At 44.8% G+C, this 115,343-nt stretch carries 91 protein-coding genes, 2 pseudogenes and 1 other annotated feature (1 of these 94 running past the window's edge); of the genes and pseudogenes, 74 read left to right on the top strand and 19 right to left on the bottom strand.

The window, feature by feature from the left end:
• Positions 1-354, bottom strand: partial view of a MerR family transcriptional regulator gene (locus tag QF049_RS09945; RefSeq protein WP_076249478.1) — the 5' portion only. Its footprint begins 6 nt before the window's first position; only the first 354 of its 360 coding nucleotides appear in the window; it begins with the start codon at positions 352-354; the stop codon falls past the left edge of the window.
• 103 nt (positions 355-457) lie between these two features.
• Here QF049_RS09945 and QF049_RS09940 point away from each other — a divergent pair, with 103 nt between their 5' ends.
• On the top strand, positions 458-1,168 hold the full coding sequence (locus QF049_RS09940; RefSeq protein WP_307537010.1) for an SDR family NAD(P)-dependent oxidoreductase: 711 nt from the start codon (positions 458-460) through the stop codon (positions 1,166-1,168).
• A gap of 260 nt (positions 1,169-1,428) precedes the next feature.
• Entirely contained in the window at positions 1,429-1,899 is a 471-nt protein-coding gene (locus QF049_RS09935; protein ID WP_307537007.1) for a GNAT family N-acetyltransferase, read from the top strand.
• A 267-nt stretch (positions 1,900-2,166) separates the two neighbouring features.
• Here QF049_RS09935 and QF049_RS09930 read toward each other — a convergent pair whose 3' ends face one another.
• Both QF049_RS09930 and QF049_RS09925 read right to left on the bottom strand, forming a co-directional pair.
• Positions 2,167-3,684, bottom strand: a complete 1,518-nt coding sequence (locus QF049_RS09930) for a sensor histidine kinase (protein WP_307537005.1) — start codon at positions 3,682-3,684, stop codon at positions 2,167-2,169.
• Positions 3,684-4,367, bottom strand: a complete 684-nt coding sequence (locus tag QF049_RS09925) for a response regulator transcription factor (RefSeq protein ID WP_253442536.1) — start codon at positions 4,365-4,367, stop codon at positions 3,684-3,686. Before QF049_RS09925 ends, QF049_RS09930 begins: the two co-directional genes overlap by 1 nt.
• 225 nt (positions 4,368-4,592) lie before the next feature.
• Here QF049_RS09925 and QF049_RS09920 point away from each other — a divergent pair, with 225 nt between their 5' ends.
• From QF049_RS09920 to asd, 6 genes are all read left to right on the top strand, one after another.
• Positions 4,593-6,770, top strand: coding sequence for a glycosyltransferase family 39 protein (locus tag QF049_RS09920; RefSeq protein WP_307543169.1), 2,178 nt, complete (start codon positions 4,593-4,595; stop codon positions 6,768-6,770).
• 51 nt (positions 6,771-6,821) lie between these two features.
• On the top strand, positions 6,822-7,808 hold the full coding sequence (locus QF049_RS09915) for a glycosyltransferase family 2 protein (RefSeq protein ID WP_307537002.1): 987 nt from the start codon (positions 6,822-6,824) through the stop codon (positions 7,806-7,808).
• On the top strand, positions 7,801-8,196 hold the full coding sequence (locus QF049_RS09910) for a GtrA family protein (protein WP_307536999.1): 396 nt from the start codon (positions 7,801-7,803) through the stop codon (positions 8,194-8,196). Before QF049_RS09915 ends, QF049_RS09910 begins: the two co-directional genes overlap by 8 nt.
• A gap of 16 nt (positions 8,197-8,212) precedes the next feature.
• Positions 8,213-9,085 (top strand): UTP--glucose-1-phosphate uridylyltransferase GalU, encoded by an 873-nt coding sequence (gene galU / locus QF049_RS09905; protein ID WP_307536997.1) that lies wholly within the window; start codon positions 8,213-8,215, stop codon positions 9,083-9,085.
• Between the two features lie 148 nt (positions 9,086-9,233).
• Positions 9,234-10,079 carry a class I SAM-dependent methyltransferase gene (locus tag QF049_RS09900; RefSeq protein WP_307536995.1) on the top strand — a complete coding sequence of 282 codons (846 nt, stop codon included), beginning with the start codon at positions 9,234-9,236 and terminating at the stop codon, positions 10,077-10,079.
• 78 nt (positions 10,080-10,157) lie between these two features.
• Positions 10,158-10,436, top strand: a binding site (T-box leader).
• Between the two features lie 171 nt (positions 10,437-10,607).
• Positions 10,608-11,693 (top strand): aspartate-semialdehyde dehydrogenase, encoded by a 1,086-nt coding sequence (asd, locus tag QF049_RS09895; protein ID WP_307536993.1) that lies wholly within the window; start codon positions 10,608-10,610, stop codon positions 11,691-11,693.
• A gap of 165 nt (positions 11,694-11,858) precedes the next feature.
• Here the strand turns inward: asd and QF049_RS09890 are convergent, their stop codons facing one another.
• Positions 11,859-12,353, bottom strand: a complete 495-nt coding sequence (locus QF049_RS09890) for a MerR family transcriptional regulator (protein WP_307536991.1) — start codon at positions 12,351-12,353, stop codon at positions 11,859-11,861.
• Positions 12,354-12,525: 172 nt separating this feature from the next.
• Here QF049_RS09890 and QF049_RS09885 point away from each other — a divergent pair, with 172 nt between their 5' ends.
• Positions 12,526-13,377 (top strand): aldo/keto reductase, encoded by an 852-nt coding sequence (locus QF049_RS09885; protein ID WP_307536989.1) that lies wholly within the window; start codon positions 12,526-12,528, stop codon positions 13,375-13,377.
• A gap of 133 nt (positions 13,378-13,510) precedes the next feature.
• Here QF049_RS09885 and QF049_RS09880 read toward each other — a convergent pair whose 3' ends face one another.
• A complete protein-coding gene (locus tag QF049_RS09880; protein ID WP_047842786.1) occupies positions 13,511-14,479 on the bottom strand; it encodes a bile acid:sodium symporter family protein in 969 nt (322 codons plus the stop codon).
• Positions 14,480-14,614: 135 nt separating this feature from the next.
• Here QF049_RS09880 and QF049_RS09875 point away from each other — a divergent pair, with 135 nt between their 5' ends.
• From QF049_RS09875 to QF049_RS09850, 6 genes are all read left to right on the top strand, one after another.
• Positions 14,615-15,091 (top strand): DUF6376 family protein, encoded by a 477-nt coding sequence (locus QF049_RS09875; RefSeq protein WP_307536987.1) that lies wholly within the window; start codon positions 14,615-14,617, stop codon positions 15,089-15,091.
• A gap of 322 nt (positions 15,092-15,413) precedes the next feature.
• Complete coding sequence (locus QF049_RS09870) at positions 15,414-16,169, top strand: SDR family NAD(P)-dependent oxidoreductase (protein WP_307536985.1); 756 nt, start codon at positions 15,414-15,416, stop codon at positions 16,167-16,169.
• Positions 16,170-16,655: 486 nt separating this feature from the next.
• Positions 16,656-17,453: a sulfite exporter TauE/SafE family protein gene (locus QF049_RS09865; RefSeq protein WP_091016659.1), complete on the top strand. Its 798-nt coding sequence runs from the start codon at positions 16,656-16,658 to the stop codon at positions 17,451-17,453.
• Between the two features lie 187 nt (positions 17,454-17,640).
• Positions 17,641-20,022, top strand: coding sequence for a polyprenyl synthetase family protein (locus QF049_RS09860; RefSeq protein ID WP_307536983.1), 2,382 nt, complete (start codon positions 17,641-17,643; stop codon positions 20,020-20,022).
• A 270-nt stretch (positions 20,023-20,292) separates the two neighbouring features.
• The gene (locus QF049_RS09855; protein ID WP_307536981.1) at positions 20,293-21,264 is read left to right on the top strand and encodes a PAS domain-containing protein; all 972 of its coding nucleotides are present in this window, start codon (positions 20,293-20,295) and stop codon (positions 21,262-21,264) included.
• Positions 21,265-21,322: 58 nt separating this feature from the next.
• On the top strand, positions 21,323-22,921 hold the full coding sequence (locus QF049_RS09850; protein ID WP_307536979.1) for a PAS domain-containing hybrid sensor histidine kinase/response regulator: 1,599 nt from the start codon (positions 21,323-21,325) through the stop codon (positions 22,919-22,921).
• A 92-nt stretch (positions 22,922-23,013) separates the two neighbouring features.
• Here QF049_RS09850 and QF049_RS09845 read toward each other — a convergent pair whose 3' ends face one another.
• A complete protein-coding gene (locus QF049_RS09845) occupies positions 23,014-24,780 on the bottom strand; it encodes an ABC transporter substrate-binding protein (RefSeq protein ID WP_307536977.1) in 1,767 nt (588 codons plus the stop codon).
• Positions 24,781-25,109: 329 nt separating this feature from the next.
• Here QF049_RS09845 and QF049_RS09840 point away from each other — a divergent pair, with 329 nt between their 5' ends.
• From QF049_RS09840 to QF049_RS09830, 3 genes are all read left to right on the top strand, one after another.
• Positions 25,110-26,345 carry an MDR family MFS transporter gene (locus QF049_RS09840; protein WP_307536975.1) on the top strand — a complete coding sequence of 412 codons (1,236 nt, stop codon included), beginning with the start codon at positions 25,110-25,112 and terminating at the stop codon, positions 26,343-26,345.
• 602 nt (positions 26,346-26,947) lie between these two features.
• Complete coding sequence (locus tag QF049_RS09835; protein ID WP_307536973.1) at positions 26,948-28,693, top strand: ABC transporter ATP-binding protein; 1,746 nt, start codon at positions 26,948-26,950, stop codon at positions 28,691-28,693.
• A complete protein-coding gene (locus tag QF049_RS09830; RefSeq protein WP_307536971.1) occupies positions 28,690-30,459 on the top strand; it encodes an ABC transporter ATP-binding protein in 1,770 nt (589 codons plus the stop codon). Before QF049_RS09835 ends, QF049_RS09830 begins: the two co-directional genes overlap by 4 nt.
• Before the next feature lie 115 nt (positions 30,460-30,574).
• Here the strand turns inward: QF049_RS09830 and cyoE are convergent, their stop codons facing one another.
• Positions 30,575-31,504: a heme o synthase gene (gene cyoE, locus QF049_RS09825; protein ID WP_036608378.1), complete on the bottom strand. Its 930-nt coding sequence runs from the start codon at positions 31,502-31,504 to the stop codon at positions 30,575-30,577.
• A 462-nt stretch (positions 31,505-31,966) separates the two neighbouring features.
• On the opposite strand from cyoE, the gene QF049_RS09820 reads away from it, so the two are divergent.
• Positions 31,967-32,887, top strand: a complete 921-nt coding sequence (locus tag QF049_RS09820) for an NAD(P)/FAD-dependent oxidoreductase (protein WP_307543167.1) — start codon at positions 31,967-31,969, stop codon at positions 32,885-32,887.
• A 299-nt stretch (positions 32,888-33,186) separates the two neighbouring features.
• A complete protein-coding gene (locus QF049_RS09815; protein WP_307536968.1) occupies positions 33,187-36,450 on the top strand; it encodes a bifunctional cytochrome P450/NADPH--P450 reductase in 3,264 nt (1,087 codons plus the stop codon).
• Between the two features lie 303 nt (positions 36,451-36,753).
• Here the strand turns inward: QF049_RS09815 and QF049_RS09810 are convergent, their stop codons facing one another.
• Positions 36,754-38,187: a right-handed parallel beta-helix repeat-containing protein gene (locus QF049_RS09810; RefSeq protein ID WP_307536966.1), complete on the bottom strand. Its 1,434-nt coding sequence runs from the start codon at positions 38,185-38,187 to the stop codon at positions 36,754-36,756.
• Positions 38,188-38,447: 260 nt separating this feature from the next.
• Between QF049_RS09810 and QF049_RS09805 the strand changes: the two genes are divergently transcribed.
• The 3 genes from QF049_RS09805 (at position 38,448) to QF049_RS09795 (ending at position 41,544) form a co-directional block, all read left to right on the top strand.
• Positions 38,448-39,035 carry a TetR/AcrR family transcriptional regulator gene (locus tag QF049_RS09805; RefSeq protein ID WP_074094904.1) on the top strand — a complete coding sequence of 196 codons (588 nt, stop codon included), beginning with the start codon at positions 38,448-38,450 and terminating at the stop codon, positions 39,033-39,035.
• A 68-nt stretch (positions 39,036-39,103) separates the two neighbouring features.
• Positions 39,104-40,585: a DHA2 family efflux MFS transporter permease subunit gene (locus QF049_RS09800; RefSeq protein ID WP_307543165.1), complete on the top strand. Its 1,482-nt coding sequence runs from the start codon at positions 39,104-39,106 to the stop codon at positions 40,583-40,585.
• A gap of 311 nt (positions 40,586-40,896) precedes the next feature.
• Positions 40,897-41,544 carry a protein kinase family protein gene (locus tag QF049_RS09795; protein WP_307536964.1) on the top strand — a complete coding sequence of 216 codons (648 nt, stop codon included), beginning with the start codon at positions 40,897-40,899 and terminating at the stop codon, positions 41,542-41,544.
• A gap of 87 nt (positions 41,545-41,631) precedes the next feature.
• Here QF049_RS09795 and QF049_RS09790 read toward each other — a convergent pair whose 3' ends face one another.
• Complete coding sequence (locus tag QF049_RS09790; protein WP_307536962.1) at positions 41,632-42,609, bottom strand: alpha/beta fold hydrolase; 978 nt, start codon at positions 42,607-42,609, stop codon at positions 41,632-41,634.
• 234 nt (positions 42,610-42,843) lie between these two features.
• Here QF049_RS09790 and QF049_RS09785 point away from each other — a divergent pair, with 234 nt between their 5' ends.
• The gene (locus QF049_RS09785; RefSeq protein ID WP_091016640.1) at positions 42,844-43,821 is read left to right on the top strand and encodes an MBL fold metallo-hydrolase; all 978 of its coding nucleotides are present in this window, start codon (positions 42,844-42,846) and stop codon (positions 43,819-43,821) included.
• 53 nt (positions 43,822-43,874) lie between these two features.
• Here the strand turns inward: QF049_RS09785 and QF049_RS09780 are convergent, their stop codons facing one another.
• Entirely contained in the window at positions 43,875-44,456 is a 582-nt protein-coding gene (locus tag QF049_RS09780) for a LysE family transporter (protein ID WP_307536958.1), read from the bottom strand.
• Positions 44,457-44,585: 129 nt separating this feature from the next.
• Here QF049_RS09780 and QF049_RS09775 point away from each other — a divergent pair, with 129 nt between their 5' ends.
• Complete coding sequence (locus QF049_RS09775) at positions 44,586-45,140, top strand: helix-turn-helix domain-containing protein (RefSeq protein WP_307536956.1); 555 nt, start codon at positions 44,586-44,588, stop codon at positions 45,138-45,140.
• Between the two features lie 131 nt (positions 45,141-45,271).
• Here QF049_RS09775 and abnB read toward each other — a convergent pair whose 3' ends face one another.
• Entirely contained in the window at positions 45,272-47,689 is a 2,418-nt protein-coding gene (gene abnB, locus QF049_RS09770; protein WP_307536953.1) for an arabinan endo-1,5-alpha-L-arabinosidase AbnB, read from the bottom strand.
• Positions 47,690-48,074: 385 nt separating this feature from the next.
• Here abnB and QF049_RS09765 point away from each other — a divergent pair, with 385 nt between their 5' ends.
• The gene (locus QF049_RS09765; RefSeq protein ID WP_307536951.1) at positions 48,075-51,812 is read left to right on the top strand and encodes an alpha-L-arabinofuranosidase C-terminal domain-containing protein; all 3,738 of its coding nucleotides are present in this window, start codon (positions 48,075-48,077) and stop codon (positions 51,810-51,812) included.
• A gap of 137 nt (positions 51,813-51,949) precedes the next feature.
• Here the strand turns inward: QF049_RS09765 and QF049_RS09760 are convergent, their stop codons facing one another.
• A complete protein-coding gene (locus QF049_RS09760) occupies positions 51,950-53,347 on the bottom strand; it encodes a TrkH family potassium uptake protein (RefSeq protein WP_307536949.1) in 1,398 nt (465 codons plus the stop codon).
• Positions 53,331-53,996 carry a potassium channel family protein gene (locus tag QF049_RS09755; protein ID WP_091016628.1) on the bottom strand — a complete coding sequence of 222 codons (666 nt, stop codon included), beginning with the start codon at positions 53,994-53,996 and terminating at the stop codon, positions 53,331-53,333. Before QF049_RS09755 ends, QF049_RS09760 begins: the two co-directional genes overlap by 17 nt.
• Before the next feature lie 312 nt (positions 53,997-54,308).
• Here QF049_RS09755 and QF049_RS09750 point away from each other — a divergent pair, with 312 nt between their 5' ends.
• From QF049_RS09750 to QF049_RS09730, 5 genes are all read left to right on the top strand, one after another.
• Positions 54,309-55,214 carry an ABC transporter permease gene (locus QF049_RS09750; protein WP_307536946.1) on the top strand — a complete coding sequence of 302 codons (906 nt, stop codon included), beginning with the start codon at positions 54,309-54,311 and terminating at the stop codon, positions 55,212-55,214.
• A 15-nt stretch (positions 55,215-55,229) separates the two neighbouring features.
• The gene (locus tag QF049_RS09745; RefSeq protein ID WP_127545810.1) at positions 55,230-56,120 is read left to right on the top strand and encodes a carbohydrate ABC transporter permease; all 891 of its coding nucleotides are present in this window, start codon (positions 55,230-55,232) and stop codon (positions 56,118-56,120) included.
• 95 nt (positions 56,121-56,215) lie between these two features.
• Positions 56,216-57,964, top strand: coding sequence for a sensor histidine kinase (locus QF049_RS09740; protein ID WP_307536944.1), 1,749 nt, complete (start codon positions 56,216-56,218; stop codon positions 57,962-57,964).
• 4 nt (positions 57,965-57,968) lie between these two features.
• Positions 57,969-59,648 (top strand): response regulator transcription factor, encoded by a 1,680-nt coding sequence (locus QF049_RS09735; RefSeq protein ID WP_307536942.1) that lies wholly within the window; start codon positions 57,969-57,971, stop codon positions 59,646-59,648.
• A gap of 119 nt (positions 59,649-59,767) precedes the next feature.
• The gene (locus QF049_RS09730) at positions 59,768-61,411 is read left to right on the top strand and encodes an extracellular solute-binding protein (RefSeq protein ID WP_307536940.1); all 1,644 of its coding nucleotides are present in this window, start codon (positions 59,768-59,770) and stop codon (positions 61,409-61,411) included.
• Positions 61,412-61,493: 82 nt separating this feature from the next.
• Here QF049_RS09730 and QF049_RS09725 read toward each other — a convergent pair whose 3' ends face one another.
• Both QF049_RS09725 and QF049_RS09720 read right to left on the bottom strand, forming a co-directional pair.
• Positions 61,494-61,754 carry a hypothetical protein gene (locus QF049_RS09725; protein WP_307536939.1) on the bottom strand — a complete coding sequence of 87 codons (261 nt, stop codon included), beginning with the start codon at positions 61,752-61,754 and terminating at the stop codon, positions 61,494-61,496.
• Between the two features lie 95 nt (positions 61,755-61,849).
• Positions 61,850-61,978, bottom strand: a complete 129-nt coding sequence (locus QF049_RS09720) for a DUF4023 family protein (RefSeq protein ID WP_047842809.1) — start codon at positions 61,976-61,978, stop codon at positions 61,850-61,852.
• A 201-nt stretch (positions 61,979-62,179) separates the two neighbouring features.
• On the opposite strand from QF049_RS09720, the gene QF049_RS09715 reads away from it, so the two are divergent.
• The 4 genes from QF049_RS09715 (at position 62,180) to QF049_RS09700 (ending at position 65,426) form a co-directional block, all read left to right on the top strand.
• A complete protein-coding gene (locus QF049_RS09715) occupies positions 62,180-62,932 on the top strand; it encodes a TrmB family transcriptional regulator (RefSeq protein ID WP_036670754.1) in 753 nt (250 codons plus the stop codon).
• A gap of 127 nt (positions 62,933-63,059) precedes the next feature.
• Positions 63,060-64,223, top strand: coding sequence for an MFS transporter (locus QF049_RS09710; protein ID WP_307536937.1), 1,164 nt, complete (start codon positions 63,060-63,062; stop codon positions 64,221-64,223).
• A gap of 217 nt (positions 64,224-64,440) precedes the next feature.
• Complete coding sequence (locus tag QF049_RS09705; RefSeq protein WP_307536935.1) at positions 64,441-64,785, top strand: maltose acetyltransferase domain-containing protein; 345 nt, start codon at positions 64,441-64,443, stop codon at positions 64,783-64,785.
• 38 nt (positions 64,786-64,823) lie between these two features.
• Positions 64,824-65,426 carry a sugar O-acetyltransferase gene (locus tag QF049_RS09700; RefSeq protein WP_307543163.1) on the top strand — a complete coding sequence of 201 codons (603 nt, stop codon included), beginning with the start codon at positions 64,824-64,826 and terminating at the stop codon, positions 65,424-65,426.
• Positions 65,427-65,615: 189 nt separating this feature from the next.
• Here QF049_RS09700 and QF049_RS09695 read toward each other — a convergent pair whose 3' ends face one another.
• Entirely contained in the window at positions 65,616-67,049 is a 1,434-nt protein-coding gene (locus tag QF049_RS09695) for a glycoside hydrolase family 1 protein (RefSeq protein WP_150367382.1), read from the bottom strand.
• Positions 67,050-67,392: 343 nt separating this feature from the next.
• Between QF049_RS09695 and QF049_RS09690 the strand changes: the two genes are divergently transcribed.
• The gene (locus QF049_RS09690; RefSeq protein ID WP_307536931.1) at positions 67,393-68,361 is read left to right on the top strand and encodes a LacI family DNA-binding transcriptional regulator; all 969 of its coding nucleotides are present in this window, start codon (positions 67,393-67,395) and stop codon (positions 68,359-68,361) included.
• Between the two features lie 196 nt (positions 68,362-68,557).
• Entirely contained in the window at positions 68,558-68,860 is a 303-nt protein-coding gene (locus QF049_RS09685) for a DUF3817 domain-containing protein (protein ID WP_306068467.1), read from the top strand.
• 79 nt (positions 68,861-68,939) lie between these two features.
• Here the strand turns inward: QF049_RS09685 and QF049_RS09680 are convergent, their stop codons facing one another.
• A complete protein-coding gene (locus QF049_RS09680; protein ID WP_017688678.1) occupies positions 68,940-69,077 on the bottom strand; it encodes a hypothetical protein in 138 nt (45 codons plus the stop codon).
• A 117-nt stretch (positions 69,078-69,194) separates the two neighbouring features.
• Between QF049_RS09680 and QF049_RS09675 the strand changes: the two genes are divergently transcribed.
• The 6 genes from QF049_RS09675 (at position 69,195) to QF049_RS09650 (ending at position 75,807) form a co-directional block, all read left to right on the top strand.
• On the top strand, positions 69,195-69,539 hold the full coding sequence (locus QF049_RS09675; RefSeq protein WP_307536929.1) for a thioredoxin family protein: 345 nt from the start codon (positions 69,195-69,197) through the stop codon (positions 69,537-69,539).
• Between the two features lie 180 nt (positions 69,540-69,719).
• Entirely contained in the window at positions 69,720-70,742 is a 1,023-nt protein-coding gene (locus QF049_RS09670; RefSeq protein ID WP_307536926.1) for a LacI family DNA-binding transcriptional regulator, read from the top strand.
• A gap of 119 nt (positions 70,743-70,861) precedes the next feature.
• Positions 70,862-71,851 carry an ABC transporter permease gene (locus QF049_RS09665; protein WP_206099103.1) on the top strand — a complete coding sequence of 330 codons (990 nt, stop codon included), beginning with the start codon at positions 70,862-70,864 and terminating at the stop codon, positions 71,849-71,851.
• Positions 71,852-71,866: 15 nt separating this feature from the next.
• The gene (locus QF049_RS09660) at positions 71,867-72,754 is read left to right on the top strand and encodes a carbohydrate ABC transporter permease (RefSeq protein WP_076211802.1); all 888 of its coding nucleotides are present in this window, start codon (positions 71,867-71,869) and stop codon (positions 72,752-72,754) included.
• 37 nt (positions 72,755-72,791) lie between these two features.
• Entirely contained in the window at positions 72,792-74,435 is a 1,644-nt protein-coding gene (locus QF049_RS09655) for a type 2 periplasmic-binding domain-containing protein (RefSeq protein WP_307536923.1), read from the top strand.
• Between the two features lie 22 nt (positions 74,436-74,457).
• A complete protein-coding gene (locus QF049_RS09650; protein ID WP_307536921.1) occupies positions 74,458-75,807 on the top strand; it encodes a glycoside hydrolase family 30 protein in 1,350 nt (449 codons plus the stop codon).
• A gap of 110 nt (positions 75,808-75,917) precedes the next feature.
• Here the strand turns inward: QF049_RS09650 and QF049_RS09645 are convergent, their stop codons facing one another.
• Positions 75,918-76,322, bottom strand: a complete 405-nt coding sequence (locus QF049_RS09645; protein ID WP_307536919.1) for a hypothetical protein — start codon at positions 76,320-76,322, stop codon at positions 75,918-75,920.
• A 310-nt stretch (positions 76,323-76,632) separates the two neighbouring features.
• On the opposite strand from QF049_RS09645, the gene QF049_RS09640 reads away from it, so the two are divergent.
• Together QF049_RS09640 and QF049_RS09635 are read left to right on the top strand one after the other, a co-directional pair.
• Complete coding sequence (locus QF049_RS09640; protein WP_307536917.1) at positions 76,633-77,625, top strand: CgeB family protein; 993 nt, start codon at positions 76,633-76,635, stop codon at positions 77,623-77,625.
• A 59-nt stretch (positions 77,626-77,684) separates the two neighbouring features.
• A complete protein-coding gene (locus tag QF049_RS09635) occupies positions 77,685-78,770 on the top strand; it encodes a glycosyltransferase WbsX family protein (RefSeq protein WP_307536915.1) in 1,086 nt (361 codons plus the stop codon).
• 26 nt (positions 78,771-78,796) lie between these two features.
• Here the strand turns inward: QF049_RS09635 and QF049_RS09630 are convergent, their stop codons facing one another.
• The gene (locus QF049_RS09630; RefSeq protein ID WP_307536914.1) at positions 78,797-79,642 is read right to left on the bottom strand and encodes an AraC family transcriptional regulator; all 846 of its coding nucleotides are present in this window, start codon (positions 79,640-79,642) and stop codon (positions 78,797-78,799) included.
• Positions 79,643-79,764: 122 nt separating this feature from the next.
• Between QF049_RS09630 and QF049_RS09625 the strand changes: the two genes are divergently transcribed.
• From QF049_RS09625 to QF049_RS09490, 29 genes and pseudogenes are all read left to right on the top strand, one after another.
• Positions 79,765-81,222 (top strand): alpha-L-fucosidase, encoded by a 1,458-nt coding sequence (locus QF049_RS09625; protein ID WP_307536911.1) that lies wholly within the window; start codon positions 79,765-79,767, stop codon positions 81,220-81,222.
• Positions 81,223-81,236: 14 nt separating this feature from the next.
• Positions 81,237-81,718 (top strand): annotated as a pseudogene (locus QF049_RS09620) (exosporium glycoprotein BclB-related protein); the annotation flags it as partial.
• Between the two features lie 688 nt (positions 81,719-82,406).
• Positions 82,407-87,653, top strand: a complete 5,247-nt coding sequence (locus QF049_RS09615; RefSeq protein WP_307536909.1) for a S8 family peptidase — start codon at positions 82,407-82,409, stop codon at positions 87,651-87,653.
• Positions 87,654-87,909: 256 nt separating this feature from the next.
• Positions 87,910-89,082, top strand: a complete 1,173-nt coding sequence (locus QF049_RS09610; protein WP_307543158.1) for a GntR family transcriptional regulator — start codon at positions 87,910-87,912, stop codon at positions 89,080-89,082.
• A gap of 223 nt (positions 89,083-89,305) precedes the next feature.
• Positions 89,306-90,607: a glycoside hydrolase family 125 protein gene (locus tag QF049_RS09605; protein ID WP_307536908.1), complete on the top strand. Its 1,302-nt coding sequence runs from the start codon at positions 89,306-89,308 to the stop codon at positions 90,605-90,607.
• 78 nt (positions 90,608-90,685) lie between these two features.
• Positions 90,686-92,065, top strand: a complete 1,380-nt coding sequence (locus QF049_RS09600) for an extracellular solute-binding protein (protein WP_307536906.1) — start codon at positions 90,686-90,688, stop codon at positions 92,063-92,065.
• 67 nt (positions 92,066-92,132) lie between these two features.
• The gene (locus QF049_RS09595) at positions 92,133-92,999 is read left to right on the top strand and encodes a carbohydrate ABC transporter permease (RefSeq protein WP_036608294.1); all 867 of its coding nucleotides are present in this window, start codon (positions 92,133-92,135) and stop codon (positions 92,997-92,999) included.
• 22 nt (positions 93,000-93,021) lie between these two features.
• On the top strand, positions 93,022-93,846 hold the full coding sequence (locus QF049_RS09590) for a carbohydrate ABC transporter permease (protein ID WP_076211825.1): 825 nt from the start codon (positions 93,022-93,024) through the stop codon (positions 93,844-93,846).
• A gap of 18 nt (positions 93,847-93,864) precedes the next feature.
• Positions 93,865-95,406: pseudogene (locus tag QF049_RS09585) on the top strand (glycoside hydrolase family 38 N-terminal domain-containing protein); the annotation flags it as partial.
• A gap of 134 nt (positions 95,407-95,540) precedes the next feature.
• Positions 95,541-96,014, top strand: coding sequence for a glycosyl hydrolase-related protein (locus QF049_RS31480; RefSeq protein ID WP_483874750.1), 474 nt, complete (start codon positions 95,541-95,543; stop codon positions 96,012-96,014).
• Positions 96,015-96,223: 209 nt separating this feature from the next.
• Positions 96,224-96,871, top strand: coding sequence for a restriction endonuclease (locus QF049_RS09580; RefSeq protein WP_307536902.1), 648 nt, complete (start codon positions 96,224-96,226; stop codon positions 96,869-96,871).
• 99 nt (positions 96,872-96,970) lie between these two features.
• On the top strand, positions 96,971-97,495 hold the full coding sequence (locus tag QF049_RS09575) for a DUF5412 family protein (protein WP_307543156.1): 525 nt from the start codon (positions 96,971-96,973) through the stop codon (positions 97,493-97,495).
• Between the two features lie 452 nt (positions 97,496-97,947).
• On the top strand, positions 97,948-98,952 hold the full coding sequence (locus QF049_RS09570) for a Gfo/Idh/MocA family protein (RefSeq protein WP_307536901.1): 1,005 nt from the start codon (positions 97,948-97,950) through the stop codon (positions 98,950-98,952).
• Positions 98,953-98,976: 24 nt separating this feature from the next.
• Positions 98,977-99,900, top strand: a complete 924-nt coding sequence (locus tag QF049_RS09565; protein WP_240767998.1) for a helix-turn-helix domain-containing protein — start codon at positions 98,977-98,979, stop codon at positions 99,898-99,900.
• Positions 99,901-99,912: 12 nt separating this feature from the next.
• On the top strand, positions 99,913-101,010 hold the full coding sequence (locus QF049_RS09560) for a Gfo/Idh/MocA family protein (RefSeq protein ID WP_307536900.1): 1,098 nt from the start codon (positions 99,913-99,915) through the stop codon (positions 101,008-101,010).
• Positions 101,011-101,160: 150 nt separating this feature from the next.
• Positions 101,161-101,874: a glycosyltransferase family 2 protein gene (locus QF049_RS09555; protein WP_307536897.1), complete on the top strand. Its 714-nt coding sequence runs from the start codon at positions 101,161-101,163 to the stop codon at positions 101,872-101,874.
• A gap of 367 nt (positions 101,875-102,241) precedes the next feature.
• A complete protein-coding gene (locus QF049_RS09550) occupies positions 102,242-102,994 on the top strand; it encodes a FadR/GntR family transcriptional regulator (protein ID WP_091016565.1) in 753 nt (250 codons plus the stop codon).
• Complete coding sequence (locus tag QF049_RS09545) at positions 102,991-104,202, top strand: M20 metallopeptidase family protein (protein ID WP_307536895.1); 1,212 nt, start codon at positions 102,991-102,993, stop codon at positions 104,200-104,202. Before QF049_RS09550 ends, QF049_RS09545 begins: the two co-directional genes overlap by 4 nt.
• Positions 104,199-105,764 carry an ABC transporter substrate-binding protein gene (locus tag QF049_RS09540; RefSeq protein ID WP_124114549.1) on the top strand — a complete coding sequence of 522 codons (1,566 nt, stop codon included), beginning with the start codon at positions 104,199-104,201 and terminating at the stop codon, positions 105,762-105,764. The genes QF049_RS09545 and QF049_RS09540 overlap by 4 nt, the downstream gene beginning before the upstream one ends.
• Positions 105,765-105,865: 101 nt before the next feature.
• Positions 105,866-106,783: an ABC transporter permease gene (locus QF049_RS09535; RefSeq protein ID WP_091016560.1), complete on the top strand. Its 918-nt coding sequence runs from the start codon at positions 105,866-105,868 to the stop codon at positions 106,781-106,783.
• A gap of 16 nt (positions 106,784-106,799) precedes the next feature.
• Positions 106,800-107,729 carry an ABC transporter permease gene (locus tag QF049_RS09530; protein ID WP_036670788.1) on the top strand — a complete coding sequence of 310 codons (930 nt, stop codon included), beginning with the start codon at positions 106,800-106,802 and terminating at the stop codon, positions 107,727-107,729.
• A 21-nt stretch (positions 107,730-107,750) separates the two neighbouring features.
• The gene (locus tag QF049_RS09525; RefSeq protein WP_307536890.1) at positions 107,751-109,769 is read left to right on the top strand and encodes a S9 family peptidase; all 2,019 of its coding nucleotides are present in this window, start codon (positions 107,751-107,753) and stop codon (positions 109,767-109,769) included.
• Positions 109,766-110,242, top strand: coding sequence for a hypothetical protein (locus QF049_RS09520; protein ID WP_307536888.1), 477 nt, complete (start codon positions 109,766-109,768; stop codon positions 110,240-110,242). The genes QF049_RS09525 and QF049_RS09520 overlap by 4 nt, the downstream gene beginning before the upstream one ends.
• A gap of 163 nt (positions 110,243-110,405) precedes the next feature.
• Positions 110,406-110,768 (top strand): Asp23/Gls24 family envelope stress response protein, encoded by a 363-nt coding sequence (locus QF049_RS09515; RefSeq protein ID WP_307536885.1) that lies wholly within the window; start codon positions 110,406-110,408, stop codon positions 110,766-110,768.
• Between the two features lie 32 nt (positions 110,769-110,800).
• Positions 110,801-111,409, top strand: a complete 609-nt coding sequence (locus QF049_RS09510) for a GNAT family N-acetyltransferase (RefSeq protein ID WP_307536882.1) — start codon at positions 110,801-110,803, stop codon at positions 111,407-111,409.
• Positions 111,410-111,661: 252 nt separating this feature from the next.
• Positions 111,662-112,267 carry a pentapeptide repeat-containing protein gene (locus QF049_RS09505; protein ID WP_307536880.1) on the top strand — a complete coding sequence of 202 codons (606 nt, stop codon included), beginning with the start codon at positions 111,662-111,664 and terminating at the stop codon, positions 112,265-112,267.
• 137 nt (positions 112,268-112,404) lie between these two features.
• A complete protein-coding gene (locus tag QF049_RS09500; RefSeq protein WP_307536878.1) occupies positions 112,405-112,788 on the top strand; it encodes a hypothetical protein in 384 nt (127 codons plus the stop codon).
• Positions 112,789-112,910: 122 nt separating this feature from the next.
• The gene (locus QF049_RS09495; RefSeq protein WP_307536876.1) at positions 112,911-113,423 is read left to right on the top strand and encodes a GNAT family N-acetyltransferase; all 513 of its coding nucleotides are present in this window, start codon (positions 112,911-112,913) and stop codon (positions 113,421-113,423) included.
• A gap of 375 nt (positions 113,424-113,798) precedes the next feature.
• Positions 113,799-115,277 carry an Lsa family ABC-F type ribosomal protection protein gene (locus QF049_RS09490; protein WP_307536873.1) on the top strand — a complete coding sequence of 493 codons (1,479 nt, stop codon included), beginning with the start codon at positions 113,799-113,801 and terminating at the stop codon, positions 115,275-115,277.
• Positions 115,278-115,343 lie beyond the last annotated feature (66 nt).

The following is a 115,343-nucleotide window of genomic DNA, read 5'->3' as shown; positions in this document are numbered from 1 at the left end:
ATTTTCTCCACGATAATAGCGTTCCAGTTTGTTATCCAAATGAACAAGCTGCGCTTTTTTCTCCTCGATATCATTCAGCAACTTTTGCTTTTGATCCTCAATCAGTTTGGTTCTTTCCTTCAGCGTGGAGGTTCCTTCATTGACCTGATCATAATACTTTTTGATGTCTTCCACACTCATCCCGGTTTCACGAAGGCATTTGATAAAAACCAGCCAGTTCAGATCATCCTCCAAATAAAGACGGTTATTCTGCTCATTTCGTGCAGCAGGTTTCAGCAGTCCCTTTCTTTCATAAAAGCGAATCGCTCCAATGGAAATTTCAACTTTTTTGGCTACTTCTCCAATCGTTAACATGTTAATCCCTCATTTTATAAAAAATAATTTGACCTACACTAAGTGTAGCATAGTAACTTATACATTGTTAAATATAAATCAAATTATGGAAAGAAGGATTTGCATGAAAAAGACTGTTTTTGTAACCGGAGCAAATAAAGGAATTGGATATGAAATCGTAAAGCAGTTGGGTGAAGCAGGTTGGAAAGTTATCCTTGGCGCACGTAGTGTTGAACGGGGTGAAAGAGCTGTTTCCGAGTTAACTTCCAGGGGGTTAGACGTAGAATTTTTACAAATCGACATGAGTGACTTGAAAAGCATCGAGCATGCAGCCGATACGATTAACAAGACTTATCCCACAATAAACCTTCTGATCAATAACGCGGGTATGCCGGGTGCTTTCTCTCATTCCTTCACGGATACAAAAGAGGAAGATCTGCGGAACGCCTTTGAAGTGAACTTTTTCGGTACCTTCCGTTTGAATCAGCGATTGTTCCCGTTAATCAAAGACAATGAAGGCACAATCATTAATGTATCAACCGATATGGCTTCTCTGGACCATATGCAAAATGCGGAATTTACTTTAAACGCCTTCGACTATAATTCATCCAAAACGGCCAACAGTGCCATGACACTTTCGATGGCTTATGAAGTGAAAAACAGCAGGGCTCAAGTCTTTGCGGTAACGCCCGGATTCACATCAACAGATCTTAACGGCAATGCCGAAGGTGGTAAATCAAAAGAAGCCGGCGCTGCGATTATCGTGCGCTATGCGACGGATGGTAAACGCCATAACGGAGAATTCCTAGATGAAAATGGCGTATACCCTTGGTAATCCACCGTTCATACTGGATGATCTTGTCCCCCGGATGATAGCGGAAAATTAGATGAAGTATTTGCTTGGTGCCGTTACTTAGATATCAAGGAATATGAGAATACAACGTCGAATTAAAAAATATGTTAGTTTTATCTTGTTTATATGCTGTAAATGAAATAAACACCAAACTTAGACGAACATCTTTCTTGTACTAAGTTAACAGAGCAAGTACTATAAATCGTATCTCTAACAAGCGTATCAATCGGAGGTATATTTTAATGGAGGTTTCACTATATAAAGCAGATTTAAAAGATGCAGTGAATATTCATGAAATGAAAGTCAAAGCATTTATGCCCTTGTTGGAAAAAAATCAGGATTTTGCAACAAGCCCTGCCAATGAAACCGTAGAAAGAATTATTACTCAAATCAATCAATCTTTCACAGATTATTTTATAATTCATCATTTTGAGGTTGCTGTTGGTGGGATTAGAGTCGTGGAAAAAGATAATCAAATCTATAGTGTTAGCCCAATTTTTATACTGCCAGAACATCAAGGAAAAGGAATTGCACAAAAAGTTTTTACAATGGTTGAGCAGATATATGATGATGCAAAGTCATGGAAATTGGGTACCATCTTACAAGAGAAAGGGAACTGTTATTTGTATGAAAAGATAGGCTACAAAAAAACGGGTGTAACAAAAGCAATTAACGACAAAATGACAATGGTATTTTATGAAAAGCATATATAAGCTTCAAATCCTTGAATAAGACGTCTCAGATTCGTTAGCCCGAAACCCATTGGACTACCACTATACTAATCGGATACAACAAAAGAATCCCCCATTCATTTCTAAACCGAAATGAATAGGGGATTCGTCATGCAATGAAAAGCCAAAATTAAAATGGAAGAAAAGCAGCGTTTGGAGAGCTTGACTAGTGCATGAGTAATGATCAAGTAGATCTTACGTAGCGCTGCTTATAGCCACCTTTTAGCTTGCGTAGAGCCGAAGCTCAGCCTAGACATCAGCCTTATGCAGCGGCAGCAAAATCATAAATTCAGTCCCCAAGCCTATTTGACTTCGTACTGTAATTTTCCCACCATGCGACTCCACAATCGAGCGGGTAATGGCTAGACCGAGACCTGCACCACCTTGTTTGCGCGAACGAGAACTACTTGTGCGGTAAAATCGCTCAAAGATATGGGGCAGATGTGCAGGTTCAATGCCTGTGCCGTTATCCTTCACTGATAATTCAGCCTTATGATGCGTGGCATATAACGTTATGGAGATGGCTCCATGCTCTGGATCGGTGTGCTGCACCGCATTATGGAACAGATTCAGCACAACCTGCTTCAGCTTGTAAGGGTCAGCCAGTACATATACTTCAGCCGTCAGATCGAGATGAATGGATCTTCGTTGAGCCATCATGGCAAGTTGTGGTTGCATTTCGAGCAGCAGACTATCCAGCTGAATGACCTCCCGCTCCTGCCTTGGAGCCTGATCCAGCTTGGTTAGTAACAGCAAATCTTCAACCAGCTTGTTAATTCGTACGGATTCGCCGTGCATGCTGTCCAGTGCTTTATACAATTGATCTTGATTGGTCGCTGCACCCCGCTGCAGAACTTCAATGAAGCCGTGAATGGAGGTGAGCGGGGTACGAAGCTCATGGGAAGCATCAGACAAGAAACGCTGCATCTGCTCTTTCGATTCCCGCTCCGCTTCAAACGAGTTCTCCAGCCTTTCAAGCATGCCATTGAATGAAACTGCGAGCTGATCCACTTCTTCTTGTCCCTGAACGACGGGAAGGCGTTCTGCGAGGCTGCCTGCATCGATCTGCTGTACTTTATTCACCATGTTGGAGAGGGGAACCAGCGTCCGGCGTAATACCTTAGTGTATAGAATCAGACCGGCTACCATGGCCAACAGCGATAACATGATGAAGATCAGAAGCTGTTTAATAATCAAATCTCTAAGTGGCTTCGTAGCGGTGCCCATCTGGACCATCGGTAAACCGCGATTGCGTGGACCGGGTGAAGCGAATACAATCAATTGCTCATTCCCTTGGCTATCCGTGACGATCCGGTAGGGAATGTGTTTTTGTTCTTTCAATTCATCTGTAATGTTCTGATAATCAGCGGTTGATAGTTGAGGGGCTTTCAGACCGTCTTCTCCAAAAACATCCTCGAACGTACCTTGGTTATCAAACAGGGCAAGTGAACGGTCAGGTATAAACAACACCCGATTACCAGACCCGTTTCCTGACTGTCCACCGAAAGGATTGTTGGAAGAGCCGTTACGTGACTGGATTCCGAGCCAAACCGGGGGCATGGACATGAGCTGTTCTTCCATGGTTTTTGCCTGATTCCGGTAGAGAAAGCTTTCCATGATCCAGAATTGCAGGATACCGATTAACAATAGTAGCCCAGCAAGCACGAACAGAGAACGTGAAAGCAATTGAGAACGCAGTGAACGAGGCCAGATCCATTGGTGAAGACGTCTTAAACGAAGTTTATTTTTCTTAGGCAGCGAGTTCATCAGAGATCCACCCTGTACCCGACACCCCGAAGCGTGCGAATGAGTTTATGCTCTTTATCCCCGAGTTTGTCGCGCAAGGAGCGAACGTATACCTCCACAATATTTTCTTCCCCGCCAAAATCATACCCCCACACCCGGCTTAGAATAGTCGCTTTGCTAAGTACAATCCCATGATTAAGCACAATAAATTTTAACAGTTCATATTCGGTAGGAGATAGCTCCAGGACCTGATTCTGATAGGTGATTTCTTTGCGCTGATCATCAATTCGGAACGGACCGTGGGTGACGGCTCCTATTAATAAAGGAAATTGATTGCGCAGTCTGGCCTGAATCCGAGCGAGCAGCTCGTCGAAGGCAAAGGGTTTAATCATGTAATCGTCAGCACCTAGCCAAAGGCCCTTAACCCGATTCTCGACTTCGTCCTTCGCTGTCAGCATAATAACGCCAACCTGAGTTCCGGTCTTACGCAGACGCTCGACTACTTCGAATCCATCCATCTCTGGCATCATGACATCCAAAATAGCCATATGTGGCTTGAATTCAAGCGCCAATTCAAGCGCAGCCGCTCCATCCGGCGCGGTGCGCACATCAAAGCCCTCATTGCTTAATCCAAGCTCTAGAAATTGCAAAATATGCGGTTCATCATCAGCCAATAGTATTTTAATTCCGCTGCTAAGCTTCATAATGCGGGGTTCCTCCTTGCTTGCTTCCATCTTAGTTCTCCCTCAATTGAGAGGGACTGTATGTTGTATTATCGCTTGCCAAACTGAAATTTAGCTGAAAGGATTGTGAATTATCCTCAGACAACATTCAGCGGGTACTCATCCCAGTTTTATTTTGGCATGTCACAATATTAGTCATGAAGAACTTTGAAGGAGTGATTAACATTGAATAACACCAAAAGAAGGATGGATTTTGTCCTTCTGCCAATTGTATTACTGGCGGCGTTTCTGAATGGTTACGGTATCTGGAACGATCAATATGCCAATTCCTACTATACGACTGCCGTTGGTAGTATGCTCAGCAACTTCCATAACTTTTTCTATGCTTCACTAGACTCGGCAGGCTCGGTCACTGTAGATAAACCACCTGTTGTCTTCTGGATTCAAACGGCCTTTGCATATGTCTTTGGATTGCACGGATGGAGCGTTATTTTGCCGCAGGTATTAGCTGGAATCGGTTCGGTGCTCCTGATCTATTTCATGGTGAAACCTACATATGGTCTTGCAGCAGCACGAATCTCGGCACTTGCGATGGCGACTGTGCCTGTCGTGGCGGCAGTCAGCCGGACCAATAATATTGACAGCATGCTGGTGTTTACACTACTGCTGGGTTCATGGTTTTTGTTCAAAGGCAGCAAACAAGGCAGTGCTTGGCGCATACTGGTTGCCTTTGGGTTAATAGGCGTAGCCTTTAATATGAAAATGCTTCAAGCCTACATGATTCTCCCGGCTTTTTATTTGTTCTATTTGCTCGCTTTTCAGGCGAAATGGAGAAGGAAGATCATCCTGATGATCGGCAGCACAGCAGTTCTGGCGGTCGTTTCCTTATCCTGGGCAGTCACTGTGGATTCCATACCCGAAGACCAAAGACCTTATATCGGCAGTAGTGAAACGAACTCGGTCATGGAACTCGCCTTTGGATACAATGGTCTGGCTCGCCTAACGGGTCAGCAGAAAAATATCGCAGGTAACGCCGGTATGCCAAATGGGATCGGACAGGGAAATAATCGTGGCAATCGAGGGGATTCGACCTCATCTCCTAATCAGACAGGCAGTGGTGTTACTGAGGCTGGGCAAGATGTCGATGCACCGGATAACGATAATATGAATGGTTCGAACGGCTTGAACGCCATGGGTGGCATGAATAGGCCGAATGGCAATTTCCCGAATGGGCAGATGCTAAATGATATGGAAATGCCAAATGGAAGAAATTTTGGCGGTAATGGTGGCGGAGGCATGTTTGGTACGGGGGTGAAAGGTCCTCTGCGTCTGTTCCAGACTGAACTTTCAGGTCAAGCTAGCTGGCTTATGCCAGTTGTATTGCTTGGGTGCATTGCCATATTTGCAGGATTAAGACGGAGAAATATAACCAGCAAGCACAAGGAGGCCTTGTTCTGGCTGGCCTGGCTGCTTCCCGTTGCTGCCTTTTTCAGTGTGGCAGGTTTCTTCCATCAATATTATCTGATTATGCTTGCACCTCCACTTGCTGCACTGACTGGCGCAGGATTTGTAGCGATGTGGAAGTCATATCGTGATCGCGTTGGATGGCAGGCATGGTTGCTTCCGGTGTCCTTGCTGCTGACGACTCTGTTCGGCTGGTATATCATGCAGGTGTATAACGATACGATTGGTGCAGGCTGGTCGATTAGTGAATTAATCGCAGGCATTCTGGTCACGGTCATCCTGGTCGTTATGCTTCATCGCACACATCGATGGAAACAGGGCTTCATTATCGCGGGATTCATGGTGATGCTGATTGGTCCAATCTACTGGGCATTCACCCCAATTACTTATGGTGGCAACAGCATGATTCCGGCAGCGGGACCTACTGGTTCCAATGGCATGTTTGGTGGAGCAGGAATGGGCATGCCGATGGGGAACGGTGCAGGAGATACAGAAATGCCTGCAAGGGGTGGTCGTGGCGGAATGGGCAGCCGTAACGAAGAAGTGGATACAGCCACACTGAATTATCTGAAAGAACACAATACAGGCGAAACGTATCTCTTCGCCACTACGGACTATAATCAGGCAGCACCTTATATCATCAATGAGAAAGCAGCGGTGATCACGCTTGGAGGTTTTTCCGGATCAGACCCGGTGTACACAACAGAGGAACTTGAGGAACTCGTCAAGAGCGGGCAAGTGAAATACTTCATGGTTGGTGGCATGGGTGGTCGCGGAGGAAACTCAGAAATTACCGATTGGATCAAAGAGCATGGAACCGAGATTCCAATGTCAGAATGGAAGACAGGCAGGGACAGCGGATCTATGGATAACGGAGACACGGAGAATGAAGCTGGACTTGGATTTGAAATTGGATTCGGATTTAGCGGACAGACCACCTTGTACGAAGTGAAATTGTAAACTGTAATGAAAATCTCGAACGAAGTCCATTGGAAAAGGGAGGGGACGAACATGGCTCAAGCGTACCGATACAGCATTATTATTCCCATGTATAACGAGGAAGCGGTGATCGTGGAGACTTATCGGCGTCTGAAGAAGGTCATGGGCAGCACGGGAGAGAGCTATGAACTGTTGTTTGTTAATGATGGCAGCATGGATCGAAGTGCACAGATGATCCGTGATTACGCCCGTTGGGACGAGAGTGTGAAGCTGATTGATTTTGCCCGTAACTTCGGACATCAGATTGCGATAACAGCAGGTATGGATTATGCAGCGGGGGATGCCGTGGTTATTATTGATGCGGATCTGCAGGACCCTCCCGAACTGATACTGGATATGATTGCCAAATGGAAAGAGGGCTATGAAGTCGTATATGCACGTCGCACCAGACGAAGCGGGGAAACGCGCTTCAAGAAATGGTCGGCAAGTCTGTTCTATCGTGTCCTTCGTGCCTCAACCGATACGGATATACCAGTAGACACCGGAGATTTTCGCCTGATTGACCGCAAAGTATGTGATGAGATGAAACGTCTTCCGGAGAAAAACCGATTTGTGCGCGGGTTGGTCAGTTGGGTCGGATTTCGTCAGACTGCGATTGAATATGAACGCGATGAACGTCTGGCAGGCGAAACAAAATATCCGCTAAAACGCATGCTGAAGCTAAGCCTGGATGGTATTACTTCATTTTCGTATAAACCGCTCAAGCTCGCAGGTTATGTAGGTGCGATCCTGTCGGTTGGCGGATTCATCTATATGTTAACGGTTATTGTTTCGGCCATCTTTACAGATTCAACGATTAAAGGATGGCCATCCATTGTGAGTATCATGCTGATGTTTAACGGATTCATCTTGATCATGCTGGGCATTCTGGGCGAGTACGTTGGCCGTATCTATGATGAGACCAAGGCGCGTCCACTATACATTGTGAGAGATGTGGTTCAGGCCGAGGGCCAGCAAGCGCAATCCCGATTGACAGCCCGAGTTGCTCATCATGACTAAGCGTCTGGTGACACTCTTCAAGTTTGGTATTGTGGGTGTTGCGAATACGGCAGTGGATGCGGTGGTGTTTGCTTTGCTTGCAGTGGTCGGTGTACCGGTTCTGATGGCTCAAGTAATCTCGTATAGCTGCGGTGTTGCGAACAGTTATTGGCTGAACGGCAGGTGGACTTTTCGAGATACGACACGAGGAGGTGGCGATAGAACAAAACTTATTCGTTTTCTAATCACCAATCTTATCGTTCTCGCGTTATCCGCCCTCATTCTGATGACTTTGCACGATAAGTTGGATTGGAGTCTCGTGATGAGCAAGATCCTGGCGATCTTGATCGGAATGGTTCTAAATTATATGGCCAGCAGATATTGGGTGTTTCGTACAACTAACATATGAAAGGAGTGTATGAGAAATGCAAATTAAAAAAGCAGTCATTCCGGCAGCGGGTCTCGGAACCCGTTTCCTGCCAGCGACCAAAGCACAGCCCAAAGAGATGTTACCGATTGTGGACAAACCGGCCATCCAATACATTGTTGAAGAAGCGGTGCAGTCAGGCATTGAGAATATCCTCATTGTGACCGGACGCAACAAAAAATCTATCGAGGATCATTTTGATAAATCGGTTGAACTTGAACATTCTTTATATGCCAAGGGCAAGCAGTCTTTATTGAAAGAGGTGCAGGCCATCAGCGAGATGGCAAATATTCATTTTATTCGTCAAAAAGAACCACTTGGACTGGGGCATGCCATTGGATGTGCACGGCAATTTGTAGGGGATGATGCCTTCGCTGTACTCCTCGGAGATGACATTATGGTGTCTGATCCGCCAGCACTTGCACAGATGGTCCATCTCTATGAAAAGACAGGTAACCAGATCATCGGTGTTCGTCAGGTAGATGCAGCAAATGTAAGCAAATATGGCATTATTGATTCGAATGGTGCAGAGGACCGGGTTCACCGAGTCACCAATCTGGTCGAAAAGCCTTCTCTTGCAGAAGCACCATCCCGGACAGCTGTAATGGGACGATACATTCTGAAACCTTCCATTTTTCCCATTCTGGATCAGATCGAGAGAGGGGCTGGAGGGGAATATCAGTTAACGGATGCCTTGAAAGAAATAAGTCAGACGGAGGAACTGTTAGCCCTTGAACTGAAGGGACGCCGCTACGATATTGGCGATCAATTCGGATATATTCAGGCGATCTTGGAGATCGGACTGATGCGCAAGGAATTGCAGCCCATGCTGACACCATATCTTCAGAAGCTTGCAACCCAGTGGGCATAGTGATTGATATGTAGCAGAGGTTTATATCTGCTGTAGGACGGGTTCTCCTTCGTGCCATGGTTCTGTCAAGACCCTAGCATTGTACAATTCTGCCTGTAACGCTACAATGAGCAAGAAGTTTAAGTTGCTCTTTGAGGGGTGAGGAATCATGAATGAATCTATCATCAGGGACCTTATTAAGTATATGGACGTGGAGGACAACGCCGCCATTCAGTACATTCAGACCGAGCATCGGATGAAACTGGGACTCTTTTGGGGGATACAGGAAGGCAGCCGCGTTCTGGAAATCGGTTGTGGTCAGGGAGATACTACGGCCGTGCTTGCACATCTGGTGGGGGAACATGGGTACGTTCATGGTGTAGATATTGCACCTGAGGATTATGGCGCACCACTGACCGTAGGCGAAGCGGCAGCCAAGCTGAGGAGATCTCCACTGGGTGATCGAATTCGAATGGATTATGATTTCGACATTCTAAGTGATCAAGTTCAATTCTCTGAGAATGAGTTTGATGTTATCGTACTTTCCCATTGTTCCTGGTACTTGAAATCGTTTGACGAACTCGCCCAGATTCTTAGCAAGGTTAGGACGTGGGGACATCAGTTATGTTTTGCAGAATGGGATGCACGAGTTACAGATGTGAGCCAGCTCTCACATTGGTTATCCGTTCTAATTCAATCCCAGGTCGAATGTTACAAGGAGAACAGCTTCTCCAATGTGCGGACGATCTTTACACCGGAGGACATCCAAGAGCTTGTCTCTGCGGCAGGCTGGACGATTAAGGAAGAGACTTCGATCCATTCTCCCGAGCTGCAGGACGGTCGCTGGGAAACCGAAATGACACTGGTCGAAGCGCCTGTGGAATTGAAACTGCTTCCGATCCCGGACAAAGTAAAAACACTTCTTCTTTCCGAACTAAAATTACTTAGGACACATCATGCCTCGGGGTCTGGGAGCCCACTGGGAACGTATGCGATTGTTGCAAAAAAGCAGTAAGGAAATAACGAATAAATTCCATGATCTAAAAAAATGTGTTTACTTCATCACAGTAATTTTGATATTATAATCGCAATATCAAATGCGACGAAGAGACGAGTAGATAAAAACCATTCTTTCAAAGAGAGCTCCGGCAGCTGAAAAGGAGTAAAGAACTTTTTATTGAATAAAGACTCAGAGCAGCACATCGGAACTTAGCATTTAAGGGATGGTGTGACAGGAGCTCCTGTTACAGAGCTAGAGTATGAACGGTCTACAGCTAGCAACATGGTTGTGTAACCTTTACTTGAAGAGGCGGATATGGTGACATATTGGCGAATCTGGGTGGTACCACGAGAGTTCAATCTCGTCCCTGAGACTATTGTCTTGGGGATGGGATTTTTTGGTTTTTTTCGGGGCTGTGACTACACGCTTTGGAATTGCCTGAATAGTGTTAATTAGGAAGTCAAATTTCATAATACGTTTTTAGTGAGTTATGAAATTGATTAAAGAGAAGAATCACTTAAACCGAAAGGAAATGATGATTGAATGTCAGCAAAATTGAAAGTTGGTATCGTCGGAGGAACGGGAATGGTGGGTCAGCGTTTTGTGGACCTGCTTGATCAACATCCATGGTTTGAAGTAACAGCTATTTCTGCAAGCGCCAATTCGGCAGGTAAAACATATGAAGAATCCGTACAAGGCAGATGGAAACTCGCAGTTCCTATTCCGGAAGCTGTGAAAAAAATCATTGTTCAGGATGCTTCCCAGGTTGAGGCTTTTGCCAGCCAGGTTGATTTTATTTTCTGCGCGGTTGATATGAAAAAAAATGAAATTCAAGCGCTCGAAGAGGCTTACGCTAGAACAGGCACACCTGTCGTGTCCAATAACTCGGCTCACCGCTGGACAGCAGATGTACCGATGGTAATCCCTGAGATTAACCCGGGACATCTGGATGTTATTGAAGCTCAACGCAAACGTCTGGGCACAAAAACCGGATTTATTGCTGTAAAACCAAACTGCTCGATTCAGAGCTATGTGCCTGCACTGCACGCCTTGCGTGAGTTCAACCCGACTCAGGTCGTTGCTTCCACGTATCAAGCAATCTCGGGAGCAGGTAAAAACTTTACGGACTGGCCGGATATGCTTGATAATGTCATTCCATACATCGGTGGCGAGGAAGAGAAGAGTGAGCAGGAACCTCTCCGGATCTGGGGTAGCATCGAGAACAATCAGATCGTCAAAGCTTCTGCTCCATTAATTACAACACAATGTATTCGTGTACCGGTAACGGATGGACATCTGGCGACCGTGTTTGTAAACTTTGAGAAAAAACCAAGCAAAGACGAAATTCTGGAGCGTTGGTTGCAGTTCAAAGGTCGTCCGCAGGAACTGGCTCTGCCAAGTTCACCAAAACAATTCATTACGTATTTTGAAGAAGAGAACAGACCACAGACGAAACTGGATCGTGACATCGAACGCGGAATGGGTGTCTCCACCGGCCGACTGCGGGAAGATTCACTCTATGATTACAAATTCGTTGGATTGTCCCACAACACGCTCCGCGGAGCGGCAGGTGGTGCGGTTCTGATCGCTGAATTGCTTAAAGCTGAAGGATATATCCAGCCGAAATAAGCATCAAGAATCATGAACAGCAACAGATTTCTGCAAAGAATGATTAGATGAAAACCATCACTTGTTGATGGTTTTTTTTGTGGGCTATATCGGAAAACGGAGTGGAGTCATGGAGTGGTATGAAATATGTAAAGTGAAAAACGCCGACAGGATTGTCAGCGTTATTTACTGCGCAGATGCCGGGCACTGACTCGAAGCTTTGGTTTCAGGAAGAATACGACTCTTTAGCTGAGAAGCCGGACAGCTACCTTCTTCGTCGCGTTTGGTTTCCCAATTAATAGGATTGGTCATATCCGGGATGCGTTGCTCCAAAATGGCCTGATATTGACGTGCTTTCTCTTCCAAATGAGCAACACGGCTCTTGGCTTCTTCAAGCTGAATCAGCGCTGATTCCTTGTACTCCATCATAAGTGCGAATCGTTGTGCAACGGTTGAATCTCCTTCAAGACAGAGATCGACGTACGTTTTAATGTTTTCAATCGGTAAGCCTGTCTGTTTAAGGCATTTGACGCCGTGCAGCCAGTTGATGGATTCTTCATCAAACACCCGAATGTTATTTTTATTGCGTTGAATGCTCGGAATCAAGCCCTTATCCGTGTAAAAGCGTACCGCGTGCTCTGTGAGTCCCGTAAGCTGTGCAGCATCCTGAACCGTATACATAATATGTAATCCTCCTTGTGAAAAAATATATTAGAGTGCTTGACTTCGTGTAACACGAAGGAGCTAGGGTTATTGTAACGCAAGTCGGACGGAAGTGGAATCCCGCTTAGTTGCAGGATTCCGGCATACGTAGCCGGTTGCGATTCACATTTGAACCTTAGGAGGAGTTAATATGCAAACGGTAACCTTAAATAATGGAGTGAAAATGCCGATCATCGGCTTTGGTGTCTATCAAGTTCCCGATGCGGATGAATGCGAGAATACGGTATATGAAGCATTGAAGGCCGGTTACCGCCTGATTGATACCGCCGCCGGATATCTGAACGAAGAAGCGGTTGGACGTGCAATTAAACGCAGTGGCATACCGCGGGAAGAACTGTTCATCACGACCAAGCTTTGGATTCAGGATGCAGGATACGAAAGTGCCAAGCGGGCGTTTGCCAAATCGTTAAGTAAGCTGCAGCTCGATTATCTGGATATGTACCTCATTCACATGCCGTTTGGTGATTACTACGGCGCATGGCGTGCGATGGAAGAACTATACCGTGAGGGCAAGATCAGGGCTATCGGTGTCAGTAACTTCCTACCTGACCGCCTGATGGACCTCATCGTCCACAACGAAGTTGTGCCTGTCATCAATCAGATCGAAACTCATCCGTTTCAACAGCAGGTCGACAGCGCTGTTTTCATGAAAGAACAGGGGATACAGCACCAGTCATGGTCCCCGTTCGCCGAAGGTCGCAACAATTTGTTCAGCAACGAAGTCCTGGTTTCCATTGCTGAGAAACATAACAAATCCGTCGCCCAGGTTGTACTGCGCTGGCTGGTGCAGCGGGATGTTGTTGTTATTCCAAAATCAGTACGCAAAGAGCGGCTTATCGAGAACTTCGATATTTTCGACTTTGTACTAAGCCAGGAAGAGATTGCAACCATTTCCACGCTGGATACCAAGGAAAGTCTATTCATGAAGATTGACGACCCTGAAGTTGCCAAGATGCTAGGTAATATGAAAGTGGATTTGTAAAAACAGAAACGAATGACTAGATTTACGAAGCGTAGCGGTATCGTAGCGGTATCGTAGCGATATTAGTAATCATAGCAATTCAAATCAAAACGCCGACAATCATGTCGGCGTTTTTTAATAATCCAATACTTTGTTAGGCCGCAGATGTCTTATCTGACTTATGCAGAAGCTGAGAGCGACGACCGAGCAGATAACCTGTCAGTGAAGCAAGCATCTGTTGAAATACCATGCCAAGCACAACCGGGACAGCAACAGGTGGCGGAAAATATGAAACAGCGAGTACTGCACCTGCGCTAATATTACGCATGCCTCCATTGAACACCAGAGCGACCTGATCGGCCTCGTTCCAGCCCAGCAATCGGGCGATGAAGTAACTTAGCGCATAACCGAATGATGCCAGGAAAATAATGATGACCGCAAGACCAGCCAACTTCCAGTTGAAATCAGCCAAGTAGGGCGCAACGACAGATCCGTTAATCGCAACGACTGATGCCATGAATAATTTGGATAACGGATTCAACCTTGGTCCCCAGACCGGGACAATGGCGCCTTTGGTCCACTCATTCAGCAGCATACCGAGCAGGGATGGCACCACAATCATCCAGAACAGACTGCTCATCATGGCTGCTGTGTCCAGTGTGACACTGGTTCCGATTAACAGGGATAACACCCCGGGCACTACGAAAGGAGCAAGCATGGTATCAATCAGGATGATGGATAGCGTAAGTGCGATATTGCCCCGATATATGCTGACCCAGATGAAGCTGCTTATTCCTGTCGGAATCACGGCTGCCAGAACAAGTCCTGTTATGGTGTACGCATCTGTAGGGAAAACCAGATGACCCATACCAAGAGCAATTAGAGGCATCGCCAAATGCAAAATAAACAGACATACAAACAAGGGGAACGGCTTCTTCAGCACGTTCACAAAATCCCGTATCCCAAGACTGATACTTCCAGCGAACGTCATGAACGCAAAAAGCCAAGGGGATAAAAAGGTATAAGAAGAAAGAAAACTCCCGCATAACACGCCAATAATAATACTGATTGGGGTAATCAGTGGCATGATGCGGTTCAAGCGTTGGTTCAAGGCTTGAAGCATAATCATGACATCCCTTTACCGTGTGATTTTACTATTATACATGTTAATAACGCTGGCTGCAGACCCATTTGCAATGCAGCAGTCTGAACAGGTATCATGGACTTGGAACAAGGATTCCGATTAGGAGAAGGGGAGATGATCATGTTTATAAGAAAAAGAAAGCACACATTAATGATGACAGGCCTTATTGCATCAAGTATTCTGCTGATATCAGCCTGTTCTGTCGTGGAACAAGCCAATCAAAGTTTAAATTATGTGAGTGGGGCTACTGATTATATAGAACAGGTATCAAACGCCGGGGCTGATCTACAAGAGCTTGCATCGGGCGCGGTGAATAATCCAGAGATAACAACGCAGATTCAGGAGAAAATCGATCTGATTCAAGCAGAAGCAAGCGAATTTTCTCAGCTTACGGCACCAGCGATCGGAGAAAGCATTCATGAGAATCTGGTTAGTTACAATACTCAATTAACAGAAGTTGTGGACAATTTCGAGAATTCAATTGCAGAGCAAGGTTTTACGGCAGAAAATTGGGAGAAGACAGGCATTCCTGAACTGATCACCAACATTAATAATTTAAAAGATCCGCTTAGCGGACTTCAGGGTGAATAAGTTGAATTGATCTTAGCACCTTAGACAATCAGTTTGTAATCGAATACTTGAGAAGGGCGAGATATCGGAATGATTGAATTACCGTTATGCTCGCTTTTTTATTTTCCGAAAACTCATGTATATTTAATATCACAGGAGCTAGACTAATTCATGTAAATAGGAGATGTATATGACATTTATCTCATATTTATGTGAAGATGATCTATGGTTTGACAAGGTTGGGACAGAGGCGTATGATAAGTATATAAGTTAATAAAGTATAGTTACTTACTATAAGTTTAGAACTGCGCCTAAATATATTTTGCCAAAGGAGAACGGAGTCATGACTCAACACAATGGAAAAGTAATCATTATTACAGGTGGAGCAAGTGGTATTGGTAAAGAGACAGCACTTCAACTTTCGGATCAAGGTGCGACTATTGTGGTCGCTGACTATAATGAAGACGGAGCGAAGAAGCTTGCGGCAGAGATTGAAGCAGCAGGCGGAACAGCGGGCGCGTACAAAGTGGATGTATCCAAAGGGGACGAGATCAAAGCCCTGATCGACTGGACCGTAGAGCAATATGGTACGTTAAGCGGTATTTTCAATAACGCAGGCATTGGACTTGTGAAGCCATTTCTGGAGATGGACCCGGAATCCTATCACAGAGTCATTGATGTAGATCAGCACAGTGTATACTACGGTATGTATTATGGCGCGAAAAAAATGGTTGAATTAAATGTACAAGGTACTATTGTAAATACAGCTTCGATCTATGGAAGTGTTGCTGCAGTAGGCAGCTTCAACTACAACGCAGCCAAGGCTGCTGTTGTTATGATGTCCAAATCCGGTGCTTTGGAACTTGCTGAGCATGGAATTCGTGTAGTTGGTGTAGCACCTGGCTTTATCGAAACACCGATTCTGGGTGATGACCAAGCCATGAAGGATGCGCTTGCTACTCAACATATGCGTGGAGAGCTTATTCAACCGGAGAAAGTAGCCAGTGTGGTTACATTCCTGTTCAGTGATGCAGCAAGCGCAATGAACGGTACAACCGTAGCCGTAGATGATGGATTCCTCAGCTTCAAAACCAAATAAGTACCCTTTTATAATCAAGGCAACTCATCTCAAAAAACAGAAAAAAACGGTGCAGAACGATTTATTCGTTTTGCACCGTTTTTTTATTTTCATTATAAAGTAATCGTAGCATGTGAGATGGAAATAAGTTTGTCGAATCATCCCGAAATTTCAGAGATCGTGATACAATTAACAAGGCTATAGCTTTTTATCATTTTGTGGTGTCATATACAATTCGAACTCCGAGAGAGCCATAACTCTCTTCTTTGTAATGACATTGAGAACAGGTTTTGGTCGAACATAACGCATCGTTATGAACTTGTAATTTTTCGTTGCACTGTGGACATTTATTTTCAAAAAGAGTCTTCAACACGTTAAACATGCTTAATCACTCATTTCGGATTAATTTACTTGGTTTTAATTATAACGGATAATATTCGCTGTGTATAGCACTTTTGAGTGATATCGAAATGAGATTTATATTGCACGAAAGGAAGCGCATAACCGATGGATCTTCTGCTTTTTGTCATCATGTTTATACTGGGTCTGGTCGGTTCATTCTTCTCCGGTTTGTTGGGTATTGGTGGGGCCATTATCAATTATCCGCTGCTGTTATATGTTCCATCCTGGATGGGACTGGAGCCATTCTCAGCACATCAGGTATCTTCGATCAGTATGTTTCAAGTGTTTTTCGCTTCACTTGCCGGTGTGGTTGCATTCCGCAGAAAAGTAAAGACGGGTAGAAGTGGTGGGGCAATCGTTCACCGCGGTTTGGTGCTGTACATGGGCTCCAGCATTCTTGCTGGCAGTCTGATCGGCGGGTTCATATCCGGTCATCTGGACGGAAGGGTTATTAATCTGATCTATGGCATTCTGGCGATCATGGCAATCGTGCTAATGCTCATTCCCGGAAAAGGAAAGCTTGATACCTCAGCACCACTGGTGTTTAATCGATGGATTGCAGCAGGCACTGCTTTTGCAGTAGGCATTGTATCAGGAATTGTTGGTGCGGGTGGTGCCTTTATCCTTATTCCCATCATGCTGACGATTCTCAACATCCCCGTACGAACGACGATTGCTTCTTCACTGGCGATTGTATTTATCTCCGCTATTGGCGGCGTTATAGGGAAAATTACGGGTGGAGACATTCCGATGGAACCCATCATCTATACGGTGATCGGCAGTTTGCTCGGGGCATCCCTTGGTTCACGGGTTAGTTCGATGATCAATGTGAGGGTACTTCGATATGCATTAATCGTACTTATCGCCATCACAGCGGTCAAAGTCTGGTCATCCATTCTGTAAAATCACGTATATGGGAATGAACAATGACGATTTCGTAACCAAACGGTTGGATCGCCGTATAAAGGTTATGAACATGAGCTGAAGCGTTGGATACACGATCAAATGAGTTCAGTTTTCGTCCATGGAGCACCTCATCTCCTTTCATGGATACATGTTTAACATTAATAGAATTTGAGGTATCCACCCTATGAATAACGTACTTACAGAACAGGCTGATGCAGGATATCGGCTAGCTGAGCAGAAAGCATCTCAGTATTTTACTTCTCTTAGGCAGCAACTTATGGATAATACGTATACGACAGCACTTACCCAAGATATTCATGTATGGCAAAAAAAACATATTCATCGTTTTGCCTGGCTTTCTCTTTTATCACCTAGCAAAAGAAAACCGGATCCCCGGGATGTTCATAGATATATCCATTGGCTGAATGCGACAGGAAAACTGGATGATTACCTGGATCGGAGTATCTCCTATATTTATATGCGGGATCTGGGGCAAGCCCTTGATTCTCCGGATACGCAGGCCCGAATTCAGCACATTGTCCAGAATACCAAAAAATACTTTATGGGCTCTGCCACTGGGCGCAAAGGACAGCCCGATTATATCAGTCTGGCTGCGTTGTACCGGTGGGGACAGAAGGAGCACATTGAAGCAGCTGTCATCTGGGTGATGAACAAATTAAAGAATGTAGCATCCAACATCCCGAAGGAGCTGGATGCAGAGCAGGCGCAGCGGAAGCTCATCAAGATCATTCTCGGCGTGGTTCTTCATGTGGACGATGAGATGAATGAGCAGACACCACCTGAAGAGCGTGCACGGAGATTTGATGCGGCGATCCGACTTGGTTATTCGTACGGTTTGACGTATCCATTTGTGGATGATCTGCTGGATTCTCAAGCATTGACTGTTCAGGAAAAAGAACAATATTCCCTGATGATACGCGATGCACTTCTTACCGGGGTCGTTCCTGATCTGGGGGATTGGAAAGGCAGCAACCTTGAAGTAATTGAATATGTACATGCCGAGCTTCGGGAAGCATTTGAGTACATCAAGAACTACCAGCATCCAGAGAAACAGCGCACGTTTTTAGAGCAATCCTATGTGTTCTTTCAGTCCCAGGAGATCGATCGGAACAAGAAATTAGCCAATGCGAATTATACCAATGAAGAATTGTACATTCCGATTATTATCAAATCTTCTTCTTCCCGATTAATCGTCCGGTCTGTTCTCAGTGCACCAGTGGATGAAGGATTTGATCTGCGGACGTTCTATTACGGGATATATAATCAGTTGGCCGATGATTTTGCCGATATGTTTGACGATATGGAAGAAGGGGCAGTAACTCCGTATACGTACTATTTGAAGTATCGAGATTTGCGTCCCGACTTGATTAATCCATATGAATTGTATTGGGCAGTCATCTCTCATCTAATCCATGATGTATATAACTCGGACGCCAAGACCCGCGAGGTCATACTGGATCGTGCCATTAACGGTCTGAAGCGTTGTAAAGAACGGTTGGGGCAGCAGAAATATGATGAAGTGATGTCGATCTTTGCCTTTGGGCAGCCTGAATTCAATCAACTGGTTCAACAGATGGTGCGAAAAGCAGATGACGTTGATTTCCTTGATAAATTGTTACGGGATCAGGTCGTGCTTCAATTGAAAAATGACAAGCAGGAGAAAGAGGAGTTCAAACAGACCATTCGAACGGTTCGCGAACAGATTAATGTGGAGTTGCAGATTGCCAAGCCCGGTGGCCTTCATGAGATGAAAGAAACACTGATCGATGCAGCTAACTACAGCTTGCAGGGAGACGGAAAAAGGCTACGTCCGATATTAACTTGGGTTATGGGCGTGCGCGAATATGGTCTACCTGAGTCATCCATCGTTCCGCTGCTAAGATCATTGGAGTACATGCATACCGCTTCCCTGATCTTTGATGATCTGCCTACGCAGGATAATGCTTCGACAAGACGTGGACGATCCACGCTGCACCAGGTACACAATAGCGCCACAGCAGAGCTTACGGGTCTGTTTCTCATTCAGAAGGCGATTGGAGAGCAATCCTCATTGAATCGCTTTGATGCGGCAACCGTGCTCACGCTCATTCAGTATTCGGCTGAAAAAGCAGAGGATATGTGTATGGGGCAGGCCATGGATCTGAACTCCAAAGGTAAGGCACTGACGCTTGAGCAGTTGAACATGATCTGTTTTTACAAAACAGGCATTGCCTTCGAAGCTGCCCTGGTCATGCCAGCGATACTTGCCCAAGTGAAGGAACCGGAGATGGCTACGCTGAAAAAGTTCGCTTATCATGCGGGGATCGCCTTCCAGATCAAGGACGACTTGCTGGATTTCGAGGGAAATCACCTCATTCTTGGGAAACCTTCAGGTCAGGATGAGCGGAACAACAATTCAACCTTTGTGTCCATTCTTGGTGATGAAGGCGCGAAAAAAGAGATGTGGGAGCATTATTGTCTTGCTACTGATGCATTGAACGAGATGCCGAAACCTATTCCCTTCTTGAGACATCTATTGGATTATCTTGTTGGTCGTGAGCGCTGACATATTTTTCTCGCGATTCCGCGCTGCATATGACTTATAATGATATATAGCGACAAAGGTCGGGAATCCATATTTATGGATTTCAGGCCTTGTTTGATTTTAAAGACACAAATCTCTTGAAAAGAGCCGTTTCAATGACTAAAATACGGGGTACTAAGCTGATATTATTGTTTTTAAACCGACTAATAGTTGTGGGAGAAACGATGTGCAACAAAATTGAAATTTCGACAATCTATATCTAGAGTTTATATACAAAAAGGAGAGCTTAAAATGCAGGTTCAAAAGGTCGACCATCATGAATTGTTTGAGCAGATTTATAACCAAGCGCCTATTGGAATTGCACTCGTAGCTCCGACAGGACAATGGATGAAAGTGAACCCGGCTTTTTGCTGTATGCTGGGTTTTACTAGTGAAGAATTGATGGATCTCAGCTACCAGGATATTACGCATCCGGATGATTCACCACAGGATCTGATCTATGTGTGTAAGCTGTTTGAAGGTGAGTCCAAAGAGTACAAATACGAAAAGCGCTATATCAAAAAAAATGGTGATGTAATGTGGAGTTCATTGCATATTTCTTTGGCTCGAAGCGAAATTACGAATGAACCTCTTTACTTCATTTGCCATATTATTGATATTACTGACCGTAAACTGTCCGAACAAAAGCTTCAACATAGTGAAGAGATGTTCAAACTTATTACGGATAATGCTCAGGAGATCATCTATATCGCCGATTCGGAGGGAGTTTGTCGATTCTGCTCACCCTCAGTCCAAAGTTTACTGGGTTATTCGCCAGAAGAAGTGATTGGCCAAAATAATTACGCATACTTTCACCCACAAGATCTGGAACGGATCTCACAGATGGACTTGACTAAAGGGAATCTGTTGAATGTCAGGGTCCGCCATAAAGATGGGCATTATCTTTGGTTTGAAACCACATACAAGGTCAATGGTGACGCTAAGCACGGACAGCAGATTCTTTCGATTGGACGAGATGTATCAGAGCGAAAGAAACATAAGGATATCAGTGCAGAGGCTGAACGCATCGCCTTAATTGGCAGTTGGGAATGGGATATGGTCAAAGACCAGATTGCACTTTCAGATCAGATCTTTAAGATTTTTGAACTTGAACGCATTCGTAAATCATATCGTGCAAGTGATGTTTTTAAAGTTATGAATTCCGCGCGACATAGCCTCTTTACAAGAACAAATCGAATGGGTAAAACAAGGAAAACCACTTGATTTTGAATACAAGCACATTAGCTCTGATGGAAGTGAGAAGTATCTTCACTTGCGCGGATTGATTACGCTCGATGAGAATCGTCAGCCAGTCCAGCTGAACGGAACATTACAGGATATCACTGAACGCAAACGCATCGAATTTAAATTGCAGGAATCTGTGGAGCGCTACACCTCGCTTAAGAAATATAATCATGACGCCATTATCTCGTTTAACATGGATGGTAATATTATGAATGCGAATCCAGTAGCGGTGAAAATGACGGGATGTCCCGTGGCTGGAATGATTGGCACAAGCATAAGCAGATTTATCGGAGCCAGTAATTTGAGTCTGATCCTGCGTAGTAATTATGAGATGGCTGAAAAGGAGATCAACGCTGTTCGTCACACGGATGGATCTGAGACAGAAGTCCTGGCTACGCTTGCTCCGATCATTATTAATAATTCCAATGTCGGGTTCTACCTGATTGCGAAGGATATTACGGAGCAGAAAAAACTGCTTGTGGCCAAAGAGACAGCCGAGAGAATGAATAAGGCCAAAAGTGAATTTTTGGCGATGATGAGCCATGAAATTCGCACACCGATGAACGGTGTAATTGGGATGACGGATCTGCTTCTGGATACCCCTGGACTTAGCGGGGAACAAAAGGAATATATCGAAATCATCCAGAAGAGTGGAGATTCCTTGCTGGCTATCATTAATGATATTCTTGATTTCTCCAAAATTGAGTCAGGCAAAACCGATCTGGTAGACGATCCTTTTGATCTCGCAGAAATCGTGACAGAGACCGTGCAAATCGTAAAACCATTGGCTCGCGTAAAGAAGTTGGACGTTCGTATGTGCATAGATGATGCCATTCCGACTCCGGTGTATGGTGATGCTTACCGTCTTAAACAGGTACTTACCAATATCATTGGCAACGCGGTTAAATTCACTTCAGAGGGCGGCGTGGAAATTGAAGTTCGGGTTAAGGAGCAGTGCGCCAATAACGTGCAGCTGTATTTTAAGGTGAAGGATTCAGGTATAGGGATTCCGCTTGAGAAAAGACAACAGTTGTTTGAGCCCTTCTACCAGCTGGATAACTTCATGACCCGCAAACCTCAAGGCACCGGTCTGGGGCTGGCGATCAGCAAGAAGCTGGTGGAGCTCATGCAGGGTGATATCTGGATCGAGGAATCGGATGAACCGGGTACAACATTTATATTTACTGCCTGCTTTAAATTAAACAATAGTGAAGAGAGCAACAGGTTTGATCAGCTACAGAAAAAGAACAGAACGGCATCTTTGCGGATTCTGATCGCGGAAGACAATGAGGTGAATCAGCTTGTCCTTAGCAGGATGATCGAGAAAAAAGGACACGTTGTAGATCATGTGGTGGACGGTGTTGAGGCCGTCGAGGCGGTCAAACACAATCCATATGATATTATCTTCATGGATGTGCATATGCCAAGGCTGGATGGATTCGAAGCTACAAAAATGATTAAAGAATTGAAGTCCTCTGAGGATTGTCCATATATTATTGCGGTTACTGCAAATGCCGTAAGGGGAGACATGGATAAATGTTTGAAGGCAGGCATGGATGCGTACGTAAGCAAACCGATTAAGATCGAATCCATTATGCACGCATTGGAGACCTATTACATCAAGTGTAATCTCTGAATGGACAAAAACTTGATCGGCAAGAGAGCCGCTAACTTATCAACGATAAGTTAGCGGCTTTTTGTTTTTGACTTCACTTATGAAAAGGATGCCTATGGATTTTTGATCCACAGTTTGGAGATGTCCATATATCCGAATTCCGCTGTCTGCATGCCGAAGATGCTCTGATCCAGCTCAGCTTGCTTGTTCATGTGACAGCCATGCAAGATCCAACAGTGATCACGCAGTAAAGCTTCCGCTTCATCCAAGAGTGCCGTACGGTCTGCACGATGGAGCTGGGCGAAATGATCCAGTAAGTCATCCAACTGAGATTGAAATGCAGGAGACATGCACATATGAAAATGATTAGACAGGTTTTTGAAAAAATGAATCATGCCGTACTGCCAGTCTTCCTCCAGGATCTCTTCAGCCAGGATCAATTGCGCGTTCGTTGTTTCCTGTGAATTGAAATAATCCACAACGGCCTGCATGCTGATGTTCAGACCGATGGACTGCGCACGACACTGGAACCATTCCGCAACGTCTGAATCCTTATTATGCTTATACGATAATGTTATCGTCTCACCCTGGTACCCACAGCTATAGAGTAAATCACGAGCAGATTCAAGAGAGGCAGCTGTCCAGTCTTGGGCTGCACTTCTCCAGGGCAGGAAGCTGCTGGCTGGTGTGATCCGATTCCCACCGAGATCCTGGACAAGCGCGACAGAATCATAGACGATACGCAGGGCTTGTCGAAATAAGGGATGATGATGGATGCCTTCCTTGTGAAAATTGAACAGCATATACTGACAACCCAGTGCCGGATAATTGATGCTATTCGTGTGATCACAACCAGTTGCCAGACTCAATCGATCTGTTCCCGGTAGCTCATAGTAGCGATCATTCGGACTTAGGTCAGGCACAAACCAGAAATGGACTTGATCCAGATGTGGCCGGATGCCGTAGTACGCATCAAAAGCGGCAAGCTCCAGCACATCTTCATTCTGCTCTGTGATCTGAAAAGGACCGGTACCTATCAAGGTACTGGCTACATTGTAATCGTAGGGCAAGATCGTCATCCGAATACAACTGAACAGATGCAAGAAGAAGCGATTAGGACGATGTAGAACAAACTTGATGCAGTAATCGCCAGCAGTTTCCGCACGTTCGATATCCCGATACAACCAGATGGAGGGACTATTCACATCAATCAATCGTTGCAAAGTCGCCTGTACATCCCGGGACGTCATAACACGACCGTTGTGGAAACGTACACCTTTCCGGAGATAGAAGGTCCATAAGCGATGATCCTCGCTGCACTCCCACATGTGAGCCAGAGCTGGCAGGAATGATTCCGTCTTGGCATCATAAGTGATCAACGTATTACAGATCTGGCTCAGCAGATAGGTTTCAAATGCAGTGTAGACAAAAGCAGGGTCCAGATCGCCCAACTGGCGTGACCTCATGATGCGCAGAATATCCTGACCAGAGGCAGTTTCATCGTGGCTGTGAAATCCCATCTGTTGATGAAGGGAGACCATGAGTTGTTCTCGCAGTGCATCATCCATCTGCACGTTTCCAATGAGTTCAATCGCGTCTTTCATTTTGCCTTTACCCAAAAGTTCCGTAAAACTCGCTTCCAGCGCATCATTCAAGCTACGCAGCATCGTTAACTCCGAATGATGTCCACGACCACGCCCAGGCTGCCAATGGATAAAGCCTTGTTCCTCCAATTTTCTGAGAATGAATTTCACATTACGAGGGGTGCAGCACAAGGCAGCGGACAGGCTATCGATCGTTACTGTTACAGGTTCATGAAGTTTGAATGAAAGTTGTTCGGCCCCAGCAAGTCTTATAAAGTGTGTATGTAGGGTATCCATGGTCATGACTCCTCTATTAAAGGTGAAAAGTGTGATCATATGTTTACACTTTTACTTCCCCCTTTTATCCTTACAATTATACATTAGTAGAAGTTGTTCAAAAAGTCCGCTTTTGATTACGAAAGATGCCTAAAGGCATCATCAGCATCGAATATGGAATTCAGCCGAAATGTCCGTTGCTCACGTAGTTTTCCCTACGCTCCGCTACTCCATTTCTAGCTTTATCCCATCTTCTCGTTACTGAAAAGCGAACTTTTTGAACACGAATTAGTAGAAGTTGTTCAAAAAGTTCGCTTTTGAAGCACTTAGAAAGAATAGGAGAAGTTCGCATGAAGCAATATTTAAGGCAAATTCACCCCTTGGCATGGACGATCATTATCGGAACCATGTTTGGACGTCTTGTGACGTCAATGAGTATCCCGTTTCTATCCATCTATCTGACACGTGTACTAGAGGCTACACCGACCCAGACCGGTATTACTGTGGCCGTTAGCTCGTTGGCAGGTGTAATGGTCAGCTTTTATGGAGGTTATATTTCGGACCGGATCGGGCGCAAAATCGTGATGTTAATCTCGGTATTTAGCTGGGCAGGTGTGTTTTTTATTTTTTCAGCAGCAGAGCATCTATGGGTGTTCTTTGTTGCCAATACGTTAAACGGATTATGCCGCGCAGTATTTGAGCCCACCTCCAGAGCGCTGTTATCGGATATTACTTCACCGGAGAACAAATTGCTGGTGTTTAACCTCAGATATGCTGCAATTAATCTCGGTGTAGTCTTTGGGCCAATTATCGGATTTCAGCTGGGATCATCTGAATCGACGTTTCCGTTTGTGATTTCCGGCTTGGTATACATAGCCTATGGACTTGTATTATTTCTGCAATTCAAGCTACAGCATGCCAATCTGCCAGAGCGTCATCAGGCAACTGCACCACGTTTGCGTGAAGCACTTATGACCACCGGTCGCGACCGGGTATTTCTGCCGGTATTAATCGGTACCACATTTTGTGTTCTGGGTTACGGGCACTTTAGTTCTACGTTGGCACAGTACTTGGCGAGGAGCCCGATCTTTGAAAATGGAAGCCAGATGTTCTCGTACATGCTTTCCCTGAATGCCGTGACGGTATTGATTATTCAGTATCCTCTTGTGCGAACATTCCGAAACTTTCCACCGCTGGTTCCGCTGATTGTGGGTAACCTGCTGGTCGCAACCAGTCTGATGATGGTCGGAATTGCTGAAGGTGTACTCCTGATGATGATGAGTGTCATACTATTTACCATTGGGGAAGTGCTGTTGTTCACCATGATGGATATGCTCATTGACCGGATTGCGAAGCCGGAATGGAAAGGAACGTATTTCGGTACCATCGGATTCAATAATATCGGTAGTGTCATTGCTCCTGTCATGGGAGGGGTGTTGTTAAGTCAATTTGGAGCGGAGAATGGGCTCGCTGTCTTTCTACCGATTGCGCTGACGACTGCTCTGGGAGTACCTTTTCTTCTGATCGCACATAGACGTCTTGTTGTTAGAGAGAAGCAAACAGAGCCTGCATCATTAAGTATGTAGCGAGAATTGAAAAGATTAATGCCATGAATTAAATAACAAATCAGTTAAAATTATCTTGACGGATGTTAGTCCAGCGAATACAATAAACAACAAATATGTGAAACGGGTGGGATGATGATTATGTTTATGCCTATACAGATTTCGAATCGATAACTGAATACGCATGAGCATAGTGACATTAATCCAATTTTTTGCAATGATCGCGTTGGGACAGTCATGTTTGTGCACCTCTGTCGTGGACGCTCATCATTATTGCGATGCAGAGGAGATACGGGAAATGCTTTGCATTTCATTCGATCTCTTTTGGCTACAAGCTGTAGATGAACATTAGTTCATCTATGGCTTTTTTGCATGCATTCCACCCAATTTGTTCACATGGAAAGGAGCGTTAGGAGCGCAATTTTTTAAAAAACTAACATGTTAAAAAGGAGAATGTACAATGATCAACTTACGTTCTACATATCAATTATGGGCGGGAAATCCCGATTTTAATGTCATTATGTATGACTCATCCTAGTGATCGCAAATTTGCTGTCGTTAAGATCATCAACAAATATGAATAGGCAAGAACAATTAAATAAACCGATAAAGAGGTGGGACCTGTGCCCAAAACAGAAAAACGCTCCATGTCATGGCTGCTGCGTTATCTGAAACCCGTTAAAGGACGGCTGGCCTTACTTTTAATCATGTTGCTCACATCAACGGGGCTTCAGCTTTTGAATCCACAGATTATCAAACGATTTATCGATACAGCAGCAAGTGGGGGAGTCCTCACCAATCTTGTTCAGCTCGCAGGAATATTTCTGGTTGTTGCCGTGTTTAATCAACTCATCACGGTAGCGGTCAGTTATTTGGGGAACGACGTGGCCTGGCGGGCCACGAATCAACTGCGCGGAGATCTGCTGAAGCACTGCCTGCGTCTTGATATGCGTTTTCATAATGTGAAAACACCTGGAGAGATGATTGAACGTGTGGATGGTGATGTAACGAGTATCTCCAATTTTTTTGCGATGTTTATTGTGCAAGTGATTGGGAGTTTTGTACTGCTGGCCGGGATTCTCGGGTTCATGTTCAGCGTCAACGTACCTATTGCTTTGGTTATGACCGTGTTCACATTGTTATCGATCCTGTTCATGGTGTTCATCCGAAATCTGGGCGTGGACTCTTCCAAAAATGAACGAGCGGCAAGTGCCTCTCTGTTTGGATTAATTGAAGAACGCATTGCCGGGATAGAAGATGTGCAAGCAAATGGTCATGTGCCCTATGTGATGAACCGCTTTTACCGCACGATGCGCACGGTATTCCGTAAGGGGAGAAAAGCCTGGCTGCTACGGGTTATTCCGTGGAATACCACTGTAGTTCTGTTCGCTCTGGCGGTCACTGCGGTTTTATTGTTGGGTGTGCATTACTATATGGAAGGTCTAATTAGTATCGGAACGTTATTTCTGATCTACCAATATACGCAGATGCTGAATGATCCGATTGAGATGCTTGGAGATCAGGTACAGGAGTTCCAAAAAGCAAAATCAGGCATGCTGCGCTCCAGAGAGCTGTTGTCCATGCAAAGTGTGATTGAAGAGGGTACAGAGGAGCAATTGCCGGAAGGACCTCTTGGTCTGGAATTCAGTCAGGTACACTTCAGTTATAACCAGGATAAACCGGTATTGCAGGACATTACTTTTGCCCTTAAGCCTGGTGAACGTCTGGGAATCATCGGTCGCACAGGTAGCGGTAAATCGAGTCTTAGTCGTGTTCTTCTCCGCCTGTACAATCTGGATCGGGGGACGATCCGTGTAGGCGGAACGGATATCACAAAGCTTTCGTTACAAGCGCTCTATCGCCGCGTTGGCATGGTGACACAGGATGTGCAATTGTTTGATGGCACGCTGCGTGACAATCTGACCCTGTTCAATGGGGATGTATCCGATCAGATGATCAAGGAGACGACGGATCGCCTTGGACTTAGCCAATGGATTAATTCACAACCAGAAGGACTTGATACGTATCTGGCTGCAGGTGGAGCTTCATTGTCGGCAGGGGAAGCACAGTTATTTGCCTTAACCCGCGTATTCCTGACCGAACCGAGTCTGGTTATTCTGGATGAGCCGTCGTCACGTCTAGATGCTGCGACCGAAGGTATGCTGCAATCTGCAATTGACCAGTTAATGAAACAATCCACAGGAGTCATCATTGCTCACCGACTGGCTACGCTGGAGAAAGTTGACCGGATTATGGTGCTCGGTGATGGGAAGGTACTGGAATTTGGAGCGAGAGAAGAACTTGCCAGTAACCCGGCATCTCACTATGCCAGACTGCTCATTACAGGCCGAGAGGAGGAATTGGCATGACTGTAGCAGGATTTATAGGCCGTTTGTTTCGATTCAGGCCTTTGTTATTTGTAATCAACGGATTGTTATGGTGTATATTTCACTCCTTGCCGCTAGCCATTGGTATTGGAATGCAATGGTTTTTTGATCGCACAACAGTGGGGTCAAATGACTACATGTGGCTTGCTGTGCCGCTTATCTTTATTGCTTTGGTCCGAATGGCACGGGTGGGCACATTTTTTGTAGCCTTCTATGCATGGGTTACGTATCTGTATCATGTTCAGGCGATTTTGCGAACCAACATGCTCGCAGCGATCATGCGCTGGCCTGGGCGTAATCTTCCGGCTTCACCAGGGGAGGCGATGAGTCGCTTTCGGGATGATGTCGATGAAGTCGTCGAGTATGTAGAATCATGGGTGGACTTCTGGGGACGACTTGTATTTGCTGTTGTGTCCATCGTCATTATGGCGAACATTAATTGGCAGATCACATTGGTTGCTGTGCTGCCATTGGTGGTCGTGACCTTACTTAACAACCTGTCCGGAAATCGGGCTCGAAAGTATGCACAGGTTAATCGTGAAGCGACTGGGCGAATTACCAGTTTTATTGCGGAAACGTTTGGAGCAGTGCAAGCCCTGAAACTGGGTCAGGCCGAAGAGAATGTCTCTTCACGTTTTAACCAGTTGAATGAGGATCGTCGTCAGGCTGCACTCCGAGACAATCTGTTTAAGCAGTGGATGAGATCAATGAATCAGCATGTGTTAAGTATTTGTACCGGACTGATTCTACTGATGTGTGCAGCCGAGATGAAAGCAGGGAATTTTACCGTAGGTGATTTTGCCTTATTCACGAGTTATCTGGCTAATATCGGATTTAGCATTTCACTGTTTGGTTATATGGTGTTTCAGCACAAAAGGCTCAAGGTATCCTATGATCGTATGCGTAAGCTATTCCGTCCAGGGGAAGAAGATCAGATCATGGATTCGAGGGAAATCTATCTGTATGAAGATCCGCCGGAGCTTGTAAGTGAACAGAGGGACCCTAAGGAGAAGTTGCAATCTCTTGAGGTAAATAAGCTGTCTTATCAATATCCGAATTCTGCAAATGGCATAGAAGAAATAAGTTTCCGTCTGAAACGTGGACAATTTCTTGTTATTACGGGACGGATCGGGTCAGGTAAATCAACGCTTGTACGCACACTTCTTGGACTGTTACCCAAGCAAAAAGGGGACATTCACTGGAATGGAGAAGCTGTTGATCCGGCCACGTTCCTGATGCCGCCTAGAGCAGCGTATACCCCACAAGTGCCAAGATTGTTCAGTGATACGTTGAAAGAAAATATCGTTCAGGGCAAACAGGGTAACACTGAGCAAGCCCTTGAAAAAGCCATTCGTCTGGCTGTGATGGAGAAGGATATCAAACATCTGGATCAGGGGCTTGAGACCCCGGTTGGTCCGAGAGGAGTCATGCTATCAGGCGGGCAGATTCAGCGCGCGGCCACAGGACGCATGTTAATGACGGAGGCGGACCTGTTTATCTTTGATGACCTGTCCAGTGCACTGGATGTGGAGACAGAACAACAAGTATGGGAAGGGCTTTTCCAAGAGCCGGATGTCACCTGCATCGCAGTTTCTCACCGCAGGGCAGCACTTTCCAAAGCAGATCACATTATCGTGATGAAAGATGGACGCATTGAAGCCGAGGGAAGCTTGGCCGAATTGCTTGCCACCAATGAAGAGATGCAGTTACTGTGGCAAGGGGAGCAAACCCCCGCCAAAGTCGGATAACTTTAAAAATTTAGAAAAGATAATAAGAAAGCAAAAAAGCCTTACAGACGACTCCTTGAAAGAGTACAGTCTGTAAGGCTTTTATCGTTATAACGAGTGGAACGATGGAATATTTTTATCTCATCATTTGAGCAATCAAGGAATACGCAATGATGACCAGGAAGATAATAGTGATATGGTTAATGGAGAAGATAAACATCCGTTTGGACCATTTCTCTGTTTCTTTCTTATCAAAGGTAGCCACACTAAGAATGAGCCAGGCCAAGCTAACCAGAAATGCCACAATAGCGACAAATGGACTCATTGGCCAAAATAAAAAGCTGGAGATCAGTAACAGTACCAGATACACATTTGTCTGAATGTATGTCCGTCTAATACCTTTAACAACGGGTAGCATGGGAACACCAGCAGCTTTGTATTCGTCAAATCGACGAATCGCAATCCCGTAGAAGTGAGGCATTTGCCATAAGAGCATCGTAACGACCAATGCCCAGATCTCGAAATGACCCAGTTCCGGTGAAATGGCTGCCCAACCGATGAGCGGAGGCACAGCACCCGAAAGACTTCCCACTTCCGTGTTGTAGATCGTTGTACGTTTGGTCCACATCGTGTAAGGGAACACGTAAAGCAACAGACCCAAAATACCAAATACAGCAGCGGATGGGGAAGCGATGTACAACATGATGCCCCCAATGATAGTGATTGCAATACCGAGAATTAGACCCGACTTGGTATCTACGCGTCCCGTAACGGTAGGACGTTTCTTCGTACGTTCCATGATCGCATCGATATCACGATCATACAAGTTGTTAAACACCCCTGCAGCTCCAATAATGAGAGAAGACCCAATAAAGGAAAGGATGATTGGTACAATATTAGCTAAGATTGAAGCATCAAATACATATAAAGCCAAACTTAAACCCGCAAACATGGCGATCAGGTTGGACTTGATGATTCCGATTTTGATCGTATCGAAGAATACTTTCGGAATCGAGCTATACTCCAGGCTGATATTGGTCTGTGAACCATTATTCAATGTTTTCAAGAACTCACTTCCTATATCTATACTTATATATTATGTCGCTATTATACCATTCAATACACTATGTGATTTAATTAACGTTTTAGTATTTAAAATAATGTCATTTGATTGTGAACAATTTAAAAACAAGGTTTTTTTTAATTGTTAAATAATTATTTCTGTGTTACAGGAGAGAATCGAAAAATCAGGGTATAACAGTGATTTAAAGTTTGTTCTGTCATTGTAGTGTAAGTGTAAATAATCTTTTATTCAACTCACACAGGCTGGATTGAAGAAAGTAGTTAAAGATATATGTTGCAAAATGGTTGGGTTTTGATTATTGTAGATATAAGATATCTTTAATAGTCTTGTTTGAATGTGTTCCTGTAATTCTCCGATATTACTTTCTTAAGAGAAAGCGGAGGTTATTTTTAAAACTTAATTAGAGATATTAAATGTCTGGAAAGGGTGAATAATATGAGTAATATGAATCAACTCTTGGATGTACTTATTATTGGTGGAGGACCAGCGGGGCTTAATGCAGCCCTAGTACTCGGCAGGGCCCGTAAGAACGTTGTGGTCATCGATGATGAGACACCGCGAAACTGGGTAACAAGGGAGACTCATGGGTTTGTGACAAGAGATGGGGCTAGTCCACGCGAATTCCGCAAAGCAGCCAAAGAACAGATTGCAGCGTATCCCTCAGTTCAATTTGCATCCGATACGGCAACAGCGATAACAGGTAACGATGGTGATTTTCTAATCAAGACTACTCAGGGGGCAAGTTATCGCACGAAAAAGATTTTGTTTGCGGTAGGTAAGAAAGACCTTCCCTTGGATATTAACGGATTAACAGAGATTTACGGTAAAAGTGCGTTTGTGTGTCCATATTGTGATGGATGGGAGTTAAGAGACCAATCGCTGGTCATCATCGTTAGTGGAGATAAGGCGTTACATATGGCAAAAGTCATATCCGGCTGGACAGAACGTTATACGATCTGTACGAATGGATCAGATTCCTTAACTGATGAGCAGCGTGAAGAGCTTAAGCAGCATCATGTTACTGTATTCGATGCACCGATTCAATCCATTAACTCTGAAGAAGGGATGGTACAGCAAGTTGTACTAAATGACGGTACAGCGATTCCATGCACAGGAGTTTTCTTCCAACCGAAACTGTTTACCGGATCAGAACTGCCGAAGGCCATCGGTTGTGAAATTACAGAGTCAGGAACGGTTATCGTTGATGCTACCGGCAAAACATCCGTAGCGGGTGTATACAGTGCTGGTGATGCAGCATCCGAGTTGTATCAGGCAATCACGGCTGCGTCTCTGGGGGCATTGTCTGCGGTAAGCATTAATAATGAATTGAATTTCGAGAAATGGGATGAGCCAAGTCATCATTAGATTAAATGAATAAGCGTCATAGAATCATAGCGTCACAAGTTCACACAGTAGGGGATTGCATATGCAATCCTCTACTTGTTGTTTTCAGCCTAAACGTTGAATGATTTCAATGAGAGGGAATGCAGCCGGAAGAAAATTTGATATTAAATCAATTATGGTTTATCATTTTATCAAATGATACATATTTCTATCATTTATAAAATCATTAAAGGAGAGATCACTTATGAATGAAAGCAGAGCAGCCATCATATGGCTAACGAATACCTTGCTCCACGGTGTACAGTTAAGAGGTGATCATCATGAGTGATGCAACTTACATTCCACAACCCAAAATGTATGGACCACTTGGCAATCTGCCTTTGATAGATAAAGATAAACCAACGTTGTCGTTAGGTGTTCTGGCTGAACAGCATGGTCCAATATATCGACTTACCGTTCCCGGTTATTCCGGTTTAATCGTATCTGGGCCAGATCTTGTCGCTGAGTTGTGCGATGTGTCCCGTTTTGACAAATATGTATACAATGAACTCGAAAATGTACGTGCCTTTGGAGGCGATGGTTTATTTACAAGCAGAACATCGGAGCCCAATTGGAAAAAGGCCCATAACATTCTGCTTCCCACCTTCAGCAAACAGGCCATGAAAGGTTATCATCCCATGATGGTTGATATTGCCGAACAGTTGATCAACAAATGGGTACGCCTCAATTCCAACGATACGATTGATGTTGCCGATGATATGACACGCCTTACGTTGGATACCATTGGACTATGTGGATTCAATTATCGGTTTAACAGTTTTTACAGACAGGACCACAGCCCTTTTATTGAAAGTATGGTTCGGGCATTAAATGAAGCTATGCAGAAGAGTTCACGTTTGAAAATTCAAAACCTGCTGATGGTCAAAACCAGACGGCAGTTCCAGGACGATATACAGACAATGTTCTCTCTGGTAGATCAGATTATTGAGGAACGTAAAGCGAGTTCAGAACCTGGTGAGGTGGACTTGCTTGCACGTATGCTGAATGGCAAAGATCCGGAAACCGGAGAGACGCTGGATGATGAGAACATCCGTTATCAGATTATTACTTTTCTCATTGCCGGACATGAAACGACGAGTGGTTTGTTATCTTTTGCCCTATATTTTTTATTGAAAAATCCGGAATCACTTCAAAAAGCGTATGGCGAGGTAGATCGGATCATGGTCAGTGACTCACCGCAGTACGAGGAAATTCTTCAGCTTTCTTATATTCGCATGATTCTCAGTGAGTCGCTCCGTCTATACCCAACCGCCCCGGGATTTGACGTTTGTGCCAAAGAAGACACCGTCATAGGTGGCAAATATCCCTTGAAAAAAGGGGAGAGTTGCAGTATTCTTCTGCCTCAGCTTCACCGTGATAAAGGGGCCTGGGGAGAGGATGCGGAACTTTTCCGTCCGGAGCGATTTGAAGATACGGCGAAAGTGCCTCATCATGCGTATAAACCTTTTGGTAATGGGGAGAGAGCGTGTATCGGCATGCAGTTTGCTTTATATGAAGCAACACTTGTGCTTGGCATGGTCCTCAAACATTTTGAGCTGATCGATTATAGCAACTATGAGTTGGATGTCAAACAGACACTGACATTGAAGCCGGGAGACTTCCGGATCCAGGTGAAAGAGCGCAAGGTGTCACAAAAGATGAATAAGTCTACCGTATCCGTGGAAGAGAAACCTGCTCCTGTTGTTCATAAAAATATAGCAAGTGACAGCCGGAGGGGAGAAATCCTGGCCGTTGAAGCAGATGGTAACCCTTCGCTCCTGGTGGTATATGGTTCCAATCTGGGAACGGCAGAAGGCATTGCCCGAGAGCTTGTGGAGAAAGGGCGTTTGTATGGAATCCCAAGTGAAGCAGCCACTCTGAATGAGTGGGTTGGCCGCATACCTCGCCAAGGTGTCGTTCTCATCGTCACTGCTTCGTATAACGGTAAACCTCCGCAAAATGCTACGGCATTTGTAGACTGGTTGAAGGGAGCAGAGACAGAGGAAGCAAGGGATGTAAACTATGCAGTTCTGGGCTGTGGAGATCGGAGTTGGTCCGGAACGTACCAGAGCATTCCTCGATTGATAGATGAGAAGCTTGAAGAATTGGGAGGTAAAAGACTGTTATCCCGCTGTGAAGCCGATGCCGGAGGTGATATGGAGAAACAAGTTGAGGCGTGGCAGCTTATGTTGTGGCCTCAGGTGTTGAGTGTCTTGGGGATTAACGAGGAAGCAATCAAATCCTCCAAGCCAAGCACAAGCAGACTTCAAATGGAGTTTGTAAGTGAGGAAATGGATATGCCACTTGCACGAACTTTTGATGCCAGCTATGCCACGATTGTAGTCAATGAAGAGCTTCAAGCGATGGGAAGTGGAAGAAGCACGCGTCACATCGAAGTGTTACTGCCTGAAGGCATAAGTTATAGAGAAGGCGACCATCTCGGTGTGTTGCCTAGCAATCAGAAGCAGAATGTGGATCGGATACTCAGTCGGTTCGGACTACGTCGGGATACTCCGATCCAATTAACTTCGGACGTCAGCCATCTTACACACCTACCACTGAACAGACCCGTCAAGATTCATGAGCTGCTCGCTCATTGTGTGGAATTGCAGACACCGGTTTCCAGAACACAGCTGCAGGAGTTAGCTAATCATACGGTATGTCCACCTCATAAGCGTGAACTGGAAGGCATGTTGGATGAAAACAGCTACAAGGATTATATTCTTGCCAATCGAATCACGATGTTGGACCTGCTAGAAAAGTATGAGGCGTGTGAGCTGCCATTCGAAAGGTTCCTTGAACTATTGCCTCCGCTTAAGCCCAGATATTATTCAATATCCAGCTCGCCAAGCCTGAATACCGAGCAAGCGAGCATAACGGTATCGGTAGTAAGAGAGCCTGCATGGAGTGGCAAAGGCGAATACCAGGGAGTTGCTTCATCTTACCTTGCCGGTTGTCCATCCGGAGAACGTATTCTGATGTTTGTACGTACGTCGGAATCCGAATTTTATTTGCCGAAAGAGGCTGACGTACCCATGATCATGGTGGGACCGGGGACGGGGGTCGCACCGTTCAGAGGTTTCCTCCAGGCGAGAGCGGTCATGAAACAGAGAGGTTTGCCACTGAGTGAAGCGCATTTGTTCTTTGGGTGCAGGAATGATTCAGATTTCATATATCGTCAGGAGCTTGAGCATTTCGAACGGGAAGGGATTGTTAAGCTACACACTGCTTTTTCTCGTGCGGATGGCAAGCCCAAAACGTATGTACAGCATTTGATGAAGGAGGATTCCGAACAGTTGATTCACATGCTGATGAACGAAGGAAAACTCTACGTATGCGGGGATGGAAGCCAGATGGCTCCTGCGGTAGAAGAGACTTTACAGCAATCATATCAGGAGGTGCAGGGAGCAACGATGCAGCAAGCGAAAGACTGGCTCATTCAGCTTCAGGCCGAAGGACGCTACGTGCAAGACGTGTGGGCAGGTAAACGAACGGTTGAACCCTCTCAACTTCAATCAGTAGTTTACCAGAAAGTACACAAGTAGTACCTTACGCACAAAAGTATATAACTTGGCAAATCATTCTACCTAAGTCTCAATTTCCAACGCTTGGTGATATTCCGATGACAGCAAGTTATAATGTTGATCCATATCGGGGACAACTTACACTACAATCCGTTGATGGTCAGACAGGTTATACATGGACCGTGACCTACGGAGGTTATGTAACCTATTAATTAATAATGGAATAATGCTCTACTCATCCAAAAACAGCCGTTCGATCTGGAGTTCCACATCCAAATCGGCGGCTGTTTTGATTAGGCGCTTTGTAAGAACGAGTATTGATTCTTATCTGGAATCCTGAATCGTTGCTGTACTGTTGTTGGCGCTCAGGGCGGAAATCGGATCGAAAGGGGGCCCTGTTATTGTACCTACGAGCAGTGCAATATCCACCGCATTGACCGGGCTGCCCCATGAATTCCCAGAGAAGACCATGACGGCCCGGTCATTAACAAATCCTCGGGTATTATAAACAACATTGCTAATAACTTCTCCAGTCGTATTAGGGTTAAAGTAGGCTGGCTGACGTAAGGAATAAAAAATATTATTTTGTACAAGCAAACCAGTCATATTTCCAGTCTGAGTCACGAGACCACGATTGACAACCCAACCTGAAGAAGGGCCAGCTTGAGGAGGACCGAATATCGTATTATTTATTACGGTGTGGTTGGTTCCGCCTAATTGAATAAACTCAACAGCATAAGGATTATCACTCGTGATCGTTAATCCGTCTACAATTACTCCGCTTCCAATGATAGTGAAAGGGATAACAGCAGCTTGTAACAGGATGATTGTACTAGGATAGCCTTTTAGAGTTATTCCTGCTTTATTAATGGTAATGTTCGCAGTGATTGGGTATGTGCCACCAAGGATATGAACGGTTCCTGTTGGAGATACCGCGGTTACACCTTGTTGAATCGTTCCAAAAGGACTGGCCTGTGTTCCATTTCCGCCCACTGCGCCTTGTAAAACATATACATCAAAAGGATTTGGCTGGACTGTGCCCGTGGCTCCGGTTGCACCCGTGGTGCCAGTAACACCAGTCGCTCCAGTTGCTCCAGCGAGGCCAGTTGTTCCAGTGGCACCTGTATTGCCCGTAGTCCCCGTCGCACCTGTAGCTCCGGTAGGGCCCTCCGGACCGCCAGATGGTCCTGTGTCACCCGTGGTTCCTGTCGCGCCTGTGACTCCGGTAAGTCCAGTGGAGCCGGTAATGCCCGTAGCCCCGGTAGGACCTGTCGCGCCAGTGTCACCCGTGGCACCTGTCGTCCCAGTAACTCCACTGATGCCCGTAGCACCTGTAAATCCTGTAGAGCCGGTAATACCTGTGGCGCCTGTAGCTCCTGTAGCCCCGGTAGCTCCATTAAAATTCTCGCTGCCAAATAATTCGGAATAAACGAGCCGGTGAGCAGCAACCAAAGAGCCTGCGCTGTTTTTCCCCCAAAAAGAAACCAAAATGTCCTCAGGGGTTGCTCCTGTAACTGTAATAACGTATTCGAAACTGTTAAGATCGGCAAAATAAGTTCGTGTAGCAACAGCACCGGGTAAGATTGTGAATTGCTCACTTACGTATAAAGCTCTGCTTGTAATTAATGAATATCCCTGGACAAGTATAGTTGCGGCGTTCATGGCATTCTGATTTTCAACTTTAATGGAAACGATCTGAGTTGGCCTTACCCCATTTACGGGGCTATTATCAATAGGTCCAGTTAGCAGGATTGCCAAGTTTCTCACTCCTTTTCTCAAAAATCGAAATTAAGTGTGATTCGCACTGATGTATGTTTATTCGAAGACAGGGAAAAGTTCCCTACTTTCTCAGAATGAAATGTATAAAAGGTAATAATTAAAAAAGAGGATGTTACGATGACTCTGATATGAAAATGCTTTCAAATAAAATTAGAAATAAAAATGATTGACAGTCCTTATCTGAACGAGTTTAATTATATAGACCGATTGTTATAATTATTTGAAGGAAGTGGCTTTCGTTGAGTGAAAAGTCTAATGCTAGAGAGTCCATTGTCAGCACAGCAGCGAGACTGTTTTTTTCACAAGGATATCATGCGACCGGTCTGAATCAGATCATCAAAGAGAGTAGTACGCCGAAAGGGTCGTTGTATCATTATTTCCCGCAAGGCAAGGAAGAGCTCGCGCACGAGTGTATTCAAAAAGCCAATGAACAAATCTTGCAGACATTTGAGAAAACATTTGCAGCCCACGACAATACGGGGGATGCCATTCAGAGATTTATTCATGATTTGGCTCATGAAACAGAAGCAGCAGGGTTTACCGGATTTCTGCCATTCAGCTTCTGGGCAGCTGTGGAGACTTCGTGTATTAGTCAGCAGTTGCGTATTGCATGTCAGGGTGTATTTGCAGATTGGCAGGATGTCATTAAGAAACATCTGATTCTGGATGGCGTTGGTGAAGAGAAGGCGCGGGAGACGGCACTTCTGATCATTTCTTTGATGGAGGGAGCACTGATTATCAGCCTGACAAATCAAGATAAACAGCCTCTGCTGACGGCTGCTGAGTATTTGTCGGTTGTGACGAAGAACGCCAAACAGATTCAATAAGTTATAGCAAGAGACAGAGAAAAAGAAAGTTCGATACGTTTGAGGAGGATGGGATCGTGGAGGTTTCCATGAAGGCTGATTCTGCACAGAATCAACAAGAAACTAAGCAATACAAGGTATTTCCGATTTTGTTCGCAATGCTGCTGAGCGGCTTTATAGGTCTGTTTGGTGAAACGGCATTAAACGTGGCTTTGACACCACTTATGGGTCTGCTTGAAGTTGGACCTACAACGATTCAATGGTTAACCACAGGTTACTTGCTTGTGTTGGGAATCCTGGTGCCGGTATCCGGTATGCTGTTGCAATGGTTTACAACCAGACAGCTGTTCACAACGTCCCTGATTTTCTCGATTGCAGGAACATTTGTTGCTGCACTTGCACCTAGCTTCGAAATTCTGTTGGTGGCACGGGTACTACAGGCGATAGGTACAGCGCTATTGTTGCCACTGATGTTTAACACCATATTGGTTATTTTCCCGATTGAAAAACGTGGAGCGGCCATGGGATTGATTGGTTTGGTTATCATGTTTGCACCAGCAAGCGGTCCGAGTATCTCCGGTCTGATTCTGGCTAATCTGAGCTGGCATTGGATCTTCTGGATCTCCTTGCCGTTCTTCCTGATCTCACTGGTATGCGGCTTGTTGTTCTTGCCGAATATTTCGAAATTGACCAAGCCCAAAATTGACGTACTGTCCATTATCCTTTCTACCCTTGGTTTTGGTGGTATCGTATACGGCTTCAGTAGTGCAGGGGGACACGGGGAAACTGGCGGAGGCTGGACGAGTCCGGTCGTTGTTGCCACTCTCGTTATTGGTGTGTTGTCCTTACTGTTATTCAGTATCCGTCAGTTGAGAATGAAACAGCCAATGATGGATTTGCGAGCGTTCAAATATCCGATGTTTACGATTGGCTTGATCCTGATATTCATCTGTATGATGATGATGCTGTCATCCATGCTGATCCTGCCAATGTATCTGCAACAAGGTATGGCCGTTACAGCGTTAACTGCCGGACTGGTTCTATTGCCGGGCAGTTTGCTGAATGGTTTACTGTCTCCGGTTATGGGTCGACTGTTTGACAAGTTCGGTCCGAAGTGGCTTGTGATTATTGGTCTGGCTGTCGTGACGGTTGTACTCTTCATGTACACTGGGATTACACCAACAACGACACTGGCCAAAATTATTACGCTGCATGTGTTCATGATGGTCGGAATCTCGATGATTATGATGCCTGCACAGACGAATGGTCTGAACCAATTGCCACGTGAGTATTATCCTCACGGTACTGCCATCATGAATACGTTGCAACAGGTATCCGGAGCGATCGGTACGGCTGTTGCGGTAAGTATTCTGAGCGCAGGACAATCCCGCTTTTTGAGCGGAGTGGCGAATCCGGAAAGTCCAGAAAATCAACTGGCAGGTTTCACGTCAGGTGTACAGAATGCGTTTGTATTCGCATTGGTTCTGTCGATTATCGGTCTGATTACTTCACTCTTCGTGAAGCGGGTCAAAGTAGGATCAACGTCAGGACAACAAGGTCCTATGCATTAATCCATTCACTAACAATAATAATTAAATATTATATAAGAGCGATGTGTCCCTTAACTCTAAGGACGCATCGCTTTTTTGCATATTTATTCTATCTTTTTTGGTGTTGACGTGAAACGGGTTACAGCCTTTAGAGTAAAAATGTAGCCGGAATATGGCGGTTCAAAGAATGAATTTCAGAGCAAATACTTCATGTTCCGGCAAAATTGTATATGTTCATACTAATATAAAAGGGTAATATAGAATGTATTAGTACAATTTTTAACCAATTCGAAAACGGTTTATATTTTATTTTTAATCAAGGAGACATCATTATGATCATCATCAATCCCATTGACAATAACATTGAAAAGATGCTGTTGCACTACGAAAAAAATGGCCATCTCACTCTACAGGCTTCGCTTATTAGTAATAGCTCGGTTGCATATAGATTGCAAGACTATTGTCTCAAGGTATATGCTTCACGTGCAAGATTGGATGGGGAGATGGAAAGTGAAGCACTTAGGGCATTGCAGAGTAATTCTTATGCACCTAAATTGTATGCGTATTCACCAGGTGAGTACACCCTGACAGAGTGGATTGAAGCATACAAACTGAAAGAGTACCGTGTGACATATGGACACATTCCTCCCAACTTGATATACGATATGTTTACGACGGAACTTCAGCAGATTCATGCTGGATATTGGGACTGGGATGTCATCCGATATGAGAATTTGCTCTGGACCAAGACAGGTGATGTGAAGAGAACGAACTTTTGGTTGTGTGAGCCTGTGAACTCCAGACGTGAGAGCTTATATAACCAAGTCATTCGAAGAATTGATAACATCTACAATGGCGATCGAACCGAAATGGAGGCGATGCAGCAGTACTTTTACCGTCACCGGCTCAGCTCATCTGAAATTGAACAAGCCTTCAGCGATTTCCGGTCTCAACGGCCAAGACTGGCGAAAGCACAATAAATCTCATACTTAAAACCCCAAAGATATTAGAGAATCTTTGGGGTTTCTTTCATGATATAACATAGCCCTACTTTAGTAGAGTGTACGTTACTTCTTCACCAGGGCCAATATTTCATCGGCAACGAGGTCAGGATGATATTGATGGATGTAATGGTCGGTATCTTTAATGGTTACCTGTTTCGAATCATCTGACCAAGATTTGAATTCTACTTGTGTTTTATCCCATTCGGGCTCACTTGCACCAAAGTAATCAGCCGTCAGTATGGTGAGTGGAAACGGTAAGGTTTGCTTGTGATCTACAACCACTTTGCCATTTTCAGCTATTTCACGTAATTCATCCAACGTGTTTGCATTGCCATAGTTGTGCAACAGCGCAGTTGTATCCAATTTTTTCAGATCGTCGGGTACAAGTTTCAGTTCATTACGATTGGCATTGGATGTTTCGACAACCAAGTCAGATTGCATGGAGAGGCGGAATAGTCCGGTGTGGATACGGAATTTATTCGCAAAACCACCAATTGTGTCTGCCAAAGAGTCATCGTCATTCGAATAATATTCGGGGCTTCCGCCATCAATCATGACGATACCCTTGACGAGATCCGGGTATTTTTGTGCGAAACGGATGGTTTCCAGCGAGCCGAGCGAATGCCCAACTAATACATAAGGTGGCTTCTGTCCAGATACCTGCAACAACTCGTGTAATTCTTCAGCTATGGTATCGACATCACGTTTCTTATCGGTCTGATCACTATATCCATAGCCAAATCGATCATATACAGCGAATTTTGTGTTGGGAGCAAGCTTTTCATATAATGGATAATAATCTACATAGGGATTAGCGGTCCCCCAGCCGGAGGCGAGCACGACTGTTACATCGCCTTCTCCACCAGTATATAGATGCATATTGTCTCCATGGACTTCGTACAGCTTTCCAGGGGGGACGAGTATTTTGGCATCTTGCCTTAAACCCACTTGTTGGTAGATCACGCCTGCACCCAGAAGTAACAGAATTACCGCGAGGTCAAATATCAAAAACTTAACTAATCTTTTACGCCATTTCTTCATGTTCTCTCACATACTCTCCATGTATTTTCTCTATCATATATGCCCAATCTTATAGGAGAGAAAACAGAGTCTTAATTCTATCTTAATTGAGTTTATTTCCGATCATGGGGAATGGGCGTGTTCTAGTGAAAATTGAATATCAACGGCCAATGAATTAATATATAGCTACGATATGAATAGTTCTCATCCAAATATTGAACCTAGATTGATTATATAGAACAGAAGGTATGTACAATGACAAAATACGAAAATCAGCTCCCGACATCAGCAGGCATGAACTTCAAGTCCCTGATCAGTATATTGAGAGATTCCATGCGTGGAAATGTAGAGCGGAGGCCATCTGGCACGATGCCTATGGAGATATGTGAACCCGCTGAAATCTTTAGTGCATCCGATAATCCACAGGTTACATGGTTCGGACATTCGGCTTTTTTACTCGAAATTGAAGGGCACAGGTTGCTCTTTGATCCGATGCTGGGCAATCGTCCATCCCCCGTGTCCTGGGTGGGCACCAAACGTTACAGCACCAATCTACCAATTCAACCGGAGGATTTCCCAACGCTGGATGCAATCATTATATCGCATGACCATTATGATCATCTGGATTATGACTCCATTCGCAGATTGAAGGATAAAACAAAGCGATTTATCGTGCCGCTTGGCGTCCGTCGTCGGCTGATTCAACTGGGTGTGCCTTCGGAACAGATTACCGAGCACAACTGGTGGGATGAGTTATCGTTCAAAGGTCTAACATTGGCTTGCACGCCAGCAAGACATTTCTCGGGCAGAGGATTATTCGACCGTAATTCTACCTTATGGTGTTCGTGGGTTATCGCTGGACAACATACAAAAGTGTTCTTTAGTGGGGACAGCGGATACGGTCCTCATTTCAAGGAAATTGGCAGTAAATACGGTCCATTTGACCTGACCTTGATGGAATGTGGGCAATATGACGAGCGTTGGTCCAACATTCACATGATGCCGGAAGAAACGGTACAAGCACATTTGGATGTAGGGGGTAAGTTGCTCATCCCGATTCATTGGGCCGCATTTACGCTGGCCTATCATGCCTGGAATGAACCGGTTGAACGGATTACGAAGGCTGCACATGCCTTGCAAGTTAAGATTGCAACACCTAAAATCGGCGAGAAGGTTGTGCTTCATACGGAGGAATACCCTACACATCCATGGTGGAGACCGGAATTAGGATAAAAAAATAAAAGCGTTCAGCTCATCAAATGAGTGGACGCTTTTTCTATTGCATTTTACATCAGTATTGATAATGCACTGTAAATTAACAACATACCCATGACGATATTAACTGGACGTTCGTATCGCAATAGAAAGCTCTGGAATAACAGACCACCGAATGCCCAGGTCATATTGGCACTAATGCCGATAAAGGTGAGCAGCAAGGAAAATACGATTAATTGTACATGGGACTGCCCAAGAGGCAGGACAAAAACGGATATGGCCGTAAGTCCATACAGAATGACTTTGGGATTAATGAATTGCAGGGTGAACCCAAATAGAAATGAATAATGATTGACCTTGTTCTCTTCCGTATCTGCAGGTTTACTTCGCATAATTTTGATTGCCAGATAAAGCATGTACAAACATCCCAACAGGTTCAAAACGGGTGTGATCCTAGGAATATATTGATGAAGAATAAGGTTGAAATAACTGGACAGAAACATAATTAGCAGGCAGCCGGCTGCAACTCCACTGATAAACGGAAGGGTCTTGCGGAACCCCTGATTTTTGGCATGCGTCATGGAAATGATATTGTTGGGTCCGGGTGTAAATGAAGCAATAATTGCATAGGTCACTAAAGGTATAATGTTCATGGTTCCTCCACGTTTTCTTAGTTGTGTGATATAATGGCCTGAAATGTACGTTGTAGCGCACGGTCTTTATTATTGTACAATATGTGCGTTATAAAGCACAACATAAATATAAAATGAGGAGGATGGATTTTGAAAAACATTAATAGTATTCTTGCTCAGAACCTCAAACAGCTTAGGGAACAAAGAAAACTTAGTCTGGACAAGGTCGCCGAAATGTCTGGTATTAGCAAGACCATGCTTGGTCAGATCGAACGTGGTGAATCCAATCCATCCATTGCAACCGTATGGAAGATTGCTAATGGCCTGAAAACCTCCTTCACTGCTTTGATTCACGAGCCAAAGTCAGATACTACCGTTGTAACGGGGGATGATATTCAAGTATTGATGGAGGATGAGGGAAAGGTTCGGATTTATCCGCATTTTCCTTTTGAAGAGGGTCGTCGTTTTGAAATATATATGATGGAGATGGATCTTAAGTCTGAGTTGAATGCTGAACCGCATATCGAAGGTACGGAAGAATTTATTACGGTCTTTGAAGGTGAAGTTACGATTCGAGTAGGGGCGGAAGATTATACGGTGAATTCAGGGGAGTCGATCCGTTTTGGAGCGGACAAGCCTCACGCCTATGTTAACTCCGGTGCTAAGACGAACAAATTAAACATGGTCATTCATTATTCGAAGTGACAATAAAGCAGCCTGATGTAATGAACTGCAACACCGCTGTTAGTCGTCTCTAACAAATGGATGCAGTTCTACATTGGCTGCTTTATAGGTTTGTTCGCTATGGAGTCCAACGCCTATGATAGGACTCTAACTTATGGCTTTTCTTTGGCCTGACGCTGGATTTCCTTGGCTGTTAAAGCTTTATCATATACTTTTACATTATCCAAGCTGCCTTTGTAGAACGGATCAGCCGTATAACGACTCTTGCCTACATAAGCTTCGGTTACCTGCAGATCTTTCGGGTTAAAGGTGATCTCAGTGCTGCTTGCAACCGATGTACCATTCACATACAGAGTACCCACATCACCCTGAAGGGTTACAGCAACATGAACCCACTCTTTAGAAGGCAGTGGATCTGCGGCAATGATGCTCTGATCCCGTCCCTCATTATGAATGGTGAATTGTAATGCCCCATTATGCTGGGATGGTGTAAGGAACATATGCCTCGTCAAGCCATTTCCAAAGTCGAAAATACGCTGCCAGGGCCCGCCGCCATCCCAATTAACCCAAGCGCTAAACGTGAAATCTGTTGTGTCTGTAACGAGTTCAGGTAACTGAATGTAACTGTCGGTTCCGTTAAATGTGGCAGCCTGATTTTTGCCACTTGCAGCAGAACTGACCACGTTAAAGGCTTGTCCGTGATATTCGTTTTTGCTGTAATCCTGTGCGACTTTGCCAAGTTTCTTGTGTTCAAAAGTATACTCCCCGAGCAATGGGCTTACCGCTTGCTGTGGAATGATAACGTTAAACGTTTTGGAGCTTACCGCAGTTCCTTTACGAATCGTGGCGGTTAATTTCACTTTGGCATCGCCCTTACCAGCGCGTGGTCGCTGCACTACACCTGTAGTGGATAGAGCCGAAGCATTGGAGCTTTTCCACGTAATGTCTGTATCACTTGTTCCTTTGGTAGGCAGAGACAGATTGAAGAACACGTGATCCGTATTGCTAATGTTCAGATCCTTTTTCACTGCATCTACAATGTCTTGATCACTCCGTTCAACACCTTGACTTCCCCAGATGGCAATCCCGGAGGAGGAGAGGGCGCTAAAGGTCAGAACCGTACTTTGAGATTCCGAGTTCCATTCATGTGTGAAGACGCCTTTGTATACAACGTTATTCGAAGTGATCTGAACCTTGTTGTCTGCACCAAGACTCCATGTTCCTGTCACGGCACCATGAATCTGCCCATCTGTCGTGAACTGAACGGTCTGGGATGGCTTGATGTCCGCTGTGATGTCCTTACCATGATTCACCCATTGGTACTGACCAGCGATCTCCTGAGTTGTCAGCTGCGTGATATCTTCTCCCAGAGCCGCATAGCGATATGGAGAAACGACGGGCCAACCGTCTGCATTCATATGCATCTCATGTACGCGAACTTCATGCTCTTCGCCACGCCCTGGAAAGCGGGTATGGAAGATGAGAAAGTGTTTGCCAGTCTCCGGATCAACATAAGCAGAGTTATGCCCTGGCGATACATAGCCGCTACCTAGGCCTGTGCCCGGATCACCGATCTGTCTCTCGAACAGGAAGTTCCCCATCAATTTGACTCCAAAAGGCTCAATAGAACGATCATCAAACAACGGTTTATCCTTGTCCGCTTTAACGTTGATCATATCGTTTCCTTCCGCATCGAGGAAAGGCCCATCCGGTGATTGGGAGCGAGCAACGCGAATGTTGTATCCTCCATCAGCACCTAGTCCACCGTAAGACAGGTACAGATAATAATAATCGGTTTCGGGACTGTAGAGCATATAAGGGGCTTCAATACGACTATGATTGCCTCCGGTCAGCTTCTTGCCATAACCTTGATTTGGCAGTGGTTTACCTGTCGTTGCATCCATCTCCAGAATGAAGATCCCTCCGGAATACGAGCCATACACCATCCATAACTTGCCGTTTTTATCATAAAAGACATCAGGATCGACCACATTGGGATGGATCGTTGCATCGTAAATGGTACCATCCTCACTGATCTGATCCCACATGCCGGATTTCAACAGAATGCCTTGATCCTTATAAGGGCCTTCGATATTGTCCGCGACAGCAATGCCAAGCGCTGATCGCGGAGAGTCCCCTTTACAAGCATTGTAGTACATATAAAATTTGCCGTCCGCCAATTGAATGACATCTGCTGCCCATAACGTATCTGTCTGCGCCCATTCCAGCGCTTCAGCGAATTCCTTGGTTACATTGGGGACAACAGGATTGTTATCCGTAACACCCGATGCGACGAGATCCCAGTTCAGAAAGTCTTTAGACTTGGCCACTTGCAAGTGTGAACCAAAAATATAAAACGTATCATCCACCTTAATGACAGATGGGTCATGAACGGAAACATTTTTGAATGATGTAGCAGGATTTGCGAGAGGTGTGGTGGAAGTCTGCGAGTTAGCCACGGTTGCCCCTGAACCATTTGCGAACACCGAGACCGGTGCCAAAGTTGTTGCAGTAAGTAGAGTGGTGCTTAGCACAGAAATGTTAAGTACTCGAACCCAATAACGTTTCATACGTTTCCCCTTTCCTATTCCCCGGAATGAAAAATCAACCGATACTTGGCAGCACACGATAAAAGGTTCGGCAGACCTCCTTTGAGTATTTCATTATATCAAGCGCTTTCATTTGTTATATTATCAATTGATTTATATGTTTGTAAACCATAAAATTAATGTTTATAAGAGTAAAATGAAAAATAAATAAGAGACGGGAAGAGCCGATAAAGGTCATTACATTCAAATAAACCAGTTGTCTTTCTCAAATTTAGGATTGAAATGGGGATCGATGATGCGATATTATTACGTTTAAGAAATGTGTTTAACTATTTATCAATCATTTTATATTAATACGAATCAAAAGCGTGAACCGACAATTCCCAACTACATAGGAGGTAAGAACATGAGCACATATCAAAATCAATTAATCGCACAATACACGTTCGAAGATGCCGGTCAGATCGGGAAGGACAGCTCCGGTAAGGGACATGATGGTATAGCCAAAGGTGAGATCCTACCTGTGGTATCCGAGTTGAAAGGAAGATCCGCGGTGACTTTCAACGGGGGAGCGAATGGAACTTCTTATCTGCAACTACCCTCGAATCTGCTTCGGGATGTAAGCGATAACACAGGAGTTACGATTGCCACTTGGGTGTTTCTGGGCAAGGGGTCCAATGTGTGGGAACGCATTTTTGACTTTGGTAAAGGGGAGAAGGGACCGTATTTATTTTTGACACGTCAGCTTCTGGGTACGTTATATGCCGGAGATAATCTGGTTGTTCACCCAAGTGGGGGAGTTGCAAGCGGTGAATGGATGCATATTGCACTCTCCGTGGCAGGCAGCCAAGGGGGGACGCTCAGCAGTGCAGGTCCGATTGTGTATGTGAACGGGGAGAAGACCGCAGACGGTTCGATCAGTCAGACGTCCAGTGGCAATTATGCCAAACTGCGCAAATGGTTTGATACGTTCAAGGACCCTGAGAATTATAACCAGAATTATATTGGACGCTCCCAATACGCAGCGGATGTGGATTTTGCAGGTTCGTTGTCCGACTTTCGAATCTATGGGGCAGCGCTCACCATGGATCAGGTGATTGAAGTAATGTGTGAATCACTGACAGATGAAGCGATTGTGAAGCTTGCGGCAGACAAGTATTTGTTCTTCCCCAACCGAATTATCACCAAAGATGTGTCACTGCCCGCACATTTGCTGGGTGATAAAGTGACGGTTCAGTGGAGTTCCAGTAATCCGGAAGTCCTGTCCGAGAATGGAGAGGTTCAGGCAATTACATCAGCACAAGAGGTTACGCTCCGTGCGCTTCTGAACAGAGGTGATCGTAAGCTGAGCCAAAACTTTGACGTGTCTGTTGTGCCTGCGCATCTTCCGCCTTATACGGTCACCATCCATGGAGATCAGAAGGTGGCTGACATCAGTGAAGTGATGTATGGTTTGTTCTATGAGGATATTAATAACGCCGCAGATGGCGGTATCTATGCGGAGCTTGTCCAGAATCGATCATTTGAATCTTTTGCATTTGATACATACTCGCATGACTCTGGAGAGTGTGGTTGTTCGACAGGTCGAAATCGTGAGCCTTTGTTTGCCTGGTCAGGCGATACGGATAAAATGCTCGTGCAGCATACGGATGGACTAAACGTTCACTTTAACGTGGAAGATCCTGAAGTAAATGCTTATTATGTCACGGTTCAGGATGGGGCAACGATTCGGAATCGTGGATTCTCAGACTCTAACCAGCATTGTGCCATGTCCATCAAGCAGGGTGAATCATATGACTTTACCGTATGGGCAAAAGCAGAATTGGCAGGAACGATCACTGTTCAATTGCAGGATAGAGAAGACACTTCCATCAGTGATTCGGTAACGCTGCATGTTGAAGGCGGGAACACATGGAAGAAATACGGTTTGTCTCTGATCGGAACGGAGACTATACTTGGTCAACTGGCACTTACGTTTGCAGGTGATATCTCCGTCGATATGGTGTCCTTAGTGCCTCAGAATGTATGGGGAGCTGATCCGACAGAAGAAGGGATATCCGCTACAGCACATGCCAACTACACAGGTAATCCGAACTATCGCTTGAGAAAAGATCTAATTCAGGCACTCGCAGATCTGCATCCAAAGTTCCTGCGTTTTCCGGGAGGATGTATCTCGGAAGGGTCCTTTATATGGGACAACGTATACGATTGGAAGGATTCTGTGGGACCAGTTGAGCTGCGCAAAGAGAATTATAATGTCTGGGGTTACATGATGACGATGGGCCTCGGTTATATGGAGTACTTCCAACTGGCGGAGGATCTGAATGCTGCTCCGGTTCCAGTGATGGCTTGCGGTGTGTTATGTCAGGCACGTTCGGATTATGCTCATCCTGCGGGTGGCGCATTAAGGGATTATTATATCCGCAACTTCACAGACCTGATCGACTTTGCGCTCAGTACAGATTTTGAACACAACGAATGGGCGGGGGTACGAAGCCAGATGGGACATCCTGAACCGTTTGATCTTCGTTATCTGGGCGTAGGTAATGAGAACTGGGGCACTGAGTTTTTTGCCAACTTCGAAGTATTCAAACGTTCGATAGATGACTACATGAAACAGAACTATCCTGATCATGAGCTGCACATTATCTCGACGGTTGGTGCTCAGGCGGATGATAATGCGTACCAGGAAGGATGGAAATTCCTCAGCGGGAACCTCACCGGGTCAGCTCAGGTGGCTTTTGCCGATGGTACTGAGGTGATTGAGGAGACGGTAACCTGGTATGAAAATCAGGACAATTATATGGACACCATCGCAGATGAGCACTACTACCGCTCCAATGAATATTTGCTGAATAACGTAGATCGATACAACTATTATGACCGGGCTTATCATGAAGATGGAAGTATCGATTGGAAAGAAACATCCAAAGTGTTTGTTGGAGAATATGCTTCCACGGACAAAAACACGCTGGCAGGTGCGGTTGCGGAAGCTGCGATTATGACCGGATTTGAAAATAATGCAGACGTTGTTCGTTTGGCTGCCTATGCGCCATTGTTCAACAAAGTACTAACGGACGGTACCTATCGCTGGACGCCAGACTGCATCTGGTTTGATGATGAAACAGTATGGTATACACCGAATTATTATGTACAGCAGCTTTTTGCAAAACATGTAGGGGATCAGGTGCTTGAAACTTCATTCTCCACCTACAGCAAAGGCAAACCGCTGAGTCTCATTCCGCGTGGCGGCATCGAAATTGCAACAGGGAATGCAGACATTGTGGTGAAACGTGTCACGGTCACGTCCAATGTGGATGGCAGTTTGATGTTTGATGAAGATTTCAGGGAACGTACAGCGCCTAGTGAGGCATGGAACCAGATTCCCGGATCGGAAGGATACACGTTAACCGAAGGGAAAGGACTCATTTTGAAAGCACAATCAAGTGGATTGAATGGATTGTATCTGCTGAATGACGAATGGACCAACTACAAAGTTCACGTTGAGGCTGAGAGAATCTCGGGTGAGGATGGTTTTTACATTGGCGTGGGACTGACGGATATCTCACCTGAGAACAAGGATGTTATCGAGTACGCAATCAGTTACGGCGGGAATGCAACAGGCGTGAAGGTGTACAAACAAGGGATTGAAGGTTATACACTGGGAGACTATTCATCCAGCTCGGCAGCAGGTAACCTGAGAGCGGCCAATTATGAACCACTCGAGAATGGGACCGATTATACAATCATGGTTAACTATGGTGGGGATACAGGAAAAAATCTGATTTGTTCCTATACAGACGGACGTAATATCAGCAAGGTTCTGGATTACAAGCTGGAAGCTTACAACCGGGAAGTATTCCACTCTGTTACGAAAGATGAACGTCATGTGTATGTGAAACTGGTCAATGCAGATGGTGTAGATAAATCAACCCGGATTTGCCTTCAGGATCTGAAGGTTGATGCTTCAGCCAGACTGATCACACTTACTGGAGAAGATCATTTGGTACATATTCCAAATGTGAATCAGAAGAATGATGAGAAAGTGATTCCCCAAGAACAGGAGATAAAATTGAATGGTGAATCAGTGATCGTTGGTTTGTCAGCTCATTCGGTAAATGTTCTTATTATGGATCTTCTGTAAGCAAATATATAAATAAAGGCCCCCTTAAGCAGACATCTGTCGTTTGCGATAAGGGGGCGTTTTGCTATTGAACTTGTTTTGAAATAAAAAGGAATTACTTTTCCGCAATAAGATTAACATGTCAGTAGTCAGGAATGTTAACCAATAAGGACATGGTCCTCTGCATAACCGATTTTGGATGTGCGTTTCTTCTGAGCCAGTGCGAAAGCCAGAGTTAATGGTCCCAATCGTCCTGCAAACATCGTAATAGAGACTATAATTTTACCGGCAACACTCAACTCACTTGTCAGACCCATCGAGAGTCCAGTGGTGCTAAATGCTGAAGTGGCTTCAAACAGAACATCCAGAAAATGATTTTCAAGAATGCCTTCGGATATGGATAGCAGAATGGAGATCCCAAGCACAAAGGCGAGAGAACTTAAGACAACAGCGAGTGCACGCATTACTGTTTCTTCTGCAATTTTACGCTCAAAAGCATGAATCTGTCCGCCGCCCCGAAATGTTTGTATGGTTGCAAGAACAAGGACCACAAAAGTATTGATTTTAATTCCTCCACCTGTTCCGCCGGAAGAAGCCCCAATGAACATTAGGATAATAATGAAAAATTGGGATGTGGCCAACATACTTCCAATGTCAATGGTATTGAATCCAGAGCTTCGAGGAGCAGTACCCTGAAATAGAGAAGCCCATATACGTTCACTGTAAGATAAATCAGCAAACGTAGAAGGATTCCAACTCTCGAGTAAAAAAATGGTGAGAAATCCAAACAAGTACAGAGAAAAACTACCGATTAACACAATTTTTGAGTGAAGGGAGAGCTTTCTCCATGAACGTTTGCGGAATACATCCACAACCACAATATAACCCAAGCCGCCAATGATAAAGAGCGTAATGACTGTAAGATTAACAATCGGGTCACCAACAAATGGGGTAAGGCTATCACTCCAAAGAGAGAAACCCGCATTATTGAAGGCAGAGATGGAATGGAATATGGCGTAATAGAAAGCTTGTCCCCATCCCAAATCGCTCTGCCAGCGCAATGTAAGAACCACGGTTGCCAGAGCTTCAAAAGCAAAGGCTATAAGTACAATATACATGGATAGCTTAACCAGACCTTGAGCAGAGGAGGTATTGGTGGCTTGTTGAATAAGAAGCCTCTGTTTCAAACCAATCCGTTTCCCCAGAATAATGGCAACCATTACACCTAGTGTCATGAAACCCAGTCCACCAACCTGAATTAAAATCATGATGATGACCTGTCCGAATGTTGAAAAGACACTCCCTGTATCCAAGACAATCAGCCCATTTACACATATAGCGGAGGTTGCTGTGAACAAGGCATCAAGTAAACCGATGGAATTCCCGGTACTTGAAGATATCGGCAGTGCAAGCAATATGGCTCCGATCCAGATGAGAGTGAAGAAGATCATCATGATGAGTTGTGGAGGGCTCATATTATTTTTCAACTTGTTTACAATCGATTCAATGTTTGTCAGAGTCGGAGTTCCCATCACGCGTTTATCTCTTTGGCTCATAATCGCTCTCCAGATTTCGAATGTCATCGTTACTACCTATTAACAAGAGCATATCTCCCGCACGGACTGTGTCTTCCGCCATGGGTGAGATATTCAGGTTATTCCCTGTTTTGATGGCGATAACAGTACATCCATATTCAGCCCGAATATTGAGTTCTAGCAATGTCTTCTGATTCATACTTAAGGGAGCTTTGATCTCGACCAGATTATAATCTGAAGACAATTCAATGGAATCAATAATGTTGTCTGAGCTAAGCTGATTTCCCAGCCTTGTGGCCATGTCACGTTCAGGATAAACGATCTGATCCGCACCAATCTTGCTAAGCACACTGCCATGGTTATCATTTTTTGCTTTGGCTGTTACTTTGGGCACATTAAGTTCTTTCAATAACAAAGTGGTTAGTATACTTGCTTGCAGATCTTCGCCGATCGCGACAATGGCGTGTGAAAAGTTGCTTGCCCCAAGCTCCATAAGGACTGATTTGTCAGTGCAATCTGCTTGTACCGCATGGGTTGCCACCGTTGAAATCTCCTGAACAAGAGTTTCGCTTTTGTCTACAGCGAGCACTTCATGCCCATTTTTAATGAGTGTGTGTGTCAAGCTTGAACCGAATCGTCCAAGACCAAGTACCATAAATTGTTTTTTCATAATATCCCTCATTGTAATCAAAATAAATAACGGTTTCCTCTACACCCTAATGGTAAATATTACATTACGTACAATGGAATGTAAGGTTTCATATCGTAGTTAGCAAATCCTGTCCGCCATGTCTATGTCTAAGCATATCTCAAAAGAGTTCATTCTAATGGCTTAAGAATAGAATTGCAACTGATTCGTTTCTTTTTTTGGTATGGCGGTTGAACTGTGCAAAGGGTCAACAAAAGATACCCAAAGTAAATAGCCCACACTATTGCGGTGAACGGGCTGCTCCTATAATAAACGTTGAAGGAGGAGTCAGCTATGCGTTCCAACTACAAACAATTTATCCGAAACGTTCCGCTTCATCTTATGATTCTACCCGGACTGCTGATTATTATTGTATTCGGTTACATTCCGATGGCGGGGCTATCTATTGCCTTTCAGAATTTCTCTCCCATTGCCGGATTCAAAAACATGAACTGGGTGGGGTGGGATAATTTCAGGTATCTGTTCGATCTGCCCGGTTTCTCGCAAGTTGTATGGAATACGGTATTTATATCAACGATGAAAATTGTGTCCGGCTTGGTCATTCCGGTACTTGTAGCCTTGTTGCTCAACGAGGTTCGCAAGACAGGTTTCAAAAGAACGATTCAGACTGTAATTTATATGCCTCACTTTTTCTCTTGGGTTATTCTGGCGGGAATCATCGTGGATGTGTTATCTCCCAGCACGGGGATCGTTAATATGTTGCTCAAATCCCTCGGAATTGACCCGATTCAATTCCTGGCCAGTAACGAGTGGTTTCCATACATACTTGTCATCACAGACCAATGGAAAGAATTCGGATTTGGTACGATTATCTATCTGGCTGCCCTCACGAATATTGATAAGTCTCTCTACGAAGCTTCTGTTATGGATGGAGCGGGAAGATGGAAGCAGACATGGCATATCACACTGCCCGGCATTCGCCCGATCGTAATTTTGATGGTAACGCTTAGTCTGGGGAATGTACTCAACGGCGGTTTTGATCAAGTGTTCAATTTGTATAATCCTTTGGTGTATGAATCAGGAGATATTCTCGATACGATGATCTACCGGATTGGATTGCAGGATGCACAGTATTCCGTATCAACAGCGCTGGGTCTTATCAAATCTGTTGTTTCCTTCATTTTTATCGGACTTGGTTATTTCTTGGCCTATCGGTTCGCGAATTATCGGATATTCTAGAAAGGAGGCAGAGTCATGCACCACGCTTCAAGAGCCTATCGGTGGTTCCTAGGGTTTAACTACGTCATCCTGACGATTCTTGCCTTGTTATGCCTGTTCCCGATTGTGAATATATTAGCGATTTCATTTAGTTCAAGTGATGCGGTCAAAGCGGGAAGTGTCACATTCTGGCCTGTGGATTTTACATTGTCCTCCTATCAATACATTCTGGAAAATCAGCAGTTCCTGAACTCATTTGGCACGAGCCTTCTCCGTGTAGTCCTGGGGGTTACGACCAATCTGATCTTCACGATTCTGGTAGCTTATCCGCTCTCCAAAGAGGCTGCCAAATTCCGCTCAAGAACATTCTACGCCTGGATATTCGTATTCACGATGTTGTTCAGTGGAGGGTTGATCCCGGGTTATCTGGTGGTTAAGGAAGCGGGGTTATTGGATTCGATCTGGGCCCTGATTCTGCCAGGTGCTGTTCCGATCTTTAATGTGCTATTAATGCTTAATTTCTTCCGGGGATTACCGAAGGAGCTTGAAGAAGCTTCCTGGATGGATGGGGCAGGACATTTCAGAACCCTATGCAGCATTTATCTTCCGATCTCTCTGCCCAGTATCGCGACCATTACACTGTTCGCCATGGTGGGACACTGGAACGCCTGGTTTGATGGCATGATCTACATGAAGAGTCCGGAAGGTTATCCACTTGCTACCTATCTTCAGTCCATGTTGCAGCAGGTGACGATGATTCAGAGTGAGATGATGACGCTGGAAGATGCAACGCTCTTAAGTCAGGTATCGGATAGAACCACCCAAGCTTCCCAGATCTTTTTGTCCGTTATTCCGATCCTGCTTGTGTATCCGTTCCTGCAACGGTATTTCGTTCATGGTCTTGTCGTCGGAAGTGTAAAGGGATAAGATCGATAGGAGGAAAACCGATCGATGGAAGGAGCCGATTTCTGGCTCCTTTTTTGCTATTGATGAGAGAGCGTGAGGAAAGGAGGAGGGAAACTTTGCGATTCATCCGGGGGAGATGGAGAGAGTCATCCATTGTTGTCAAACTGATGATTGCTTTTGTACTGGTCATTCTGCCCTTGTATGGGATAAGCATTATGATTACGCAAGTCAGCTCCAAACAAATGCAGACGGAGGTGGAGAAGGCGCATGAATCCAAATTGTACTTCTACCATAATCATCTGCAATTCGAATTGGAGCGAATGAGTGCGCTGGTTACCGAATTTTCATTTGATGAAACCATGTCCACACTAAGTACACGAGCCGCAATTATGAGCAGCTATGAAGTCACGTCCAGTCTGAACAATATCCACAATAAGCTGGGTCAGATCATGGTGACAAGTCCCTATATTAGTGATGTGGTGTACTATGTTCCTGCTCTACACAAACGGGTCAGTGCTGCGGACGGGATTCGCGACGTGGAGGATAACGAATGGCAGAATCTGCTCGCCACGATGGGGAATCTGAATGGCGAATTATCACATTCCAATAACGATCTCTATTTTCTGAAAAGTAATCCATATAACATGAACCATGAGGAACCACCCAATTTCATATTAGGGATACGCTTGTCTGCTGAAGAACTGAAACATCGTTTGCAGCAGCTGTCGGAAACAGGCGAAAGTGAAATTACACTGAGTTTTGGTGAACAGCAACATGTAGTGATTTCTTCTTCCGAGCAGCCAGCACCTGTTAAACCGCTTCGAACAGTTTCACCTGAACCGTCCGAATCCATGCAAGTTACAAAGTTTCAATCTGATCCATATCTCTATTATTCGTTGCATGATAAGAATCACTCGTTCACCCTGACAGCTACTATACCGCAGGATGTGCTGAGTGCGCCGCTGGAACAATACAACGTATGGTTATGGATGGTCACCTTCATGTCGGTTGTGATCATTATTGTCTTCTCGTTTTCGATCTACAGATCAATTCACCAACCGCTAGCGGTACTCATTCGAGGATTCAGGATGGCAGAGCAGGGCCAGACAAGCGTACATATTCCTTCATCCAGAAGGGATGAATTCGGCTATTTATACTCTCGATTCAACCATATGATAGAGCGCTTACATATTTTGATCGATGAGAATTATGTTGCGCGGATTCGAACAAGTGAGGCGGAACTCAAACATCTGCAATCCCAGATTCAACCTCACTTTTTATACAACAGTCTGTTCAGCATCAAGCAGATGGCTGAGGTAGAGAATGTGGAGCTCATTCAGGAATTCACCGACTATCTGGGTCAATATTTCAGGTACATGTCTCGGGATTCTCATACAGAGGTATCGTTGGGTGCTGAAATTGATCATGCGCTGGTCTATGCATCCATTCAGAAAATCCGGTTTGGCTCGAGAATTCAATTGCAATTGGGGGATCTGGATGCAAGGTACAGAATGATTTCGATTCCCAGAGTTATTATCCAGCCGATCGTGGAAAATGTGTTCGAGCATGCACTAGCCAAGCGTAGTCAGGGAGGGATTTTACAGCTTTCATACCAACAGGATCAGGACAACCTATCCATTCGCATTGAGGATGATGGGGATCAGTTAACCGACGAAACATTGAATTACCTGAAATCTGCCTTTGAGGAAATAGAGCGGAAACATGGAAACGAAGAGATAACCGGGCTCTTGAATGTGAATCAGCGATTAAGGATCAAATTCGGGGCTGCCTATGGTCTTACAGCGCAGCGAAGTGAGCTCGGTGGGTTGTGCATTATAGTGAAGATTCCATGGAAAGGGGAGTAGCGTTATGCAACGAATGCTTATTGTAGATGATGAACCCGTTATTTTAGATGGACTGTATGCTTTCTTTCAAAAGGCGAACTTTCAGGATATGGAGATAATCAAGGCTTACTCTGCCTATGAAGCTATCGATTGGCTGAACTCGGTCAAGATTGATATTGTACTCAGCGATATCTGTATGCCTGGTATGGATGGCATGCAATTGATCGAGCAGATTATGGATCGGTGGCCACGATGCAAAGTTCTCTTGCTGACCGGTCATAACGAATTCGATTATGCACACCAAGCCATTCGCAATCCGTGCGTTGTTGATTACCTGTTAAAGACAGAGGGCATGAATCATATTCGGGCCGCGGTAGAACGGGCATTAACACAGATCTCGGAAGAGAATGATTTTCGCTACCAAGCTGCCTGGTTTCGCAGTAAATTGCCAAGAGCGCTGCCCCAGTTACAGCGTCAATTGCTGCTGGATGTGCTTAAGCGAACGGATAGACATGATATCGTTTCACTTCAGGAAGAACTGGATGCTGTGCAGTTACCTTTCGAATCCGATCAACTCGTTATTCCTGTGATTATCCGGGTAGAAGAATGGAACAACTATCAGTCCCAGGCGGATCGCAGTCTCATCCGCTATGCCGTTGCCAATGTTGCGGAGGAGCTGCTGCAAGACAAGGCTAAGGTGAAGGCGATTGATCTGGACACTCAGGTCATTGCGTGTTTTATTCAATCGCAAGAGACGTATCCGTCATACGTATCTGATACACAAGGGGAACGAGGTAGTCAGCTGGATAACTGGGTACAGACCCTTCGTTTTGTCTATGGCACATTGGAGTCTGTGCAGCAATCCTGTGCGGACTGCTTGAACCTGTCTGTATCCATCATGGTCAGCGAGCAGGCGGTAGAGTGGAGCAGGGTTAATCAGGCAATCGGGCAGTTACGCCTGTCGATTCATGAGAGTCCCGGGCTTGGGATGGAGAAGCTGCTGCGTGTAAATATCCAGGATGAATTGCCTTACACCCCTAGCATTATGAATCAACAGGGTGTTGTAACACTGCATCTGGATCAGATCAAACAGCGAATAACCGCCGGGGATCGGGAATGGATGGAGCCTTTCCATAAATGGACCGAGGCTGCGAAGGAAGGGCTTCAAGATCCGTTCTTTCGCATGAAAACGTATACGGGTGCAGCCAATGTACTCATTGAAGTCCTGCACGAACTGGGGTTGTATGAGTCAGCAATGGAAGAAATATCGCTTTCCCGAATGCTGCATTTTGACATCCATACCGCATGGTCTGATCTGGTCATCTTTTATCAATCGGCATACGAATGGATGATCTCCAAACGAAGTGATGCCCGCCTAAACGACCAATCACAGATTCTGATCACGATCCATCATTATATCAAACACCATCTGGAGGATGACCTCTCACTCACACGGATCGCACAAGAAGTCTCGCTTAACCCTTCTTATCTGTCGCGTTGGTATAAACGGATTACCGGCAAAGGCATATCAGACTACATCCATGACCGCAGAGTGGAGCGAAGCAAAGAGTTGCTTCTGGGTTCTTCCTGCAAGATGCATGAAATATCCGCGAAAGTTGGATTTAGCGATCAGCACTATTTTTATCGTTTCTTCAAAAAAGCAACAGGCTGCACCCCTCAAGAGTATCGGGATCAGAAAAGTTAGATGATATCTCAAATGGTAAATCAAAGATACCAGATGTCAACGGGATACACTCGAAGTGATAGCGCTTTCTTTGTAATATAAAATTATACCTCACGGGAGGAGAAAAAAGGGGGATTCGCATGAATATATCATTCAAGAAGTTCTCATTATTAACATTAACCATGGTACTGGCCACCACACTTGCTGCCTGTTCATCTGGTGCGGGAAGTGCCGAGAATGAAGCTGAACCGAACACACAGCAGGATGCGGGAGGACCACTTACGAAATATGACCCACCCATTAAATTGACTTCCACCATGAATGAAACAGGGAAAGAATCGCTTGCTCAAGGAGATACACACGCCAATAACATCTGGACCAGAGGGTACAAGGATGAACTCGGTATTGATGTCACGTATGAATGGATTGTTCCGGATGCCAATTATAACGATAAGATGAATGTTACGCTCGCGAGTGGTGATCTGCCGGATGTACTGAAAGTGAGTGCTGTTCAATTCGAACAACTGCATGAAGCAGGGATGCTGGAGGATCTGACCGAAGTATATGACAAGTATGCATCCGAACTGGTTAAGGAGTTTATGTCTGCTGAAGATGGAGCAGGTTTGAAGCCGGTAACCAAGGATGGCAAAATATACGCCATGGTGAGTTTCCCAGGCTCGCTGGATTCCTCAGATATGATCTGGATTCGTCAGGATTGGTTAAAAAAGGTTGGTCTTGAAGCGCCCAAATCCATGCAGGATGTCATCCAGATTGCGGAAGCCTTTACCTTCGAAGATCCAGACGGAAATGGCAAAGATGATACGTACGGTATCGCCTTAAACAAGGATTTACCTATCAACGCGTTCTTGCTTGGCTATCATGGTTATCTCGAAACCTGGATTAAGGATGCTTCAGGTCAAGTCGTGAATGGGACGATCCAACCCGAAGTGAAAGAAGGATTACGTGAGCTTCAGACTCTGTATCAGAAGGGTGTGCTTGATCCCGAATTTGGCGTGAAGGATTTTGCTAAAATGATGGAGGATGTGAATGCAGGCAAGTCAGGCATGTTCTTTCTGCCACAATGGGCACCATTTCAGGTTAGCAGCATGATTAAGAAAGACAAAAACATCGACTGGATGGCTTACCCGGTTCAATCGATTGATGATCAGCCAGCCAAAACACAGAATCATCTTAGTCTGGGCGGTATATTTGCCGTTCGCAAAGGCTACGAGCATCCAGAAGCGTTGATTAAACTGCTTAATTTCCAGGCTGAAAAAATGTTCGGTGAGTCTGCCAAGGAAGAACGGGCTGCTTATTTGAACGGATTGACAGGTCTTGGTTTTCATAATGCGACAGTCTCCAACCTGCCAGCCAACAAAAATGTGAAAGCACAGGATGAAGTAGAGCAGGCGCTCAAAACTGGAGATACGTCCGGATTGGAACTCGAAGCGAAGCTGTTCTATGACGATATTATGGATTATCGGAATGGGAATCTCGATAAGTGGCATATGGAGCGTATCTTTGGCCCCGAGAGTTCACAAGGTGTGATTAAATATTATCGGGATAATGACCTCATTGTCATGAATGAATTCATCTATGCACCGACGAGAACAATGAATACGAAGCAAGCTACACTGGATAAACTGAGAGCCGAGACGTTTCTGAAAATCATCTATGGTAACTTGTCGATTGACGAGTTCGATAACTTTGTTGCGAATTGGAAGAAACTTGGCGGCGATCAGATCACAAAGGAAGTGAATGAAACGATCGCTGCTAACCAATAGCATGATTGATTCATAATATCCAAGAATGGAACATGAAAAATGGTGCGCTCCTTAAAGGGAGGCACCATTTTTTTGCTTCGAATTATCTGCGTTTCAATAACAGAACTCCACTGATTGTTGACGTTTTCTGGCGGTATACCACTTTGAATCCAATATCATTGTCCAGCAAGCAGTTCAGTGCATTGATCAACCGTGCACCAGGAACCAGTGTGAATGTACATGGAGACGTATTACCAATCACACGTACACTTTGGATTCTGCGCGCAGAACCGGGAATGAGCGGATTTCTGGACCAATAGATTAATACCAGATCCGGTTGTGGAACAGCATTGACACGAGCCATACTAATCATCTCTTTTCTATTAAATGTTCTTAATAGTAGATGAAAAGTAGAAGAAAGGGTGTTAGACGGAAGTCATGCTGTTCAATAAATAGACTCTACTTATTCGTAGAATGCTGCTTCGATGGCAACTTGTCCCCTGGTGTTCCCTTGCCGTTGTTTTTATTGTGACGTGCTTTTTCGGCATTTTCGTTAACTTTCTTCACAAAATCTTGAGTGCTTTCCATTGAAAATTACAGCTCCTTCCACAAGCAAAATGTGTATTCCGATTCTTAATATAACCACTGGAAAGTGATTTTATTTTGGGGACATCACTTTTAATTTTGATTCAACAATCCAAGGTCAGTTGGGACATACTGGACATGGGAAGTGTAGCCGTCTAAACTAGATAGACCAGACATAATAAGAAGGGATGCGCCGATCCAAATATGTTGCAGAAATTCGGTTTTACACAATATGAGAGCCAGGTATACGAGGCTATATTTGCACAGGATGAACCGCTTGATGCCACATCGATTGTAAATTACTCCAACGTTCCCAAAGCCAAAATTTATGAAGTACTTAATCGCCTGATTGACAAGGGAACGGTGCTGACAACGATGGATGGGAAGAAAAAACTATATATGGCTGTGGATCTTCAGTCCATTATTCATAAGATCAAGGCTGATTTTGAGAAAGATATTGAGGAATTGAAAAGTTACAAAATCAAACGTACATTTACGGATGAGCATATTTGGACGTTAAAAGATGAGTCGTCCATCGCATCGAATATCGAACAGCTTATCGAGGAAGCAGATTCATCAATTCTTTTTCTGGCCTGGAATGAGCGAATGGAGAAATATCGTGAACTGCTGGAGCAGAAGGAAAAGCAGGGCGTGTACGTTGAAGTGCTTGCCGTTGGGGGAATGGAGACATCCTTAAACCGGATATACTCGTTGATTCCATTGCTTGATGCGCCGGAACCTTCACAACTGCTTATTGTGGATCATGCATATCTGCTGTTTGCCGGTGTGGAGCACGATTCATGGCGAGCGATCAAGACGATGTCCAAACCGATTGTCAAAGCGATGACTGATTATTTCTACCATGATGTTGCGCTTACACAAATTACCAAAAAATACGGTGACCAACTGTTACAGGATGCTGAAATCGAGAAACTGCTCACCAGATTGATCTATTAAAACTATTCTCTTGGAGAATAGTTTTTTTGTTATATCTTTGTTTGAAAATAATCATGAAAATAACTATTGAAACTTTCATTCTTATGGGTTACTATCGTAGTTGTAACTTTTTGAGGAGGATTCAAAAATGAATAAGAAAGTATATGTGCTTGCTATCGCAGCATTTGTGGTCGGAACCGTTGAACTGATCTTGGGCGGAATTCTGGACCTGATTGCTACGGATCTTCGTCTTTCCCTGGCGAAAGCCGGGTATTTAATTTCTATTTTCTCACTGGTCTATGCGTTGTCTGCGCCGATTTTATTAAATATGACGGCCAGATTCGAGCGTAAAAAAGTATATATGTGTACGCTGTTTGTATTTCTAATCAGTAATCTGATTTCTGCATTCAGTACCAGCTTTTATATGCTGATGGCGGGCAGAGCGCTCGGAGCCGCCACGGGCTCACTTATTTTTGTACTCTCCCTGACCCTTGCAGCTCGCATTGTGGAACCACAATATAAAGGACGCGCCGTGGGGATCATTACCATGGGAGGTAGTGCATCACTTATCCTGGGTGTACCTCTTGGAATCTTTGTAGGTAACTTGGCAGGCTGGCGTGAGGTGTTTATGTTGATCGCTGTTCTGACCGCAGTGGTTATGGTGGCCATCTGGATTGCGATGGATCGTGTGCAGCCGATTCCTGCTGTATCCTTGAAGAAACAGCTTACGGCTCTGTGGAATCCTAAAATGTTGGCAATCCATGCGACAACTTTACTTGTGCTTGCGGGTCATTTGACTTTATATGCGTATTTCACACCGTTTCTGCAAGAAACGCTGGGTGCCAGCGCCACGATGGTTACCTTTATCTATATGATGTTTGGGATCGCTGCTGTTGCAGGTGGAGGCATAGGTGGCATGTTATCCGATCGTCTGCATCCTGCTAAAGCCATTGTCATTGTGCTGATTCCTTTTATCGTAAGCATGGCTGTCATTCCGTTCAGTGTGGGATTGCCTTTGATCGCCTTCTTGTTATTGTTAAGCATCTGGAGTGCACTGAGCTGGACCGTTACGCCTGTACAAAATAGTTTGATTATCAAAACGTCACCGGAAACAGCTGAAACGCTAATCAGCACCAACTCAGGTATTGCACATGCAGGTATTGCACTGGGTACTTATATCGGTGGCATGGTAATTGATCACTCATCGATTCTGAACACCGGATGGGTTGGTTCTGTTCTGATTCTGCTTGGTTTGCTGTCTGCCATCTATGCCATTAGCGTTAAGGAAAAAACCGTTCAGGCGGTTGCTTAGAATAAAGAAATTAGACAAAAGCTTGAACCTCTGCATTCCCATAGTCTAATGGGTGTAGAGGTTTTTTTGCTGTTTCGCTAGAGTACGCGTCAGTAGATTAAACCATTTTCATATCAAGCAAAACTTGCTTTATTCATACTAATCTATATAATTAAAATAGTTTTAAAAAGTGTTATTTAATGTGAATTACATGATGTGTATTGAGGGAGCGGTGATCATGACTACGAAGACGGAAAAACAAAAAATGCTGGATGGCGAGCTGTACATGGCTTCGGATCTTCAATTATCTGAGGACAGAGAGTATGCAAGGAAAATGACTCGGACGTTTAATCAAACGACGGAAACGGACGGTGAGCTTCGCACCAGGTTATTGAAGGAACTGTTTGGATCTACAGGTGAACACCTGGGCATGGAACCTAATATTCATGTGGATTATGGATATAACATTCATGTAGGCAATCATTTTTATACCAATTTTAACTGTACGATATTAGATGTGGTTCCCGATAATATGATCGTTGGCGGCAATCCTGCCAGAATCATTAGAGAGATAGAGCTTTAACATATGTATAGATAGAAGATGGGAAGTGCTAGGATATGATGACTGAAAAAGAGAAATCGCAATTAGGGCTACTATATAATGCCAATTATGATCAAGAGTTAATTGAAGAGCGTTTGTATGCCAAAGGACTTTGTTACGATTATAACCAGCTCCATCCAGGCAAGATCAATGAACGAGAAGCGTTAATTAAGAAACTGCTCGGGAAAACGACGGATCGTTTCCTGATTGAACAGCCCTTTGTATGTGATTATGGTTATAATATTGAAATTGGTGAGAACTTCTATAGCAATCATAATATTGTCATGTTGGATGGAGGCAAAATTAGTTTTGGAGATAACGTTTTTGTTGCTCCAAATTGTGGATTTTATACTGCAGGCCACCCTTTTGATGTGGAGCAGCGCAATGAAGGTCTGGAGATTGTTGGATCCATCACGGTAGGGAATAATGTGTGGATCGGTGGCGGTGTGACAGTTCTTGCCGGAGTGACCATTGGAGACAATACGATCATTGGCGCAGGGAGCGTAGTGACCAAGAGTATACCGTCTGGTGTGATTGCTGCGGGTAATCCTTGCAGGGTCCTCCGCAAGATAACGGAAGAAGACAAAACAAAGTACAGCAGGGATGTAGTGAAGAACATATAGTGAAGAATAAATAGTGAACAACGTGATAGTAGCTAATGAGAATGCCCGATGTGTATCATCGGGTGTTTCTTTTTGTAAAATAAAATCCCCCAGACAGAAAACATGCCATGGTATCGTATAACCGACACTCTTTCATGTGATATGTCTGGGGGATAGAAGAATGTATCTGTTACATTTGCTTAAGGAACCTTAACGCTGCAAACTTTTCCCGTTACTGCTGATCACTTCTTTGTACCAATGGAAGGATTTCTTGCGATAACGTTCGAGTGTTCCTGATCCATCGTCATGACGATCAACATAGATATAGCCATAACGTTTTTTCAATTGGGCAGAAGACGCACTGACAACATCAATGCAACCCCATGATGTATAACCCATAATTTCAACGCCATCTTCAATAGCTTCACCAACTTGAACCAGATGATCATTTAAATACTGGATTCGGTAGTCATCTTCAACTGTTTTCTCGCCGTCAGCACCCGTGATCAATTCATCAACAGCACCAAGACCATTTTCTACAATAAACAGTGGTTTTTGATAGCGGTCATAGAACATGTTAAGCACATAACGCAATCCTTGCGGGTCAATCTGCCATCCCCATTCACTTGCTGGCAGATAAGGGTTAGGTACACCCCCAAGCAGATTACCTTCACCTGCGATTTGTTTCTCCGGGTCTGCTGTCTGACAGATACTCATGTAATAACTGAAAGAAATGAAGTCTACCGTATTCAGCAACATTTCCTCGTCGCCAGCTTCCATCTGAATCTCAATTCCATTTTCACGGAAGTAACGTTTCATATAACCAGGGTAGCGACCTCTTACGTGTACATCACCGAAGAAATAGTTGCTGTGCTCGAATTCCATGACTTTGATCATATCGTCTGGATTCGGTGTCAGCGGGTAGGTAGGCATACTGAGCATCATACAACCAATCTGTGCCGTAGGAATGATCTCATGACAGAGCTTCACAGCGGAAGCACTTGCTACAAACTCATGATGGATCGCTTGATACAGATCTTGCTTGCTAAGCTTTTCCTTCGGCGTGTAGATGCCTCCACTCATGAAGGGTGCTTCAAGAATCGAATTGATTTCGTTAAAAGTAAGCCAATATTTTACTTTGTTTTTATAACGTTTAAATACGGCAGTTACATAACGCTCATAGAATCCAACCATTTTTCGGTTAACCCAGCCGTCGTATTCTTTGGACAAGTGAAGAGGTGTCTCATAGTGGGATAGCGTAACCAGTGGTTCTATCCCGTATTTGTGACACTCGTCAAACAGATCGTCGTAGAATTGCAGACCTTCTTCATTTGGTTCCAGCTCGTCCCCTTTTGGAAAAATTCGGGACCAGGCGATGGAAGTACGGAATACCTTGAAGCCCATCTCGGCAAACAGTTTTACATCTTCCTTGTAGCGATGATACAGATCGATACCGATCAGTTTCATGTTATCTTCGGTTGGTTCCTCCGTGATTGGACCCATGATGCCTTTGGGAGCTACATCCTGAGTAGATAATCCTTTGCCGCCTTGATTGTATGCACCTTCAGCCTGGTTGGCTGCAATTGCGCCACCCCACAGGAAATTTTCCGGGAATTGATAGATATGATTTTGAGAGTTACTCATGTGTATCGCTCCATTCATCAAATTTATATTTAAGATGATTCATGTATGACATAAAAAAAGCTTAAACGTTGTAACGGGTTACACGTCAAGTTTTACTTTTGACCTCAAATTAAGGCATACTATTATTCTAAATAAGTTCAACTAAAATTTACACGAAACGGAGAGGACAGAAATAACCAGAAGAAGCGAAGCGGTCGCCTTTATCCCCGGATTTTCCCGTTTAGATATGGGAATCAAAAAATCTGGGGATAACAGCGATCGGAAGGTTGTTCTGTCATCGAAGTGCCTGTGTAAATAATCTTAGTAGAACTTATATAGTTCGTTAGCAAGAAGGGAGTCTCCGATGTCCAAGTTTGATGAAATTATGAAGCGGTCCGGTTACTCAAAAGCGACAGTGTCACGAGTGATTAATCATTCTCCGCATGTTAGTGATGAAGCAAGACAGATCATAACGGATATTATGAAACAGTTGAATTATATTCCCAACCGGAATGCGGTATCGTTATCTACAGGGCAAACAAAGCAGATTGGAATTGTGACCTCTACCACAGGTGAAATCATTCTTACATTCATGAATCAATTCATTGATACAGCTATGGATTTTGGGTTTCAGACGATTATTTATACATCCCGTGGAGATCCGGAGATTGAATTGCAGGCATTCGAAGATCTGCGCAGTAAACGAGTAGATGGGCTAGTTATTATTGCTTGTGTCAATGACCCTCGGAAATTAAAGGCTTATATGGAGTATGGGCCCATTGTCTCCTGGCAGCGAATGGGGAATGACGAGATTCCGTCTGTTGCGATGGATCAGGCAGAGGGGTATAAGTTAGCTCTGGAGCATCTGGTAACAAGAGGATACACTCGAATTGCGAATGCATTCGGAAGGGCTGAAAGTCTGAATACCCAGAGCCGCCGTGAAGCCTATGAATCTTTCATGAAGAGCAGAGGGTTGCATGTGTGGACTGAAGCATATCAATATTCCGTATTTAGCTCCTCCGATGGCGAAGAAGCGATGCGAAGAATGGCTGAGGGGCCAGAACTTCCACAGGCCGTATTATGTTCGAATGATTATGCAGCTATCGGCATTCTGAGTGAAGCACGCAGACGGAATATTCAGGTACCGGAACAACTTGCCATTGTGGGGTTTGATGATATCGAGCTTTCCCGTGTTCTTGGAATCACGACCATACACAATCCGATTGCGGAGCAAGCCACCCAGGCTTTCCATCAATTGTGGGCCGTATTGGGTAAAATGGAGTTGCAGACCGAACAGCTGACATACCAGCTGATTGAGCGTGAGACGACTTGAATCCAAAAGACCTGATGTGGGAATCTGGTTTTATGGATTCAATAATTATTCAAATTTGAAGCATCTTCGAATCGGACACATACGTTATACTGAATATGAGCTTCAGAGCGACATATCTGTACAGAGATGTGGCGTGAGGTTTTTGTATCATGTTACAAGTTACATATTTCACAAACGATTAGCAGGAAAGGTGAGAATGGACTTTATGAAAACAGTGACAGGCCGATTCAGAATTGCGGGCATATGGGAGGGCGTATCCTTACTTCTGTTGATTTTTATTGCTATGCCTCTGAAATATTTTGCAGATATCTCTTCCGCTGTAGCCGTAATGGGCATGATTCATGGTATTTTGTTTCCTTTGTACCTTATTGCCCTAGTGCATTTGGCTCTGGTCAAAAAGTGGAAGATAACACGTTGGCTGATGGGTGGACTCGCCGGTCTATTGCCGTTTGGAACTTTTGTATTTGAATCTTATCTTCGGAAGAGAGATTGGAAATAAAAATCAATATGACTAAATGAAAGCAGGCGACTAATTCAGATGTTATCCGAATTGTCGCCTGTTACTTTCTGTACAAGTACTACTTTACAGTACCTTGCTGACGATCGGACAGCAGGCTTACTCCAATATCACCAGAGGCATTCGACACAGGCGTATACGCCGAGAAGGAAGTAACAACAACCAGGGCAGTGAACAGAAATAAGAATGATTTTTTCATACCATAACCTCTTTCATATGGGGATATATTCCATTTGATTCTAACGCACATAGGTTATACTTGAAAGAAAAAGTTTAAATGAGCAAGCTATTGAATGACTGAAAGGGTTGAGCTTCTATGAAAGATATTCATGAGTTAACATCCATAGAAATGGTTGAAGAAGCTATTCAACAACATGAATTGGTTTTTTTGTATGTATCTCGTCCAGAGTGTAGTGTATGTCATGCTTTACTCCCCAAGATCAGGACGTTGCTTGAACCTTATCCATCGATATACCTGGGTCACATTAATGCTAATGAAGTGGAAGAGGTTGCGTCCAAGTTTCTTATTTTTACCGTTCCAACAATGATCATGCTTGTGGAGCAGAAGGAATATATTCGAGCGGATCGTTTTGTTCGCTTGGAACGTCTGGAAGAGCAACTGCAACAGATTCACTCCATGTATGTCCAGGATGAGGAATAGAAAGCTAAAACTACAGGAACGGCGGCTCATACATGAGCCGTTTTTTTGTGCCCGCAGTGGCGTATAGCTATGAATAAAGTGCATGATGCCTGAGCTCGCAAATTAAAGTGTTGCCATGAAAACGGTTTTATGATAATTTAAACATTATAAAAACGTTTTTATAGTAAAGGAACAAAACTTATGGCAAAGATAACGATTAAAGATGTAGCAAGGGAAGCAGGCGTATCCATCTCTACAGTCTCCAACGCTTTAAATGGTGTAGATGTCTTGAACCCGGAGACAAAATCACATGTTCTCAAGGTGGCAGAGCGTTTAAATTATGTGCCTAATCTGAACGGCAAGCTGTTGAAGTCCGGTCAAACCAAAATGCTTGGTTTTTTCACTACAAGTGTATCGGGCCCGTATTTCTATAAGCTGGTTGAGTCGATGTCTCGCGAATGTGATCGTCTTGGGTACGGGCTGAATGTATTTGTGACCAAGGATAAACACGTTATTATGAGTAATATTCTGGGTCGGCGGGTGGATGGTGTCATTATCTACGAAGAGCTTCGGATCGATGAACAAGATATTATCGCCATGGAGAAAGATAAGATCAAGGCTGTTTTTCTGGATCGGGTCTATCAGAGCGATACGATGGGAAGTGTCATTTTTGACTCGTATGTAGCTGCTTACGAAGCAACCAAGTATTTGATTGGGCTTGGGCACAAGAAAATTGCTTATATTTCGGGTGTGGACACGATGTTTGATAGTGTGCAACGTAGAGATGGCTATCTGGCTGCCCTGCATGAATACCAGCTTCCAATCGATGAAGATTACATTATACAGGGGTATTTTGAGGAGGATAGCACATATAGTGCTATAAAATCTTTTCTTCATTTGCACCCCGGCAAGCGGCCTGATGCATTTCTTGCAGGGAATGACTTGAGTGCAATTGGCTGTATGCATGCGTTGAAGTCTGAGGGTTTTGAAGTGCCTCAAGATGTTAGTGTCGTGGGTTTTGACGATATTGATATCGCACAGTATTTCTCTCCACCGCTCACAACGGTAAGAAATCAAATTGCAAGACAGGGTATCCTGGCAATTAATCAACTGGTGGGTATGATCAAGGAGAATGAACAAGGGTCTGCGCAAAAATTGGCGGGTGAGTTGGTGGTGAGAGGTTCAAGCCATGTGAAGATCGACCGGAAAGACTACCGTACATAAGTTGATTCAGCGTCTTCTCCGGTCTTTTTTTACATAAATATAAATAAAGGGGTTTTTTGTGCCGAAAAATAAAAACGTTTTTATAAACATGCATGCATGATGGAGGGGAGTAAAAAAACGTGGATAAATTAGCCGTAGAGACATCAACCGGTAAAAATGCGATCAGTCCCAATGGGAAGAAACCCATCGGGCAACGGATTAAAGAATTCATAGTCGATTATCGGAGACAATGGGAGATTCAATCGATGATTATCCCGGGCATTATCTTTATGATTATTTTTTGTTACATCCCGATTTACGGATTGACAATTGCCTTCAAAAATTACACGGTCATTGATACGCTGGCAACCGCTCCTTGGGTAGGGCTTGATAATTTCAGAATCATTTTATCAGATAAATACTTCTGGGATGCAGTCGTGAATACGCTGGGGATCAGTTTTTTGAAATTAGGTATTGGGTTCGTCATTCCCATCATTCTCGCGATCATGATCTACGAGTTAAACAGCGGACGATTCAAGAAATTTGTGCAAACGGTTTCATATTTACCTCACTTTTTGTCCTGGATCGTACTTGGGGGAATGCTGATTACCTGGTTTTCGACAACGGGGTTATTTAATCAGTTGTTACTTAGCCTGGGAGTGATCTCGCAACCGCAGAACATCTTGCTGGATGCAGGCAAGTACTGGTGGATTGCTACGTTATCGGATATTTGGAAAGAAGCAGGTTGGGGAACGATTCTGTATCTGGCAATTATGGCGAAGATTGATCCTACGTATTATGAAGCGGCCAAAATCGATGGTGCAAGCCGTCTCAGACAGATATGGAATATCACATTGCCTAATATGAGATCCATTATCAGCCTGAATCTGATTCTAACTGTAAGCGGTTTATTAGGGTCGAATCTGGATCAGACCCTGGTTCTCATGAACTCCCAAAACCGCGATAAAGCGGAAGTCATCAATTCTTACGTCTATCGTATGGGGATGTCTCAGGGTGACTTTTCATATGCAACGGCCGTTGGCTTGGGTGTCTCAATCATCTCTGTCATTCTACTCGTCACGGCAAACAAAATCACAAGCAAATTAAACGATAATCAATCTGTGTTGTAGAAGGAGGCATCCCGCGTGAATGGAAAGGTGGCAAAAGAAGATCTCGATAGTCGGATCTTTGATACCTTAAACATGATTTTGCTAATCATCTGTACGGTCGTTATTCTGGTTCCGCTCTGGAATGTCATCATCTCTTCCTTTAGTTCAGGAAAAGCGTTAGCGGAAGGTGGGTTCATCTTCTGGTCACCGGAATTCTCGTTGGAGAATTACAGAGCGGTATTCAATGATCAGGGCATCTGGCAGGCATTCTTCATATCGGTGTCCAAAACAACGATCGGCGTTGTTACACATGTGTTCTTTTGTGCCATGGTTGGTTACGGTCTGAGCAAAAAGTACATAAGAGGCCGTAAATTATATGTTGCCATGGGTGTTATTACAATGTTCTTCTCGGGCGGCATGATCCCGACATACCTATTAATCAAATCACTTGGCTTGCTTAACAGCTTCTGGGTGTACATTATCCCGGCATTGTTCAGCTTCTATGATGTCGTGATTCTGATGAATTTCTTCCGAAATGTCCCGGATTCTCTGGAAGAATCGGCCAAGATTGACGGCGCAGGGGATTGGCATATTTTCCTGAAAATCTTCATTCCACTCTCCATGCCGGCTATGGCTACGATTGCGCTATTTAATGGGGTGGGGCAATGGAACGACTTCATGACAACCAAGTTATACATTACGGATCAGTCACTGTATCCACTCCAGATGATGTTGTATGAGATTATCGTTCAGTCCCAGACCCAATCCATGCAAAATGTTGGGGGTTCGGCTGTAATCGAAACAACGACAAAAGGGGTGCAGTTGGCCACCATTGTCATTACAACACTCCCGATCGTGCTGATCTATCCCATTGTTCAGAGATACTTTATCTCGGGAATGATGCTGGGTGCGGTCAAGGAATAGAAGAAACAAATACCCCAATATGAGGAGGAACAAAAACATGTTGAAGTTGAACAAGGCATCAGGAAAAAAAGGGATTAAATTGTTCGCGACATTGCTTGCAGCAGTGATGATGATTACAGGTTGCAGTGGTGGATCGGGGAGATCCAGTGAAGGGAACTGGGTTTCCATTGAAGATCGTTATACGGTCGACCCGGAAAAGCCAGCTTGGCAGTTGGATAAAAAGGAAGAAGCTACAGACCTGACGTGGTACGTCAATGCTGACTGGTGGAACACCGATTTTGGCAAGGACATTGTCACGAAGAAAATCAAAGAGGACCTGAACATCAATATTAAATTCATCACGGGTGATGATACCAAGTTAAACACCTTTTTCGCCGGCGGAGATATGCCTGACCTGCTAACCGTATTTGACTCGAATTCTCCAGTGGTACAAAAAGCCGCTACCTGGGCTATGCCCCTGAACGATCTGGCGGAAAAATATGATCCTTATTTCAATAAAGTTGCGGCTGCCGATACATTGAACTGGTTCCAATTAGCGGATGGTAAAACCTATGGTTACCCGAACTATTCCAATACACAGGAGGATTATGATAGCGGTAACATTCCTGCAAAAACGGCATTTATCATTCGTAAGGATGTGTACGAAGCTTTGGGTAGTCCGGTCATTGGAACGCCAGAAGAATTCCAGAGTGTGATGAAACGAATTAAGCAAGAGTTTCCTGCGCTGATTCCGTTTGGATTCAACTCCATTGGTGAAGGAACAGGTTCACTCGGGGATACATTGCAAGATTTCATCGGCGTCCCGCTGGAGACCGAATCGGGAGAATTCTACGATCGTAATCTGGATGAAGATTACCTCACGTGGTTGAAGACATTGAACACCGTGTACAGAGATGGCAATATCAGTGATGACAGTTTTGCTGATGATGGAACGGCTTTTGAGGAAAAAGTAAAGTCTGGTAAATACGCGACCATGCTGCTTGACGGTACACCTCAACAAGGAGGAAACCTGCAAATCTACATGAGTGCGAATCCAGGCAAAGAATATGTTGCTATCGATGGACCGCAGAGTACCAAAGGCAATGCACCAACATTGAATCAATCCGGAATAACTGGGTGGATGATCAATTTTATTTCCAAGGACTGTAAAGATCCGGCCAAGGCCATTCAGATATTCACGTACTTGCTGAGTGAAGAAGGACAGACACTCATGAATTACGGGATCGAGGGGGAAACCTACCAAACCAAAGCCGACGGTAGTGTAGAATTGCTGCCAGCAGTGAAAGACCTGCAACTCAATAACGCGGATCAATTCAAAAAGGATTATCGGATGGGTGAATTTATGTTCTTCGGTCATGACCGCCACAAAGCACTCAGTGCAGATGCTTTTCCGGAAGCGATTAAACAGATGCAGGAGTGGGGCAAAGGCAAGCTGAAACCACATTTCATTCTGGAGAATATTAGCCCGGATCAAGGTACACCTGAAGCTCGTGCATTGTCGGCGATTAACACCAAATGGAATACAACACTGGTCAGTATGGTACGTTCCAAGGATGATGCCTCGTATGACAATGCACTGGCTTCTTACAAGTCATTTTTAGGTGAGAACCGCTGGGAAGAGATTGTGAAGGTACGCAGTGAAAAGATGAAATTGAACAAAGAGAAACTAGGTATTCAATAATAGAAATACAAAGGAGAATCCTATGACTACATTCAAAATGCACAAATCTACGGGTGAAGAAGATTTATTCGTATCTCTATCCCAGGAGAAATTAAAGCCTCTGGATGCCGATAAGGAGACAACGACCATCCATCTGGATGATCAACTAACATATCAGGAGATGGACGGATTTGGTGCTTCTTTTACCGATTCATCTGCCTATTTGATCAATCAAATCTTGAATGAGGAGCAACGGGATGAGCTCATGATCCGACTATTCCATCCGGAGAAAGGGATCGGGCTGTCAGTCATCCGTAATCCAATGGGGGCTTCGGACTATGCGAGAACGGTATACAGTTATAACGATATGCCAGAACAGCAGACAGACCCGGAATTAACCCAATTCAGCATTGCACATGATGAAGGGGATGTTATTCCTTTGACTCAAAAGGCGTTGGCATTGAATCCTGAACTGAAGCTGTTTGCTTCACCATGGAGTGCACCCGGCTGGATGAAAACGAGTGGATCGATGATTACCGGACAATTAAAGACTGAATGGTATCCCGTTTATGCTGAATATTTCGTGAAATTCATTCAAGCGTATGGCAAGCATGGATTACCGATCCATGCCATTACACCACAGAATGAGGCGCTTTATGAACCCGGGCACTATCCGGGTATGTTGATGCCAGCCGAAGCGCAAGCAGATTTTATCAAAAACCATCTCAAACCAGCCTTTGTGCAAAACGATATTCAAACCAAGATTCTCTGTTACGATCACAACTGGGATCAACCGGACTATCCCCTGACCGTACTTGAACAAGCGGGAGAGGAAGTGGATGGCGTAGCCTGGCATTGGTACGGGGGCGATGCTTCTGCTCAAACGAAGGTTTATGAAGCTTTTGCTGGTAAAGAAGTGCATTTCACTGAAGGTTCGGGTGGAGAGTGGATTCCGCCATTTGAGCAAGCCTTCTCGAATGTGATGCGAACAGGGATCCACATTCTTCGTAATTACAGCAAATCCTTTGTACTTTGGAATATGGCGCTTGATGAGAACAACGGGCCAACCGTTCCTGGATTTGGCCGCAGTACGTGTCGTGGGATCGTACAGGTGAATCAGCAAACAAAGGAACTTACGTATACACTGGATTATTATGCCCTGGCACATTTCAGTGCTGTGATCCGCCCGAAGGCTGTTCGGATCGAATCAACATCCAGTGATGATGGAATTTGTTCTGTGGCTTTTAAGAATGTAGATGGTTCCGTAGCTTTAGTCCTCTTTAATGATGGGGAGGAGACGGGCAACATACAGGTTAAGCTGCGCGATGATGTATTGATGAAGTTTCAGCTGGAAAGCAAGAGCGCCTTGTCCGTATTAATCACAGATTTATAAATGGATGAGTTATAAGAAGGCTTCATCAGAAAAGAAACCAAAAGAAGCGATATCCAGAGTGTACACGGATACCGCTTCTTTTGGTGAAATTCATCTGATTCAGGGCTATATTATACGGGTTGAATGGCGAGATGGGGTGTCCCACTACTCTCATCAACGAACAGTATATATTGGTTGCCAGCAGTCCCTGTTAAGACCAGACCGGGTTGACCTGCAACACCAGGATTGTAATATCTGAATTGTTGCAAAACGGGTAGAGAGAGTGGAAGAGTAGGTTGATTGAGTGCCATTAATTGTGTAGTGGCCTTTACGCTATCTCCAGCTTCAATCACTCCGCCTACACCCAAATGGTTGACAATCGAGGAGCTGGCATTAATTTGAAGGCTGCCTGCTATAGTCTGGCTACCATTGACTTGTAGATCAACGCCAATGGTTTCATTACCATTGACTTGCAGATCCTGGTTAATGGTCTGATTACCGGTGACAAGGATACTATCAAATGTTGGCAATGACATCATCTCCTATATAGTATTCTATATTCTATGAGGACAAGATTTGAACCGACACGGGTGACCACACATTGTATATCTGGGATAGAGCCCCTTTTGCAATGAAGAGGGAGTGAAGTGGTCAACAGAAGAAACCATGCCACTATGTCGTGCATATTGTAGGCAGAGAATGTTTTCGTATGGAACGGGAGGGTTTGCTATCCAAAAGAAGTCAAAAATGCAGGTTAAGTCCACGAAAAAGAAACGTTCAGTTCATGATGCGAACCGGTTATTCCTGAGACAGATGAATGTGGTTCTGAACAGGAAACTCAAATCCATGCGTAAACATATGGAAGTACAGCAATTGGAACTGAATCAGCAATGGCTGAAAATGATGCAGGTGGGAAGCATACCTACCCGAGAAGTACCAAAAGTGATCTATAAGGAGTTAAATGTGCTTCTGATTACACCGTGTAATGACCGGGAAATGTCATCACATTGTGTACTAATTGAACAGAGTTTGAAACATCTCGTGAGAAATGTGAATGAGATTAAATATATCGAATCCGTGTCAGCCTGTTTATCTTCTTATGATGTTGACCTGATTATGGTCATCGGAAGCGAAGAAAACTTGCCGGATGAGAATATCACAGCATTAAGGACATCAACCATGAAGAAGGCAATCTGGTTGTCTGCCGATCAACATGTGAATCAAAGCGAAACTATTCTACCGATTTTTGATCACGTGTTTACACAACATTCAACGCAAATAAGCGATGTTCAGCATCATATGGGAAGCACTGGTAGTCATGAACTTTTAATGCCGCCTGATCCACATATATTCTGTCCTCAAGCTGTTCCTCCGGAGTACGAATCGGATGTTTATATCATCGGGGATGCAGAACCGGATGGCATCGTCACCGCTATTGCCAAATCGGGTCTTTTGAATAACAAAATAGTTCGGGTGGATGGGAAGGGTTGGGCACAGCTTGGAGATTTCTATCCCGTTCGCAGACATGAAGCTCGCCAGATTTTATTTAACGGAAGCAAACTGGTTATTCATAGTGGCGAATTAATCAAAAACGTGATGGAAATTGCCGCATGTGGGACGTTTCAGCTCATAGGACCATCTGTGAATCAGAGCAACGGGATAGACCTTAGTAACTTTCAACAATACAACTCTTGTGAAGAACTCACTCAGAAGTTTGAACATTACTGGCAGAGTGTTGATGCAAGGAGACTGGCCGCTAGCCATGCTCTGGCATACATGAAATATAATCAATCCCATCTGCAAAAAACATTGCGACTGCTGGATATCATATTCACATAAACCATCAAGAATCACACGAGTTTAGGCTGCATCATGTTCCTGCATTGGAGGAGTTCTGTTTGAAAGTAATTGCTCTGCATCTACCCCAATTTCACCGGATTGAGGAGAATGACCGATGGTGGGGGAATGGTTTTACTGAATGGACCAATGTAAAAAAAGCCACTCCCTTATATTCGGGTCATCATCAGCCTAAGCAGCCGTTTCAGGGGAAATATTATGATCTTTCCGATCCAGATGTACGAAAGTGGCAAGCGGAAACGGCTAAACAGCATGGCATTTATGGATTTTGTTATTATCATTATTGGTTCAAAGGCAAGCGTTTGTTGGAAAAACCAGTGAATGAAATTTTGGATCGTGGGGAGCCTGATTTTCCCTTTTGTTTGTCTTGGGCCAATGAGACATGGACAAGAAAATGGGATGGGCAAGAATCCGATATTCTCATGGCCCAGAACTATGGGGATCGAGATGATTGGGAAGAACATTTTAATTATTTGGTTAAGGTATTTAAGGACAAACGATATATTCGAGTGGAAGGTAAGCCATTATTTCTGATCTATCGACCAACCAGCATTCCCCAATGTGAGGAAATGATTCAGTTTTGGCGTGAATTGGCTTTGAAGCATGGCCTGAAAGGGATTCATTTTGTGCAGACCATTGGTGGATTCCCTACATTTAATCGTCAGATCTTTGAAGCGAGTATGGAATTTGAACCGCATTATACGTTTGCACATGGACATATGAATGGAATCTGGATCGAAATGAACATCAAGGGACAGCAGCATATTGCTGTGAATTACGACAAGGTATGGTCCTCCATTCTCGAACGAACACCACACCGTAACGGAGAAATTGTCTATCCAGGTGCTTTTGTGAATTGGGATAATACACCGCGGAGAGGCGTTGACGGACAGAGTACGCTCGGGTCCACACCAGAGAAGTTTGGGCTGTATCTATCCAGACAGATGGAACGAGCGAGGACGCTGTACAAAAGTGAATATCTTTTTATTAACGCCTGGAATGAGTGGGCGGAAGGGGCATATCTTGAGCCGGATCAAAACTATGGTTATGCTTATTTGAGAGAACTCAAGAAGGTAACTCAGCATGAATCGAACAGAAACAAGTCAATAGGAGGGAGCTCCGAATGAGGGAACTCTCTCTGCTTTGTGCTTATTTATAGACCACGTTTCGTTGTAAGTACCGTTTTTTGTTTGCGGTATTCCGTTGGAGTTAGCCCTGTATGCTTTTTGAACTGTCTGGAGAAATAATACAAATCACTGAAACCGAGATGCTCGGCGATGGCAGTTATTGTGTTCGGGGTGCAGGCCAGCAGTTCCTTGGCCTTATCGATTTTTTTGCCAGTAATATAGAGGATCGGAGGAACTCCGATCTGCTGCTTGAAGAATCGAATAAAATAATTTGGATGCATGTAGGCGATCTGGGCCAGATCCTGAACCGAAATATTCTCTTCGATGTTGGAATCAATATAAGCCAGAATGGTGGACAGTTTCTCCATGACAGGAACGTTAATAAAAGAGATCTGATCCAGATCCAGATTCATTAGATAGTGGGATAGTAACTCGGTCAGTTTGCTCTTGGCCATCATATGGGCATAGACTTCATCGGATTTTGCATATGTAAGGATACTGCTGAAGATTGCTTGAATCAACTCAGGTTGATCTATCGTACAGATGTGTGGAAATTTCAGAATTTGGAACAAATTGATTCCACCAACCTTTGCGCTAAAGTGACACCAATATTTGAGAAAAGGACTTTCATTAATGGCAGAGTAAGACTGTTTGATCCCCTCTGGCATTAAAATAAGCTGATTAGGCGCAGGATAATACTCCTCATCCCCAATTTTGAGCCAACCTTCACCTTCGCATATGAAATAAAACTTGCTGTAATCGGGCGTGTAATTCAGATCCTTCCAATCCGTATCGCATCGATTGTAATTGACCATGAATAATTCGACTTGGAGATTGGACAGGTAGTTCGTAAGCAAAGTTTGGTGATTCATACTTTTCATCTCCATACAAGGTTATTATTGTCCATCTAAAAGTTAGTGTTCTGCATGTCTATCCTTCAGCCGTAGCACTACAATACAACTACAGACGATAACAGAAGGGATGAGAACATCTCATGGACAAAAACGAATATTTGCAACAGATTGAAGCAACGATTGAGAGCGGTAAATTCAAGGACAACTGGAGTTCGCTTAGCACCTTCCAAGTACCCGAATGGTACCCAAAAGCGAAATTCGGCATATTCATTCACTGGGGGCTATATTCAGTACCGGCCTATGATAGCGAATGGTATTCGCGAAATATGTACATACAAGGCACCAAAGCTTATGAACATCACCTTGCGGTGTATGGACCTCATAAGGAATTTGGATATAAAGATTTCATTCCGATGTTTCGTGCAGAGAAGTTCGATGCAGACGAATGGGCAACGTTATTCAAAAAGGCCGGAGCCAAATATGTTATGCCAGTGGCTGAGCATCATGATGGATTTCAGATGTACAAGAGCTCTATCTCTCACTATAACACATATGAAATGGGCCCCAAACGGGATCTTCTGGGTGAGATGAAGACTGCGTACGAGAAGCAGGGGCTGACCTTATGTGTATCGTCTCACCGCGCGGAGCACTGGTTCTTCATGTCTCACGGGAAGGAGTTTGATTCCGATATCAAGGAACCCCTAGAGCGTGGGGATTTCTATTGGCCAGCCATGCCTGAGCCGGATCATCATGATCTGTATGGTTCGCCTCCAACCGAGGAGTATCTGGAAGACTGGTTGATTCGCTGCTGCGAACTGGTGGATCAATATCAACCGAAGGTCTTCTATTTCGATTGGTGGATTCAAACGGTTGCGTTCAAACCCTATCTTAAGAAATTCGCAGCCTATTATTATAACAAAGGCGACGAATGGGGCGTTCCTGTAGCTATCAATTATAAACATGAGGCCTACATGTTTGGAAGTGCCGTTCCTGATGTGGAGCGGGGACAATTCGCTGAGCTCAAGCCCTATTTTTGGCAAACCGATACGGCTGTCGCTAAAAACTCATGGTGTTATACGGAAAATAATAACTATAAAACGGCTGAGGAGATCATTCGGGATCTCGTCGATATTGTAAGCAAAAACGGAAATTTGCTGCTGAACATTGGACCTAAAGCAGACGGCAGTATACCGGATGAAGATCGCGACATTTTGCTCAGCATCGGCAAGTGGCTGGAAGTGAATGGGGAAGCGATCTATGACACGTCTTTCTGGCGTACGTTTGGCGAGGGTCCGACAGAGGTGAAGGAAGGGCAATTCACGGATGGGGATACGAAGATATTTACGAGTGAAGATATACGGTTTACGTTAAAAGAAAGCAGCCTGTATGCCACGGTTCTTGCCTATCCAGATAATGGGGTGGTACAGATTAAATCCCTGAAGGAAAATTCACACCATTTTCAAGGGGTCATTCAAGATATTCAAGTACTTGGCTATGAAGAACAGCCGCAATGGGAGAGAACAGCGGACGCACTGACGATCACAACGACAACTGTAAAAAGTAATGCGCCTATTGTTTTCAAAATTAAATTGGACTAATCAACAAAGATAAATTAACTACAGTTCTTGGTGGACTGGTCGGAACGACAAGCCTTATCGGTTTCGGCAGCTCGGCAACAGGAGTCAGCATTCTGGGTGGCACCATTGATTTAACGGGAACGATTGTCGGACCACTCATTAACTTTGCGTTCTCTGTCCCACGGGATGGCGTTATAACTTCAATTGCTGCCTATTTCAGTACCACAGCTGCCTTGGCCTTGGTCGGTTCAACGGTGACCATCACTGCGCAATTATTCAGTTCACCTACTCCTGATAATGCATTTACTGCGGTTCCGGGGGCGGTCGTTACACTGGCACCTCCACTCACCGGTATTATTGCATTGGGTAGTATCTCCAATGGCATAACAACCGGATTGGCTATACCTGTGACTGCACAGACACGTCTTCTGCTTGTATTCTCCGCAACGGCAACTGGACTTAGTCTTGTGAATACCGTTGTTGGCTATATGCAAGTGGCGGCGTGAACATTACATGATGAGATATAAATTTTGATATGAACGACATGAGAGTTCTCATGTCGTTCTTTTTCTTGATTTGGAATTTTGAGTATCAGGTCTTGGTTATATAGAACTACTACAAACTATCATTTATCAAAAACATGCAGGAATGCGAAAAATAAGTTGAAATGTGTAAGCGACATGAGACACATAAAAGCATTAAATAGACTTATTTTCTATATTTTTCAATAAAGTGCTTGTATATATCGAATAATGATTTTATACTATACCAATAAAATCCAATTAAATTCCTAATCGACTATTATATGTAATTAAAATGTTTAACTACTCACTCGAATCACGATCGAAAGTCATATCCACCACTCCTTAGCAAGCGTTCTGCTAACGCTCCAGATTACCCTTCCACATGAATGCTTACAGACATTCACTCTCATTGCATTATTCAAACACCCAAACTATTCACTCACATGGTTTGTTCCGATTCATTCAATCTCCTAAACTTCCAAGTAAAAAAACATAGACTAATCTGTTATCTCTTCTGACTCATATTGATCCCTAACCAGACCTGTAAAGGAGGTGAGGCTTTATGTGAAATCCAGGGCGTTTATTCCGTCCACAATCAAGGTTAGTCTACCGTTTTATTCTGCAGAGAAGGGCATATGTACCAGACTAAATTACAAAACCGGGTAAAGGGAGTGGAAAAGTTTGATAAAGATTAATCGGTTACGCAAGCCCATCTCTATAGGGCTCTCGCTTCTCCTTGCATTTTCGATCATTCATCCGGTTTCAGCCGAAAACTCCACATCATCCAAATTGGATATGAAATCTGGACTTGCCAAAGTTACGGAGTCCAAAGTAAACGCCAAGTTGACCAAAGAATTTGAGGGCAGTGAATATGTTACCTATCTGGTGAAAATGAAGGAACAGGTGGATACAGCAGCAGTCTCCAAACAGGCCCTTGAAAAGGCGACCATAGCCAAACAAACGGCTTCAGCCACAAAGCTGTCCGTTCGTAATTCGGTCGTCAGCTCTCTGCGAGAAACGGCCTCACGTACACAATATCCATTGGAAACTTATCTGGAAAAGGAAGTTGACCTGGGTAAGGTCAAAGAATATAAAAGCTATTTTATTGTCAATTCACTGGCAGTAACGAGTACCAAAGAAGTCATGGAACAGATTGCGCTGCTGCCTGAGGTGGAGAAGATTCTACCGAATGAGACACGATACTTACAGAAAGCCGAAGTGAGTAAAGAACCGGCGAATGCGGCACCAGGCAAAGATGCTGTACAAACGCCAGCTAAAGACTCTTCAGTCGGAGTTAAAGACAAGGAGCCTGCTGCCAAGGACAAGCTTGCGACTGAAAACGTGGAATGGAACCTGGATTACATCAATGCGCCAGCCGTGTGGGATCGGGGCATCGATGGAACAGGGATTGTTGTTGCTAATCTGGACAGTGGTGTGGATTATACCCACCCGGCGCTTCGCAGCAAATGGCGGGGACTGGATGCTTCGGGCAATATCGTTGATCCCGAACTAAGCTGGTATGATCCGCACAGTAATGCTTCCCTCCCTGCGGACGAAGACGGACATGGTACTCACACGATGGGTACGATGGTTGGCTCTGAAGCGGATGGCACCAACCAGATCGGGGTTGCTCCCGGTGCGAAATGGATTGGTGTACGGATATTCAATCCGGAAACAACGGATGCCATTATTCTGGATGGCGGACAGTGGTTGATCGCTCCAGTGGATGCGGAAGGCAATCTGCATCCTGAACTTGCACCGGATGTGGTAAACAACTCGTGGGGCGGAGGTGCCGGACTGGATGAATGGTTCCGTCCTATGGTGCAAGCCTGGCGTGATGCTCAGATTTTTCCGGAATTCTCAGCAGGAAATGTGAGACTGGGTAACCCGGGCGGACCTGGTTCTGTTGCTAACCCGGCTAACTATCCTGAAAGTTTTGCTACAGGAGCAACCGATATCAACGGAAATCTGGCTTCGTTCTCCCTACTGGGCCCATCCCCTTATGATGAGATCAAACCGGAAGTATCTGCCCCTGGTGTGAATATCCGTTCATCAGTTCCGGGCGGTGTATATGAGGGAGGCTGGAACGGAACATCCATGGCAGGTCCGCATACAACTGCCCTTGCTGCACTGCTGCTTCAGGCCAATCATTCCCTTACAGTGGATCAGCTGGAGCAGATCATTACAGATACAGCCACGCCGAGAACAGATAGTCAGTATCCGACCTCTCCTAATAACGGCTACGGTCATGGCATTATTAATGCCCTTGATGCTGTGGGTTCTGTACTCGAAGGAATCGGCACAGTATCCGGCAGAGTGGTTACAGCCGGAGATGATCTGGAAGAGCCAGTACTGGCACATACCCCTGTCAATTCAGCCTTTACAGGCATTGATATACCATTAACCGCTCATGTGACAGATAACGTCGCGGTAGTCTCCGTCGAGGCTTTTGCCAAAACGACAGGTACCAACCAGTACGTTTATCTGCCGATGGATCGAATTGCTGGAGATAACAAAGATGGGACGTATACAGCGACAATCCCTGCTTTTCTTATTGAACCGCAAGGTGTGGAGTATTATATCCGCGTAAATGATTACGGCAACAACGGATTCGAAAGTCAGGTATATAAAGTGGCTGTGTCCAATGGTGTGCAGCCAGGATACCTTCAGGATTTTGAAGAAGATCAGCTGGGCTTCACGACTGGCGGAACCGGAAGTACCTGGGTATGGGGAGCACCAAGCAGTGGTCCTGGAAGTGCATACTCCGGTGACAAGGTGATTGCAACCAATCTGCAAGGAACTTATGTGGCGAATAGCAATGCATATCTGCTTGCGCCGCCAATTGATCTTACCGAGAGTCCCGAAGGGGCATTGTTATCCTTCAAGCACTGGTATGACCTGGAGAATAACATCGACTTCGGCAAGGTATACATCGCTTCCGAGGATAGCGATTATGTGTTCGAAGAGCTGTTAACCTTCACGGGTACAGGTGGCAATTGGAAGACACAATATGTGGATCTTCGCGAATACGCGGGACAGCAGGTGTTCATCAAGTTCAATCTGACGAGTGATAATTCATTGCAAAAGGCTGGCTGGTACATTGATGATTTCGCTGTAGAAGAGCTGGATGAGATTGCTCCGGGCGCACCTGCCGGATTGTCTGCGACGGCCGATATTCTTGGTAATGTAGCCTTGAGCTGGACTGGTCCGAACGATGAGGATCTTGAATCCTATATCGTATATCGCTCCACAACCGCAGGTGCAGGTTATGAATCCATTGGAACTGCAACCGGAACAACGTTTACAGATACGGCTACGGTGACAGATTCGACGTATTACTATACCGTTGCCGCACTTGATTATAGTGGCAATGAAAGCGATAAATCGAATGAGGTCTCCATTACAGTAGAGGTGCCTCAGGATATCTACATCGATCATTTCGATGGCAGTGATGATAATGGCTGGACTCATTCAGGAACCAAAGATGAGTGGGAACGCGGCATTCCGGTAACGGGACCTGCCAGCGCGGTTTCTCCGCCGAATGTCTGGGCGACTGATCTCGACAATACGTATGAGAGTGGCTCCAACTATTCACTCGTATCTCCGGTCATTGATTTGACGGATGTGTCCGAAGGAACACTCACGTTTAATCATTGGTACGAGATTGAGAGTGGATACGACTACGGGTATGTGGAAGTCACCAAGGATGGTGGAACCACATGGTCAGAACTGGGCAAATTCTCACATAGTACAAACGGTAAACAATGGACACCCGTATTTTATGATCTGGATGCACTTACCGGTAATGAAGTTCAATTCCGGTTCCGCCTGACCTCAGATAACAGTGTTGTGAAGACAGGCTGGTTCATTGATGATTTCCGTGTACTGGGAGTTGCTGCTGAGACGGTAACGGAGGACAGTGCGGTTGTGCTTAACAATGACAAACCTAAACCGTCCTATGATAATCCATGGTACAAAATTTCGCGGACTGACAAAGCGGAATTTAACAAAACGAAACAGCAACAACCGGAAGTTGAAAAACCGGAAACAGGTTCGGTTAATCCACAAAGCCTGCCTGCAAGTGCAACGGTTACCGTACTGGAAACCGGACGTTCGGTGAAGACAGATCCAGCTACAGGCAAGTATAACTTCACACACGTAGCAGGTGATTACACGTTAAAAGCTGAAGCATATGGATATTATCCTCGAACTCAGCAGGTAACGATCACGGATGGTAATGGTGCCAAAGCCAACTTTAATCTGGAGGCAATCCCGCATGGACAGATTGAAGGTGTAGTAACGGATGAGCGGACAGGACAACCACTGGCTGATGCTTCCGTTCTCGTGGTGGAAGATGCCAATGTAGGTGCAGTTCGCACAGGTTCAGATGGCAGCTTCAATATTCAGGTATTGGAAGGAAGTTATACCCTGTCCATCCGGGCTGCTGATTATTACAGTAAAACGGTTACTGTAACTGTACCTGGTAATGGGACGGCAGAGGCGAATGTTGCCTTGAAACCATTCATCGGTTTCCCTGGGGAAATTGCTTATGATGATGGAACAGCAGAGAACGCACGAGCTTTTAACGCTGCGGATAACGCTTGGGCAGTTCGAATGACACCAGAGCTGGAGACCGCTCAACTGACAGGTGCATCGTTCCGATTCTGGAACACCGAATGGCCTGTACCTGGAGGCACAGCGTTCCAATATGCCGTATATGATGCATCGGGTGCGGGCGGAGCTCCGGGACGACAGCTGGCTGGACCATTTGATGGTACTGCACTTCGCAATGATCAGTGGACAACTGTCGAATTCCCGGAACCGGTCATTGTAACGGGTGATTTCTATATCGTGTATGTACAGAGCGTAGCCGGAACAAGCGCTCCGGGACTCGCTACCGATGAGAATGGTACGAATGCTGGTCGAAGCTGGCAGCGTGTAAGCGGAGCATGGAGTACTTCACCGATAGAAGAAGGCAACTACATGATTCGTGCAGTCGTGAGATATCCGGTAAATGCACCTGTGCTCACAGTACCTGCAAACACGTATACGAATCAATCGACTTTCACTGTGTCGGGAACGTCTCCAGCATCTGGAGCTCAGATCAAGATCTACAACGGCAAGGATCTAGCTGGCACCACAACGGTGGCAAATGGGAAGTTCTCATACGGTGTGAAGCTCCGTTCTGGCATTAATGCGATTACTGCTGAGGCAGTGGTAGATGGAAAAACAACGGACCGTTCACTCCCTGTTGTCATTATTCTGGATCAGACCAAACCACAATTGACGATTCTCACGCCAGCTCAAGGGGATCGCATCAATGCAGAAGTGGTTCACGTAACGGGTAATGTCGTGGAACAATTCCTCGATAAGGTAACCGTTAACGGACAAACCGTACAAGTGGGTAAAGACAGAAGTTTCAGTCACCGTGTATTGGTCAATGAAGGCGAGAACACAATTACCATTACAGCAACCGATATCGCTGGTAACAAAACAACCGTAACCCGCACCGTCTATGTGGAAACGGCGTTGCCAGAACTTACGAATATTACTCCGGCTGAGGATGTTCGAATCACATCAGGGGAGAGTGTTACCGTTTCATTTGATAGTAAACCTGGTCTGCAAGCATCTTTCCGGATTCAGTTACCTTTGAATCTGAATGCCCAAGGGGCAGGAGAGATTCCATTGGTAGAGACTGAACCTGGTCGTTACACGGGTACGTACACAACACCTTCATCCCTTGTTCTGGATGGTGGAGTCATTGTGATTCGCGCTCAGGATGCAGCAGGCAACAAAGTAGAGGCGGAAGCAGCTGGACGATTGTTCGTCAGCGCAGCACAAGAACAATCCGTTCCAGAACCAGATTCCAGCCCTGAAGAGACTGAAACGGAAGTGGGTCCACCGTCCGCTGAGGGTCAGCAACCTTAATTATGCAAAGTGTGACATGGATGAAAACTACGTTTTGACCATTTAAGCAAGAAGCCGATAAGCCGAGGTATCAGGGCTTGTCGGCTTTTTGTTGTATCTCGATTCACATCTGACGCCTAAGATTAATGAAGCTTCCATCGGGATGCTTTTTCTTTTACTCTCACATGGCAGCAGGTGAGTCGTCTCTTTCTTCACATTAATGATATAACATGATATATTAGGATGTAGAACATGAGAAGTATGGGTATTTATGGAGGTGTTTGTATTGGGGAAAGACTCTGCATCCAAGCCGATGTATGAACAGATCTTTGAATCCTTGCGCGAACGGATACAGCTTCATCAATATCAAGTGGGTGAGCGTGTTCCTTCGGAGAAGGAATTATGTGATGAATTCGGAGTTAGTCGGATTACGACGAAAAAAGCACTTGAAATGCTGGCGAGTGAACAATTAATTGTTCGTCAGCCGGGACGGGGTTCTTTTGTAGCCGACACAGCAGATGTGTTACAAGAAAGACCTAACAGACCTGCTCCGCGTGCTGCGATTAAAGATCCAGAAAAGAAACTTCTCATTGGTCTGGTCATTACTAATTTCAGCGACATGTATGGTACAGAACTGTTATATGGTATGGAAGAAGCTTCGCGAGATCATGATTGTTTTCTCGTACTTAGACGCTCCTTCGGGATTCCGGAGCAGGAGGAACAGAGCATTCAGGAACTGCTGGAACTGGGTGTGGACGGATTGATTATTTTCCCGGCACAGGGTGAATACTTCAGCGATGAGATTCTTAAACTGGTCGTTAACAAATTCCCATTTGTCCTGATCGACCGGTACCTGAAAGGCATTCCGGCTTCATCTGTCAGTACGGATAATGTAGGCGCGGCGCGAGAAGGGATGAATTATCTATTCGATCTCGGTCACCGACATATCGCTTTTCTGACGCAGCCTCCGGCGAACACTACACCGATTGAAGAACGAATTGAAGGAATCATTGAGGCTCATCACGATCAAGGGGTGCTGGTGAACAGGGAACTGTGGTTAGAATCGTTTCTTTCGACACTGCCAAGTGTGTTCGATCCTCAAGTCGAGGTCCGTGATGTGGAGACACTGGTGGAACATTTACAGAAATACCCCCAGATTACTGCACTCTTTGCTGCGGAGTATCATATTGCTTTACTTGCAGAACAGGCAGCGGATCGGCTTGGTCTGAGGATACCGGAAGATATGTCCATCATTTGCTTTGACAGTCCAAACGCTGCCGAAGGAAGCCGTGTAACACATATGAGACAAAGCCAGTTTGATATGGGAAAACAGGCGTTCGAGATGGTGCTTCAGAGTATGCAGAACAACGAAATGGCAGTGAACAGGGTTATTTTGCCTGCCCGTTTGGTGAAGGGTAAGTCAACGAGTATGGTGAAACAAAAGGGTTAATTTTAGCAACTTAATATTCATTGTGTTCAATCAGGGACTTCGTGTAAACGAGGTCTCTTTTTTGTGCGGATAAAATGGGGAGAATTGCTTTAAATGGTATACTATTTAGTGTCCTTAAATTAAAATAACATGCTAATATACAAATAAATATATTGACATGACATTATATTCGTTTTAGGATGATGAAAGCGGTTAACAAATTGGATTACATAAGGAGGACAACATGCTGACACCCAGAGATGATCAAGAAATTTCCCCCTCGATATACGACATGATTGATCAGGTTAACAAACGTATGCCGGACCATCCGGAACTTAATCAAATGTTCAAAAATTGTTTTACCAATACGATGGCGACCACAATTCAGCGCAAAGAAGATGGAACCACTTTTGTGATTACGGGAGATATCCCTGCCATGTGGTTACGAGATTCTGCCGCTCAGGTCAGACCTTATCTGGTTCTCGCTTCAGAGGATGAAGATATCGCCGACATGATCGCTGGGCTGGTTGAACGTCAACTGAATTATATTCTCCTGGACCCTTATGCAAACGCTTTTAATGAGACGGAGAGTGGAAAAGGACATCAGGAAGACCTGACGCAGATGAATGATTGGATCTGGGAACGGAAGTATGAGATCGACTCACTGGCTTATCCGATTCAGCTCAGTTATCTCTTGTGGAAGAACACGGGAAGAACAACTCAATTCAATAATACGTTCCGTAAAGCAGCCCAGATCATCATGCAGTTATGGCAAGTGGAACAGCATCATGAGACGAAATCACCCTACACGTTCCAACGTCTGGATGCTCCTGAAACCGACACGCTCAGTCGTGAAGGACGAGGTACTGAAACAGTCTATACCGGCATGACCTGGTCGGGATTCCGTCCTAGCGACGATCGCTGTGAATATGGTTATCTGATTCCATCCAATATGTTCGCCGTTGTGGCGCTTCGATATCTGCAGGAAATTGCTGAAGCTGTGTTCAAGGATGAAACGCTGGCAGCGACTGCACAGCAGTTGGAGGAACAAATCAACAAAGGAATTCAGGATTATGGCACCGTTGAACATCCGGAATATGGAACCATATATGCATACGAAACGGATGGGAAAGGCAATCACAATCTGATGGATGATGCCAATGTGCCGAGTCTGCTGTCTTTACCTTATCTCGGATATGTGGAGGAGAACGACGAGGTGTATCAGAATACACGCCGTTTCATTTTATCCACGAACAACCCGTATTTTTATGAGGGAACAGCAGCAGCGGGAATCGGTAGTCCGCATACACCAGAAGGGTACATCTGGCATATCGCTTTATCGATGCAGGGGCTGACTACAGCGGATCGCAATGAAAAACTACGATTGCTTCAGCTTATCCAACAGACGGATGCGGGCACCGGACTGACCCATGAAGGTTTTTCGGCCAACAATCCACATGAATATACACGTCCATGGTTTTCATGGTCCAACATGCTCTTTAGTGAACTGATGATGGATTATTGCGGATTCCGCGTACAGAAATAGATAGGGAAGCAAGAGATAACCTGCGAGTACATCATAACGTTCGGAGTTCGTTGAATTCCGACAAGAGGAGAGCGAATCATGAGAAAAATATCATTGAAAATGCCGGTAGCAGCAGTTATGACATCCTTGCTCATTCTTACTACAGCCTGTTCGGGCGGAAGCTCAAGCACAGGCACAACCAGTGACGGTAAGAAGGAAGTAACTGTATCGTTCCGTTCTTCAGGATCTGAAGATACACTTACGAAGTTTTTCCAATCAGGTTTGGTGGATCAATTCGAGAAAGAAAACCCGGATATCAAAATCAACATTGCGCCTGTACTGGCAAGTGAGGGTGATTATACGTCCAAAATGGTTTTGCAAATGAAATCTCCGGATACGGCACCTGATGTCATTGCCGAAGATACATCCATCATCAAATCCGATGCTGCTGCGGGATATCTGGAGCCACTGGATACACAGGTTCAGGGATGGTCCGATTGGGAAGAACACATCATCGACAACCTGAAAGCAGGGGTTACTGGCGAAGACGGCAAGGTGTACGGTGTTCCGGCTACCTCGGATACACGCGGAATCTGGTACAACAAGGAACTGTTTCAACAGGCGGGCCTGGAAGTTCCATTCAAACCTGCAAGCTGGGCAGAGGTACTCGAAGCGACACGTACCATCAAGCAAAAGCTTCCGGGTGTGACACCACTTAATATGATCGTGGGCAAAGCAAACGGTGAAGGTGTCACCATGCAAACACTGGAAATGCTGCTCTATGGTACGGCGGATACGCTGTATAACGACACGAGCAAGAAATGGGTCGTTAACAGCCCGGGCCTGCTGGATTCTTTCAAATTCATAGATCAAGTGTTTAACACGGATAAAACAGGCCCGACCATGCAGGTCGCTTTGAATGGACAAGCTGGCAGTATTGCATTCCAGCAACAGTTCCCGCAAGACAAACTGGCGATGGCTGTAGATGGCAGCTGGGCAGGTTCAACATGGGCCCAGAACGGTGCTGCTCCAATTGCCAACGTCGAAGAGAAAATAGGCTTTGCACCATTCCCAACACAAAATGGGGAAGCACCTGGAGCAACGACGATGTCTGGAGGATGGGCTTGGTCTGTTCCTGCACAAGCGAAAAACAAGGAAGAGGCGTGGAAATTTATCGAGTTTCTGATGAATAAGGAAAATGCGACTGCTCGTGTCGTAGCGGAAGGTAGCCTCAGCCCACGTAATGATTCCACTGAAGTTGAAGGGTATACGGATCGTCCATATACCAAAGAAGCACAGGAACTCTTGAATGTGGCCCACTTCCGTCCAGCGAACGATCAATATGCAGCGGTATCCGCACAATTGCAAAGCATTGTTGAGAGTATTGCCTCTGGCAAGCTGACGCCGGAAGAGGGAATTACACAATTGAAAGACAACGTATCCCGTTCCCTTGGCGCGGACAGCATCGAAGAGAAATAAGGATATCGATATATTCGGAGGGGGAGGCATAATCTCCCCTTTTTCCGGTTCGAATGGAGAGTGACTTATGAAAAGGAAAGCACCAGGCTCATTTCTGTTTCTCATGCCTTCCGTACTGTTATTACTTGTTTTTTTCATTGTTCCCATCATTCTGACGATCTGTTTTGCCTTTACGAATATGGCTCTGACCGGTGCGGCAGCCAAGAGTTTGGAGTTTGTCGGATTCCAGAATTTCATTAATATGTTCCATGATCCGGACTTCCGGATTAGTGTCTGGCGTACGCTGGTCTTTCTCATCTTCTCCGCAGTGATTGGTCAGGTGTTGCTTGGGTTCATTCTGGCCCTTCTAATGAAGGAGAAAAACGTGACGTTCCGCCGGGTCATCGGCATCATCGTCATTGCCGGTTGGGTGACACCCGAGATTGTTGTGGCATTCTGTATGGTGGCCTTTTTCAGTGACAATGGTTCATTGAATCAGATCCTCGGCTGGTTTGGAGCGAATCCGGTCTCCTGGTTGTTCAGTTTCCCTATGGTGAGTGTCATTATCGCGAATATCTGGCACGGCACAGCCTTTTCGATGATGGTCTATCAGTCGGCACTGGATGATATCCCGAAGGAAGTTGAAGAAGCTGCGATTATTGACAGTGCCACCGGGTTCCAGATTGTCAGACACATTACGATTCCAATGGTAAAAGGGTCCATCGTGACCAACATGATGTTGGTCACCTTACAGACACTGGGTGTGTTCACGCTGATCTATACGATGACCGGTGGTGGACCGGGTACTTCGACACAAACCTTGCCGATCTTCATGTACAACCAGGCTTTTGTGAACTATCAGTTTGGATACGGTACAGCCATATCTCTGGTTCTGTTGTTCATCGGTATTATCGCCAGCTTGTTCTATATGCGATCCATGAAAGTGAAAGTGTAACCATGAAGGAGGTTCGATCCCTATGGTCAAACATGGGCTTCAACGCAAAATCCAGTACGGGATTCTAGTTTTTCTAGGACTCTGTTTTTTATTGCCGCTGCTCTGGATCATTCTGGCTTCATTTGACCCGAACGCGCAACAGGGTATCAAAATGCCCAGTACCTGGACCATTCAAAATTTCAAGGATGTACTCGGGGATTCGAGCAATCTTCGTTCATTCGGTGTGGGCCTGATTCTGTCGGGAGGGCAAGCGATATTGGTTGTTCTGGTATCTGTTCTTGCTGCGTATCCATTATCCCGTTATGAAATGAGATTCAAAAAAAGCTTCTTGTTATCTATTCTGTTCATGACAGCACTTCCGATTACTGCCGTGATGGTTCCGGTATTCCAAATGTTTCTGTTCTTCAAAATGCAAAATAGCATTATTGCCACGATGTTGTTCCTGACCGCATCTTCACTTCCTTACGGCATCTGGATGATGAAAAACTTCATGGATTCGGTGCCCATTGATCTGGAAGAATCGGCATGGATTGACGGAGCGTCCGTCTGGAATGGCTTGAGACGAATCGTAGCACCATTGATGCTGCCGGGAATTGCAACAATAGCGATATTTACCTTTTCGGGAAGTTGGGGCAACTTCTTCGTGCCCTACATCCTGCTCCAGACACCGGAGAAACTTCCGGCATCGGTCACGATTTATCAATTCTTCGGCAGCCACGGCATGGTTGAATACGGCAGACTAGCTGCATTTTCACTACTTTATACGATGCCTTCGGTTGTGCTATATATCTTCTCCCAGCGTTACATGTCCAAAGGCTTCAGCATGGGCGGGGCAACCAAAGGTTAATGACAGGAGGTACACAACATGACAATCAAAAAGACGGCACATCTCATATCGCATACCCATTGGGACCGGGAATGGTATATGCCTTATGAACACCATCATGTACTGCTCATTGAGCTGATGGATAAACTGCTGGACACGCTTGATCAGGACCCGGAATATCGTTATTTCCATCTGGATGGGCAGACGATTATTCGTGAAGATTATTTGCAGGTTCGGCCCGAACAACAGGAGAGGCTCGACCGTTATATCCGCGAAGGACGCATACATTTTGGTCCATGGTATGTTTTACAGGATGAGTTTCTGACCAGCAGTGAGGCCAACTTGCGTAATCTGCTCATCGGTCATCGTGATGCTCACCCTTTGGGTGTGATATCCAAGACGGGGTACTTCCCAGACTCGTTCGGAAATATGGGACAGGCACCGCAGATTCTGCAACAGGCGGATATTCATAACGCGATCTTTGGGCGTGGGGTAAAGCCTACGGGATTCAATAATGCGGTGGTTGATGCAGACAGTTACGAATCTCCCTATTCCGAGATGATCTGGCGTTCGCCGGATGGTTCGGAAGTGCTCGGCATTTTGTTCGCGAATTGGTACTGCAATGGGATGGAAGTTCCGGTTGATCCGGAGAAAGCCCGAGTATATTGGGATAAAAATCTGGAAGATGCCGAGAAATTTGCATCGACTTCACATCTGTTGTTCATGAATGGTTGTGATCATCAGCCGATCCAGACGGATCTGCCAGAGGCTTTACGTACGGCGGCTGCGTTGTATCCTGATGTAGAATTTATCCACTCCAATTTTGACGATTACATTGAAGCGGTTACGAAGGATATCCCTGAGCATCTGGCGACCATTGAAGGTGAGCTTCGCAGTCAGCACACGGATGGTTGGGGAACACTGGTGAATACGGCATCTGCCAGGGTTTATCTGAAACAGTTGAATCAGCAGGGGCAGACGTTGCTTGAAAAAGTAGCCGAACCACTGGCCGCCATGGCCCATATAGCCGGGGTAAAAGATTATCCGCACCATCTGTTGGCGCATGCATGGAAGATGCTGATGCAGAACCACCCACATGATAGCATCTGCGGATGCAGTGTGGATGAGGTTCACCGTGAGATGGTGACCCGCTTTGCCAAGAGCAGACAGCTTGCAGAGAAACTGGTTTCCCAGAGCGCGCAGGCGATTGCTGAATCCATTCATGTGCAACCTGCTGAGGCTTGGGGTGAGGAAGCGGTGCTGTTCACTGTGTTTAACACGAGTGGGTGGAATCGAAATGGGATCATTGAGATGGATCTGATTGTGAACAAAGCATTTTTCCCAGAGGGTCCTAACCCTCACGCACTTGCGCAGAAAGTGGAAAAAGATGCACTGCCCGTATATCAGCTGATCGATTCGGATGGACACGTGTATTCGGCAGAAATCAAGGATCTGGGTGCGCATTTTGGCTATGAACTTCCGAAGGATCGCTTCCGCCAGCCTTATATGGCTCGTAAAGTAAGAGTGACTTTCCAGGCGGCGGATGTACCTTCGCTGGGTTATAAGACTTATGCTCTCATTCCAGTAGAGAAACAAGCAGAGATTGCTGAAGTACCCGATACGGGCTGAATGAATACGAGATTTTACAGCATGAAGAGGGTAGTACGATTGCGGTTACGCTGCTGCGCGCCTCTTCGGAACTGGGAGATTGGGGTGTGTTTGAAACACCGGAAGCCCAATGTCTGGGACCTCAGAGTGTGGAATATGCGATTATTCCATTTGCAGGTGATGCGGCACAGTCAGGTGCATGTGCATCCGCATACGTGTATCCGATTCCGTGGACGACTGTACAGCTAGGGGCACTCGCGTATACATTTGAGCAAGAAGGTCATGCCGGAGCTAATGGGCAGAAGGTTGAATTACCTCTATGGAAGCAATGGTTAGCGTGGAATTCGCAAGGTTCGACACTGGCCTTCTCCACATTGAAGATCGCAGAGGAAACCGGAGATTTGATTGCTCGCTGGTATAATCTAAACTCCGAACCCGTTGAATTGAACGTGCAAACTGGATTCGAATGTGCCTCCGTTTATGAGAGCGATGTGCTGGAACGGGTTAAGGATGCCTTGAAGGAACATAGGCAGATGGTATCCGGGTACAAAATTGTTACACAAGGGTATGCGTTACGTTGAGTTGATAATTGAACATCATAACTATAGAAACCTCCTGTTCACGGTAGTGTGGACAGGAGGTTTTTGTTAGTCAAATATTGTCTTACTGAAGGATGCTATAGGGGCTTTATTACTCGGCATAAGTTCTTTTTATCCAATAAAATAATTAATTTCCAAGATAGAAAAATGTGGTATTATTGTGCTAGTTTGTTGTAATGCAGGTAGATCTCATGATCTATATTTTATTTGTATTATTCGTAGTAGTTATTGTTGTACTTAGCCTTTGGATTCTGAGTTTAACAAGTAAACACAAGAGATCAGGGGGATTCACTGAGGAAAATTACGACTTAAAATCCATTACTATCGCTGATATAGACAAGATGGAGGATGGCTCTGGTTTCGAGATGTACTTGTACAGATTGTTAATTGAGTTGGGCTATTCAGGGGTTTATAAAACTTTAGGAAGTCGCGATTTTGGTGTTGACGTAGTTTTCACTGATCGGGAAGGTGTTAGAAATGTCATTCAAGCAAAGCCATACTCAATAGAGTATCCAGTCGGCATCAGCGCTGTACAAGAGGTGTTTTCTTGCTTGAGATATTACAAGGCTAAGAAAGCAATCGTAATTACTTCATCCCACTTCACAGAGTCGTGTGAGACATTAGCTGGTATTAACTTTGTAAAGTTGATTGATCGAACTGACTTAATTCATGTGATTGAGGCTTTTAGAGACGGTGATATGATTGAGGCGCGTGACCTCATTGAAGCGGAACCGAGGATGATACTTGAATCCTGGTCGGAAGCGAATAGCAATACGCTACATGAGGTTCGAAAAGATTACAAGGCAGAAAAGTTTGTGAAAAAAGTGATGAGTAAGTGAACATACATATTATTCAGTAGATATCGTGATGAATGATTAACAAACGAGTGTCAGTGTGATCTATAAGTGAGAGGAGGGGGTTCAATTTTAGTGAAAAAAATGAGCTGGATTGCTTTGTTTTTAGTCCTAATTTTGTACTTTGTTTCGATGTACTCACTATATTCTCATATGAATAATAAATGGCTAATTAGTCCTCCCAACTATGTAATTCTAATTCTCTCTATTTTAGGACTAGCTCTAGCTATACTTGGTTTTAAAGATACATCGAACAAGTCTACGAAGGTAAGAAGTTGGATCTCAACAGTTCTATCCTTAGTATTGATCTTCATCCTTTTGGGTGCTATGTCATTTACATCGATATTTTCTGGATACAAACAATTACTTACGACCACGCATTCACCAGATAAGCACTATACAATAAGTTTCTATAAAACTGACGCTGGAGCCATGGGATCGTTTGGCGTTATGGGGGAATTAAAAGGCCCACTTTGGTTTAAAAGAGTATTTTATTATGAGGGAAAGACGGATCAGGTAGACTTGGAATGGGTTGATAACCATACAATTTCAATTAATGATCAAAAAGTTAATTTATTAAATGATGAAACTGTACGCTGTAGCCCTTAAACTCTATAAGATTTTCTTTAAAAGTTAACTGATAGCTAAAGCGAAGTTCCTTTGCGGAGTTTCGCTTTTTTTGCGTTTCGAGAAAAAGATGGAGAGAAGTGCTCATCATCAGGAATCCTTTGAGGTTTTATATGAATGAATAGAAGAAGTTGAACATGTCGTGATTTTATACATTTATTGTCGTGAGTTTCTATTAAAAATAGATTAAGTCTGTGATAACTTATAGATAAATGTCAGAATATTATATAAGATGAATGTAACATTTACACGCAAACGAAGAGTGCAGAACCAATCTGTAGAAGCGAAGCGTTCACCTTTATCCCCGGATTTTCTCCATTAAGAAAGGATTCAAAAAATACGGGGATAACAGTGATCGTAAGATGGTACTGCTATCGGAGTGGCTGAGTGTAAATTTTACAGATTCACCTTATATCCTATGGAGGTAAGATACATTGACCATTCGAATTGGGAAAATTAGCTTGTGGCATGTTCACGCATGGGATTACATCAAACAGGCACAGGAACATGAAGATACAGTCATCGCAGCGGTGTGGGATGAAGATGCCAAGCGGGGACAGGAAGCGGCTGAACGTTTAAACGTACCCTTCTATGCTTCACTCGAAGATATGCTGGCCAAGGATGACATCGATGCCGTTATTGTAGATGCGCCAACCCGCATCCATGAAGAAGTGATCACCGCTGCTGCAAAAGCAGGGAAACACATCTTCACGGAGAAAGTTATTGCAGCGACACAAGCGGAATCCAACAAAATCCTTCATGAGGTAAAGGCAAACAAAGTCAAGATGACAGTCTCCTTGCCACGTCTGAATGCAGGGTATACACTCACGATTCAGGATGTACTTAACCAGGGATTGCTTGGCAAAGTGACTTATGTTAGAGCGCGTTTATCGCATGATGGAGCGATTTCGAACTGGTTACCTGAACACTTCTATGATCTGAAGGATTGTCAGGGCGGTGCACTGATTGATCTGGGCTGCCATCCAATGTATCTGGCCAAACTGTTTCTGGGTCAGGAAGTAACAGCGGTTAATGCAAACTTCGGGTACATTACAGGCAAAGAAGTTGAAGATAATGCCGTTGCAACCTTGTTTACGGATTCCGGAGCAGTTGGCGTTGTTGAAGCTGGTTTTGTGAATAGCCATTCTCCATTTACGATTGAGGTTCATGGTACGGAAGGTACACTTCTGTACGGAACACCTGATGATAAGCTGTTGATTCGTACAAAAGCAGCACAGGGACAGTATGAAGAGTGGACTGAACTTCCTTTGGCAGACAAAAGGGAAAGCGCATTCAATCAGTGGGTCGCACATATACAAAATGATACGGATGCAACTGAAAACGTACAAATCGCTATGGAGCTGACCCGTTTGATGGAAGCAGCGAATCTCTCTGCCAAAGAAGGGCGCAGAATCACTCTGAATGAATTGAAGGGTTAGGTTTTATTAAGGAGGTGTGCAATCTTGAGCCTGTATCCTTATGAGAAAATGCTTGAACGGCAGGATCTCCTGGAGAGACTGGATATTCTAATGGTTTGGGGACATTATGAGATTCGTGTGATGCGATTTCATCTGACTTCTTTTCCAGCGGGCCGAGTTGTGGATTTCCATAATCATGCGGAGTTTGAGTTTCATTTTATCCCGAGAGGTAAAGGTAAAGTTATTCTGGATGATCAGACACATGCACTCTCGGAAGGTATGCTGTATTTGACTGGACCGGGTGTCGTTCATTATCAGGAGGCTGATGCTAAAGAGGACATGGATGAACTATGTCTTCATGTGGATATCGTTCACAAGCCAAGGGAACATGTCGATCCCTGGGAAGCAGCTGAATCGGAGGAAACGATTGAAAAGCTGAGAACGCTTCCGCTTACTCCAGTGAATGATTATCATCGGGCGATGCATTGTTTTTTGGAAGCCTACGAGGCATGTGATCAGAAATTGTTAGGTTATTATACGTCGATCAAGCAACTGGTTATCAGCATATTACTCAAAACCGTGCGAGCATACGACACCGGGGGGAATCGACCGGAAGCCCCTGTCCGGGATATGTCGGTATATCGCTATGAGTATGCAGTGCAGTATATGGAAGCGAATCACCCTACAGTGGTCACGCTGGAGCATGTAGCTGAGAAACTTCATATTAGCAGCAGACAATTGCAGCGAATCTTCTACCAAGTACAGCCGGAGATGCCGTTCAGCCGCGTACTGGAGGATATTCGTCTGCGCGCCGTGTGCCGCAATCTGGAGGAAAGTAACGTATCCATTGAACAGATTGCTCTTGCTTCAGGCTTCAATAACGCCAACTATTTGCATGCTGTATTTCGTAAACGTCTGGGGATGACCCCGTCGGCTTTTCGCAAAATGAAACAACCAATACTTAAGTGAGGGTGAATATATATGAGTAAAGTATATCGTATCGGAATTATTGGCTGTGGTGGAATCGCGAATGGTAAACATCTGCCAAGTCTGAGTAAACTGGATAATGTTGAACTGGTGGCTTTCTGCGATATTGTTCAGGAACGTGCAGATGAAGCCAAGCAGAAATATGGCTCTACCGATGCTGAAGTCTACACGGATTATCAGGAATTGCTTAAGGATGAGTCTTTGGACATTGTGCATGTACTTACGCCGAATATTTCTCATGCCGAGATTTCCATTGCCGCCCTGGAAGCGGGGAAACATGTCATGTGTGAAAAGCCAATGGCGAAGACATCTGCTGAAGCACAGCTCATGCTGGAAGCGGCAGAACGTACCGGCAAAAAACTGACCATCGGATACAACAACCGTTTCAGAGAAGACAGTCAGTATTTGAAGAAGGTGTGCGAAGCTGGTGAACTGGGTAATATTTATTTTGCCAAAGCACATGCGATTAGACGTAGAGCGGTACCGACCTGGGGTGTTTTCCTGGATGAGGAGAAACAAGGTGGCGGTCCATTGATTGACATTGGTACGCACGCACTCGATCTGACGCTCTGGATGATGGATAACTATCAACCAAAAGTTGTGCTGGGTACGACCTATCATGAGCTTTCGCAACGTGAAAATGCGGCCAATGCCTGGGGCCCATGGGACCCGAAACAATTCTCCGTAGAGGACTCGGCCTTTGGCATGATTGTGATGGAGAATGGGGCAACGATCATGCTGGAATCCAGTTGGGCACTGAACTCACTGGATGTGGATGAGGCGAAATGTAGCTTGAGCGGCAGCGAAGCGGGTGCGGATATGAAGAACGGACTGCGCATCAATGGCGAGAAATTTAGCCGTCTATACACAAATGAGATTGAACTGAGTGCAGGCGGGGTAGCTTTCTACGATGGTAAGAGCGAGAGCGCACCGGATGTTGAGATGAGAAAGTGGATTGAAGCAATTGAGAACGATCAGGAGCCGGTGGTCACGCCGAAACAAGCGCTGGTTGTATCTCAAATCCTGGAAGCACTCTATGAATCTGCCCGCACAGGCAAGGCTGTGTACTTGAATAACGGTAGCGAAGCATAGAACAGACATAAAACAATAGATTACAGAACCCTTTGTCCTGTTATTTGGGGCAGAGGGTTTTTGGTGTTTTGGATAGTAGCTATTGGTCCATACCAGACTCTATTTCGGCACATATGATGAGAAAAAAATGAGCTGAAAAGAGGGTATGTCTTGACTAAACACAAAACGGTTCATGGTGTTTCCATTGTTGTATGTACCAATCGGCCGCAATTTTTTGACAACATCCTGCAAAACTACAGTCGGCAGCTTTATAAAAGCAAAGAGCTGATCATTGTCCTGAATCACGACCGTATGAATCTGGCATTATACCAAAACCGGGTTCGAAATCTTGCCAATGTTCATGTATATCAAGTTCCGGAGAGCATTTCCCTAGGACAAAGCCTGAACGCTGGCATGACAAGGGCACGCTTTTCGCTGATTGCCAAATTTGATGATGATGACTACTATTCGCCGTATTATTTAACAGAGCAGGTGAGAGAACTTAGACGGACCAAAAGTGATATTGTGGGTAAACATTCGTGCCTGGTCTATTTGGGCGCATCCAAGACATTGTTGGTCAGATCTCCTGCTGAAAAAAATAAACCGGTTGAATTTGTTCAAGGGGGCACTATTTTATTCAAAAGAGAGATCTTGAAAAAAGTCCGCTTCACGGACCGTTCAATAGGGGAAGATGTGACCTTCCTGAGACAATGCAGGAAAAGAGGATTCAAAGCGTACGCGACCTCACCTTTCAATTATGTGTATCACCGGAGAAAAAACAAAAAAAGCCATACGTGGAGAGCAGATGATAACTTCTACTTGGAGGGAAGCACCAAACTTGCGGTTACGGACGATTTCAGACCCTTTGCTAATAAGAAATTATAGAGGGCAGAAAAGACTAGATAGATTTAACTAAACATTTACACAAAACGGAGAGGACAGAAATAACCTGAAGAAGCGGAGCGTTCGCCTTTATCCCCGGATTTTCCCCCTTTCAAGAAGGGATTCAAAGAAATCTGGGGATAACAGCGATCGGAAGGTTGTTCTGTCATCGTAGTGAACGGTGTAAATCAACTAAGGGGAAGATGCATCTGCTGCGTGTAGATGCGTCTTTTTTGTGCCAAAATGCTTCAATTTGGAGGTGGTGAGAAAAAAATATGAATTTACTTGAAAAAAAAGTATTGCATATAAGTTTAGTCGGAATTATATTAATGGTATAAGGTCTAGACCATATACAGATCGGAGTGTTTAGATGTCCAGTACGTTTTCATTTCGTTTTGAGAAAGTATCCACCAAAAAGGTTAGTGAATTCATTAGGGAACAACTGGAAGAAGCCATTATTTTGAAAGAATTGATGAGTGAAGAACAGCTTCCAGCCGAGCGAGATCTGGCAGAAATTTTTAACGTAAGCCGCATTACCGTTCGTGAGGCACTCTCTTCACTGGAAGAGAAAGGCTTGATTGAGAAAAGGGTGGGTGCCAAAGGCGGAACATTTGTATTGCCTCTGACAGCCAATTCGCATAAACGGACCAGAGAAGAAATTAAACGGGATTGGTCACAGATGCTGAAGGTGTTTGAATATCGAACCATCATCGAGCCGGAGGGAGCTTTTCTCGCTGCTGAGCGGATCACCGCAGGCGAACTGGAGCTGCTTGAGGGTTACATGGAACAAAGTATAGAGCCAGACTGCACAAGGGAATGGTTCAGGGCGCTGGATGTGAAATTTCATCTGGCCATCGCCAAAGCGTCTGGGAATCCATACTGCGAGAGAGCCGTCAGACAGATCCGGACGAAAATTAATCCGGCGCTCGACTTGATGCCTTATGATGACCGGATACGTACCGTCAATCACGGTGTACATATGGAGATTCTTGAAGCTTTGAAAGCCCATGATAGCATCAAGTCTAAGGAGACGATGAAAAGGCATATCGAATTCTCGGCGGATGCAATCTATGCCCGTTTGGTTTCTGAATCGGACAAAAATGAAGGGAATGACAGCGAATGAATCGTTCAGAACTAATACAGCTGGCTCAGCCACTACAAGCCCAGTTAAGTGCTTGGCGCAGAGATTTACATCAGCATCCGGAAATCGGCTATGAGGAGCATCGCACATCCGCTATCGTAGCTGAGCATCTGGAAAGCCTGGGACTCGAAGTTACACGCAATGTCGGAAAGACCGGGGTTACAGGCCTGCTTCGCGGAGAGACCGATGGACCAACCTTTGCCTTGCGCGCAGACATGGATGCCTTGCCCATCCAGGATCAGAAAGCGGTGGAATACCGTTCGCAAGTAGAAGGCAAAGCCCATCTGTGTGGACATGACGCTCACACCTCAATCCTGATGGGAGCCGCCCAACTGCTTACTGGCCTTGGAAGACCGAAATCAGGCAACATCAAATTCATTTTCCAGCCAGCGGAAGAAGGTCTTGCAGGGGCAAGAGCCATGATCCAGGACGGTGTTCTGGAGAATCCGAAGGTTGATGCCATCGCAGGATTACACATGACACCTGGACAGAACACGGGAACCTTGGGTGTAAGTCAAGGCGTTGCGTTTGCGTCAGCTGATCCCTTGATTATCAAGGTGTTTGGCAAGGGTGGCCACGCAGCTCGTCCGCATGAGGGCATTGACGCGATCGCGGTATCCGCTCAGGTCATCACCGCATTGCAAAATATCGTCAGTCGGATGGTTGATCCACTTGAACCGGCAGTAGTCACGATTGGCAAAATCACCGGAGGTTATATGGGAACAGCCATCGCCCCGGAAGTGGAGATGATCGGTACGGTTCGTACACTCTCACCTGCCATTCGTGAGCGGATGCCAGCTTTGATCGAGCAGGTTGTTAAAGGGGTCTGTGATTCTTTTGGAGCAGGATGCGAAGTTGTCTACGGCGATGGATACCCTGTTGTCGTGAATGATCTCGGCATGGTTGACCTGCTAACAGAGACTTGTGATCAGGTTAATGCGGAGAAGGGATGGAGCTATATCAAACCCTCCACAGGGGGCGAGGACTTTGCGTTTTATTGTGAGCAGATTCCGGGTGTGTTTTTCAGACTAGGATCTGGTAATGATGAGGAACGTACTCGCTATCCACTCCACCATCCCATGTTTGATCTCGATGAGACAGCGATGCCTTATGGTGTGGGCATGTTGTCAGCAGTAGCACTTGAATTTTTGGCAAGGAATACAACTTCTGAGGGGGAGCAATCACAATGAAAAAAAGACAATGGACAGGCTTGTGGATCACGTTACTGGCAGTCGTCATGGTACTCAGCGCCTGCGGAGGAAAAACGACAAGCACGAATGATAGTTCCGCAACAGAAGGAACGGGCAGTGGAAGCGCAAGTACAACACTGACCGTTGCTGCAGCAACAGATATTGAGAGTTTCGATCCGCACAACAACAACAACACCTCCAGTGAGGCGGTTCTGGTCAACGTTTTTGATTATCTGATCAAAAATGACAGTGAACAGAAAAAAGTTGCGGGACTTGCGACATCATGGGATCAGGTTGATGATACAACATGGAGATTTAAGTTGCGGGAAGGCGTAACTTTCCACAACGGCGATCCATTCACTTCAGCAGATGTAAAATACACGCTGGAGCGCGTAGCCAAGGACGAGACACTGAAACAAAATAGTTATTTCAAAAATATCGTAGAAGTTAAAGCGGTGGATGACTATACCGTAGATATTATCACGGATGGTCCAGATCCGTTGCTCCTGAATCGTTTGTCCAAAATGGGGGCAGGCATTCTGCCAGCAAAATATATTGCGGATAAAGGATTCGATGCTTTCCTGAAACAACCGGTAGGCACAGGCCCTTACAAGTTCAGTAAATGGACCAAAGATGATCGTGTGGAACTTGTGAAAAACGAGAACTACTTCGACGGTGAACCAAAATGGAATGAAGTGGTATTCCGCGTTATTCCTGAAGCCTCCACACGCGTATCCGAATTGCTTGCTGGTGGTGTAGATGTGGCGTCTTCCATTCCGTCCACCGACATTGCCCGGATCGAAGGTGAAGCAGATAAAAAGATTGTCAAAGCACCAATCCAACGTGTGCTTCAGTTGATCTTCCGTCAGACAGAAGGCAGCATCACGGCTGATCCGAAAGTACGTGAAGCGATTGACCTGGCTATCGACAAACAAGGAATCGTGGACAGCATTGCCGGCGGAGCAGGTATCGTAACCCGCACGTCTGTAACTCCAGGCAACTTCGGTGCTGATCCTTCATTGTACAAAACGTCACTCTATGACCAGGAAAAAGCCAAACAGCTCCTGCAAGAAGCTGGCTATGCAGAAGGTGAAGCCGAGATGACCATCTCCGTTTCTGCACAGTACAAAGAACAAGCTGAAGTTGTTGCAGCCATGCTGGAACAAGCCGGATTCAAAATCAACCTGGATGTCCTGGAAGCAAGTGCATTCAGTGAACGTTACAGCTCCAAATCATTCAAAGAAATCTTCATGATTGGTATCGGTAACTCCTTGTTCGATGCTTCGAATAACTACAATCGTTATATGTTGGAAGAAGCAAAAGGCGAGTCGGATTACAACAATCCTGAAGTAGAAAAACTGCTTCAATCGGCATTGGTGAACATGGACCCTGCGTCTCGTGAGAAAGAGTATCAGCAAGTACAACAGATCTTCTCTGAAGAACGCCCAGCCGTATATCTGTACCAAATGGAAGGTGTCTACGGAACAAATGCTAAAGTGAACTTCGCGCCGCGCAGTGACGAGATGTTCTATGCTGACGAGATTACACCTGTTGCACAGTAACATCGGGTATAACACCGGTCATTGAAAAGATAGGCCGTGAACGGCAGGGACTGGATAACCATGTTCCTGCCGTTCTTTTTTAAAAGGGAGGTGAACAAGGAATGGGCAAATACGTACTTAAGTCATTACTACAGATCATTCCGGTGCTGTTCATTGTTTCATTAATTGTGTTCATTTTGGTTCGAGTTACCGGTGATCCGGTTGCGCTAATGTTGCCTGAAACGGCTACCGCTGAAGATCGTGCTGTCTTGACGCAGGCACTTGGTTTGGACCAGCCTTTATATACGCAATACGTGAAGTTTCTGGGCAGTGCGATACAGGGAGACTTTGGTCAGTCTTTTCGCTACAATCAGCCTGCGTTAGAGCTGGTGCTGGAGAGATTGCCTGCCAGCTTTGAACTGGCTGTAGCCGCCATGTTTTTTGCCGTACTTATGGCTGTGCCACTTGGAGTCATTTCAGCTGTGAAACGCAATACGTTTACCGATCTCATCATTTCAGGAATATCCGTCATTGGTAAGGCGATGCCAAACTTCTGGATGGGGATTATGCTTATCCTCTTGTTCTCCGTCATGCTGGGCGTATTGCCGGTATCTGGTCGCGGAGGGTTGTCACATCTGATCTTGCCGGCATTCACGCTTGGCGTTGGACTGGCCGCGCAGATGACCCGGCTGATTCGCTCCAGCATGCTGGAGATTCTGAATCAGGACTATATTCGAACAGCCCGCAGCAAGGGGCTTGGCCGAATGGTTGTCATTGTGAAACATGCATTTCGGAATGGATTGATTCCGGTCGTGACAATTATGAGTTTGCAGTTTACAAGTCTGATCGGGGGAACCTTGATTACGGAAACGGTATTCTCTTGGCCTGGACTGGGTCAATTGCTGGTCGTTGCAGTCAACACACATGATATGGCGATTGTACAGGCCGCGGTGTTTGTCATTGCGGTTATCGTTGTGGTAATCAACATCTTGACGGATGTAGCTTACAGGCTACTCGATCCGCGCATCAAATACGACTAGAAGGAGGTGCAATCATATGACAGGCAGCAATGAAATGCCAATTCCGGGTACAGAACAGGAACAAGACAATGGGCGTGCACCAACGGGATTTCGTTATATCTGGCAACAACTGATCATCAGCAAAACCGGAATGTTTGGTGCTGTGCTTGTATTGTTGGTTGTGTTAATTGCCATAGGTGCACCTCTATTGACGAGTCATGATCCGGCGGCGGTTAATCCGCTGGGCCGACTTAAACCACCAGCGTGGCTTGAGGGCGGAACGGCCGAATACTGGCTGGGTACCGATAATCTGGGTAGAGACATGTGGAGTCGAATTGTATATGGTGCCCGAGTTTCATTAATCGTGGGGATGGGTGCCGTGATTGTGTCAGGAATCATTGGCGCGATTCTGGGGCTGGTATCCGGATTCTACGGGAAATGGCTGGATGCAGTCATCATGCGTGTAGGTGATGCATTCATGGCGATTCCAACCATTCTGTTCATGCTTGTTGTGATGGCGATTGTTGGCCCGGGAATTACAACGTTGATCTTTGTCATCGGGGTGACGAACTGGGTTCCATTCACCCGTGTGGTAAGAAGTGAAGTACTAAGTATCAAAGAGCGGGATTTTGTTCATGCGGCCAGATCAATTGGCGCGAAGAATGGAAGATTGATTCTGAAACACATTCTGCCGAATATCCTTTCATCTTTTATCGTGATCTGTGGTATGAATGTCGGCACGACAATTATTATGGAAGCTTCACTCAGTTTCCTGGGTCTGGGTATCAAACCACCCGATGTATCCTGGGGAGGGATGCTCAGTGATGGCAGACAATACGTTGCTACAAGCTGGTGGGTTGCTACATTCCCGGGACTAGCCATTACATTTACCGTACTCGGTGTTATTTTCCTTGGAGATTGGCTGCGTGATGTGCTTGATCCACGTACGGAGACAACCCATAAATAAACGGAGAAGGGAGCCATCATTATGAATCAAAGACCAATTATGCCGGAGGATCTGGTTCACTATCGTTGGATAAGTCAGCCTGTTGTCAGCCCGAACGGACAAGTGGCTTATGTGGAACAGACCATTGATCAGGATAAAAACGAATATAATACACAAATTCGAGGGATTTCGCTCGATGGTGATAAAGATATTGCACTTTCGAATGGTACGAAGGATTCATCGCCTGCTTGGTCGCCGGATGGGACACAGCTCACATTCATTCGCTTAGAGGATGGGGGTAAAGGACTATGGACGCTCGATTTAGATAAAAAAGAGCCTGTCATGCTGATATCTCCCGCACGTAAAATATTGAGTTATATCTGGTCTCCGAATGGGAAGTACATTGCTTTCACCAGTAAAGTTCAACCCGAGGAGCAACAGAATAAGGCTGAAGTGCATCAAGAGTCTGCACCTCTGCTGCGAGGTAAGGTCTTCGAACGAACAACGCCGAAGGCGGAAGGTTCCGGATGGTGGGATGGTCAATACAGCCATTTGTTTGTATATGAGATCGGAAGTGGGGAGATCACACAGATGACTTCCGGGCTATGGAATATCAGTGCTCCGGCGTGGTCGCCAGATAGCAAGCAACTTTCTTTCATTTCGAAGCAAGTAGAGGATGAGGAGCTTGATGCGGATCTGCTGTACTTTACGGATATATACAGCGTTCGATTGGGAGAGCGTGATCTGTTCAAAGTGACGGATTCCAGTCTGGCGATAAGTCAATTCTCCTATTCATCCGACGGGCAGCAGTTGATCCTGATCGCCAGTGATCGTGAGTATGGAAGCGGGAGCCACAACAGCTTATACGCTGTCCCCGTTCATCGAGGTATACCCAGGCCAATCGCACCTCAATTAGATATGCAGATTGGTAACGCGGCGCTTGGAGATATGAAGTCGGCAGGTGCGTCACCTTCTCCTATCTCGGATGCCCATCATCCGGAACGTGGTGTGTATGTACTTGGGACGCAGAACGGGAATGTGGATGTGTACCGTATTCAAGATAATGGAGAGTGTCAATCCGTTACGGGTGCTGGTGAAAAGGATGTGTATCAGTATACCTTAACGCCAGATGGTACGTCGCTGGTTATCGCTGCGTTGACTGCTGAACACCCTGGAGAGTTATATCGCCTGGATATCAACAGTGGTGAGATGTTCAGGCTCACCCGGCGAAATGATGAATTCATGGCTGAATTGGCTGTAAATGTGCCAGTCCGTGTAGAGTTTACGTCCTCCGATGGATGGCCGCTTCAAGGTTGGTTAGCCACACCGGCAATACGTGACACCAATGGGAAACTGCCACTGATTTTGCAGATTCATGGTGGACCCCACGCAATGTATACGGGAACATATAGTCATGAGATGCAGACACTCGTTGCGCAAGGTTACGCTGTGCTGTGGATCAATCCTCGTGGAAGTATGGGATACGGTCAGGAGTTTGCCAGAGCTTGCCGTGGTGACTTTGCCGGAGGGGATTACCGGGATCTGATGGAAGCTGTTGATTATGCCCTGGCTACATACGATTTCCTTGATGCATCACGTCTGGGTGTAGCGGGTGGCAGTTATGGCGGAGTGATGACCAACTGGATTGTAGCGCATACCCATCGTTTCAAGGCGGCTGTAACCCAGCGTTGCATCTCCAACTGGTTGTCCATGTATGGAACGAGCGATATCGGAATTTCCTATGTTGAGGGAGTCATTGGGGGTAATCCGGCGGAAAACGCTGAATTCCTGTGGTCCCGCTCACCACTAGCTCATGCACACCACATTGAGACGCCACTTCTGATTATGCACGGAGAGCAGGACTATCGGACACCGATTGCACAAGCGGAGGAATTATATACTACGCTAAAACGTTACGGCAAAAAGACCAAACTGATTCGTTATCCAGGTTCCAACCACAGTTTGCTCAAAAGCGGTAAACCTTCACTTCGGATCGATAGCTTCGAACAGGTGAATGCCTGGTTCAATCAGTACCTCGGGAATGAGGAGGGCGAGCAATGAGTCGAACTCAGCTGTCCATTCCTGTAGGGCTTCTTGTAGAGAATGTTCTGACAAGTGGGGAACCCAAAGAAGTGATTATTGAATGTTTACAACGTCGAGACTATTCCCGGTTGCTGCCTCTGGTTAAGGAATCCGCGATGGATTTTGATGAAAGACTAAAGACAGCAGCTGATATCGGAGACGATTGGGAAAAGGCGATACGTCAAGGTTATGAGTTCAAGTTTTTGCATATTAACGGGTTGAAACGATTGCTCGATTTCCGGTTTGACCGTAAGGTGGATCGGGATTACGTTCAAGATGAGTTGTCTCTGAAGCATATTCGTCTGACGGCACAAGAGATTGAACTGCTACAATCGTTAATTGGCAGACAGTGGATCGTACAAGCAGAAGAAACAGAGGCAGCAGAAGAAGGCAGAACAGATAGCGAGTCATCCTCCTGCATTCCTGTCCGTATTCAATTGAAATTCCCATAGTATGACCAGAAGAAGCCGCGATAATCGCGGTTTTTTTGCTATGTACAGGTAGAAATGAGGATGACTGCATTCAAAAGTTGAAATCGGACTTTGCATGATTTATAGTTATATTAAATGATATTGTTTTCTATCAAAAATGCAGGTGTAAAAAGGAGGACATGGAATGTCCATTCAAAATGTTCTGGGTAAAATTCAAATATCGGATGATGTGATCTCCAAAATTGTCGGCAAGATTGCGAATACCACCAGTGAGATTTCCTCCATGTCGACAGGACTTATAGAAGGGGTCACCAAAAAGTTCAGCGGGAAAAGTCTGCAAAATGGCGTAGCTATCCGTAAGGTAGAATCAAGACTGGAGATAAACTTAAAGGTTGTCGTTTGTTATGGAACGAAAGTGCATGAAGTCTGCAGGGAATTGCAAAACAATGTGAGATTACATGTGGAACTGCTGACCGGATTAACCATTGATACGGTGAATGTGATCGTTGAGGGGTTATCATTCAACCAACCTGCTGCGAGGTTTTAGTCCAATTTCAACTACCTAGAGGAGTGACAGCGATGAATAAAATTTCCATAATAAAAGCCAGTCCACAATCATTAGTCGGCGGGCAACTAAATCAGATGGCACTTGAATATATGGCCTATTCGCTTGCGGGTACCAAGGATAAAGGCATTATAGAAAAAACATTCAACAAGTTATGGCGTTCGAATCAGAACCGATTCAGTCACCAATTCGCCTTTGAAGCTAAAATGGGTAACCAAACGCTGGGCATGATCATGTGTTATCCGACCACTATAATGAACAAACTTGCTTTGCCAACGTTCTCCAAACTGTTTGAACTTCGTAAATGGAGCCTGATTAAGTATAATCTCCAACACTGGAAAGAGTTTTACTCCATGGTGACATTAAAAGAAGCGGAGGACGACGAGTACCACATCGGAACATTGGCTACCTTGCCTGAAAGCAGAGGACTTGGTGTAGGGACACACCTCATTCATTTTGCTGAGGAGCAAGCTATAACACAAGGTCTGTCCAAATCTTCACTTACGGTTAAAAAGGAAAATCTACTAGCTATTAAACTCTACGAGCGTTTGGGATACCAGAGAGTAGGGGAAATCAATAAAACGTCGTTATCCCTGTACAGGATGTCCAAAAAACTGGTGTAATGTTTTCTGATACGAATAGAAAAAAGCAGCAAACTGGAGAGTTTCACATATATAAGCCTACATTGGAACAGTTAAAAGTGTGAGCTGGAGGGGCGCTTTATGCGTCCCTTTTTTAGTTTTCAGATTTTTCTCATAAAAAAAGTAACTTGACTTTTGTGTGTGATTAAGCAGGTACTTGACAGGGGTGTGGTATAGTATAAAAAGTTCTTTAATGAAGTAAGACGGAGAAATATACAATGTGGGGTGTAACCAGTGTATCAATATAAGGATCAGGAATATGAAGCAATACATTTTGAGGGACGTGATCTGCGCTATGGAGAACTCATAAGCTGTGTTTTCAAGCAGTGTACATTTATGAACGCTTCTATGGAAGAAATCGAAACGAGTAACTGTCGTTTTATCGAGTGTGACTTCAAAGGGGCTTCCATGAATGGTTCGATTCATACGGAATCGGCTTTTGAAAACTGCACCTTCGGTGGTGCAAATCTCTTTGCTTCCAAATTCAGCTCCTGCAAGATGACAGGCTCAGACTTTTCAGGTGCGCAAATGGATGGCATCACACTAAGTCACGGCGATTGGTCCTATACAAATCTGAGACATACACGTTTGGGGAAACAGGATCTGCGAGGAATTCGTTTCTTTGAGGCTGACTTTACGGACACGGATTTCACCAAAGCGGATTTGAGAGACTGTGATCTTACCCGAGTTGTATTAAGCAGAGCCAAGCTGCAAGGGGCCGATCTACGAGGGGCTAACCTGGAAGGAATCGATCTGAAATCACTGGATATCAAAGGTGTACGTTTGGATCGCGAACAAGCCGTTCTGTTTGTACGCTCATATGGTGCGAAAGTAGATTGAGTTGAACATACACAGCAGCAAGCCGCCCTAAAGGCGGCTTTTTTGACGTTAAAGCTTTCCCATTCAAGCAAATTGGCAGGAATAAGAGATCTAAACAAGAAGTAGTTAACATAAGTTTCAACTAAAAGGAGGTTATCATGACCGTCACATTAATTATTATTGTTGCTATTATTGTCTTTGGGCTTATAACAGGCACAATCACTACAATTATGGCATTTAAACTGCTACGTAACAATAAAGAGAATCAGCATCTTCGAAAGAGCATTCTGATGGACGGAATTCCAGCAGAAGCGATTATTCATGATATTGTACAGACATTATCCAGTATGGATGGAAGGCCGGGGGTACGATTGGATTTGACTGTAACCCAAGTTGACGGCCGCACCTTCCCAACAATTGTAGAGACTTATATTCCAATCACACATATTCCCCACTTTCAGAAAGGAAATGTCATTAACGTAAGATACATTGCGATGGGGAATGAACGAAAAGTTGAGGTAGAGGATGCCTACCTTCCGTGAGACAATCATGACGCGTACATCATGAAGAGCTGCGTAAAGGTAAGTAAGGCTGATAACGAAAGTAAAGGACAGAATCACTTGGTTTAGGAGGATTTTTTCTGAAATTAATTAAAACATATGATGTGGATCTGAGTGAAGAATGGTCAACTCTTCTTCAAGAATTACTTGTTGCCTGTTTTCCGGAAGTTTATCCGAAAGACAGATTGTTTTTTAAGCAAATACCACAGGGCAGAGTATTGGCATTTATGTCTGATAACCAATTAGTTGGGCATGTAGGACTAGATTACAGAATGATGAATTTAAATGGAAAACCCATAAGAGTGTTAGGGATAATCGATTTGTGTGTTTCTCCTGCTATTCGCTCTCAGGGAATCGCTTCATTGTTAATTTCCGAAGTAGAAAGGATGGCCAAAGCGCGTGTTGATTTTGTCCTTTTATTTGCGGATCATGAGGAATTGTATAGCAAAAATGGATTCAAAACGGTAAGCAACACATGTAAGTGGTTGAAAATTGATCATGAAACCTTAACCACAGTTGGAGTTGGGCATCAAGAGGTGGAGGGGTTAATGATTAAAGAAGTTGGAAGCATGCCATGGAGTGAAGGAGAACTCGATTTTTTAGGATATTTATATTAATCTTTACTCGCCAAGATTGAAGAGGGCGCCTTGACCCATATCGTATTCCATGTTACGTTTTCTGTATTCAAATTGTGAGCTTTCAAAGGGGTGATAAAGTGATGACTGAACTAGAGGTTGTAGATGTTTATGTGGACCTGTCAACGAATATGAACAATGGCATGGTTCACAATATAACTAATCAGAATCCGGCACTTTGTCCTCCTATGCATAAATCTACTTGGCGCTGAGTGGTTTATCGCCAGGTTTCTTTATTGTATAAGCGAATCTAAATTCTGATTATGTTCAAATATTAAAGTGAGGGAATCCATGCCATGTTCGATGGTGAAATCCCGTCAGTTTACTTTTATATTTCACATAAAAAGGATGATCTGCATGTCTTTAATCAACGTTACCAATCTGACCTTTGCTTATGAAGGCAGTTACGATAATATATTTGAAAATGTTAGTTTTCAGTTGGACTCCGATTGGAAATTGGGTTTTACCGGAAGGAACGGCAGAGGCAAAACAACCTTCCTCAATCTGTTACTCGGCAAATATGAATACAGCGGACATATCTCTGCGAATGTTAGCTTTGAATACTTTCCTTACCAGGTAGAGAATAAGGGAGCTATGACCGTTGATGTCATCGGCGAGATTCATCCTGAATATCTGCACTGGCAAGTTGTGCGCGAGTTTAACCTGTTAAAAGTGTCAGAAGATGTGTTGTATCGGCCTTTTGATACGTTATCCAACGGAGAACAAACAAAGGTGATGCTGGCTGCTTTGTTCCTGAAGGATAATCGGTTTCTGCTCATTGATGAACCTACCAATCACCTTGATCTTCATGCAAGACAAATCGTCAGTAATTATCTTGGTAGCAAGAGTGGATTTATTTTGGTATCTCACGATCGGGCGTTTCTGGATCACAGCGTGGACCATATCCTTTCCATCAATAAAAGTAACATCGAGATTCAGAAAGGCAATTTTTCCGCTTGGTGGGAAAATAAAAGAAGGCAAGATCAGTTTGAACTTGCGAGTAATGAGAAATTAATAAAAGATATCAAGCGTTTATCCGATTCTGCCAAACGGACCGGCGGATGGTCGCATGAAGTGGAAAAGACCAAAAATGGTACGAGAAACTCCGGTTCCAAGGTGGATAAAGGATACATTGGGCATAAGGCTGCCAAAATGATGAAACGTTCCAAAAATATTGAACAAAGGCAGCAATCTGCGATTCAAGAGAAGTCTAAACTTCTCAAAAATATCGAGAGTGCAGAACGTCTGCAGATCCATCAGCTGGATTTTCACAAGAATGAACTTGTCGAATTGGAACATGTGTCGATATCGTACGGGGCCAATACGGTGTGCAAGGATGTCAGTATCACGGTTGAAAAAGGAGATCGTATTGCCCTTTACGGTAAAAATGGATCTGGCAAATCCAGCATTCTTAAACTGATCTGTGGTGAAGATATTGCTTATACAGGTCTTTTTCGAAAGGATCATCAGCTTAAAATCTCGTATGTATCGCAGGACACGTCCGATCTCGGAGGGCATTTATCTGAGTATGCGGCCACACAGGGAATTGATGAAAGCCTGTTTAAATCAATACTTCGAAAGTTGGATTTTTCCAGACTGCAATTGGATAAAGATATTTCAACATTTAGCGCAGGTCAAAAAAAGAAAGTGCTCATTGCCAAAAGTCTTAGTGAGAAAGCTCATCTGCACATTTGGGATGAACCACTCAACTTTGTAGATGTCATTTCACGTATGCAGATCGAAGATTTACTGCTGGAATACTCGCCAACCCTGCTGTTTGTAGAGCATGATCGTGAATTTTGTACAAATATTGCAACGAGAATCATTGAACTATGAGTATTAACGAAGAACAATTCCTTGTTAGGAGCCGCCATATGGCGGCTCTTAAACTTTACATAATCT

The organism is Paenibacillus sp. W4I10 (assembly GCF_030816325.1).
Classification (GTDB): domain Bacteria; phylum Bacillota; class Bacilli; order Paenibacillales; family Paenibacillaceae; genus Paenibacillus; species Paenibacillus amylolyticus_B.
The sequence above is the reverse complement of the archived record's forward strand: the minus strand, read 5'-3'. Positions and strand labels throughout refer to the sequence as shown.

Bases quoted from the DNA above. Each gene is read 5' to 3' on its own strand.
- QF049_RS09940 (WP_307537010.1), top strand. From the start codon at position 458: ATGAAAAAGACTGTTTTTGTAACCGGAGCAAATAAAGGAATTGGATAT.
- QF049_RS09935 (WP_307537007.1), top strand. From the start codon at position 1,429: ATGGAGGTTTCACTATATAAAGCAGATTTAAAAGATGCAGTGAATATT.
- QF049_RS09930 (WP_307537005.1), bottom strand. From the start codon at position 3,684: ATGAACTCGCTGCCTAAGAAAAATAAACTTCGTTTAAGACGTCTTCAC.
- QF049_RS09925 (WP_253442536.1), bottom strand. From the start codon at position 4,367: ATGAAGCTTAGCAGCGGAATTAAAATACTATTGGCTGATGATGAACCG.
- QF049_RS09920 (WP_307543169.1), top strand. From the start codon at position 4,593: ATGGATTTTGTCCTTCTGCCAATTGTATTACTGGCGGCGTTTCTGAAT.
- QF049_RS09915 (WP_307537002.1), top strand. From the start codon at position 6,822: ATGGCTCAAGCGTACCGATACAGCATTATTATTCCCATGTATAACGAG.
- QF049_RS09910 (WP_307536999.1), top strand. From the start codon at position 7,801: ATGACTAAGCGTCTGGTGACACTCTTCAAGTTTGGTATTGTGGGTGTT.
- galU (WP_307536997.1), top strand. From the start codon at position 8,213: ATGCAAATTAAAAAAGCAGTCATTCCGGCAGCGGGTCTCGGAACCCGT.
- QF049_RS09900 (WP_307536995.1), top strand. From the start codon at position 9,234: ATGAATGAATCTATCATCAGGGACCTTATTAAGTATATGGACGTGGAG.
- asd (WP_307536993.1), top strand. From the start codon at position 10,608: ATGTCAGCAAAATTGAAAGTTGGTATCGTCGGAGGAACGGGAATGGTG.
- QF049_RS09890 (WP_307536991.1), bottom strand. From the start codon at position 12,353: ATGTATACGGTTCAGGATGCTGCACAGCTTACGGGACTCACAGAGCAC.
- QF049_RS09885 (WP_307536989.1), top strand. From the start codon at position 12,526: ATGCAAACGGTAACCTTAAATAATGGAGTGAAAATGCCGATCATCGGC.
- QF049_RS09880 (WP_047842786.1), bottom strand. From the start codon at position 14,479: ATGCTTCAAGCCTTGAACCAACGCTTGAACCGCATCATGCCACTGATT.
- QF049_RS09875 (WP_307536987.1), top strand. From the start codon at position 14,615: ATGATCATGTTTATAAGAAAAAGAAAGCACACATTAATGATGACAGGC.
- QF049_RS09870 (WP_307536985.1), top strand. From the start codon at position 15,414: ATGACTCAACACAATGGAAAAGTAATCATTATTACAGGTGGAGCAAGT.
- QF049_RS09865 (WP_091016659.1), top strand. From the start codon at position 16,656: ATGGATCTTCTGCTTTTTGTCATCATGTTTATACTGGGTCTGGTCGGT.
- QF049_RS09860 (WP_307536983.1), top strand. From the start codon at position 17,641: ATGAATAACGTACTTACAGAACAGGCTGATGCAGGATATCGGCTAGCT.
- QF049_RS09855 (WP_307536981.1), top strand. From the start codon at position 20,293: ATGCAGGTTCAAAAGGTCGACCATCATGAATTGTTTGAGCAGATTTAT.
- QF049_RS09845 (WP_307536977.1), bottom strand. From the start codon at position 24,780: ATGGATACCCTACATACACACTTTATAAGACTTGCTGGGGCCGAACAA.
- QF049_RS09840 (WP_307536975.1), top strand. From the start codon at position 25,110: ATGAAGCAATATTTAAGGCAAATTCACCCCTTGGCATGGACGATCATT.
- QF049_RS09830 (WP_307536971.1), top strand. From the start codon at position 28,690: ATGACTGTAGCAGGATTTATAGGCCGTTTGTTTCGATTCAGGCCTTTG.
- QF049_RS09820 (WP_307543167.1), top strand. From the start codon at position 31,967: ATGAATCAACTCTTGGATGTACTTATTATTGGTGGAGGACCAGCGGGG.
- QF049_RS09815 (WP_307536968.1), top strand. From the start codon at position 33,187: ATGAGTGATGCAACTTACATTCCACAACCCAAAATGTATGGACCACTT.
- QF049_RS09800 (WP_307543165.1), top strand. From the start codon at position 39,104: ATGAAGGCTGATTCTGCACAGAATCAACAAGAAACTAAGCAATACAAG.
- QF049_RS09795 (WP_307536964.1), top strand. From the start codon at position 40,897: ATGATCATCATCAATCCCATTGACAATAACATTGAAAAGATGCTGTTG.
- QF049_RS09790 (WP_307536962.1), bottom strand. From the start codon at position 42,609: ATGAAGAAATGGCGTAAAAGATTAGTTAAGTTTTTGATATTTGACCTC.
- QF049_RS09785 (WP_091016640.1), top strand. From the start codon at position 42,844: ATGACAAAATACGAAAATCAGCTCCCGACATCAGCAGGCATGAACTTC.
- QF049_RS09780 (WP_307536958.1), bottom strand. From the start codon at position 44,456: ATGAACATTATACCTTTAGTGACCTATGCAATTATTGCTTCATTTACA.
- abnB (WP_307536953.1), bottom strand. From the start codon at position 47,689: ATGAAACGTTATTGGGTTCGAGTACTTAACATTTCTGTGCTAAGCACC.
- QF049_RS09765 (WP_307536951.1), top strand. From the start codon at position 48,075: ATGAGCACATATCAAAATCAATTAATCGCACAATACACGTTCGAAGAT.
- QF049_RS09760 (WP_307536949.1), bottom strand. From the start codon at position 53,347: ATGAGCCAAAGAGATAAACGCGTGATGGGAACTCCGACTCTGACAAAC.
- QF049_RS09755 (WP_091016628.1), bottom strand. From the start codon at position 53,996: ATGAAAAAACAATTTATGGTACTTGGTCTTGGACGATTCGGTTCAAGC.
- QF049_RS09750 (WP_307536946.1), top strand. From the start codon at position 54,309: ATGCGTTCCAACTACAAACAATTTATCCGAAACGTTCCGCTTCATCTT.
- QF049_RS09745 (WP_127545810.1), top strand. From the start codon at position 55,230: ATGCACCACGCTTCAAGAGCCTATCGGTGGTTCCTAGGGTTTAACTAC.
- QF049_RS09735 (WP_307536942.1), top strand. From the start codon at position 57,969: ATGCAACGAATGCTTATTGTAGATGATGAACCCGTTATTTTAGATGGA.
- QF049_RS09730 (WP_307536940.1), top strand. From the start codon at position 59,768: ATGAATATATCATTCAAGAAGTTCTCATTATTAACATTAACCATGGTA.
- QF049_RS09725 (WP_307536939.1), bottom strand. From the start codon at position 61,754: ATGGCTCGTGTCAATGCTGTTCCACAACCGGATCTGGTATTAATCTAT.
- QF049_RS09720 (WP_047842809.1), bottom strand. From the start codon at position 61,978: ATGGAAAGCACTCAAGATTTTGTGAAGAAAGTTAACGAAAATGCCGAA.
- QF049_RS09715 (WP_036670754.1), top strand. From the start codon at position 62,180: ATGTTGCAGAAATTCGGTTTTACACAATATGAGAGCCAGGTATACGAG.
- QF049_RS09710 (WP_307536937.1), top strand. From the start codon at position 63,060: ATGAATAAGAAAGTATATGTGCTTGCTATCGCAGCATTTGTGGTCGGA.
- QF049_RS09705 (WP_307536935.1), top strand. From the start codon at position 64,441: ATGACTACGAAGACGGAAAAACAAAAAATGCTGGATGGCGAGCTGTAC.
- QF049_RS09700 (WP_307543163.1), top strand. From the start codon at position 64,824: ATGACTGAAAAAGAGAAATCGCAATTAGGGCTACTATATAATGCCAAT.
- QF049_RS09695 (WP_150367382.1), bottom strand. From the start codon at position 67,049: ATGAGTAACTCTCAAAATCATATCTATCAATTCCCGGAAAATTTCCTG.
- QF049_RS09690 (WP_307536931.1), top strand. From the start codon at position 67,393: ATGTCCAAGTTTGATGAAATTATGAAGCGGTCCGGTTACTCAAAAGCG.
- QF049_RS09685 (WP_306068467.1), top strand. From the start codon at position 68,558: ATGGACTTTATGAAAACAGTGACAGGCCGATTCAGAATTGCGGGCATA.
- QF049_RS09680 (WP_017688678.1), bottom strand. From the start codon at position 69,077: ATGAAAAAATCATTCTTATTTCTGTTCACTGCCCTGGTTGTTGTTACT.
- QF049_RS09675 (WP_307536929.1), top strand. From the start codon at position 69,195: ATGAAAGATATTCATGAGTTAACATCCATAGAAATGGTTGAAGAAGCT.
- QF049_RS09670 (WP_307536926.1), top strand. From the start codon at position 69,720: ATGGCAAAGATAACGATTAAAGATGTAGCAAGGGAAGCAGGCGTATCC.
- QF049_RS09655 (WP_307536923.1), top strand. From the start codon at position 72,792: ATGTTGAAGTTGAACAAGGCATCAGGAAAAAAAGGGATTAAATTGTTC.
- QF049_RS09650 (WP_307536921.1), top strand. From the start codon at position 74,458: ATGACTACATTCAAAATGCACAAATCTACGGGTGAAGAAGATTTATTC.
- QF049_RS09645 (WP_307536919.1), bottom strand. From the start codon at position 76,322: ATGTCATTGCCAACATTTGATAGTATCCTTGTCACCGGTAATCAGACC.
- QF049_RS09640 (WP_307536917.1), top strand. From the start codon at position 76,633: ATGCGTAAACATATGGAAGTACAGCAATTGGAACTGAATCAGCAATGG.
- QF049_RS09630 (WP_307536914.1), bottom strand. From the start codon at position 79,642: ATGAATCACCAAACTTTGCTTACGAACTACCTGTCCAATCTCCAAGTC.
- QF049_RS09625 (WP_307536911.1), top strand. From the start codon at position 79,765: ATGGACAAAAACGAATATTTGCAACAGATTGAAGCAACGATTGAGAGC.
- QF049_RS09605 (WP_307536908.1), top strand. From the start codon at position 89,306: ATGCTGACACCCAGAGATGATCAAGAAATTTCCCCCTCGATATACGAC.
- QF049_RS09600 (WP_307536906.1), top strand. From the start codon at position 90,686: ATGAGAAAAATATCATTGAAAATGCCGGTAGCAGCAGTTATGACATCC.
- QF049_RS09595 (WP_036608294.1), top strand. From the start codon at position 92,133: ATGAAAAGGAAAGCACCAGGCTCATTTCTGTTTCTCATGCCTTCCGTA.
- QF049_RS09590 (WP_076211825.1), top strand. From the start codon at position 93,022: ATGGTCAAACATGGGCTTCAACGCAAAATCCAGTACGGGATTCTAGTT.
- QF049_RS09580 (WP_307536902.1), top strand. From the start codon at position 96,224: ATGATCTATATTTTATTTGTATTATTCGTAGTAGTTATTGTTGTACTT.
- QF049_RS09575 (WP_307543156.1), top strand. From the start codon at position 96,971: ATGAGCTGGATTGCTTTGTTTTTAGTCCTAATTTTGTACTTTGTTTCG.
- QF049_RS09560 (WP_307536900.1), top strand. From the start codon at position 99,913: ATGAGTAAAGTATATCGTATCGGAATTATTGGCTGTGGTGGAATCGCG.
- QF049_RS09550 (WP_091016565.1), top strand. From the start codon at position 102,242: ATGTCCAGTACGTTTTCATTTCGTTTTGAGAAAGTATCCACCAAAAAG.
- QF049_RS09545 (WP_307536895.1), top strand. From the start codon at position 102,991: ATGAATCGTTCAGAACTAATACAGCTGGCTCAGCCACTACAAGCCCAG.
- QF049_RS09540 (WP_124114549.1), top strand. From the start codon at position 104,199: ATGAAAAAAAGACAATGGACAGGCTTGTGGATCACGTTACTGGCAGTC.
- QF049_RS09535 (WP_091016560.1), top strand. From the start codon at position 105,866: ATGGGCAAATACGTACTTAAGTCATTACTACAGATCATTCCGGTGCTG.
- QF049_RS09530 (WP_036670788.1), top strand. From the start codon at position 106,800: ATGACAGGCAGCAATGAAATGCCAATTCCGGGTACAGAACAGGAACAA.
- QF049_RS09525 (WP_307536890.1), top strand. From the start codon at position 107,751: ATGAATCAAAGACCAATTATGCCGGAGGATCTGGTTCACTATCGTTGG.
- QF049_RS09520 (WP_307536888.1), top strand. From the start codon at position 109,766: ATGAGTCGAACTCAGCTGTCCATTCCTGTAGGGCTTCTTGTAGAGAAT.
- QF049_RS09515 (WP_307536885.1), top strand. From the start codon at position 110,406: ATGTCCATTCAAAATGTTCTGGGTAAAATTCAAATATCGGATGATGTG.
- QF049_RS09510 (WP_307536882.1), top strand. From the start codon at position 110,801: ATGAATAAAATTTCCATAATAAAAGCCAGTCCACAATCATTAGTCGGC.
- QF049_RS09500 (WP_307536878.1), top strand. From the start codon at position 112,405: ATGACCGTCACATTAATTATTATTGTTGCTATTATTGTCTTTGGGCTT.
- QF049_RS09490 (WP_307536873.1), top strand. From the start codon at position 113,799: ATGTCTTTAATCAACGTTACCAATCTGACCTTTGCTTATGAAGGCAGT.